The following is a 113605-nucleotide window of genomic DNA, read 5'->3' as shown; positions in this document are numbered from 1 at the left end:
AGCTGTTCATAACTGATGGCGCGGCCGCCTTCGAGGAGGACCAGTTGGCCCAGCGGGTCGAACCCCTGCACCCGTGCCTTTATCCAGCGCACACCCCGCGGGATGATCGAGGCCATGGTACGAGCAGTGCTGGGTGCCTTGAACACGCCGGCACCGACCATGGTCCAACCAGGCTGGTAGTAATGCACCTCGGCGGGGTCGATCAAGGTTACGTCCAGCGACGGGTCACGGCTGATCAGGCTGGAAGCAGTGGCGATACCGGCGGCACCGGCACCGACGATGACCACTTTGTGGTGGTCGGTATTGGCAGGGGAGAACAAGGCAGGCATTGGCGGTAAATCCTGGAAATCTGGTTATGGGGCAGGGCGGTCACAGCTTGTTCAGCGGAATCTTCAGGTAGCTCACACCGTTCTCTTCCGGCGCGGGGAGCTGGCCGCTGCGCATGTTCACCTGCACCGACGGCAGGATCAGCACGGGCATGTCGAGGGTCTTGTCGCGGGCTTCACGCATGGCGACGAAGCTGTCCTCATCGACGCCCTGATGGATATGAATATTGCTGGCGCGCTGCTCGGCCACGGTGGTGACGTACTGCATGTCGCGGCCACCTGGCAGGTAGTCGTGGCACATGAACAGCCGGGTCTGGTCAGGGAAGGCCAGCAGGCGACGGATCGAGCGGTACAGGGTGCGGGCATCGGCCCCCGGGAAGTCACAGCGGGCGGTACCGTAGTCGGGCATGAACAAGGTGTCGCCGACGAACACCACGGTCTCGCCAGCGTCCTCGATCATGAAGCTCATGCACGCAGGCGTGTGCCCTGGGGTGTGCAGCGCGCGGGCATGCAGGTTGCCAATGCGGAAACCTTCCTCGTCTTCGAACAGCACATCGAACTGGCTGCCATCGCGGGCGAAGCCTGGCTCGGCGTTGAACAAGGCACCGAACACTTTCTGCACCTGGGTGATGTGCGCGCCGATGGCGGTATGGCCGCCGAGCTTTTCCTTTAAATAAGCCGCTGCCGAAAGGTGGTCGGCATGCACATGGGTTTCCAGCACCCACTGCACGCTGGCTTCAAGCTCGGCCACGCGCTGGATCAGGCGGTCGGCCGAGGCAGTGCAGGTGCGCCCGGATTTGGGGTCGTAGTCCAGCACACTGTCAATCAATGCGCACTGGCGGGTTTCACGGTCCATGACCAGGTAGCTGATGGTCGAGGTCGCCTGGTCGTAAAAGGCGTCCACGTGCAGGTTGTTGCCGATGATCATCACGTTCTCCAATTTATCCACCCAGCCTTGTACAGGCGTAGGCAGTGCCAGGAGGTTTATCAAGATGCATGCCAGGCATTTTCCCGCGAGCGGGCCAATGAAACCGGCCCGTTGCTGACAGTTGCCGATGACAGTGGCAGCGCGGCTGGCAGTCGACTGTCAGCTAATGGCAGTGTTTGGCAGTCCTTGTTACCCTGCGCCGGTCATCCAATCGGTGCCGTCATGCCTGAAGCCCATCCCCTCATCCTAGCCCTGGTTTCCTATCTTGAGCACGATGCCCTGCCAACCATCGTGCTGGATACCGACTACAACATCCTGGCCGCCAACGCTGCCTATCGCCGCCAGTTCGGTCGCCATGAGCAGGCGCCGCTGGGCGAAAAATGCCACAAGGTCTCGCACCACTATGCCGTGCCTTGCGACCAGGCCGGCGAGCATTGCCCGATGCGCAAGGCATGGCACAGCAAGGTGCCGGAGCGGGTGCTGCACATTCATCACACACCACGCGGCCCCGAGCATGTGGATGTCGAGCTGCGGCCGATCCTGGATGAACAGGGCAGGGTGGTGGCCTTTGTCGAACGCCTGAGCAGCATCACCCTCGCGTCGGCGCAGCCTCAGGAGCAAGGGCTGGTCGGCCGGGCGCCGGCGTTCAAGGCGGCCCTGGCCAGCCTGCAACGTGCGGCGCCGGCGCAGATCCCGGTGTTGCTGCAGGGTGAGTCGGGTACTGGCAAGGAACTGTTCGCCCGCGCGGTGCACATGGGCAGCCCCAGGGCCAACGGCCCATTGGTGGTGGTCGACTGTACCGGCCTGACCGAGTCGTTGTTCGAGAGCGAGCTGTTCGGCTACGAGAAGGGCGCGTTCACGGGTGCCAACCAGCGCAAGATTGGCCTCGCCGAAGCGGCGCATGGCGGCACCCTGTTCCTCGATGAAATTGGCGAAGTACCGCTGGCGATGCAGGTGAAGCTGCTGCGCCTGATCGAGTCCGGCAGCTTCCGCCCGGTGGGCAGCCTGCGCACGGTGCATTCGGATTTTCGCCTGGTCTCGGCAACGCACAAACCCCTCGGGCAAATGGTGGCGGATGGCACCTTCCGCGAAGACCTGTATTACCGCATCAGCGGCTTCCCGATCCGCCTGCCGGCCTTGCGCGAGCGGGTGGAAGATTTGCCCCTGTTAGCACAGAGCCTGTTGCAGCGCATGGCAGGCACGCCGACGCCCAGGCTTAGCGACGATGCCTTGCAGCAACTTGGGCTGCATCCATTCCCGGGCAACATTCGCGAGCTGCGCAACATTCTGGAAAGGGCGCGCCTGTTTGCAGATGACGGGCTGATTCGGCCCGAGCATTTGCCGGAGGATATCGGGCCGGCGGGCGCGATCACGGCAGGTGGTCGGCGCAATCATCTGGGCGAGCTGGCGCAGGCACTGGAACAGTTCAAAGGCTCGCGCAGTGAACTGGCCCGTCACCTTGGCCTGAGTGAGCGCACCCTGTATCGCCGGTTGAAGGAGCTTGGCCTGAATTGACGCGTTCTGTTAACGCGGTCTACAGGGGCCAGCGTATTCCCGAGGGCAACAAAAATCCTGTGGGAGCGGGTTCACCCGCGAACACCGGCGAAGCCGGTGCCATCTACCGCGCCTCCTCAGACCTTTACCGGACCTTTACCTCTGTCCTGACATTAAGCGGGAATGATTGTGGTCTGATCAGTTAACCGAACCTGGCAGCCAGTCAGCTCCAGCCAGGCGTTAACATGCAGAGGACCGCATCAAATGAAAAAAAACCTGACCGTGATCTGCGCCACGCTCATGCTCAGCGCCCCCTTGGCCAGCTTCGCGCAGCCGGGCCCATCTGACCGGCATGATGGCGGCCCATCACACCAAGGCAACCCACCCCATGGACAGCCACAGCACCAAGGCAAGCATGACAATGGCCGCGGTCCCGCTTACCGCAACCCGAACTTCCGCCCACAACAGGGCATGCCGGTACCTCATCAACAGTGGCAGCGTGGCCATGTAGTTGACCCTCATTACCGTGGCGACCGCTACTGGGTGACCGACTGGAAAGCACGCCACCTGTATGCGCCACCGCGTGATCACCGCTGGCTGTATGTGAACGGGGACTATGTGCTGGTGGCTATTGCCAGTGGTGTGATCGTCAACATTCTCAGCGGTTACTGATTTCTACAGGCACTAAAAAGCCCGCATCCGCGGGCTTTTTAGTGCCATGGCCACCCCAGTGGAATTAGGAGTTCCACGTGGAACATTGGCGCCCAAAGTATGATCCGTCTGCGGAACCTAATTCGTGTCGTATTGCGGCTTCGGTCAGCAGGCAGCAGCCTGTAGGTTCGAGGCGAAAAAAAGCCCGCTTGCGCGGGCTTGGTGATCACGGGGTCAAATAGAAGCGGAGGTGAAACCCTACACCTGATCAGAAGTCCAGGTTCGACACCGACAGCGCGTTGCTTTCAATGAAGTCACGACGCGGCTCGACTGCATCACCCATCAGGGTGTTGAAGATCTGGTCAGCAGCGATCGCATCCTCGATGGTGACCTTGAGCATACGGCGAACGGTCGGATCCATGGTGGTTTCCCACAGCTGGTCCGGGTTCATCTCACCCAGCCCTTTGTATCGCTGGATGGTGTGGCGCTTGGTGGTCTCGTTCATCAGCCAATCAAGGCCTTCTTTGAACTCGACGATTGCCTTGCGGCGCTCACCGCGCTGCACGTAAGCACCTTCGCCCAACAAGCTGGACAGCTTGGCACCAATGTTGACTACGGTACGGTAGTCATTGCTGCCGAAGAAGTCCCGGTTGAAGGTGACGTAGCTGGCCAGGCCGTGGGAGGTAATTTCCACCTCTGGCAACCAGACGTTGCGCTCTTTGTCTTCGCGCAGGCTGGCCTTGTAAACCAGGCCGGACTTCTGGCTGCTGTTCAGACGTTCCTGGAGTTGGGCCAGCCAGGCCTGCATCACAGCATGGTCACCCAACTGCTCCAAGGTTACTTCCGGCAAGTAGATGAAGTGCTCGGTCAGCTCTTCCGGATACAGGCGCGACAGGCGCTTGAGGGTCTTCATGACACTACGGAATTCATTCACCAGTGCTTCCAACTGCACACCGGAAACCGCTGGTGCCGACTCGTCCAGGTGCAAGCTGGCATCTTCCAGGGCCGACTGGGTCATGTACTCTTCCATGGCCTCGTCGTCCTTGATGTACTGTTCCTGCTTGCCTTTCTTCACCTTGTACAGCGGTGGCTGGGCAATGTAGATGTAGCCGCGCTCGACCAGCTCCGGCAACTGACGGAAGAAGAAGGTCAGCAGCAGGGTACGGATGTGCGAACCGTCAACGTCAGCATCGGTCATGATGATGATGTTGTGATAACGCAGCTTGTCGATGTTGTACTCTTCGCGGCCGATACCACAGCCCAGCGCAGTGATCAGCGTGCCCACTTCCTGGGATGAGATCATCTTGTCGAAGCGCGCTTTCTCGACGTTGAGGATTTTACCCTTCAACGGCAGGATCGCCTGGGTACGACGGTTGCGGCCTTGCTTGGCCGAGCCACCCGCGGAGTCACCCTCCACCAGGTACAGTTCGGAAAGGGCAGGGTCTTTTTCCTGGCAGTCCGCCAGTTTGCCTGGCAGGCCGGCGATATCCAGCGCACCTTTGCGGCGAGTCATCTCACGGGCTTTACGTGCCGCTTCACGGGCACGGGCCGCGTCGATCATCTTGCCAACGACGGCCTTGGCCTCGTTCGGGTTTTCCAGCAGGAAGTCGGCGAAGTACTTGTTCATCTCCTGTTCCACGGCGGTTTTCACCTCCGAGGAGACCAGCTTGTCTTTGGTCTGCGAGCTGAACTTAGGGTCCGGTACCTTCACCGAGATGATCGCGGTCAGGCCTTCACGGGCGTCATCACCAGTGGTAGCCACCTTGTTCTTCTTGGCCAGGCCTTCCTGTTCGATGTAGCTGTTCAGGCTACGGGTCAGCGAGGAACGGAAGCCCACCAGGTGAGTACCGCCATCGCGCTGCGGAATGTTGTTGGTGAAGCACAGCAGGTTCTCGTTGAAGCTGTCGTTCCATTGCAGGGCGACTTCAACACCCACGCCATCGTCACGCTGGACGTTGAAGTGGAATACCTGGGAGTTGACCGGGGTCTTGTTGGTGTTCAGGTATTCGACGAATGCACGCAGGCCACCTTCGTACTTGAAGAACTCTTCCTTACCGCTGCGCTCATCCTTCAGCAGGATGCCAACGCCCGAGTTGAGGAACGACAGCTCGCGGATACGCTTGGCCAGGATGTCCCAGCTGAAGTGAATGTTCTTGAAGGTTTCAGCCGAAGGCTTGAAGTGGATGTGGGTACCGGTGCTTTCGCTATCACCGACAACCGCCATCGGCGCCTGTGGCACACCGTGAACGTAGGTCTGTTCCCAGATCTTGCCGCTACGGCGAACGGTCAGTACCAGCTTCTCGGACAGGGCGTTCACAACAGAAACACCTACGCCGTGCAGACCACCGGATACCTTGTACGAGTTGTCGTCGAACTTACCACCAGCGTGCAGCACGGTCATGATGACCTCGGCCGCGGAAACGCCTTCTTCTTTATGCACGTCGACCGGAATGCCGCGACCGTTGTCGCGCACACTGATGGATTCGTCCGGATGGATGATGACGGTGATGTCATCGCAGTGACCGGCGAGGGCTTCGTCGATCGAGTTGTCGACCACCTCGAAGACCATGTGGTGCAGGCCGCTGCCATCATCGGTGTCGCCAATGTACATGCCGGGGCGCTTGCGCACGGCATCCAAACCTTTCAGCACCTTGATGCTGGAGGAGTCGTACGTTTGATTTTCGCTCATGCATTCACTCCCGATGGTCGTGGGTCTGGGTGATACGGCCTTGTTCCACGTGGAACAAAGCAACTGGCGTTTCCGTCTGCCAGCCTTCCCTCAGTAATTCGTGATCTACACAGGTGATGAACACCTGGCAGCGTAATTCTTCAAGCAAGCGACACAGCGCGCGGCGATGCTGGTCGTCCAGTTCGGACGGCAAGTCATCCACGAGATAAATACAGTGACCGCGGCGAGCCTGACTAACGAGGTGGCCTTGGGCAATGCGCAATGCGCACACCACCAGCTTTTGCTGACCACGCGAGAGGATGTCGGCTGCGTTATTGGCAGCCAGACGAAGACGCAGATCAGCGCGCTGCGGACCGGCCTGGGTGTGGCCCATCTGCTGATCGCGAAGGAGAGAGGAGGCGAGTACTTCTTGCAGTTCCCGGTCCTTGTCCCAGCCTCGGTAGTAGCTCAGGGTCAACCCGTCCAGCTCGACCAGTTCGCTCAGGGTTCGCTCGAAGACGGGCTTCAAGGCCTTGATGTAATTGCGACGGTATTCATCTATTTCCGCGCTGGCCAGGCACAATTCCCGGTCCCAGGCGGCTTGCGAAGCTGGGTCAAGTGTACCATGCCGCAACCATGAGTTCCGCTGCCGCAGTGCCTTCTGCAGCCGTTGCCAGGCTGGCAGGAAACGAGGTTCCACGTGGAACACCCCCCAATCCAGGAACTGGCGGCGTATCTTCGGTGCACCTTCCAACAGGCGGAAACTGTCTGGGTTGATGAGCTGAAGTGGTAGCAATTCAGCCAGCTGCGCCGCGCTCCGCGCATTCTGCCCATCGATGCGAATAGTGAACTCCCCTTGCCGCTCCCGGGATACACCCAGGTTGCTGGTGCCCCCCTCGGCCAACTGCACTTCGCCGAACACGGTACAGGCAGGCTGTTCGTACTGGATAACCGGGTTCAGGCGGGTGCTGCGGAATGAGCGTGCCAGCCCGAGCAGGTGCACGGCTTCAAGCACGCTGGTCTTGCCGCTGCCGTTGGCGCCGTAAAGGATGTTGATGCGGGGGGAGGGTGAGAGTGTCACCGGGTGCAAGTTGCGCACCGCGGTGACTATGATACGTAGAAGGGACATTTCGCCTGCTATGGGTTACAGGCGCATCGGCATGACAACATAGGAAGAATCGTCATTGCCAGCTTCCTGCAGCAGGGCACTGCTGTTGGAATCAGACAGGATCAGACGAACTTGCTCGGTAGTCATCACGCCCAGCACGTCCAGCAGATAGCTGACGTTGAAGCCGATTTCCAGCGAGCTACCTTCGTAGTCCACGCTGATTTCTTCTTCAGCTTCTTCCTGCTCGGGGTTGTTGGCCTGTATCTTCAGTTGGCCAGCAGCCAGTTGCAGGCGGATACCGCGGTACTTTTCGTTGGAAAGAATCGCAGTACGGCTAAAGGCTTCGCGCAGCGCCTGGCGGTCACCGACCACCAGCTTGTCGCCACCCTTGGGCAGTACGCGCTCGTAGTCCGGGAACTTGCCGTCCACCAGCTTGGAAGTGAAGGTGAATTCACCGGTGGTGGCGCGGATGTGGTGCTGGCCCAGAACGATACTGACCATGCCTTCCGGGTCGGTCAGCAGGCGCGCCAGTTCGAGGATACCTTTGCGTGGCACGATGACCTGGTGGCGATCATCCTGCTCGATCGGCGCGCTCATGGAGCACAGCGCCAGGCGATGGCCGTCGGTGGACACAGCCCGCAGGGTGTTGCGCGACACTTCCAGCAGCATGCCGTTGAGGTAGTAGCGCACATCCTGCTGGGCCATGGCGAAACTGGTGCGCTCGATCAGGCGGCGCAGCTTGCTCTGTTCCAGGTTGCAGGTCAGCGAGCCTGGGCCTTCTTCCACAGTCGGGAAGTCATTGGCTGGCAGGGTCGACAGGGTGAAGCGGCTGCGGCCGGCCTTGACCAACAGTTTCTGCTCGTCGACCTTGATATCGATCAGAGCGTCGTTCGGCAGGCTTTTGCAAATGTCCATCAGCTTGCGTGCCGGGACAGTGATTTCGCCAGGCTCGGCCGGCTCTTCCAGTTGCACGCGGCCTACCAGTTCGACTTCCAGGTCGGTACCAGTCAACGACAATTGCTGGCCTTGCACGACCAGCAATACGTTGGACAGGACCGGCAAGGTCTGACGGCGCTCGACGACACCGGCGACCAGTTGCAGGGGTTTCAACAGGGCTTCGCGTTGAATGGTGAAATGCATGGTCTAGTCCCTTGCCTTCAATTAGCTGCGCAGACGGCCATCAGGTCGTCAGCGTCCGCAGCAGGTTCTTGTAGTCCTCGCGGATGTCCGCGTCGGATTCCTTCAATTCGTTGATCTTGCGGCAGGCGTGCAGCACGGTCGTATGGTCGCGGCCACCGAACATGTCGCCGATTTCCGGCAGACTGTGGTTGGTCAGCTCCTTGGACAGGGCCATGGCCACCTGACGTGGACGCGCCACGGAACGCGAACGACGCTTGGACAACAGATCGGAGATCTTGATCTTGTAGTACTCGGCGACGGTACGCTGAATGTTATCCACACTGACCAGCTTGTCTTGCAGCGCCAACAGGTCCTTGAGTGACTCACGGATCAGCTCGATGGTGATGTCACGGCCCATGAAGTGCGAGTGAGCAATCACCCGCTTCAATGCACCTTCCAGTTCGCGGACGTTGGAACGGATACGTTGGGCAATGAAGAAGGCTGCGTCATGCGGCAGTTCGACCTTGGCCTGGTCGGCCTTCTTCATCAGGATCGCCACGCGGGTTTCCAGCTCTGGTGGCTCGACGGCAACCGTCAGGCCCCAGCCAAAGCGCGACTTCAGGCGCTCTTCCAGGCCTTCGATCTCCTTGGGGTAGCGGTCAGAGGTAAGGATTACCTGCTGGCCGCCCTCGAGCAAGGCGTTGAAGGTGTGGAAAAACTCTTCCTGCGAGCGCTCTTTACGGGCAAAGAACTGGATATCGTCGATCAGCAACGCATCCACCGAGCGGTAGAAGCGCTTGAATTCGTTGATGGCGTTGAGCTGCAGCGCCTTGACCATGTCCGCGACGAAGCGCTCCGAATGCAGGTACACGACCTTGGCGTTCGGATTCTTCTTCAGCAGGTGGTTACCCACAGCATGCATGAGGTGGGTTTTACCCAGGCCCACACCACCATAAAGGAAGAGCGGGTTATAGCCATGCTTGGGGTTGTCGGCCACCTGCCAGGCAGCCGCGCGCGCCAGCTGGTTCGACTTACCTTCAACGAAGGTATCGAAGGTGAAGGTGCGGTTCAGGTAGCTGGTGTGCTTGAGCGCACCTTCAACCTGCACGGTGCGCTGTTCAGTCCGGGCACTGCCGGTCGGCGCCGAAACCGGCTCGGCCATGGCATCGAAGCTGTCACGCGAGGATGGCTCGGCCAGTTCATCGACCAGCACAGGCTCGGCCGCTGCCACCGCGACAGGTTCGACCGCTGCCGGCGCTGCCTTCTGTGTCTGGCTCTGCGTCTGGGTGTGCGCCAGCGAAGCGGCCACGGCGGCACTCACTGGCGCGTTGGGCGCCGCACGTGGTGCCGAGCTGCGGCGGCTGCCTATCAACAAGGAAAGGGCAGGCGCAATGCCACTGCCGTTTTCGCCCAACAGCTCGAGCAAGCGACCCAGGTACTTTTCATTGACCCAATCGAGAACGAAACGGTTAGGCGCATAGACGCGCAACTCGTCGCCTTCGGCTTCGACCTGTAGCGGACGGATCCAGGTGTTGAATTGCTGGGCAGGCAGTTCATCGCGCAGAAGCTCCACGCACTGCTGCCAAAGTTCCACTGACACGGATATCCCCTGAGTTTGAAAGCCGGATGAGGCAAAAACAAACCGCCATTGTACCGGTCGAGCGTTCAGTTATCCACATGTGGACACGCTAGGAACCATGACAAAACAGCCATTTATCGACCAAAACGGCTTCGTTGCACTGTGAATAAGCCCTGTGGATAAACGACCATGAGCGCTATGCACAACCCCAGGGTGAGATCTGTTGATAACTCAGCTGTGGATAAGCGGCATTTTCATCCACAGCTTGTGACCACGAAGAAAACAGGCGCAGCACCGGTTGAGAACACAGTTGTAAAACTCTGTACAGCGCGTACTTTCTGGCCTAAAGCAGGTTATCCACAGAAGGTTATCCACTTAAGATTTATAGATTCTTCAAAAAAGCTTTTTATATGTCTCTTCTTTTTTTTCATGTTGTCCTCAATCCGTCTGTCCGATCAAGCACCACTTGGTGATGGACATGCACGTACCGTCCATCACGTGCTCTATATGGAAAGACTGGTTGGAAATTGACCTACGGGCTTGCTTTCTCTAGAATCGCCGGTCTCTTAAAAAGGGGGCCATTCCGGCCCGTCGTCGACAAACCAGGTAATACGCCATGAAACGTACTTTCCAACCAAGCACCATCAAGCGCGCGCGCACCCACGGCTTCCGTGCCCGTATGGCTACCAAGAACGGCCGCGCTGTTCTGTCGCGTCGTCGTGCCAAAGGCCGTAAGCGTCTGGCCATTTGATTTTTCGGCACAGGTGGTGAGTCAGGACTTCAGTCGGGAAAAGCGACTGCTTACACCCCGACATTTCAAAGCGGTCTTCGACTCCCCAACCGGCAAGGTTCCAGGGAAAAACCTGCTGATCCTTGCTCGCGAGAACGGCCTCGATCACCCACGCCTTGGCTTGGTGATCGGCAAGAAGAGCGTCAAGCTCGCCGTTCAACGCAACCGCCTCAAGCGCTTGATGCGCGATTCCTTTCGTTTAAACCAGCAATTGCTAGCCGGGTTGGACATTGTGATCGTCGCGCGCAAGGGATTGGGTGAGATAGAAAACCCGGAATTGCACCAACACTTTGGCAAACTCTGGAAACGCCTGGCCCGCAGCCGGCCCGCTCCAGCAGTAACCGCCAATTCCGCAGGGGTAGACAGCCAAGATGCGTAAACTGGCGCTCGTTCCGATCCAGTTTTACCGTTATGCCATTAGTCCTCTGATGGCCAATCACTGTCGTTTCTTCCCCAGTTGCTCCTGTTACGCTTATGAAGCCATCGAAACCCACGGCTTCTGGCGTGGTGGGTGGCTAGCCGTTCGTCGCCTGGGACGTTGTCATCCGTGGAACGACGGCGGTTTCGATCCCGTTCCTCCCGCTCCTTCCTCCCGAACTTCTTCGATAGCCGAGTAATCATGGATATTAAACGCACGATCCTGATCGTCGCCCTGGCAATCGTGTCCTACGTCATGGTCCTCAAGTGGAACCAGGACTACGGCCAGGCTGCCCTGCCGACTCAGAATACTGCTGCCAGCACTGTTGCCCCGGGCTTGCCGGATGGCGTACCGGCCGGTAATGCCGGCGCCAGCGCCGATGTACCAAGCGCCAACGCCGAAACCAGCGCAGCCGAACTGGCGCCGGTCGCGGTCAGCAAGGACCTGATCCGGGTCAAGACCGATGTCCTGGAGCTGGCTATCGATCCGGTCGGTGGTGACATCGTCCAGCTGAACCTGCCGCAGTACCCACGTCGTCAGGACCACCCGGACATTCCGTTCCAGCTGTTCGACAACGGTGGTGAGCGTGTCTACCTGGCACAAAGCGGTCTGACCGGCGTCAACGGTCCGGATGCCCGTCCTGCCGGTCGCCCGCTGTACGCTGCCGACAAGAAAGGTTACCAGTTGGCCGATGGCCAGCAGCAACTGGTGGTCGACCTGAAGTTCAGCGACAACGGCGTCAACTACATCAAGCGCTTCAGCTTCAAGCGCGGCGAGTACGACCTGACCGTCAGCTACCTGATCGACAACCAGAGCGGCCAGGCCTGGAGCGGCAACATGTTTGCCCAGCTCAAGCGCGACGCCAGCTCCGATCCATCGTCGAGCACCGCCACCGGCACCGCTACCTACCTGGGCGCCGCCCTGTGGACAGCTTCCGAGCCTTACAAAAAGGTCTCGATGAAGGACATCGACAAAGGTAGTTTGAAAGAAAATGTGTCCGGCGGCTGGGTTGCCTGGCTGCAACACTACTTCGTGACTGCCTGGATTCCGGCCAAGTCGGACAACAACGTTGTCCAGACCCGCAAGGACAGCCAGGGCAACTACATCATCGGTTACACCGGCCCGGCCATCAGCGTGCCTGCTGGCGGCAAGGTCGAAACCAGCGCCATGCTGTACGCCGGCCCGAAAATCCAGTCCAAGCTGAAAGAGTTGTCCCCAGGCCTGGAACTGACCGTCGACTACGGCTTCCTGTGGTTCATCGCCCAGCCGATCTTCTGGCTGCTGCAACATATCCACAGCCTGCTGGGTAACTGGGGCTGGTCGATCATCGTGCTGACCATGCTGATCAAAGGCCTGTTCTTCCCGCTGTCGGCTGCCAGCTACCGCTCCATGGCGCGCATGCGTGCCGTTGCGCCGAAGCTCGCTGCGTTGAAGGAACGCTTCGGTGACGATCGCCAGAAGATGTCCCAGGCGATGATGGAGCTGTACAAGAAAGAGAAGATCAATCCGCTGGGCGGCTGCCTGCCGATCCTGGTGCAGATGCCGGTGTTCCTGGCCCTGTACTGGGTACTGCTGGAAAGCGTGGAAATGCGCCAGGCCCCATGGATGCTGTGGATTACCGACCTGTCGATCAAGGATCCGTTCTTCATCCTGCCGATCATCATGGGCGCCACCATGTTCATCCAGCAGCGCCTGAACCCGACGCCACCGGATCCGATGCAGGCCAAGGTGATGAAAATGATGCCGATCATCTTCACCTTCTTCTTCCTGTGGTTCCCGGCGGGTCTGGTGCTGTACTGGGTTGTGAACAACTGCCTGTCGATCGCACAGCAGTGGTACATCACCCGCAGCATCGAAGCAGCCAGCAAAAAAGCTGCTGCTTGACAGGCTACTGCGCTAGCCTGTGAATAAAAAACGCCCCTAGTGGGGCGTTTTTGCTATCTGTCGTTTTTGTCGTAGAGGCTTTCGAGCATGAACACTGTGCGTGAAACCATTGCCGCCATCGCCACCGCCCAAGGCCGCGGCGGTGTGGGTATTGTCAGGTTGTCCGGCCCTTTGGCTGCCAAGGCCGGCCAGTTGATCACTGGCCGTACGCTTACCCCGCGCCATGCCCATTACGGCCCGTTCCGCGACGAGGAAGGGCTGGTGCTGGACGAAGGGATCGCGCTGTTCTTCCCCGGGCCGAATTCGTTCACCGGTGAGGACGTGCTGGAACTGCAGGGCCACGGTGGCCCGGTGGTGCTGGATATGCTGCTGCAGCGCTGTGTACAAGTCGGTTGCCGACTGGCCCGCCCGGGCGAGTTCAGCGAGCGTGCGTTCCTCAACGACAAGCTCGACCTGGCCCAGGCCGAAGCCATTGCCGACCTGATCGAGGCCAGCTCCAGCCAAGCGGCGCGCAATGCCCTGCGCTCACTGCAGGGGGAGTTCTCCAAGCGTGTGCGCTTCCTGACCGAAGCGTTGATAGCCCTGCGCATCTACGTCGAGGCGGCGATCGACTTCCCCGAGGAGGAAATCGACTTTCTCGCCGATGGTCACGTGCTGGCGATGCTCGATACAGTGCGCGGCGAGTTGTCCACAGTGCAGCGTGAAGCCGGGCAGGGGGCCTTGCTGCGTGATGGTATGACCGTGGTTATCGCCGGTCGGCCGAATGCCGGCAAGTCGAGCCTGCTGAACCAACTGGCCGGGCGGGAAGCGGCCATCGTCACCGATATCGCCGGCACCACCCGGGACATCCTTCGCGAACATATCCACATCGACGGCATGCCGCTGCACGTGGTCGATACTGCCGGTTTGCGCGACACCGATGACCATGTGGAAAAAATCGGCGTGGAACGCGCACTGAAGGCCATTGGCGAGGCCGACCGAGTGTTGCTGGTGGTGGACTCCACCGCACCCGAGGCGAGCGACCCGTTCGCCCTGTGGCCGGAATTTCTCGACCAGCGCCCAGACCCGGGCAAAGTCACGCTGATTCGCAACAAGGCCGACCTGAGTGGTGAGCGGGTAGCGCTGGAACAGTGCGATGACGGCCATGTAACGATCACCCTCAGTGCCAAGGGGGACGACGCAGGGCTGCAGCTGCTGCGCGACCACCTGAAGGCCTGCATGGGTTATGAACAGACGGCTGAGAGTGGTTTCAGCGCCCGCCGGCGCCATCTGGATGCGCTGCGTCAGGCCAGTGAACACCTGGAACACGGTCGTGCACAACTGACCCTGGCTGGCGCGGGTGAGCTGTTGGCGGAAGACCTGCGCCAGGCGCAGCAGGCCCTGGGGGAGATTACCGGGGCGTTTAGCTCGGACGACCTGCTGGGGCGGATTTTTTCCAGCTTCTGCATCGGCAAGTAATCCACAGCCAGGCAAGGCCAAGAGCCGCTCCTTCGGGAGCGGCTTTTTTTTGCCTGAAATTCTTATGAGCGTAGTCAGGCGAACCGAGTACCTGTGGCAGCGGGCTCGCCCGCTCTCACCTTGTCCGTATCTGGCCCCAGCTCGAGGATTTTTCTGTTTTCAGGTTGAATACCGCGCTCAGGAGCCCTGTGGAAAACTGGCCTTCAGCTCCGTTGATAAGCAGGCTTTTTTTCTGAGGACAAACCCGGCTGTGGGTAAATAGCCATTTAATCCACAGGCTAAATCACGTTATCCATAGCCCTCATGGCACTCCAGCCACAGGGTTTAATTTTGCTATATCCTGCGCAGATAAAGGGCTACAGAACGTTATCCACAGATAGGGCTGTGCATAAGAATAAACATAAAAACAAAGCTTTTTTAAATTTCTCTTCTTTGATTTCTGTTGTCTGCCACTCATCCACAGGCTGGTCAAATTTTGCTCAGACGGTTTCTTTAAAGGGGCTGAAGTCCCTATACTTGTCCGCTTACCTTCTCTATTCGCAAAAACAGGCACGAGGTGCGTGGTGGATTTCCCTTCCCGTTTTGAAGTGATCGTCATCGGCGGCGGCCATGCCGGTACCGAGGCTGCGCTTGCGTCTGCACGCATGGGTGTGAAAACCCTGCTGCTGACCCATAACGTGGAAACCCTCGGTCACATGAGCTGCAACCCCGCCATCGGCGGTATTGGCAAAAGCCATCTGGTCAAAGAGATCGATGCCCTCGGCGGCGCCATGGCGCTGGCCACCGACAAGAGCGGCATCCAGTTCCGCGTTCTGAACAACCGCAAGGGCCCGGCCGTACGCGCCACCCGAGCACAGGCCGACCGCGCCATCTACAAGGCCGTGGTGCGTGAAATCCTGGAAAACCAGCCGAACCTGTGGATATTCCAGCAGTCCTGCGACGACCTGATCGTCGAGCAGGACCAGGTCAAAGGCGTGGTGACCCAGATGGGCCTGCGTTTCTTCGCCGAATCGGTGGTACTGACCACCGGTACCTTCCTCGGCGGGCTTATCCACATCGGTCTGCAAAACCATTCCGGTGGTCGCGCCGGTGATCCGCCTTCGATCGCCCTGGCTCACCGCATGCGTGAACTGCCACTGCGCGTCGGTCGCCTGAAAACCGGTACCCCGCCACGCATCGACGGCCGTTCGGTGGACTTCTCGGTAATGACCGAGCAGCCAGGCGATACGCCGATCCCGGTCATGTCGTTCATGGGCAATGCCCAGATGCACCCGCGCCAGGTGAGCTGCTGGATTACCCACACCAATGCACGCACCCACGAGATCATTGCCTCGAACCTCGACCGTTCGCCGATGTACTCGGGTGTGATCGAAGGTGTCGGCCCGCGCTACTGCCCGTCGATCGAAGACAAGATCCATCGCTTCGCCGACAAGGAAAGCCACCAGGTGTTCATCGAGCCGGAAGGCCTGACCACCCATGAGCTGTACCCCAACGGTATTTCCACTTCGCTGCCGTTCGACGTGCAGCTGGAGCTGGTGCGTTCGATCCGCGGCATGGAAAACGCCCACATCGTGCGCCCGGGCTACGCCATCGAATACGACTACTTCGACCCGCGCGACCTCAAGTACAGCCTCGAGACCAAAGTCATCGGCGGCCTGTTCTTCGCCGGCCAGATCAACGGCACCACCGGTTACGAAGAAGCCGGCGCCCAGGGCTTGCTGGCCGGGACCAACGCCGCCCTGCGGGCGCAGGGCCGTGACAGCTGGTGCCCACGCCGCGACGAGGCGTACATCGGCGTACTGGTCGACGACCTGATTACCCTGGGTACCCAGGAGCCGTACCGCATGTTTACTTCGCGTGCCGAGTACCGCCTGATCCTGCGCGAAGACAACGCCGACCTGCGCCTGACCGAAAAGGGCCGCGAACTCGGCCTGATCGACGACCAACGCTGGGCCGCCTTCTGCGCCAAGCGCGACGGCATCGAGCGCGAGGAGCAGCGCCTGAAGTCGACCTGGGTACGGCCGAACACCGAGCTAGGCCAGGCCATTGTGGATAAGTTCGGCACCCCGCTCAGCCACGAATACAGCCTGCTCAACCTGCTGGCGCGCCCGGAAATCGACTACGCCGGACTGATCGAGGCAACCGGTGGCGAAGCGATCGATCCACAGGTCGCCGAGCAGGTCGAGATCCGCACCAAGTACGCCGGTTACATCGACCGCCAGCAGGATGAAATCGCCCGCCTGCGCGCCAGCGAAGACACTCGCCTGCCTGTGGATATCGATTACGCGACGATTTCCGGCCTGTCCAAGGAAATCCAGGGCAAGCTGGGCCAGACCCGCCCGGAAACCCTGGGTCAGGCTTCGCGTATCCCGGGCGTGACCCCGGCGGCGATTTCCCTGTTGCTGATTCACTTGAAAAAACGCGGCGCTGGCCGCGAATTGGAGCAAAGCGCTTGAGTTCCCTGGTCACCCCGCAACACGCCGAAGAGTTGTCCACAGGTGCGCGCCAGCTCGGTGTCGAGCTGAGTGCCGAGCATCACGAAAAGCTGCTCGGCTACCTGGCCCTGTTGATCAAATGGAACAAAGCCTACAACCTCACCGCAGTGCGCGACCCCGACGAGATGGTGTCGCGCCACTTGCTCGACAGCCTCAGTGTCATGCCGTTTATCCACAGCGAGCGTGACAACTGGCTGGATGTCGGCAGTGGCGGTGGCATGCCCGGCATCCCGTTGGCTATCCTGCATCCGCACAAGCAGGTGACGGTGCTGGACGCCAATGGCAAGAAGACCCGCTTCCTGACCCAGGTGAAAATGGAGCTCAAGCTGGACAACCTCACGGTTATCCACAGTCGGGTCGAAGCCTTCCAGCCGGCGCAACCGTTCAGCGGGATCATCTCCCGCGCTTTCAGCAGCATGGAGAACTTCACCAACTGGACCCGCCATCTGGGCGACAACGGGACGCAATGGCTTGCAATGAAGGGGCTGCATCCTGCCGATGAACTGGTAGCATTGCCCGCAGACTTCACAGTGGAAAGCGAGCAGGCCCTGACCGTTCCAGGTTGCCAGGGCCAGCGCCATCTGCTGATACTGCGCCGCAAGGCATGACTGGGAACACACGCAACAATGGCTAAGGTATTCGCAATCGCGAACCAGAAAGGTGGTGTGGGCAAGACCACCACCTGTATCAATCTCGCCGCCTCGCTGGCCGCGACCAAGCGTCGTGTGCTGCTGATCGACCTCGATCCGCAGGGCAACGCCACCATGGGCAGCGGTGTGGACAAGCACGAGCTCGAGCACTCGGTCTACGACCTGTTGATCGGGGAATGCGACCTGGCCCAGGCCATGCATTACTCCGAGCACGGTGGTTTCCAGTTGCTACCAGCCAACCGTGACCTGACCGCCGCCGAAGTGGTGCTGCTGGAAATGCAGGTCAAGGAAAGCCGCCTGCGCAATGCCCTGGCGCCGATCCGCGATAACTACGACTACATCCTCATCGACTGCCCACCGTCGCTGTCGATGCTCACGCTCAACGCCCTGGTCGCCTCCGATGGCGTGATCATCCCGATGCAGTGTGAGTATTACGCACTGGAAGGTCTCAGCGACCTTGTGGATAACATCAAGCGTATCGCTGCCCGGTTGAATCCGGAGCTGAAGATCGAGGGCCTGCTGCGGACCATGTACGATCCGCGCCTGAGCCTGAACAACGATGTCTCTGCGCAGCTGAAGGAGCACTTTGGCCCGCAGCTGTACGACACGGTCATTCCGCGTAACATTCGCCTGGCCGAGGCCCCGAGCTTCGGCATGCCGGCCCTGGCCTACGACAAGCAATCGCGCGGCGCGCTGGCGTATCTGGCCCTGGCTGGGGAACTGGTACGCCGTCAACGCCGTCAATCACGCACTGCACAAACAACTTAAGGAATCCGTATGGCCGTCAAGAAACGGGGTCTCGGACGTGGGTTGGATGCACTGCTCAGTGGTCCTTCCGTCAGCGCGCTCGAAGAGCAGGCTGTGAAGATCGACCAGAAAGAACTGCAACACCTGCCGGTCGAGCTGATCCAGCGTGGCAAGTACCAGCCACGCCGGGACATGGACCCGGAGGCGCTGGAAGAGCTCGCGCACTCGATTCGCAACCATGGCGTGATGCAGCCGATCGTGGTGCGCCCGATCGATGGCAACCGCTACGAGATCATTGCCGGTGAGCGCCGCTGGCGCGCCACCCAGCAGGCTGGCATGGACAAGATCCCGGCGATGGTCCGCGAAGTCCCCGACGAAGCCGCCATCGCCATGGCACTGATCGAGAACATCCAGCGCGAAGACCTCAACCCGCTGGAAGAAGCCCTGGCCCTGCAGCGCCTGCAACAGGAGTTCGAGCTCACCCAGCAACAGGTGGCCGATGCCGTGGGCAAGTCGCGGGTAACCGTGGCCAATCTGCTGCGCCTGATCACCCTGCCCGATGCGATCAAGACCATGCTCGCCCATGGCGACCTGGAGATGGGCCACGCCCGTGCATTGCTCGGCCTGGAAGAACCCCGTCAGGAGGAGGGGGCGCGTCATGTTGTCGCACGTGGCCTCACCGTGCGCCAAACCGAAGCACTGGTCCGTCAGTGGCTCAGCGACAAACCTGATCCGGTCGAACCGAGCAAACCTGATCCGGATATCGCACGCCTTGAACAGCGGCTCGCAGAGCGCCTGGGTTCGGCCGTGCAGATCCGTCATGGCAACAAGGGTAAGGGCCAATTGGTTATTCGTTACAACTCGCTTGACGAGTTGCAAGGCGTGCTTGCTCACATCCGCTGAAACAATTCCTGTTGTAGCGCGCAGTCGGAAATCACTACGAAGAGTTGAATAGGGGTTAATCCACCCCTATACTCTGCGCGCATTTTGTCGGCACAAATTATGCCAAGTCATAACTGACTTGTTGGTCGACTTCCGAGGAGCAGTTGTGATGGAAATCCGCACGCCAAACCGCCTGCCTTTCCATCGCTGGGCGGTTTTCCCGGTACTGCTGGCTCAATTCGTCGTACTGCTGCTGGCAACGTTGGTGTTGTGGCAGTGGAAAGGGGCGGTCAGTGGATATTCAGGCCTTTGCGGAGGTTTGATTGCCTGGCTACCCAATGTGTATTTCGCCTGGAAGGCTTTTCGCTTCAGCGGGGCCCGGGCGGCACAAGCCATCGTCAAGTCGTTCTACGCTGGCGAGGCAGGCAAGATGATTTTGACGGCAGTGCTTTTTGCACTGACCTTCGCAGGAGTGAAGCCACTGGCGCCGTTAGCAGTATTCGGCGTCTTCACGTTGACCCTTTTGGTCAGCTGGTTCGCGCCCCTGCTGATGAATAAAAGACTTTCGAGACCTTAGGGCGTTTGAGGCAACCATGGCAGCAGAAACCGCTTCGGGCTATATCCAGCACCACTTGCAGAACCTGACCTACGGTCAACTACCAGACGGCAGCTGGGGCTTCGCCCATTCGGCTGCAGAAGCCAAGGCAATGGGCTTCTGGGCGTTCCACCTGGACACCCTGGGTTGGTCCGTCGCGCTGGGTCTGATCTTCCTGTTCATCTTCCGCATGGCGGCCAGGAAGGCGACTTCCGGCCAACCTGGCGGCCTGCAGAACTTCGTTGAAGTGCTGGTGGACTTCGTCAACGGCAGCGTGAAGGACTCCTTCCACGGCCGTAGCCCGGTAATCGCCCCGCTGGCGCTGACCATTTTCGTCTGGGTGTTCCTGATGAACGCCATCGACCTGGTACCGGTCGACTGGATTCCTCAGCTGGCCATCCTGATCTCCGGTGACTCGCACATTCCGTTCCGCGCCGTGTCGACCACCGACCCGAACGCGACCCTGGCCATGGCCTTCAGCGTGTTCGCCCTGATCATCTTCTACAGCATCAAGGTCAAGGGCCTGGGCGGCTTCATCGGTGAGCTGACCCTGCACCCGTTCGGCAGCAAGAACATCTTCGTGCAGATCCTGCTGATTCCGGTCAACTTCCTGCTGGAATTCGTCACCCTGATTGCCAAGCCGATCTCGCTGGCTCTGCGTCTGTTCGGCAACATGTACGCTGGCGAGCTGGTGTTCATCCTGATCGCCGTGATGTTCGGTGCCGGTATCCTCTGGCTCAGCGGCCTGGGTGTGGTGCTGCAGTGGGCGTGGGCTGTGTTCCACATCCTGATCATCACCCTGCAAGCCTTCATCTTCATGATGCTTACCATCGTCTACCTGTCGATGGCTCATGAAGATAACCATTAAGACCGCCTGGCGTGTCTGATAGCCTTCCCCGCTCGTTTGGGGGGAGGGCTTAAAAAGTCCGCAAGGGCATGCTGTACCAAACGATTTGTTTTACCGCTTCAAACTAAAAACCTAACCAATACGACGTAAAAGTCGGGAGGAAAGATGGAAACTGTAGTTGGTCTGACCGCTATCGCTGTTGCTCTGCTGATCGGCCTGGGTGCTCTGGGTACCGCCATTGGTTTCGGCCTGCTGGGCGGCAAGTTCCTGGAAGGCGCTGCTCGTCAGCCTGAAATGGTTCCGATGCTGCAGGTTAAAATGTTCATCGTTGCCGGTCTGCTCGACGCCGTAACCATGATCGGTGTTGGTATCGCTCTGTTCTTCACCTTCGCGAACCCCTTCGTTGGTCAGATCGCCGGCTAATCACTCGTTTCTACGAGTTGATTGGTGTGATGGACAAAGACCGAGCGAGGTGTTGGCGTGAACATTAATGCAACCCTGATTGGCCAATCCGTTGCTTTTCTGATTTTTGTACTCTTCTGCATGAAGTATGTATGGCCTCCGGTCATCACTGCCCTGCAAGAGCGCCAAAAGAAGATTGCCGACGGCTTGGACGCTGCCAACCGCGCAGCTCGCGACCTGGAGCTGGCCCAAGAGAAAGTGGGTCAGCAACTGCGTGAAGCTAAAGCACAGGCAGCCGAAATCATTGAGCAAAGCAAGAAACGCGCTGCTCAGCTTGTCGAGGAAGCCCGTGATCAGGCCCGCGTCGAAGCTGACCGTGTGAAGGCTCAGGCTCTGGCCGAGATCGAACAGGAACTGAACAGCGCTAAAGACGCCCTGCGTGCCCAAGTGGGTGCCCTGGCCGTTGGCGGTGCTGAAAAGATCCTTGGCGCCACAATCGATCAAAACGCGCATGCGGAGCTGGTTAACAAACTGGCCGCTGAAATTTAAGCGAGGGCGATCATGGCAGAACTGACCACGTTGGCCCGACCTTACGCTAAGGCTGCCTTTGAGCATGCCCAGGCCCATCAGCAACTGGCCAATTGGTCAGCCATGCTCGGCCTGGCTGCTGCGGTGTCGCAAGACGACACCATGCAGCGCCTGCTCAAGGCCCCGCGACTGACGAGCGCAGAAAAGGCCGCCACGTTCATTGACGTGTGCGGTGACAAGTTCAATGCACAGGCACAGAATTTCATTCATGTTGCCGCGGAAAACGACCGTCTCCTGCTTCTGCCGGAGATTGCCGCCCTGTTCGACCTGTACAAGGCCGAGCAAGAGAAATCCGTGGACGTGGAAGTCACCAGTGCCTTCGCGTTGAACCAAGAACAGCAAGACAAACTCGCCAAGGTTCTCAGTGCACGGTTAGGCCAGGAAGTGCGCCTGCACGCGTCGGAGGATGCCAGCCTGATTGGCGGCGTCGTCATCCGCGCTGGTGACCTGGTAATCGATGGCTCTGTTCGCGGCAAGATCGCGAAACTGGCCGAAGCATTGAAATCTTGAGTTTGAAGGGGCAGCAGAGCAATGCAGCAACTCAATCCTTCCGAAATTAGTGAAATCATCAAGGGCCGCATCGACAACCTCGATGTGAGCTCCCAAGCCCGTAACGAAGGTACCGTTGTTTCGGTATCCGACGGTATCGTGCGGATCCACGGTCTGGCCGACGTCATGTACGGCGAAATGATCGAGTTCCCTGGCAGCGTCTTCGGCATGGCCCTGAACCTGGAGCAAGACTCCGTAGGTGCAGTGATCCTGGGTGCCTATGACACCCTCGCCGAAGGCATGAGCGCCAAGTGCACCGGTCGCATCCTGGAAGTTCCGGTCGGCAAAGGCCTGCTGGGCCGCGTCGTCGACGCTCTGGGTAACCCGATCGATGGCAAAGGTCCTCTGACCACCACCGAAACCGACGCGGTCGAAAAGGTCGCTCCGGGCGTTATCTGGCGTAAGTCGGTAGATCAGCCTGTACAGACTGGCTACAAGTCCGTCGACGCCATGATCCCTGTCGGCCGTGGCCAGCGCGAGCTGATCATCGGTGACCGTCAGATCGGCAAGACCGCCATGGCTATCGACGCCATCATCAACCAGAAAGACTCCGGTATTTTCTGTGTTTATGTTGCTGTCGGCCAAAAGCGTTCCACCGTTGCCAACATCGTTCGCAAGCTGGAAGAAGCCGGCGCCCTGGCCAACACCATCGTGGTCGTTGCCAGTGCTTCGGAATCCGCCGCACTGCAGTTCCTGGCGCCATACGCCGGCTGCACCATGGGCGAGTTCTTCCGTGACCGCGGTGAAGACGCCCTGATCGTTTACGATGACCTGTCCAAGCAGGCCGTTGCCTATCGTCAGATCTCCCTGCTGCTGCGCCGTCCACCAGGACGTGAAGCGTACCCAGGCGACGTGTTCTATCTCCACTCCCGTCTGCTGGAGCGTGCATCGCGCGTTTCGGAAGAGTACGTCGAGAAGTTCACCAACGGCGCAGTCACTGGCAAGACCGGTTCCCTGACCGCCCTGCCGATCATCGAAACCCAGGCTGGCGACGTTTCCGCGTTCGTTCCGACCAACGTGATTTCCATCACCGACGGTCAGATCTTCCTGGAATCGGCCATGTTCAACTCGGGCATCCGCCCTGCAGTGAACGCCGGTGTTTCGGTATCCCGCGTAGGTGGTGCCGCTCAGACCAAGATCATCAAGAAGCTGTCCGGTGGTATCCGTACCGCTCTGGCTCAGTACCGTGAACTGGCTGCATTCGCCCAGTTCGCTTCCGATCTGGACGAAGCGACCCGCAAGCAGTTGGAGCATGGTCAGCGCGTAACCGAGCTGATGAAGCAGAAGCAGTACGCGCCAATGTCCATCGCGGACATGGCCCTGTCGCTGTACGCCGCTGAGCGTGGTTTCCTGACTGACGTGGAAGTCTCCAAGGTCGGCAGCTTCGAGCAAGCTCTGATCGCCTACTTCAACCGTGATCACGCCGAACTGATGGCGAAGATCAACGTGAAGGGTGACTTCAACGACGAAATCGACGCTGGCATGAAAGCCGGTATCGAGAAGTTCAAGGCCACCCAGACCTGGTAAGCCGCAGCGGGGGCTGCGGCCCCCGCTTGCTAACCTGATAGGTGATACATGGCAGGCGCAAAAGAGATTCGCAGTAAGATTGCGAGCATCAAAAGCACGCAAAAAATTACCAGCGCCATGGAGAAAGTGGCGGTCAGCAAGATGCGCAAGGCACAAATGCGCATGGCTGCTAGCCGTCCTTACGCGGAGCGTATCCGCCAGGTGATCGGTCATCTGGCCAACGCCAACCCGGAGTACCGCCACCCGTTCATGATCGAGCGCCCTGTAAAGCGCGCCGGTTATATCGTGGTGAGCAGTGACCGTGGTCTGTGCGGTGGCTTGAACACCAACCTGTTCAAGGCCTTGGTCAAGGACATGAACGCAAACCGCGAACAGGGCGTGGAAATCGACCTGTGCGTGATCGGCAGCAAGGGTGCGACTTTCTTCCGCATCTTTGGCGGCAACGTCGTAGCCGCGATCAGCCACCTGGGCGAAGAGCCATCGATCAACGATCTGATCGGCTCCGTCAAAGTGATGCTGGACGCCTACCTGGACGGCCGTATCGATCGCCTCTCGGTGGTTTCGAACAAGTTCATCAACACCATGACCCAAAAACCGACGGTCGAGCAATTGGTACCGTTGGTGGCAACCCCGGATCAGGATCTCAAGCATCACTGGGATTACCTGTACGAACCCGACGCAAAAGAGCTGCTGGACGGCTTGATGGTGCGTTACGTGGAGTCGCAGGTGTACCAGGCGGTGGTCGAGAACAACGCTGCTGAACAAGCGGCCCGGATGATCGCCATGAAGAACGCCACAGACAACGCCGGTGATTTGATCAAAGAGCTCCAGCTGATCTACAACAAGGCGCGTCAGGCTGCGATCACCCAGGAGATCTCGGAAATCGTCGGCGGCGCTGCCGCGGTTTAACGGTTCAAAAATTCAGAGGATCCAGCTATGAGTAGCGGACGTATCGTTCAAATCATCGGCGCCGTCATCGACGTGGAATTCCCACGTGACGTCGTGCCGAGTGTTTACAACGCGCTGAAAGTACAAGGCGCGGAAACCACCCTGGAAGTTCAGCAGCAGCTGGGCGACGGCGTGGTTCGTACCATTGCGATGGGCTCGACCGAAGGCCTGAAGCGCGGTCTGGATGTCGTCGACACCGGCGCTGCCATTTCCGTTCCAGTTGGTAAGGCCACCCTGGGCCGTATCATGGACGTACTGGGCAACCCGATCGACGAAGCCGGCCCGATCGGCGAAGAAGAGCGTCGCGGTATCCACCAGCCAGCGCCTTCGTTCGCTGACCAGGCAGGCGGCAACGACCTGCTGGAAACCGGCATCAAGGTTATCGACCTGGTCTGCCCGTTCGCCAAGGGTGGTAAGGTTGGTCTGTTCGGTGGTGCCGGCGTCGGCAAGACCGTAAACATGATGGAACTGATCCGTAACATCGCCATGGAACACAGCGGTTATTCCGTGTTCGCTGGTGTGGGTGAGCGTACTCGTGAGGGTAACGACTTCTACCACGAGATGAAGGACTCCAACGTTCTCGACAAGGTAGCGCTGGTCTACGGTCAGATGAACGAGCCACCAGGAAACCGTCTGCGCGTAGCGCTGACCGGCCTGACCATGGCCGAGAAGTTCCGTGACGAAGGTAACGACGTTCTGCTGTTCGTCGACAACATCTATCGTTACACCCTGGCCGGTACCGAAGTATCCGCACTGCTGGGCCGTATGCCTTCGGCAGTAGGTTACCAGCCGACCCTGGCTGAAGAGATGGGCGTTCTGCAAGAGCGCATCACCTCCACCAAGGAAGGTTCGATCACCTCCGTCCAGGCCGTATACGTACCTGCGGACGACCTGACCGACCCGTCGCCAGCGACCACCTTCGCCCACCTGGACGCCACCGTCGTTCTGTCCCGTGACATCGCCTCCCTGGGTATCTACCCAGCGGTCGACCCACTGGACTCGACTTCGCGCCAGCTGGACCCGAACGTGATCGGCAACGAGCACTACGAGACCGCTCGTGGCGTTCAGTATGTTCTGCAGCGCTACAAAGAGCTGAAGGACATCATCGCGATCCTGGGTATGGACGAACTGTCCGAAGCCGACAAGCAACTGGTAGCCCGCGCTCGTAAGATCCAGCGCTTCCTGTCGCAGCCGTTCTTCGTGGCCGAAGTCTTCACCGGTTCGCCAGGCAAGTACGTTTCCCTGAAAGACACCATCGCTGGCTTCAGCGGCATCCTCAAAGGTGACTACGACCACCTGCCAGAACAAGCGTTCTACATGGTCGGCAGCATCGACGAAGCGATCGAGAAAGCCAAGAAACTGTAATCCCGGCGCCCCGAAAGGGGCGCTAATCAGGTTGAGGCAAGCAGATGGCTATGACAGTCCATTGCGATATCGTCAGCGCGGAAGGAGAGATCTTCTCCGGCCTGGTCGAGATGGTAGTTGCGCACGGTAACCTGGGTGATCTTGGTATCGCTCCGGGCCACGCGCCGCTGATCACCAATCTCAAGCCTGGTCCGATCACGCTGACCAAGCAGGGTGGCGAGCGCGAGGTGTTCTACATCTCCGGTGGCTTCCTGGAAGTGCAGCCGAACATGGTCAAGGTACTCGCCGACACCGTGCAGCGTGCAGCCGACCTGGACGAAGCCTCCGCTCAGGATGCCGTCAAGGCAGCTGAGAAGGCCCTGCATGAGAAAGGCGCGGATTTCGACTACAGTGCCGCATCCGCACGTCTGGCCGAGGCCGCAGCCCAGCTGCGTACCGTCCAGCAGATCCGCAAGAAGTTCGGCGGTTAATTCCGCAGGCTTCATGTAGATTGAGAACAAGGGTAGCCATCGGCTACCCTTTTTCTTTTTTTGTAACCTATGAAACCGGTCATTTCACTGACCGCCCAGGATTGGTAGCCAGTAATGTCACTCGATATCGTTATTCTCGCCGCCGGCCAAGGCACCCGCATGCGCTCGGCGCTGCCCAAGGTGCTGCACCCGGTAGCCGGCAACTCCATGCTCGGCCATGTTATCCACAGCGCGCGCCAGTTGCAGCCGCAAGGTATTCACGTGGTCATTGGCCATGGTGCCGAGCTGGTTCGCGATCGCCTTGCCGCTGACGACCTGAACTTCGTCATGCAGGACAAGCAGCTGGGTACCGGCCATGCGGTTGCCCAGGCATTGCCGGCGCTGACCGCCGACACCGTGCTGGTGCTGTACGGCGACGTGCCGTTGATCGAAGTAGAGACCCTGCAGCGTCTGCTGGCCAAGGCCAACGAGCAGCAGCTGGGCCTGCTCACGGTAACCCTCGACGACCCGACCGGCTATGGCCGCATCGTGCGTGACGAGCAGGGCAAGGTGACCGCTATCGTTGAGCACAAGGACGCCAACGATGCACAGAAAGCGATCAAGGAAGGCAACACCGGTATTCTGGCCCTGCCAGCCGCGCGCCTGGCCGACTGGATGGGCCGCCTGTCGAACAACAATGCCCAGGGCGAGTATTACCTGACCGACGTCATCGCCATGGCTGTGGCCGATGGCCTGGTGGTGGCTACCGAACAGCCGCACGACCCGATGGAAGTGCAAGGCGCCAACGACCGTCGCCAGCTGTCCGAGCTGGAGCGGCACTACCAGTTGCGCGAAGGCCGTCGCCTGATGGCCCAGGGCGTGACCCTGCGCGACCCGGCGCGCTTCGATGTACGCGGTGAGGTGACTGTTGGCCGTGACGTGCTGATCGACATCAACGTGATTCTCGAAGGCAAGGTGGTCATCGAGGACGATGTGCAGATCGGCCCTAACTGCGTGATCAAGAACACCACCCTGCGCAAAGGCGCAGTGGTCAAGGCCAACAGCCACCTCGAAGGCGCCGTGATGGGCGAGGGCAGCGATGCCGGCCCGTTCGCCCGCCTGCGCCCGGGCAGCGTGCTGGACGCCAAGGCCCATGTGGGTAACTTCGTCGAACTGAAAAACGCCCACCTGGGCGAGGGCGCCAAGGCCGGTCACCTGACTTACCTGGGCGATGCCGAAATCGGTGCACGCACCAACATCGGCGCCGGCACCATCACCTGCAACTACGATGGCGCCAACAAGTTCAAGACCGTGATGGGCGAGGACGTATTCATCGGCTCGAACAACTCGTTGGTAGCGCCTGTGGATATCCACGCGGGTGCGACCACTGCAGCCGGTTCGACCATTACCCAGACCGTTGAAGCTGGCGACTTGGCGGTGGCCCGCGCACGCCAGCGCAACATCTCGGGCTGGAAGCGCCCGGAGAAGATCAAGAAGAGCTGAGTTATACACAGCTGTTTCGATCGAAAGCCGACTTATGTGAATAAGTCGGTTTTTTTTTGTGAACTGGACACATACCCTTGGGATTAACTGTCTGGCTCAATTTCTGAACACCGGAACAATCCTTGTGGGAGCGGGACGTCCCCAAAGATTTATCCACAGCTTGACGAAACGCTCATCTTAGGTTTTGATTGCCACCATTATCTTTCGAATCGAAACTTAAGCGCTCATGTCGAAACGAAACACCCCGCAGCGGCGGCACAACATCCTGGCTTTGCTCAGCGAGCAGGGCGAGGTGAGTGTGGACGCTTTGGCCAAGCGTTTCGCAACCTCGGAAGTCACCATCCGCAAGGACCTCGCTGCCCTCGAAACCAATGGCCTGTTGCTACGGCGCTACGGTGGCGCGGTCCCGGTGCCACAAGAGCTGCTTGGTGAGCCCGCCCAACCCGTGTCTTCCTACAAAAAGGCCATCGCCCGTGCCGCCGTTGCGCGAATCCGCGAACATGCGCGCATCATCATCGACAGCGGCAGTACCACGGCAGCCATGATCCCCGAACTGGGGCGCCAGCCTGGCCTGGTGGTGATGACCAATTCGATGAATGTGGCCCGCGCCATCTGCGACCTCGAACACGAACCGGTGCTGCTGATGACCGGTGGCACCTGGGACCCGCATTCCGAGTCGTTCCAGGGCCAGGTGGCCGAGCAGGTGTTGCGCTCGTACGACTTTGACCAGCTGTTCATCGGTGCTGACGGTATCGACCTCGGCCGTGGCACCACCACCTTCAACGAACTGCTCGGGCTGAGCCGGGTCATGGCCGAAGTCGCCCGTGAAGTGATCGTGATGGTCGAGTCGGACAAGGTAGGGCGCAAGATCCCCAACCTCGAACTGCCTTGGGGCAGTGTGCACACCCTTATTACTGACGAACGCCTGCCCGCAGCGGCACGCGAACAAATTCAAGCCCGCGGCATCAACCTGATCTGCGCCGCGATCAGCCAGGAGCAATAAACCATGTGTGGAATCGTTGGTGCCGTCGCCGAGCGCAACATCACAGCCATCCTGATCGAAGGCCTCAAGCGTCTTGAGTACCGCGGGTACGACAGCGCCGGCCTGGCTGTCCTCACCCAGAACGGTGAACTGCAGCGCCGCCGCCGTATCGGCAAGGTCAGCGAGCTGGAAGCCGCTGTTGCCGCCGAGCCACTGGCTGGCCAGCTGGGCATCGCCCACACCCGCTGGGCCACCCACGGTGCGCCGACCGAAGGCAACGCCCACCCGCACTTCTCGGGCAGTGAAGTGGCCGTGGTGCACAACGGCATCATCGAGAACCACGAGGAACTGCGTGAAGAGCTGAAGGGCCTTGGCTATGTCTTCACTTCGCAGACCGATACCGAAGTCATCGTCCACCTGATCAACCACACCCTGAAGAGCATCCCCGACCTGACCGATGCCCTGAAGGCCGCGGTGAAGCGCCTGCATGGCGCTTATGGCCTGGCGCTGATCAGCGCCAAGCAGCCTGACCGCCTGGTAGCCGCACGCAGCGGCAGCCCACTGGTCATCGGCCTGGGCCTGGGCGAGAACTTCCTGGCGTCCGACCAGTTGGCCCTGCGCCAGGTCACCGACCGCTTCATGTACCTGGAAGAAGGCGACATCGCCGAAATCCACCGTGACCAGGTCACCATCTGGGATCAGGACGGCCACAAGGTCCAGCGCGAAACCGTGCAGTACCACGAAGGTGCCGAAGCCGCCGACAAGGGTACCTACCGCCACTTCATGCTCAAGGAAATCCACGAGCAGCCAAGCGTGGTACAGCGCACCCTGGAAGGCCGCCTGGGCAAGGACAACGTGATGGTCCAGGCCTTCGGCCCGAAGGCTGCCGAACTGTTCGCCAAGGTGCGCAACGTGCAGATCGTTGCCTGTGGTACCAGCTACCACGCCGGCATGGTCGCCCGTTACTGGCTGGAAAGCCTGGCCGGCATCCCGTGCCAGGTAGAAGTGGCCAGTGAGTTCCGTTACCGCAAGGTGGTGGTGCAGCCGGACACCCTGTTTGTCTCCATCTCGCAGTCTGGCGAAACCGCCGACACCCTGGCCGCGCTGCGCAACGCCAAGGAACTGGGCTTCCTCGGCAGCCTGGCGATCTGCAACGTCGGTATCAGCTCGCTGGTGCGTGAGTCGGACCTGACCCTGCTGACCCTGGCCGGCCCGGAAATCGGCGTGGCCTCGACCAAAGCCTTCACCACCCAGCTGGTTTCGCTGATGCTGCTGACCCTGGCCCTGGGCCAGGTGCGCGGTACCCTGGAAGCTGGCGTCGAGGCCGAGCTGGTTGAAGAACTGCGTCGCCTGCCGGCCCGCCTGGGCGAAGCCCTGGCCATGGACGCCACCGTCGAGAAAATTGCCGAGCTGTTTGCCGACAAGCACCACACCCTGTTCCTCGGCCGTGGTGCGCAGTACCCGGTGGCGATGGAAGGTGCACTCAAGCTTAAGGAAATCTCCTATATCCACGCCGAAGCCTACCCGGCAGGCGAGCTGAAGCACGGCCCGCTGGCGCTGGTGGACAACGACATGCCGGTGGTTACCGTTGCGCCGAACAACGAACTGCTGGAGAAGCTGAAGTCCAACCTGCAGGAAGTGCGCGCCCGTGGTGGCGAGCTGGTGGTGTTCGCCGACGAGCAGGCCGGCATGACCAATGGAGAAGGTACCCACGTGATCAAGGTGCCGCACATCGCCGACGCCCTGGCGCCGATCCTGTACACCATCCCGTTGCAGTTGCTGTCGTACTACGTGGCCGTGCTGAAGGGCACCGATGTTGACCAGCCGCGTAACCTCGCCAAGTCGGTTACGGTCGAGTAAGTCGGAAACCGGGGGGCTTAGCTGTGATCGTAAATATTAAAGTCTGTCTCTGAATATTAAAGTCTGTCTCGCTTGGAGCCTCCGTGGGCTCCAAGCGCAGATCCCGCTATGCTGCCCCTCCGCTGCCTTGAAATCCTGAGTGCTCCTCCTTGCTGCTCACCATCCAACCGCACGAGTCTCTCCGCTCCGTTATCGAAAGGCATTTTTACCTGGCTCCACGCTCACCCGAGTCGATCAAGCTCAAGGAAATATCCAGGTACTACATGCGAGGACAGTCAATCGGGGTTATTGCTGATTTGCTGGGCAGGTGGCGTTGCGGTCGGTGCTCTCGTTGAAGTACCCGCCGTACAGGGTGGTGTCGCTCAGCTCGCGGCTGGTGAGGAACCAGCCGTGGCGGTCTCGGGCAGCAGGCGGCTATCGGAGGATCCGAACACCGGGGTCTTGACCCGCTGCTCGCCGTAACGCAGTTCGGTGGAGGAAAAGCGCAGCTTGGTCAGCGCCCCGCCGCGGCTGAACTGGTCCTTGGGATGCCCCTCGTTGTCCACTCCCAGCAGCCGCGCCTTGCCGGTCCGGCCACCGCCGCTGTCGAGCATCCACCCGGAATAGACGTGGGCATCCAGGCCGAAGCCGAGGGCGAAGGATTCGGGAAACGTCTTCTGGTCTGGGTCATGAACGCTCCTTGCGGTGGACATTTTCCACTGTGAGTCAGTGTCCACTCAGCCCGGGACAGACCACCCTAGCTCTTGCAATGACCGAGGTCGGCGATTATCGGAAGAGCTTCCTGCTCCCCCATCGCTTTCTGCCTGCGTGGTCATCGCGCACAACGGGTCACGGTCAATATCAACAACAACTTTGCGCTTACCGGACTCGCCCGGATTGCGACGTCCTTGAGGTCGCAGATCCCACACATTGGTACTGGCAAGGTTCCAAAACCCCGAAGTAGCGTCCTCACCGTCGGACCAGTTCCTCTGGCGAGCTCACCAGGCGTGAGGCCTGAAATCACTCTTTTGGGGCTCCCATTCACTGCTCTCAGCACGATGCCCATATGTGTGCCCGAGCGGGTTGCCTACGCAGTAACGACTTCGTCTAGCGCTCGAGAGGAGACCTATCGAACGCCATAGTGAGTGAGCCCGGCAGGACGACATCCGAGTCGCTGTAACTTCTATGGAGAAGGACTATGGACGGTCGTACTTTACTGCGCTGCAGGGGTCAAAACAGTTCAGGATGGAGCGTAATTCAGAGAGGCTATTCGGAATTATCCGCACAAGAGGTATCAGCCGCATTGAGGATGATCAACGATGAATTCTCGCGAGAATTGTTCTGCTACGTCTGGTGGCCGGATAGCGCATTCCACAACAGACGAGACATAGAACGAATGTTGTTGCGGCAAGTTCTGGACCAATGCAAGGTGCGTGCGATTCAGGCTTTAACTACCCAGCTGACTCATGACATAGCGGAGCTCGAGCTGACCGCGTTCAGGCATCGCTCGCAAAGCCCGGCAAGTAGCCTTACTGCCTATCGAAGCGCGATGGAAGAGGCTAAAGAACAACGATGGCCCTCTCCTAGTTCAGTCTATCAACGCCTTACTCGTGGCGTGTTGGGCGAATTGAGTACCGCGGTGATTTGCTCGATATGTCAGGGCGCCGGGTATCAGCTTGTTCATGAACGTTCCGGGCCCTGTCAAAAGTGCCAGGGCAGTGGTCGTCGCCCTTGTTCAGATTTGGCTCGCGCTCAGACCCTGGGGATTACTTGGCATGCCTATGCCAAGGCATGGAAAGCCCCGTTCGAATGGGCATTGAAGCTATGTGAACAGGCGATCCAACTGGCCAGTGATGTCCTGTGTCGCAATCTCGGCATCGCAGGTGAACGGCACAATACGGCGAAAGTCTTGAGCTAATGCGCTGGCACTGAATGCTCCCCCCTGCCACATCGAGTCGAGCCATCGCTGGTTCTCGTTCTACAGCTCCCTGGACCGAGCAATCAGCGACGACTCAATCCCGGTGAATCTGTTGCACCACTTGTTGAATGCCGCTGAACTGACCCGGTGTCTGTAGCAGTGTTCTGGTGCCAGTGTCTGGGCCTCGCCCTCCCCCTTGAGTACCGCGGTGATTCAGCGCCCGACAATACGCGACTCTGCAAGTCAAACGGTAAGAAAGTCCCCCCGCCGAGCCAAAGGCTTTCCCAACTTGTTCGCCACGTCGACATCCCGGCGCACTGTTTTGCTGTGTTGGCGCCGACGTCGATGTCTGCGGTTGAGGATACGAGAGCAGTGGAAACGTCGTTGGTACTAGCGAGGTTCCAAACGCTCAAACTAGCCTCCTGATCGTCGGACCAAATCTTCTGGCGAGCTCAATACCGCCCCGCGGTATGCCACTGGCTCCAGGTGAAGGGAAAAGGCGGCTGGAAGTCGATAGCAACGGAGCTGATGCTACAGCTGGCTATCGGCATGACACCACGCCGAGAGGTTCGCAGTGCAATGTCTCAATTGCGAGGAGAGAACACGGACCATGAGCGCTTCCATCGAAACACTGCCGGCGACCAACGACCAATGGCAATTGAAGGTCCTCCCCTTTATGACGCGAGCCATTGCTGTGATGGGGCTTCTGTTCTTTCTGAGTAGCTTTGTCCAGATACACCTGATGCGCGTCGAGCTGCAAACTCCCCCTGAAGTCGAGGAAGCATCGGCGTCCCTTGAGGACTTGGAAAGCACAGCCAAGGCCGAGCTGATGCGATGGAACGCCCTGGTGACTCTCGAGCGTGCAACGCTTCGAGCAAGAGAGCAGGCCACCAACGCGGTGATTCTGCGTCAGGCCTCGTTGCTGAACCTCGGTTTTTTGACCGGAATGGTGCTGTGTCTGGTCGGTGCGGTCTTCGTACTGGGTCGGTTACAAGAGCCAGCCACGTCCTTGAGTGGAGAAACGCAGCAATTGAAGGTAGCGCTGAACACGTCCTCTCCCGGTATCGTTCTGGTTGTGCTGGGAACAGGACTGATCTGCGCCACGCTCTTCCATCACTATCAGTTCAACCTGCCCGACAAGACCGTGTACCTGCCTCCGGCCCAATACACACTGTCCATACCCTCGGGCACCCCACAGACCTCAACCGCCCTCCATCTGCCAGTTGCCACTGCGCCGAGGGAATCTACCGGCAACAGCACGAGTTCACCTGCACCACTACCTTAGAGGAAACAAGCATGAGTCTAATTATCTCGGATCAGGCATGGGCCGCATCGGCAAAAAATCTTGGCGTGGAAGTCGCATGCCTGCAGGCCGTCGCCAGCGTTGAGTCGGCTGGCACCGGCTTCCTTCCACCGCCGTCCAATGAACCGAAGGTGCTCTTCGAGGGGCACATCTTTCACCGACTTACGAGCGGGCACTTCGATGCCACTGCTCCCGACCTGAGTTATCCGCACTGGGACAAGTCCAAGTATGCCGGTTCGCTGGAAGGAGAATGGGCCAGGCTTAATGCCGCTATGGCCCTGGACCACGACGCTGCTTTGGAGTCCGCCAGTTGGGGGACGTTCCAGCTAATGGGCTTCAACTATCCCGCCTGCGGCTTTTCGACAGTGCACGACTTCGCCGAAGCACATCGTGCGGGAGCAGATGAACAGCTGGCGGCATTCGTGCAGTTTATCGATCGACCTCCGTTCCGCGACGCGTTGAGGAGGAAGGACTGGGCCGTTTTTGCAGCTGCCTACAACGGACCCGATTACGCAAAGAATCAATATGACATACGGCTGGCCACTGCTTATTCGCACCACTGCGGATAAGTGACCGCTGTGTACTGGGGCTCAGACGGCTGCACGCCTTCGCATTATTAGTGCATTGGACATGAGCTTCTTCAACGACCGCTGAACGGTGTTCGTCGAGGACCGCATCAATTACGCGGAAAGAGAGTTGTAACGGGTGGGCACGGTAAGTACACCCCCAGAAGTAGACGTACGGATCATGGTAGTCAGGCTCTGTGGTTGAAGGTGATGTAACACTTTGATCTTCTTGCCTGCACGCTAGATTGCCGAAGAAATATTATTTAACCATCAACTATTAATCACCATTGATTAAAAGAGGGATCTTTTATGCCTATTATCTACAAAGCAACCAAAGATATACTGCGGGCAGTCAACTACGGAATTGCGCTGGGTACAAATGACAAAGGCTGGTCCGACATCGCCGTTGACTTTCTCGGCAATGTAACAGGTGACGCCGTTAGTGCCGGAATCAACCAACTCGACCCTAAACAAGAGTTATACTGGTCGCCTTATGCGGATATACCTGGCATTGGGAATGTATATTCACTCCCCTCGCTCGTAGTTAACGGAACTACGATGTACAGCTTCTTCCAGGGACAATCGCTGTATGACTCAGACGCTGGTGTTGGCGGCTACCCTTATTATACCGCGAGGCAGTATGGGACTCTCAGTGCGGATCAGCTCTGCGCAATGACCAGTCCTCCACCGAGTCAACCGTCTACCGCCATCTCGGCCGTGATGTTCGGTGGTAATGTCTACGCATTCTATGGCGGCGAACCGGGAAGCCAGGGGCAAACCGGACTTATTTACTACAGCATCTTTAGCAGTCAAACATGGTCTTGGTCTCAGCCCACGCAAATCCCCAAAGTCAACGTTCCTATGGTTTGTCAAAGTGGTTCCATGATGGGGGGTACCTGGGGTGTATATCCTGTTGTCTTCACTCCGCCCGGAGAGCAAGACCCTCAACTGTACCTGTTTTATGCGAAGACTGGCACGAATTCTGCCGTCTATTCGTCAAGCTTAGAAATTGGCTGCGTTACAACGTCAGATGGACAGACATGGACTGATCTCGCCCCCAATGGTATTGGCCCAACCATTGGGACTGGACAGCTCTCGCCAGTTGTTTACTCTACGCCTGGGTCTGACACAGAGCAGATACTTCTTTTCTATGTGGATGAGAATAGTGAGCAGCCAAGCTACATTGCTTACCCCGACTCGGCAGGAGGGTTTAGCTCTCCTGTAACAGTTCCGATTCTCTCAACTAACGGATCAACTATTAGTGTATTCTCTTCCAGCGCCGTCGTTCATACCCCGCCGGGTGCATCCGATCCACTCCTCTATGTATTCTATCAAAGCTACGCACCAGCAGGATATCAAGGCTTCTCTACTTGCTACATATCCTTCGATGGGACTTCCTGGAGCTCACCGTCGACATTGCCAAATGGCAACACCGTGGATGATAGATACGGTTCAACCCTAGCGATATTTCCGCCCGAATCATTCAATAACAGCATGGCATCTACATCGGATATCTATTTCACTTCCATAATTAATGGATTGAACAACGTCTATCCAACCGGCAACATTCCCAATGAGTCTGCCCTCCTAGGGTCATTGGCGGCATATGTATCATCCATGAGTGACAATACAGGTACTTCGCAAGCTACTCCACTCGGAGCTGGGAGCGATGGCAACGTTGTCGGACCAGGCGGGGCGTTTCTGCTTGCAGTTGACCTACCGGGTTTTTCAGCACCACAACCCTGGCTCTTCTATTCTTCGTTTGACTCCAACTGGACCGGTGTTACGTCAGCATTTCAGTATGCGGTATACGAAAATGGGCAGTGGATTCCGGGGGCTACGCTGCCTGCCGTCGTAGAGCCGGGAAATGAATTTCCCTCCGTCACCGGTTCGCCCGCTGTACTCCCAATTATGGAAAGTACTGGCTCGATTGGTATCGTAGCGGTGAACACGGCGAAGGGAATTTTTGCGAGCAACGGCGGACCAACACAATGGTCCTTTACCAACTCGTCGCTCCCAATTTCTGGCACCACAGCCACTGGATCGCCGGCTTTGGCCTACTTCAATGGCTTGGTCTATCTGTTCTATCAGGACACCGCCAGCGGCAAGCTCTATTGCACTACATCTACTCCGAACGTAACCACTTATAGTGATGCTCTGGGTTGGTGCACACCGTATGCAGTGAACGGCGCGCAACTAACTGGGTCTCCCACGGCCACGGTGTATAACAACGACCTGTATGTGTTCTATCAAGGGGAAGGCAGTTCCGGAACGCTTTTCTACTCTTGGCTTTCCGGTTCGACTGGAGCGTGGTCAACATCGACTCAGATCGTCCCGGAGGGAGTGACCTCCTCGGCCATCATTTCTGGAACGCCATCGGCATGCGCATGCACCGACTCATCCGGTAACAACCAATTGTTCGTGTTCTACGGCGGTATTGATTCCGGTAGTGGCGTGCCGCTGATGTACTGTCGCTTAGGTTCCGACGGAACGTCCTGGACGCAGGCGGCCGTGTCCGGCGTCTTCATCACCGATTCACCTTCCAGCTACTGGCTACAGAGCTCCGGGAAACTGAATATCTTCTTCCAATTAGCGTCAAGCCCGGGAGTACTTGCCTATATCGTTCATGATATAAGCAGTTCGTCTTGGTCCCCGGTTGGCACCACAACGGTCCAGACCATCGATGGCTGGGCAAACGCCATGATGTACTACAACTCTTTCAGCAGCGTCTCGTATCTCTATATCTACCACAACAATAGTGGCGCCAACGCTGGGCAGATAGGCTATTGCACATGTATGCCCATGAGCACGTCGCAAGGATGCCTAATAGCGGACCCTTTCTCCATGGATCAAACCACTTCCGATGGCGGCGTTGATAATGTCTACTATCCGGCGATGACGGGTGCTCCAAGCGCAACGATTGCTAACGGCAACATCTATGTTTTCTATAACAGCTCATACTTGGAAAGCTCTCCTAAACTAAACTACACCTTTGGGGCTCTGGCCTACATGCAGATCCCATTGCCAACTGCTGATACTCAAAACGTTGAACTTGGCACTCCAGCAATCGCAGCAGTGGGCTATAACGCTGGGGATTCTTATGGGGACTCTTATGGGGACGTCTATGGGAACAATTCCGGTTTCCTCAACGGTGCTGCAAGCTTTATATCCATGGCCAACTCCCCGGCTTCAGTCACGTTTAATGGTACGCCCTATGTATTTTTCAATACAGGCAACGGGGCGATCAACTATTTCACAAATATAGCGACTGGTAGTGCGCAAAACATTCCTGGCGCTTCATCTGTGTCGAGCGACTGCTCGCCGGCAATTGTGACGGTTAATGGCGTATTGTACCTATTCTGGGTAGATTCCGGCAGTAACGACACCGGCACACTACAATGCAGCTACTCATCCGACGGTGCAACATGGGGGCAAATTGAGACCAGTCCAAACCTGAGAGTGACGACCAAGGGGGTTCTAGCCAGCGTCGCAAATGGACAAATCTATTTGATGTATCAGCAAGACGGGACTACTTACTACGATATCTTCCCCGAGGTTACTACACAGACCGCGGGGACAGTTTCTAAAACGCTTGCGCCCGCCACCCAGATCAGTCGTATGAACTGCAGTACAGGACCGTCGGTCGTAGCCTTTGACAACAACCTGTGGTGTGTAACCCAAGGCGTAGAGGCCTCCAACTATTCACCCTTCAAGGGCTGGGAAGTCACCGCCGATAACCAACTGTTCTTCAGTCGCACCTTCGATGTAAAATGCTGGAGTTGGAATACCATAATCGCAGAAGCGGCTGCTGCCAGTGTTTCCCCCTCATCGTCAGTGCTGCCGATTGCGGCGACATTCCCCTCTTCCGACTCCTCGGGCGACGATTTGCTTTACGTCTTCTGGCCCGCTGCCACAGGCGGTTACATCCAATACACAACCACCGATGGCACATACGCTACCCCCTCTTCAACCAGTAGCGTTTATGGTTTGCAATGGTTGAGCCCCAGTCAAATTAGTAGCGATATCTGCACTAATGACAACGTGGCTGTCGTTGCTATGCCGCCCCTCGATTCTGCAAGCGATCCTAACCAGCTATATGTCTTCTGGCAGGGTTCGAATCACTCGGGCTTGTTATATTACGCATCGATGAGCCCTTCAGGCAGTTGGAGCAGCGTCAAGGAGGTTGTCCCAAAGGGAAGCAACACCGATGGGTTCATGTCGCTATCCCCATCTGCCGTTTCCTTTGCATCCGGGAGTGGGACAGCTCAACCGTATATTTTCTATCAAGCCGCAGGAAGCTCCGGAGCTATCGGTGGCGACGCAGTCGCGTTGCAATATTGCACCTATGCCAACAGCACGTGGACTCAGTACACCGTGCCGAATATTTCAACGACGATCATCAGCGAGTGGGATGGTATCCAAATGGCTGATCCCCAGACGATTAATGGTATCGATCCTGGAACCCCGCCCCGAGCTATTGTTTTCAATGGCACGCTGTATGTGTTCTACATAACCAAAACGGGTGGATACACCCGCGACAGCAGCGGAAAGGGAGCCCCGTATACCAACTTCCCAGTTTCCTTCAGTACGTACGATGGCACGACTTGGTCTGGCCTCAATACTATCGGCTCGACGGCAACCTTCCAGACGCAGACTAATGGTGTTGTTCCTAACTTTGTTGCCCAGTTCGTCTACCCCGTCGAGTTCAATGGAGTGCTCTACGTGTTCTTCATGAGCAGCCCTTCCTGGGGATCGACGCCGAGCGTGAATCCACCTGGCGTGATCTACTACACCTCGACATCAGATGGATCGAACTGGTCCTCCCCGCAGCCAACGACCAATGTTGTGTATGTACCTGCTACTACTACGACGATCCAATCCTCAACGGGCACCGAAATAAACGACACCCTAGCAGCCGTCAATGGAGCATTGGCTTTCGTCGGACTGCCCACCACAGAAGATATCCGCAATATGGCGATCGAAGCGGCTGGCCAGGCTGCGGCAAATGCTCCCGCCAAGGCCCTCGCCAGTCCCATTACTGGTGAGATTTTGAACTTCGTTCTTATGGATTAACGCTGGTATTACTGCTGCATGACGGGTGATGACTGGTTGTGCAGCAGTTAATAATTATTCCAACAATTTAAGAGGCGGATAAGTGGCCTCTGCGTACTTGGGTAAGCGGGCGGGTGCGTGAGTACGGCCTGCAAGTAGGCGTACGGATCATGGCCGGCCGAGCAGGCCATTCAGAACATCGGTCAACTGTACGAGGTAGGGCTAGTTATATTCTTGGCTGATGCTGAAATATTCATTCAGCTAAACAAGGAGGTCTTTATGATTCGCTATAGAGCAGCATGATCCATTTATTGGAAATCAATCCAGAAGGCAGATTGTTGCCGCTGACCGAAAACTGACCAAGATTCGCCCGTTGTGCTGACTGAAAACTGACCCAGGTGTTCCACTGCACCTGCTCAATTGTTGAGCAGGAGAACACAGGGTGATCAGCATGGAAATGATGGGCAAAATTCGGCGGATGTATTTCCGTGACAAGCTGTCGTTGCATGAGATAGCCAAGCGTACCGGACTGTCGCGCCACACCATCCGAAAATGGGTCAGAGCGCCGGAGTCCAAGCAGCCGGTTTATCAGCGTCAAGCCGTGTTCAACAAACTCAGTCCCTTTCACGATCTTCTGGATCAGGCGCTGCGGGCTGATGCCTTGAGGGCGAAGCAACATCGCCGCAGTGTCAAGGCGGTACGGGCATTTGTGCCGTTGGCGTTCGCGTTGGGCGAGGCCTTCCAGTTCGATTGGAGCGAGGAAGGCCTGCTGATTGGCGGTGTTTTCCGACGTGTCCAGGTCGCGCACATGAAGCTATGTGCCAGCCGAGCTTTCTGGCTCGTGGCCTATCCCAGCCAAGGGCATGAAATGCTGTTCGATGCCCATACCCGCTCATTCGCCGCCTTGGGCGGCGTGCCGCCTCGCGGCATCTACGACAACATGAAAACGGCGGTCGATAAGGGTAAATCCTACGTCTCGGTTACCCTCGATCTTCTCGATCACGGTCTGACCACGGTTCGGCTGTTCATGGAGAATGATCGGCTCAAGGCCAATTTTTTCAAGGAGTCGAGCTACGGATTCTCTCGCCCCTTCATCATGTTCTTTCGTGCCATGGCCTACGCGTTCCTTGGTAGCGGTAGGCCATTATTGCCGATTCGGACTATCTGTTCATCCTTCAGACTGCGGGTTGCTTCTGCTTGGATGCGAGACAGTTTTTAATATTTTCCAGAACTGGAAAGCGGCCCAGGTGGTAGGGTGAGACAGACTTTAAAACTCAATCCACCACGCTACAGGTCCCAAGATTCGTGCCGATGTGAGACAGACTTTAATGTCTACGATCACAAAGCAGCCCCCACTTCCCGGATCAGATCTGCATCGCCATCCCGTCCACATTCATCGCTGCCTGGCGCAAGGCCTCGGAGCGGGTCGGGTGGGGATGGCAGGTGAGGGCGATGTCTTCTGCCGAGGCCGAGAACTCCATGGCCACGCAGAACTCACCGATCATCTCGCTGACACTTGGACCCACCAGGTGCACACCCAGCACTTCATCGGTTTCGGCATCGGCGATGACCTTGGCGAAGCCTTCAGTCTCGTGGTTGATCTTGGCGCGGCTGTTGGCAGTGAAGGGGAACTTGCCGACTTTATAGGCACGCCCTTCGGCCTTGAGTTGCTCTTCGGTCTTGCCGACGGTGGCCAGCTCCGGGCGGGTGTAGATCACGCCAGGGATAAGGTTGTAGTTGACCTCGTGGGGCTTGCCGGCGATGCGTTCGATGCAGGCCACCGCTTCGTCTTCGGCTTTGTGCGCCAGCATCGGGCCGGAGGTGACGTCGCCAATCACCCAGATACCCGGCACGGAAGTGCGGTGGTGGTCGTTGCCGAGCATGCCGCGCTTGTCGGTTTCCAGGCCCACGCTTTCCAGGTTCAGCCCTTTGGTATATGGGCGGCGGCCAATGGCGACCAGTACGTAGTCGGCCTGTAGCGTTTCTGCACTGCCGCCGGCGGCCGGCTCCAGAGTCAGGCTCACGCCATCGGCGCTGGCGCTGGCCTGGGTCACCTTGCTGCCCAGCTTGAACACCATGCCTTGCTTGGCCAAGGCCTTCTGCAGGGTCTTGGCGGTTTCTTCGTCGGTGCCCGGGCAGATGCGGTCGAGGTATTCGATGACGGTGACCTGGCTACCCAGGCGACGCCATACCGAACCCAGCTCGAGGCCGATCACGCCGGCGCCGATGACGATCAGGTGCTTGGGCACCTGTGGCAGCGACAGGGCGCCGGTCGAGTCGATGATGCGCTGGTTGTCGATGGTCACGCCCGGCAGGGGGGTAGGCTCGGATCCGGTGGCAATGACGATGTCCTTGGCCTGCAGTGCGGTTTCGCTGCCGTCCTCAGCCTTGACCACGACCTTGCCGACGCCATCCAGGCGGCCCCAGCCCTTGATCCAGTCCACTTTGTTCTTGCGGAACAGGTACTCGATGCCTTTGGTCAGGCCGGTCACGCTCTCGTCCTTCTGTTTCATCATCTGGGCGAGGTTGAGGGTAGGTTTGACTTCGATACCGAGGTGGGCGAACTCGCCACCACTGGCGGCTTCGTACAACTCGGAAGCATGCAGCAGCGCTTTGGAGGGCATGCAGCCCACGTTCAGGCAGGTGCCGCCCAAGGTCGAGCGGCCTTCTACACAGGCTACGCTCAGGCCCAGCTGGCCGGCACGAATGGCTGCGTTGTAGCCGCCAGGGCCACCGCCGATGATCACCACGTCATAGGATTTCATGGGTTCAACTCCAGGATGAAGAAGCGCGAGAGGGGCACAAGGTTAAGCTGAGATGCAAATATTGTATACAATCTGCTGCATGGATAAGATCAGTTGGTTCTAGACCATGGTCTCGTTTAGAGGAAACATCCCACGAATGAACTACTCTGATCCGGCGACGTTCGAAATATCAGGCGTCGTGGCCAAATACGGACAGGAGGGTCGTTCATGCTTGCGCAACTTCCACCGGCATTGCAGAGCCTGCATCTGCCGCTGCGGCTGAAACTGTGGGACGGTAACCAGTTCGATCTGGGGCCTAGCCCGCAGGTCACCATCCTGGTCAAGGAGCCGCAGTTGATCAGCCAGTTGAGCCACCCGAGCATGGACCAGCTGGGCACGGCATTCGTCGAAGGCAAGCTGGAGCTGGAAGGCGATATTGGTGAAGCCATCCGCGTATGCGATGAGCTGAGCGAAGCGCTACTGACCGATGAGGACGACACCCCACCGCAGCGGCGGGCCCATGACAAGAGCACCGACGCCAAAGCCATTTCCTACCATTACGATGTTTCCAACGCGTTCTATCAGCTCTGGCTGGATCAGGACATGGCCTACTCGTGCGCCTACTTCCGCGAGCCGGACAACACCCTGGATCAGGCACAGCAGGACAAGTTCGATCATCTGTGCCGCAAACTGCGGCTGGACGCCGGCGACTACCTGCTCGACGTAGGTTGTGGCTGGGGTGGCCTGGCGCGTTTCGCTGCTCGCGAATATGGCGCCAAGGTGTTTGGTATCACCTTGAGCAAGGAGCAGCTCAAGCTCGGCCGCGAGCGCGTCAAGGCAGAGGGGTTGGCCGACAGGATCGACTTGCAGATTCTCGACTACCGCGACCTGCCTCAGGATGGCCGCTTCGACAAGGTTGTCAGCGTTGGCATGTTCGAGCATGTCGGGCATGCCAACCTGGCGCTGTATAGCCAGAAGTTGTTCGGTGCCGTGAGGGAAGGGGGCCTGGTGATGAACCACGGCATCACCGCCAAGCATGTCGATGGCCGCCCGGTCGGGCGTGGCGCTGGCGACTTCATCGACCGCTATGTATTCCCCCATGGCGAGCTGCCGCACCTGTCGATGATCAGTGCCAGCATCTGTGAAGCGGGGCTGGAGGTGGTCGACGTGGAAAGCCTGCGTTTGCACTACGCCAAGACCTTGCACCACTGGAGCGAAAACCTGGAGAACCAGTTGCACAAGGCGGCGGCACTGGTACCCGAGAAGACCTTGCGCATCTGGCGCCTGTACCTGGCCGGGTGTGCCTATGCCTTCCAGAAGGGCTGGATCAACCTGCACCAGATACTGGCCGTGAAGCCCTACGCCGATGGTCATCATGACCTGCCCTGGACGCGCGAAGATCTGTATCGCTGAATTGCTACAAAGCAAACAAGCGCGACACCATACCCTGTGGGAGCGGGTTTGCCCGAGAATGCGTCGGTACAGCCACTGACGTCTTCGCGGGTAAACCCGCTCCCACAAGGTCCGAGAAAGCCAGCGAGGGGCGCCACGCATCAGAGGATAGGCGAAATCAGCCGCGCAATCCGCATCCCCAGTTGCTGCAGCCGATGGGTATCGCGGCTGTCCTCCGCAGTAATTTCCCGTGCCTGTTCAAAGTCATTGATCAGCATGTTCTCGACCTGGTCGGCGAAGCCGCGGTCGACCGTCAGCAGGGTGATCTCGAAGTTCAGGCGGAACGAGCGGTTGTCCAGGTTGGCACTGCCGATCGCGCTGACATCGTCATCCACCAGCACCACCTTTTGATGCAGGAAGCCCGGTTGGTAGCGGAACATGCGTACACCCGCACGTACCGCTTCGAAGGCGAACAGGCTGGAGGCGGCATAGACGATACGATGGTCTGGGCGTGACGGGATCAGCACACGAACATCGACCCCACGCAGTACCGCCAGGCGCAACGCGGCGAACACCGCTTCGTCGGGGATGAAGTACGGGCTGGTGATCCACACGCGCCGGGTGGCTGAATGGATCGCCTCAAGGAAGAACAGCGAGCAGGTTTCCTGTGGGTCGGCCGGGCCGCTGGCCAAGGCCTGGCATAGCACGCCGTTATCCGGGTAGGCGTCCGGCAGGATCAGCGGCGGTAGCTGGCGCGTGGCCCAGTACCAGTCCTCGGCGAACGACTCCTGCAGGCAGGCTAGCACCGGCCCGCTGATCTGCACATGGGTGTCACGCCAGGGTGAGAGCTGCGGGTGGCCACCGAGGTACTCATCGCCCACGTTGTGCCCGCCGATGAAGCCGAGCAGGCCATCTACCACCACGATCTTGCGGTGGTTGCGGAAGTTCACCTGGAAGCGGTTGAACCAGCCACGACGGGTAGCGAAGGCATGGATCTGTACACCACCGTCACGCAGCAGCTGGCTGTAGCTGGCCGGCAAGGCATGGCTGCCGACGCGGTCGTACAGCACGAACACCTGAACCCCCTCGGCGGCCTTGCGCAGCAGCAGTTGCTGCAGCGCTTTGCCAAGGCCGTCGTCATGGATGATGAAGAATTGTACCAGCACCACGTCGCGGGCTTTTTCGATGGCAGTGAAGATGGCATCGAATGTCGCCTTGCCATTGATCAGGAGCTTCACCTGGTTGTTGGCCAGGCAGGGCATGCGCCCGAGCTTGGGCAGGGCGCGCAGGGCCGCATAGCTTTCCGACTCGCGGGCGGTGAGGGCTTCTTCTACCCAAGGCCGCCAGTTGAGGTTGGCCATGGCCACGTGCATTTCCTGGTTGGCCTGACGCCGGGCCTTGATGTAGGCATAGAACGAGCGGGCACCGAAGATCAGGTAAGGGATCAGCGTGAGGTAGGGGATGAAGAACAACGGCATGGCCCAGGCGATTGCGCCCTGGGCAGTACGCACGGTGAACAGTGCGTGCAGGGCGGCGACGATACCCAGCAGGTGAACCAGGCCGAGTAGATAACCGAAGAAGTAGGGGCTGTGGTAGTCCATATGCATCCTGCTTGCCGAGTACACTTGGGTAACAGAACACGTTCCCGGTCCGCCTTGCAACCTGCAGGTGGATTTGGCGTCTAAGGCTCAGCCCGGCCCGCTTGGCCGGCTTTTTTCCAGGAGCGTTCGTCCATGAAGATTCGTCTGCCACTGTTGGCGTTGGCCCTAGGTGTGAGCAGCCCGCTGGTGCATGCCCAGATGCTGCAGCCAGGCTTGTGGGAGCTGACCACCAGCAACATGCAGGTCGATGGCAAGCCGTTACCCGATATGGAGTTCATGCTCGGCCAGTTGAAGAACCTGCCGCCGGAGCAGCGTGCGATGATGGAAGGGGTGCTGGCCAAACAGGGGGTGACTGTTGGGGGTAAGGGGGTGCGCTCGTGCCTGACGCCAGAACAGGTGGCAACCAACGATATCCCGCTGCAGGACCCGAAGTCAGGTTGTACCCAGAAAATCACCGACCGCACCGGCAATGTGTGGAAGTTCCAGTTCAGCTGCCCCAAAGCACAGGGTAGTGGCCAAGCGACTTTCCTCAGTGACCGGGAATTCACCACACAGGTCAATGGCACGTTCAATGCTTCGGGTGTGCAGCAGCAAGGCAGCATGAACACCCGTGCCGTATGGCTGGGTAATGACTGCGGTTCGGTCAAGCCGCGCAGCTGACATCCCATTGCCACTGGCTGGTGGCGACAGCGTCGTGGGCATGCAGGCTTTCTGCATGTTCCACGCGCAGCTTGAAGGCCGTGCTCCATTCTATTTGCCGTAGCGCCTTATGCAGGCGTCGTGCGGCGTCTTCGCAGAACATCAGGTTCTGGCCGTTGGCCAAGGCAAACGCTTGTTCGTCTGCGCGCTTCACTGCGGTCTGTACCGCTGTCCCCAGGCTGGCTTCTACGCGGTCGATCAGTTCGGTGATTGGCAGTACCTGCTGATTGTTGCGCAGCCTTACCTGGATTTGCGCGCTACTACGTTGGCTATGGGGCGTCGCTACGATGCCTTCGGCGCTGCCCAGCCACTGCAGCACTGCAGGTTTGTCGACCTGCTCAGCGCTGAAATGCATCTGGAACTGCTGCTGAATCAACTGCCTTGCAAGTGCCGCCGAGCACGGGCAGGTCGAAGAGTAAGGTACGGAAACGGATAGTTCCACGTGGAACATTTCATTTTCGATCCTTGCATCGACGGTGACGGCATAGCTTTTCCAACCCTCCAGCGGGCTGATCAAGGCAGGCCTTTTCAGCAGATGCTCGAAGCGCAGACGCAGATAGGCCGCGGAAGAAAGGCCTGCGTGGCTGCTGAGGAAGTCAGCCAGCAGCTGGCGGATGGCGAGCGGGGTCAGGGGCTGGTGCTCCAAGGTCTCCAGGGCAAGATAAAGCCGCGACATATGGATACCGCGTGAGCTGCCGTCTACCAGGTTAACGCCGGCATCGACAGTGGCAGCCGCTGTGCGCCCTTCGAACTGCACAAGTTGGGCGATCCCGCACATACCCACCCAGTTCAAAGGCAAGGCATATTCCTGGGTTTGTGCGGCAATGTCGGGGAGCTTGAGCTGGGTCATCTGGCATTCCAAACAGAAGGGAGTCATTTTTTCACCCCGGTGGGCACTCGTCCGTCAAGAACGGCTTGGCGAAATTGTATTGTTACTTTATAACATTGTGCAATGCATCGTTTCGAATGCGCTCGCCTGAAGAGGTTTCGCCATGTCCAACCGTCTCCCTGTCACCGTGCTGTCCGGCTTCCTTGGCGCCGGCAAGAGCACATTGCTCAACCATGTGCTGCGTAACCGCGACAACCTGCGGGTTGCGGTCATCGTCAACGACATGAGCGAAATCAACATCGACGCCAGCGAGGTGCAGCGAAACGTCAGCCTTAACCGTGCTGAGGAGAAGCTGGTGGAGATGAGCAATGGCTGCATCTGCTGCACGCTGCGTGAAGACCTGCTCGAGGAAGTGGCACGGCTGGCCGAAGAGGGGCGTTTCGATTATTTGCTGATCGAGTCCACGGGGATCTCGGAGCCACTGCCAGTGGCCGAGACCTTCACCTTCCGCGACGAACAGGGCCGCAGCCTGTCCGACATGGCGCGGCTGGACACCATGGTCACCGTGGTCGATGGCCTGAACTTCCTGCGTGATTACCAGGCAGCAGACAGCCTGGCCAGCCGTGGCGAAACCCTGGGTGAGGAGGACGAGCGCTCGATCAGTGACTTGCTGATCGAACAGGTCGAGTTCGCCGATGTGCTGTTACTGAGCAAGATCGACCTGATCAGCCAGCACGAGCGCGAAGAGCTCATGGCCATTCTGCGCAGCCTCAATTCCCGGGCGCAAATCGTGCCCATGGTCATGGGCCAGGTGCCGCTGGCGCGCATCCTCGACACCGGTCTGTTCGACTTCGACCAGGCTGCCCAGGCACCGGGCTGGCTGCAGGAGTTGCGCGGTGAGCATGTGCCGGAAACCGAAGAGTACGGCATTGCCGCCACCACCTGGCAGGCCCGGCGCCCGTTTCATCCACAGCGCTTTTTCGACTTTATCAACACGCCCTGGAGCAATGGCCGCCTGCTGCGCTCGAAAGGGTTTTTCTGGTTGGCCAGCAAGTACCAGGAGGCCGGTAGCTGGTCGCAGGCGGGTGGCATGATGCGCCATGGCCTGGCGGGCCGCTGGTGGCGCTTCGTGCCGCGCGAGCAGTGGCCACAGGATGTGGATAATACCGCTGCGATCTTGAAAAACTGGGCTGCCGAGAGCGGTGACTGCCGCCAGGAACTGGTGTTCATCGGGCAGAATATCGACTTCGCAAAATTATCCACAGCACTCGATGCGTGCCTGTTGACCGATCAGGAAATGGACTTGGGGCACATGGGTTGGTTGCGCCTACCCGATCCGTTCGGCCCATGGCTTGAGGAGGCGGCAGCATGAACCCCGCACGCCAGCCTGTGGATATCTTCCAGGTGTTCGGCGAGACACCGCAGGTGCTGACCGAAGTGCTGCAGGACGGCGTGAACCTGGCGGTATGGCGCCGACGTTTGCCGCCGCAACTGGAGGATTTTGCCGCGCTGGTGGTCAGCCTTGGCCAGCCCTTGGCAGACCAGCGCGTCATCGATGTGGACGAGCAGCACATGCCGGTATTGACCGAGTTGTTGCGCGAAGCTGCGGACTTGCACGGCTACGAGGCATTCGTGGCCGATGTGGCTTGGCTGGTGGCGGCCTATACCTGTCTGGTGGGGGCGCGGCGGGTCGGTTTGCGCCTGCAGGTCCTGGCTGGCCCCATGTGCCCGCGCTTTCATGTGGATAACGTGCCGCTGCGTCTGCTCACCACCTATACCGGCCCGGGCAGCGAGTGGTTGCAAGAGCACACCAGTCAGCGCGGTGAGTTACACACAGCGATACCATCTGTGGATAACATCATGCACTTACAAGCTGGCGATGTGGCGGTGCTCAAAGGTGAGAAGTGGCAGGGCAACGAAGGTGCAGGATTGGTGCATCGTTCGCCCTCGGGGCAGCAGGGGCGCTTGTTGCTCAGCCTTGACTGGCTGGCCTGACGGCGCATAGTGAGGCATTACCACTGCCTGAAGCCACCGATGCTGCAGAACATTCCCACCCACGTGATTGCCGGCCCGCTGGGAGCCGGCAAGACCACCCTGATCCGTCATCTGCTGGCCCAGCGCCCGGCCAATGAGCGCTGGGCTGTATTGATCAACGAATTCGGCCTGGTAGGGCTGGATGCCGCCTTGCTCAGCCGTGACGAAGACGGTATCGCCATCGGCGAGGTCGCAGGTGGCTGCCTGTGCTGCGTCAATGGCATGCCGTTCCAGGTGGGCCTGGGCCGGCTGCTGCGTAAATCCCGGCCTGACCGGTTGTTGATCGAGCCGTCCGGGCTGGGTCATCCGTTGCAGTTGCTCGCGCAGTTGCAACAAGCCCCTTGGGCTGGAGTGCTGACAATACAGCCATTGCTGATGGTCGTGGATGTGCAGTCGATGATCCGGAACGAGCGGCTTCCGGAGGCTCAACAGCAGGCGCTCGATGCTTCTGAAAGCGTTGTTTTCAACAAGTCGGAGGCTGTGGATGAATATTCTAAGTTGTTGATAAGTAATAAGTTATATGGAAAGAAAGTGTTCTGGGCCGTCCAAGGGGAGCTGCCCTTGTCGGACCTTCCGACGGTACCAGCGGGCATTGTCGACAGCGCGTTTGTGGATAACAGGATTGTCGACAATCTTGTAAATCCCCCGGCAGCGCTCTGGGCGGACCCCGGCCAGCCGATCTGTCTTGCCCAGCAGGGAGAGGGAGGTTGGAGCATCGGCTGGCGCTGGCATCCCGGCCAGCAGTTTTATCCACAGCGGCTGCAGGCGTTCTTGCGTGCCTGGCCATGGCGGCGCGCCAAAGGGGTTATCCACAGTGTGGAGGGTTGGCAATCGTTCAATGGCCTGAATGGGGACATGCCCGCCTGGCAGCCCTGCGACTGGCGCAGGGATACCCGCATCGAGCTGATTTTCGATCAACCGCAATCGCAATCCGCACTGCAAGCCGGGTTGAGCGAATGCCGCGTCAGCTGATCAGTTGCGCCAGCGGTTGTGCTCCTGGCGCCACTGCTGCATCTCGATGACATTGTCGGCGCGCGGTGGGGTCTTGATTTCGAAGGGATAGGGCGCCAGCTCGATCTGCATGCTGTGGGCACCGAACTGGGTCACGGTACCAGGGTGGCGCTGCTCGCCGGTGACAGTGAACTCGAAGGCGTAGACACGCGCCAGGCGTTTGCGGCCGTTGGCGTCACGGACAAAGGCAATACGCTTGAGGGCGACCGCATCGTCGAGCAGTTCGAGGTCGAGCTTGGCGCAATGCTGTTTGACCCGCTCCAGGGCTTTTTCGCGCAACCCATGGTTGTGCCACAACCAGGCGCCTGCCGTGGCTATCAGCATCAGGACGAAGAGGTTCTCCAGGGTCAACATTTGCATATGCTCCAAACAGGTCGATCCAGCTTAACTGCGTCCCTGGCCTGTCGTACAGGTGGCAATCGAGTTCATACTGCGCTGCGCACAATCCCTGAAACAGCTTTGGAAACCTCCCGCATGAAACGTACCCCGCACCTGCTCGCCATCCAGTCCCATGTGGTGTTCGGCCACGCCGGCAACAGCGCTGCGGCATTTCCCATGCAGCGTATCGGGGTCAATGTGTGGCCGCTCAATACCGTGCAGTTCTCCAATCACACACAGTATGGCCAGTGGGCGGGTGAAGTGCTTGCCCCGGCGCAAATTCCTGCGTTGGTGGAAGGCATTTCCAACATCGGCGAGCTGGGCCACTGCGACGCGGTGCTGTCCGGTTACCTGGGCAGTGCCGAACAAGGGCGGGCGATTCTGGCCGGCGTCGAGCGAATCAAGGCGGTGAACCCAAAGGCTTTGTACCTTTGCGACCCGGTCATGGGGCACCCGGAGAAGGGTTGCATCGTGCCAGCGGAAGTCAGTGAGTTCCTGCTCGACGAGGCGGCCGCCAGGGCTGACATCCTGTGCCCCAACCAGCTGGAGCTGGACAGCTTCTGTGGGCGCCGGGCGCAGTCGCTGGAGGACTGTGTGAACATGGCGCGCAGCCTGCTGCAGCGTGGGCCGCAGGTGGTGCTGGTCAAGCACCTGGCCTACCCCGGGCGTACCGAGGACCAGTTCGAGATGCTGCTGGTGACCGCCGAGCACAGCTGGCACCTGCGCCGCCCGCTGCTGGCGTTCCCGCGCCAGCCGGTGGGGGTGGGTGACCTGACCTCAGGCCTGTTCCTGGCCCGCGTGCTGCTCGGCGACAGCTGGGTGCAGGCGTTCGAATTCACCGCTGCGGCCGTGCACGAAGTGCTGCTGGAAACTCAGGCCTGCGCCAGCTACGAGTTGCAACTGGTGCGGGCCCAGGACCGCATCGCGCACCCACGGGTGCGCTTCGAGGCACAGCTGCTGGCGCTTTAAATGGCGTCGGTTTTCAGGTCCTGGTAGCGTTTTTCCAGTTCCTGGCGAATCTGCCGGCGCTGCTGGCCCTGCAGGAAGCGGCGCTTTTCTTCGCTGCTTTGCGGCTGGCGTGGTGGCACCGGCACCGGGCGACGGTTGTCGTCGACCGCGACCATGGTGAAGAAGCAGCTGTTGGAATGGCGCACCGAGCGCTCGCGGATGTTCTCGGTCACCACCTTGATGCCCACCTCCATCGAGGTGTTGCCGGTGTAGTTGACCGACGCCAGGAAGGTCACCAGTTCACCCACGTGCACCGGCTCGCGGAAGATCACCTGGTCGACCGACAGGGTAACCACATAGCTGCCGGCATAGCGGCTGGCGCACGCATAGGCCACTTCGTCGAGGTACTTGAGCAGGGTGCCGCCATGTACGTTGCCAGAAAAGTTGGCCATGTCCGGGGTCATCAGGACGGTCATGCTCAGCTGGGCGTTTCCAGGTTCCATAGTGTGCTCACGGTGAGGTTGCGCGGAATCGGGCGAACAGGGGGCATTATCTGCAGACACTTGTGTTCCCCTCTTTTGAATTTGCCTTCCTGGTACGGGACGTTGGCTGACGCTCCATCGTCACGCCGATCATGCCATCAGCGGCGCTTTTCCAGCCGATCTGTTTCTGCATATTGCACCGCCTTTTTGCGGTGGGGGGCGATGTTAACCTGACTACACCCATGCAACATGGGCTTTTTCTGCATTCAAAACAGTATGTACTTGCTGCTCGCTCAGGGTTGCCTTGGCAGAGGAGCGGTCTGCCCAGGCATCCAGCACCGGACGAGAAAAGGAGTATCACGCCATGCATGCCATCAGCTTCATCCAGGACCTGGCAGTCATCATGCTGGTTGCTGGCGTGGTCACCGTTCTCTTTCACCGCTTCAAGCAACCCGTGGTGCTGGGCTACATCGTCGCCGGCTTCATCATCGGCCCGCACACCCCTCCGTTCGGTCTGATCCACGACGAAGACACCATCAAGATCCTCGCCGAGCTGGGGGTGATCTTCCTGATGTTCTGCCTGGGGCTCGAGTTCAGCCTGCGCAAGCTGTTCAAGGTAGGCGCCACGGCGTTCATCGCGGCGTTTCTGGAAATCGTGCTGATGATCTGGATCGGCTTCGAGATCGGCCGCTGGTTCGGCTGGAACACCATGGATTCATTGTTCCTCGGTGCCATCCTGGCAATTTCCTCGACCACCATCATCGTCAAGGCGCTCAACGACCTGAAGATGAAGAACGAGCGTTTCGCCCAGTTGATCTTCGGCGTGCTGATCGTCGAGGACATCCTCGGCATCGGCATCATTGCCCTGTTGTCGGGCATCGCCGTCAGCGGCACGGTCAGCTCGAGCGAAGTGTTCTCCACTGTCGGCAAGCTGTCGCTGTTCATGATCGTCGCGCTGGTCATCGGCATCCTGCTGGTGCCGCGGCTGCTGGCCTACGTGGCCAAATTCGAAAGCAACGAGATGTTGCTGATTACCGTATTGGGACTGTGCTTCGGCTTCTGCCTGCTGGTGGTGAAGCTGGAATACAGCATGGTGCTTGGCGCCTTCCTGATTGGCGCGATCATGGCTGAATCGCGCCAGTTGCTGAAGATCGAGAGCCTGATCGAACCGGTACGCGACCTGTTCAGCGCCATCTTCTTCGTCGCCATCGGCCTGATGATCGACCCCCAGGTGCTGATCGACTACGCCTGGCCGATCATGGTCATTACCCTGGCGGTGGTGTTGGGCAAGATGCTCTCGTGCGGCATGGGCGCGTTCATTGCCGGCAATGACGGGCGCACATCGCTGCGGGTGGGCATGGGGCTTTCGCAGATTGGCGAGTTTTCCTTCATCATCGCCGCGCTGGGCATGACCCTGCAGGTGACCAGCGACTTCCTCTACCCGGTGGCTGTGGCGGTATCGGCAATCACCACGCTGCTGACACCCTACCTGATCCGTGCCGCCGACCCGCTGTCGCTCAAGCTGGGCAAGGTAGTGCCCAGCCGCCTGGCACGGGTGCTGTCGTTGTATGGCGAATGGTTGCGCAGCATCCAGCCGCAGGGCGAGGGCGCCATGCTGGCGGCGATGATCCGGCGCATCCTGTTGCAGGTGGGGGTGAACCTGGCGCTGGTGATCGCCATCTTCTTCAGTGGTGGCTACTTCGCCGGGCGTATCGGCAACTGGCTCAGCGAGTGGGTCAGCGATGCCAGCCAGCAGAAAGCGCTGATCTGGGGGGCAGCGTTATTGCTGTCGCTGCCGTTCCTGATTGCTGCCTATCGCAAGCTCAAGGCGCTGTCGATGCTGCTGGCGGAGCTGGGCGTCAAGCCGGAAATGGCCGGGCGGCATACCCAGCGCGTGCGCCGTGTGATTGCCGAGGTGATCCCGCTGTTGTCGTTGCTGGTGATTTTCCTGCTGCTGTCGGCGCTGTCGGCGAGCATTCTGCCGACCAGCGAGCTGCTGCTGGTGATTGCCGTGGTGGCTGCGGTGGTGGTGGCCTTGCTGTGGCGCTGGTTTATCCGCGTGCATACGCGCATGCAGATTGCCTTGCTGGAGACGCTGGAGAACAGCCGCGAGAATACGCACTGAAGGAGGCTTGCTCCCTGCGCAAGATTTCACCGTCGTCCGAGGGGATGGAGCGGTAGCGATGTCGCCAGGCGCAGAAAGCCTGGCGATTTTAACTACATTGATGGCACTGAGCCATAAATTTTCTATTCCTGTGCCGGCCTTTTCGCGGGTAAACCCGCTCCCACAGGACTACACAATGATCAGCACCTGTGCAGTCCCTGTGGGAGCGGGTTTACCCGCGAAGAGGCCGGCACAGGCAGCATCAAACTGGAGGTTGAAATCAGCTCTCCAGCCAGACATCCCGCGCCCAGTGCCACACCGATTCCCAGCTGTCTTCGCCGACGATTTCCTCTTCGGCATCCCACAGCACCACGGTGCCGTCTTCTTCGACGCAATAGTAGTTGTCGCCGTCCTGGCACAGCGGAATCAGGTCACGCGGCACGCCGGCATCCCAGGCGTTGGCGGCGACGTCGGGCAGGTAGGTATGCGACTGTGGGTCGGTAACGGTCACCGGCTCCAGCGAGCCATACACCACGTCACTGACGGTCAGCAGGAACTCTTTGAACACGAACGGAATGTTGATGAACAGCTCTTCTTCGATCTCGACCAGCTGGTCCTCGTCGGGAAGCTCAAGGGGCACCGGTACTGGCTCATTGGCTTCACGGAGTTGTTCGATCACTTCTTCCACGGTTTGCTTCCTCTGACCTAGATGACAACGCTGCGCGTTATACCCTAGTAGGCCACTCTGGCAAAAGCAAAACCCCGGGACAGGCCCGGGGTTTTTTGTGCAGCACGCAGCGGTTAGCCGTTTTGACGGATACCGGCCACCAGCCAAGGCTGGTTTTCGCCCTGGGCGCGGACCATGTGCCAGCTTTCGCTGAACACCTCGCCCTGGTCGAAGCGCGAGTTTTTCGACAGGCCACGGAAGGTCAGGGTGGCGTCGGTGCGGTCGGCGCGGTCGTCGACACCGTCCAGCTGCACATCGAGGTTGTCGATGTAGGTGGACTGGAAGCCATCACCCAGTTCAGCGCGCTCGCGCTTGAGGAACTCGAGCATCTGCGGGGTGACGAACTCGGCGATCTTGTCCATCTCGTTGGCGTCCCAGTGCTGCTGCAGCGCCTGGAAGTGGTTACGGGCGGCAGCCAGGAAGTTCTGCTCGTTGAACCAGGCCGGGGCGTTGATCACCGGGGCGGCGGCGGCAGGCGCGGCCGAACCACCGAAGATCGACGGCTGGGCAGGCTGGGCGTGAGCTTCACGGTGCATCGGTGCATGGCCCGGCATGGCCATTTGCGGCTGCTGCTGGCGACGGCGCGCGGCGATGAAGCGGAACACCAGGAAGGCGATGAGCGCCACGATCAGGAAGTCCATGATCTGGAAGCCTTCGAAACCGTCGCCCATGAACATGGACGCCAGCAGGCCACCGGCGGCGAGGCCGGCCAGCGGGCCCAGCCAGCGCGAAGCACCGCTGGCTGCCGGGGCTGCACGGCCAGGTGCGGTCGGCGCGGCGGCAGGCGTGGTTGGCGTGGCCTGGCGGGTCTGGTGAATAGGCGCGGAGCCCGAGCTCTTGCCGCCGCCAAAACGCTTGGCGTTGGCGTCCAGGCTCAGCGTCAGGCCGACGCAGAGCGCCAGAGCGATGCTAAGAAAACGTTGCATAAGTGGGATATCCCCTGTTGTGGATTGCACGCGCGTCATGGTGCACAGGTTCCCGGGCACATGACCAGCGACATAATGTTTCGAGCTTTTGCCTGAATGTTACAAGGCCGCTCCTACAAGGGACCGCGCAGGCATTTAGATGGCCTCGAGCTTGGCATAACCCAGCATCAGCCACTTGCTGCCTTCGGCAAAATTCACCTGCACCCGCGCCTGGGCGCCGGAGCCTTCGAAGTTGAGGATCACGCCTTCGCCGAATACCGCATGCTGCACACGCTGGCCCAGGTTGAACGCGGTCTGCGGAATGCTGGCATTGGCGAACAGGTTGCTGTTCGTGGCCGTCTTGGTCCCGCCGAACGGGCGGCTGACGCTGTTGGACAGGCGCACTTCCTGAATCAGCCCCGCCGGAATTTCGCGTACGAAACGTGACACCTTGTTGTAGGTCTCGCTGCCATACAGGCGACGCGTTTCGGCGTAGGTCATGACCAGCTGGCGCATGGCGCGGGTGATGCCCACATAAGCCAGGCGGCGTTCCTCTTCCAGACGGCCAGGCTCTTCCAGGCTCATCTTGTGCGGGAACAGGCCTTCTTCCATGCCTACCAGGAACACATACGGGAATTCCAGGCCCTTGGCGCTGTGCAAGGTCATCAACTGCACGCTGTCTTCATGCTCGTCGGCCTGGGCATCGCCTGCCTCGAGCGAGGCATGGCCGAGGAACGCCGAGAGTGGCGATAGATCGGCGTCTTCGTCGGTGGACTCGAAGTTGCGTGCTGCGCTGACCAGTTCCTCAAGGTTTTCTACCCGTGCCTGGCCCTTTTCACCCTTTTCTTCCTGGTGATAGATGATCAGCCCGGACTGCTCGATGGTGGTCTGGGTCATGGTATGCAGTGGCATGTCCACGACCTTGGCAGCCAGCCCCTCGATCAGCTCGATGAACGCCCCCAGAGCACTGGCGGCGCGGCCTTTCAGGGCTTTGGCGGCGAGCAGTTGGCACATGGCCTGCCACATCGACAGCTGGCTGTGGCGGGCGTGCTCGCGGATGGCTTCGACGGTTTTCTCGCCAATGCCACGTGGCGGCACGTTGATCACCCGCTCCAGGGCGGCATCGTTGCCACGGCCTTCGATCAGCCGCAGGTAGGCCATGGCGTTCTTGATTTCGGCGCGCTCGAAGAAGCGCTGGCCACCGTAGATGCGGTAGGGGATGCGTTCGCGCAGCAGGGCTTCTTCGAGCACCCGCGACTGGGCGTTGGAACGGTACAGGATGGCAATCTCGTTGCGCGCATTGCCCTGCTTGACCAGGCTCTCGATGGTTTCCACCACGTAGCGCGCTTCGTCGTGCTCGTTGTAGGCCGCGTACAGGGTCAGCGGTTCGCCTTCGCCCATGTCGGTCCACAGCTCCTTGCCCAGGCGCCCGCTATTGTTGGCGATCAGCGCGTTGGCCGCCTTGAGGATGCCGCCGGTGGAGCGGTAGTTCTGCTCCAGGCGGATCATTTCGGCGTCGGGGAAGTCGGCAGTGTACTGGTGAATGTTCTCGATCTTGGCACCGCGCCAGCCGTAGATCGACTGGTCGTCATCGCCCACCGCCATCAGGCTGTCACCGCCGCGCGCCAGCAGGCGCAGCCAGGCGTACTGCACGGCGTTGGTATCCTGGAATTCGTCCACCAGCACGTGGCGGAAGCGCCGCTGGTAGTGCTCCAGCAGGCCCGGGTGGTCGCGCCACAGGTCCAGGGCGCGCAGCAGCAGCTCGGAGAAGTCGATGACCCCGGCGCGCTCGCAGGCCTGCTCGTAGGCGGTATACACGTCGCGCATGGTCGACAGGAACAGGTCGCCCCCGGCCTGGATATGCTGCGGGCGCAGGCCTTCGTCCTTCTGCCCGTTGATGAACCACTGGGCCTGGCGTGCCGGCCACTTCTGCTCGTCCAGGCCCAGCTCGCGCATCACCCGCTTGATCAGGCGCTGCTGGTCGTCGCTGTCGAGGATCTGGAAGTTCTGCACCAGCCGTGCTTCCTGCCAGTGGGCCCGCAGCAGGCGATGGGCCAGGCCGTGGAAGGTGCCGACCCACATGCCCGCCGGGTTGATGCCCAGCAGTTGCTCGATCCGCTGGCGCATTTCTGCTGCGGCCTTGTTGGTGAAGGTCACCGACAGGATCGAGTGCGGCGATGCCTGCTCCACCTGGATCAGCCAGGCAATGCGGTGCACCAGCACGCGGGTTTTACCGGAACCGGCGCCAGCAAGCACCAGTTGACGCCCGAGCGTGGCCGCTACGGCCTGGCGTTGGGCATCGTTGAGGGAATTCAGCAGGAGGGAGAGGTCGTCTGTGCGCATCGGGCCATTCTAGGGCGCGGCAGGAAATGGGGCAAACCTCTACTGTATAAATATTCACCTGCCGCATGCCCGTTCATCGAGCCGATGGCAGGTGCCAGGTCGTCACTCCGGCGACCTGGCCATCAGCGGCTCAGTCAAGCGCCTCTATGTTGCGTATTTCGCAGCGCTGCGAACTGTCGGCATGAATGATTTGCACGGTTTTCCAGGGCGTGCCGCCTGCACGTTCGAACACCACGGTTTTTTCCGTCAGCACTTGCGGGGTGATAGCGCCGCTATCGAGCAGTTGAAGCTCCAGCACTTCCCAGCCCCCCCTGTGGCGCACCTTGGGTTCGACCAGTACCGGCTCGATGGCCGGGCAGCCGACCGTAACGGTGCCGTGAACCCTGAAAACCTGCTTACCGTTGGCGATGTCATTGATTGCAACGAGGTTGGCGATAGTGGCCATTGTCCGCTCCTGTCTCGGGTTGAAAGTAGCGCAAGCGCGCAGGGGCTACTTTCTGCCCTTTCACCTGCCACGGGAGCAGGGCAGTGCTTCAGCTATGCCAGTGCCTGCCATGCCTGGCGAGCAGGCTGTTGGCTTGCTCCGGCCCGTTGCTGCCTGCCGGGTACGGTCGTGGCGCCTGGAAGTGCTCTTCACAGCCCTTGATGATCGGGTCGATCCACGCCCAGGCCGCTTCCACTTCATCGCGGCGCATGAACAGCGTCGAGTCGCCCTCCAGCACATCCAGCAGCAGCCGCTCGTAGGCCTCCCAGCGGCGCGTCTGGCTGAACACCTGGGCCAGGTTCAGGTCCAGGTCCACCGGCTCCAGGCGCATGCCCTTGCCCGGGCTCTTGGTCATCATGCGCAGGCTGATGCGTTCATCCGGTTGCAGCTGGATCAGCAGCTGGTTGACCTGGCCACCCTTGAACAGCTCGTGGGGCACCGGCTTGAACTGGATGACGATCTGCGATGAGCGCCGTGCCATGCGCTTGCCGGTGCGCAGGTAGAAGGGCACGCCCGCCCAGCGCCAGTTGTCGACGTGCGCCTCGATGGCGATGAAGGTTTCGGTGTCGCTGTCGTTGTCGACGTCCTTTTCGAAGTAGTAGGCCGGCACTTCCTGGCCGCCAATGTGCCCGGCGCCATACTGGCCGCGTACGGTCTTGTCCTGCACGTCCTGGCCAGTGATGGGCTTGAGGGCCCGCAGGATCTTCACTTTCTCGTCACGCACCGCTTCGGCCTCGAACTGCGCGGGGGGCTCCATGGCCACCAGGCACAGCAGCTGTAACAGGTGGTTCTGCAGCATGTCGCGGGTCGCTCCGGCGCGGTCGTAGTAGGCGCCGCGGTTCTCTACCCCCAGCGTCTCGCAAACGCTGATCTGCACGTGGTCGACCTGGTTGTTGCGCCACACCGGCTCCAGCAGGGCGTTGGCAAAGCGCAGGGCCATCAGGTTCTGCACGGTTTCCTTGCCCAGGTAGTGGTCGATGCGGAATACCTGGTTTTCCTCCAGCACTGCGCCAATCGCTTCGTTGATGGCGGTAGCCGATTCCAGCGAGTGGCCGATCGGCTTTTCCAGCACGATGCGCGCTTCGGCGTCGGCCAGGCCGGCGTTATGCAGGTGCTTGGCAATCGGCACGAACAGGTTGGGGGCGGTGGCCAGGTAGAAGATGCGCGTCAAGCCGCCGGGTTCGCCCAGGTAGCGCGCCAGTCGGCCGAAGTCGGCGCTTTGCGAAGCATCCATGGCGAAATAGTCGATCCGCGCGGAAAACCGCTGCCAGACCTCTTCGTCGAAGTCGTTGCGGGCGATCTGCGCCCGGCAATGGCGTTCGGCGAGCTTGAGATAATCGTTACGTGGCAAGTTGCGTCGCGCCAGCGCGATGATTCGCACGGCAGGGTCAAGACGGGCCTCGCGAAACAGGTGGTAGAGCGCCGGAAGCAATTTGTGCAGGGCCAGATCGCCGGTGCCGCCGAAGACCAGAATGTCGCAAGGAATAGTCAAACCACCACTCTCCACGTTCGTTTAACTGGGCGGGTTGGCGTCCATGTAGTATAACTACAAGAAAGCTACAACCCGGCCAGTCGATCATAACCGAGTCCAGCCCGTGAATCTGTTGCAACATATCGCCCAATCGCGCCACCTGCTGCGCAAATCGGAACTCAAAGTAGCCGACCACGTGCTACTAGACCCGGCTGCCGTCATGCACAGTTCCATGGCCGACCTGGCGCACAGCGTGGGTATCAGCGAACCGACCATCGTGCGTTTCTGCCGCGCGATCGGTTGCTCGGGCTTCCAGGACTTGAAGCTGAAGCTGGCGCAGAGCCTGGCCGCGGGGGCCAGTTTCGGTCAGTTCGCCATCCATGAAGACGATTCGGTTGCCGATTACAGCCTGAAGATCTTCGACACCACCCTGCACACCCTGATGGAAGTGCGCGAGCACCTTGACCCGCAAGCGCTGCAGCAGGCGGTGACCGCCATGGCCCAGGCGCAGCGTGTGGAGTTCTATGGCTTTGGCGCCTCCGGTGCGGTGGCGGCTGATGCCCAGCACAAGTTCTTCCGCCTGCTGCTCAGCGCGGCAGCCTATTCCGACCCACACATGCAGGCAATGTCGGCGGTGACCCTGAAGCCAGGCGATGTGGCGGTGTGCATTTCCCAGTCGGGCCGTTCCAAGGACTTGCTGATCACTGCCAACCTGGTCCGTGAGAGCGGTGCCAACCTGATTACCCTTTGCCCCAGCCAGACACCGCTGGCGGAGCTGTCGACGGTCAACCTGGCGATCGACGTGCATGAAGACACCGAAATCTACACCCCGCTGACCTCGCGTATCGCCCACCTGGTGGTGATCGACGTGCTGGCCATGGGCGTGGCCATGGCGCGCGGGCCGAGCCTGGTCAACCACCTGAAGAGCGTGAAGCGCAGCTTGCGCAGCCTGCGTTTGTCGCCCAAGTCGATCAAGGCGACCGACGACTGATCACAGCAACCTGTACTGGCCCTTCGCGGGTGAACCCGCTCCCACAGGATTACCACAGCGCTGAATACTGTGGGGTACCTGTGGGAGCGGGTTCACCCGCGAAAGGGCCGGTACAGGCAAAGCAGATTTCACTGTTTTGTCACCATTCCACAGTCAAACCGTAACCCCTCAGAGCCAGTCTGAAACTCCCGCATCCTATCTGGGAGACAGGCAATGGCTCGTGACTTCGACGGTACGTACCAACCCAGCGCCAAGGCCCGCAAGCAGCAGGAAAAGGACCGGCGCCGCATGGAATACCGTCGCGCGATCGAGAGCTATTGCGACCAGCGTCAACTGCTCCGCGAACTCGTGGACTATCCCGAGCTGCAAGCGCTCACGGTCTGGCAGGCTTCGGCGGCAACTTCCCCGAAAAACGCTCAGCCAGCGCGCTGATCAGCGCACGTTCGCTGCGGATGAACGCCAGGAAGGCCAAGGCCACCGGCGACTGCCGTTTGGCCTTGGCCTGCACCACGCACCAGCTGCGGTACAACGGCAGTTCCTCTACCGGCAGTTCCATCAGCACCCCGGTGGCCAGCTCCAGGTTGACCGCATGGCGGGTCAGCAGGGCAATGCCCAGGCCGGCGATCACGCACTCGCGCTGGGCGTCGGCCGAGGCCACTTCCAGGGTCTGGGTGAAGTGCACGCGTTTGTCCTTGAAGTACTCCTCGCAAGCCTTGCGCGTGCCCGAACCTTGTTCGCGGACCAGCAAGGTATGAGGCTCCAGGTCCTGCAGGCGCAGCTGCTCCAGCTTGCACAGCGGGTGCTCGGGCGGCGCCACCGCGACGATCGGGTTGTTGAGGAACGGCAGAAACTCCAGGCCCATGTCCTGCGGTACCATGGACATGATGATCAGGTCGTCGCGATTGTCCGACAGGCGGCGGATGGCCTGGGCGCGGTTGACCACCGTCAGGGTCAGGTTGACCTCCGGGTGGCGCTGCTTGAAGGCAGCGAACAGGTGTGGCACGAAGTACTTGGCACTGGACTCGATCGCCAGTTTCAGCTGCCCCTGCAGTGAACCCTGCAGGTCCGACAGTTGCATGTCCAGGCTCTCCAGGCGCCCGAAGATATCGCGGCTGGCACGTTGCAGGGCCTCGGCAGCTTCGGTCAGGTAGAGCTTCTTGCCCACATACTCGAACAGCGGCTGGCCGATCAGTTCTTCGAGCTGGCGGATTTGTAGACTAACGGCGGGTTGTGTCAGCGCCATCTCTTCCGCCGCACGGCTGTACGAACGCAGATCGCACACCTCGTTGAAGATCTGTAATTGACGTAAAGTCATACGCATCAAGGACTTACGCATTTTTATCCGCCCTTCGGCAACACCTTGTTACCGCACTATAAGCTTTTGCTAATACAGCCCCTAACAAATATTGATTTTTGTTTATCAACCTACAGCGCTAGGGTGAATGTGCGACTGGCCAGCAACGTCTGGTCACGCGCCGACCGGTAGAACCGGCTCGACTGTTCCTACGGCTTTGGGAAGACTCCAGTGATAAAAAAAATCCTGATCGCCAACCGAGGTGAAATCGCAGTTCGGATCGTGCGCGCTTGCGCCGAGATGGGCATTCGCTCGGTGGCGATCTATTCCGACGCCGACCGGCATGCGTTGCACGTCAAGCGCGCCGACGAAGCGCACAGCATTGGTGACGAGCCGCTGGCCGGTTACCTGAACCCGCGCAAGCTGGTGAACCTGGCTGTGGAAACCGGTTGTGATGCTTTGCATCCGGGCTATGGTTTCCTGTCGGAAAACGCTGAACTGGCAGAGATCTGCGCCGAGCGCGGGATCAAGTTCATCGGCCCGGCCGCCGATGTCATTCGCCGCATGGGCGACAAGACCGAAGCGCGCCGCACCATGATTGCCGCCGGTGTACCGGTAACCCCGGGCACCGAAGGCAACGTTGCCGATATTCACGAAGCCCTGAGCGAAGGTGACCGCATCGGTTACCCGGTCATGCTCAAGGCCACCTCTGGCGGTGGCGGCCGTGGTATTCGCCGTTGCAACAGCCGCGAAGAACTGGAACAGAACTTCCCCCGCGTGATCTCCGAGGCTACCAAGGCCTTTGGTTCCGCGGAAGTGTTCCTGGAAAAGTGCATCGTCAATCCCAAGCATATCGAGGCGCAGATCCTTGGTGACAGCTTTGGCAACGTGGTGCACCTGTTCGAGCGCGACTGCTCGATCCAGCGCCGCAACCAGAAGCTCATCGAAATTGCCCCGAGCCCACAGCTCACCCCCGAGCAGCGCGCCTACATCGGCGACCTGGCGGTGCGCGCAGCCAAGGCGGTGAACTACGAGAACGCCGGTACCGTGGAGTTCCTGCTCGCCGATGGCGAGGTGTACTTCATGGAAATGAACACCCGGGTGCAGGTGGAACACACCATCACCGAGGAAATCACCGGTATCGACATTGTCCGTGAGCAGATCCGCATCGCCTCGGGCCTGGCGCTGTCGGTCAAGCAGGAAGATATCCAGCACCGCGGTTACGCGCTGCAGTTCCGTATCAACGCCGAAGACCCGAAAAACAACTTCCTGCCCAGCTTCGGCAAGATCACCCGTTACTACGCCCCCGGCGGCCCGGGCGTGCGTACCGACACGGCGATCTACACCGGCTACACCATTCCGCCGTTCTACGACTCCATGTGCCTGAAACTGGTGGTGTGGGCGTTGACCTGGGAAGAAGCCATGGACCGCGGCCTGCGGGCCCTGGACGACATGCGCGTGCAAGGGGTGAAGACCACCGCCGCGTACTACCAGGAGATCCTGCGCAATCCGGAATTCCGTAGCGGCCAGTTCAACACCAGCTTCGTCGAAAGCCACCCGGAACTGACCAACTACTCGATCAAGCGCAAACCCGAAGAGCTGGCTCTGGCCATCGCCGCCGCCATCGCCGCCCACGCAGGCCTGTGAGGAACCCATAATGTCCAAGAAAATTCACGTAACCGACACGATCCTGCGCGACGCCCACCAGTCCCTGCTGGCAACCCGCATGCGTACCGAAGACATGCTGCCGATCTGCGACAAGCTCGACAAGGTCGGCTACTGGTCGCTGGAAGTCTGGGGTGGCGCCACCTTCGACGCCTGCGTGCGCTTCCTCAAGGAAGACCCGTGGGAGCGCCTGCGCAAGCTGCGCGCGGCGCTGCCCAACACCCGCCTGCAAATGCTGCTGCGCGGCCAGAACCTGCTGGGCTACCGTCACTACAGCGACGACGTGGTCAAGGCCTTCGTCGCCAAGGCCGCGGTCAACGGTATCGATGTGTTCCGCATCTTCGACGCCATGAACGACGTGCGTAACCTGCGCGTGGCCATTGAAGCAGTCAAGGCCGCCGGCAAGCACGCCCAGGGCACCATCGCCTACACCACCAGCCCGGTGCATACCATCGAAGCCTTCGTGAACCAGGCCAAGCAGATGGAAGCCATGGGTTGCGACTCGGTCGCGATCAAGGACATGGCCGGCCTGCTGACCCCGTTCGCCACCGGCGAACTGGTCAAGGCTCTGAAGGCCGAGCAGTCGTTGCCGGTGTTCATCCACTCCCACGATACCGCTGGCCTGGCTGCCATGTGCCAGCTGAAGGCTGTGGAAAACGGTGCCGATCACATCGACACCGCCATCTCCAGCTTCGCCTGGGGCACCAGCCACCCGGGTACCGAGTCGATGGTTGCCGCGCTCAAGGGCAGCGAATTCGACACCGGCCTGGACCTGGAACTGCTGCAGGAAATCGGCCTGTACTTCTATGCCGTGCGCAAGAAGTACCACCAGTTCGAAAGCGAGTTCACCGCCGTGGACACCCGCGTGCAGGTCAACCAGGTACCGGGCGGCATGATTTCCAACCTGGCCAACCAGCTCAAGGAGCAGGGCGCCCTCAACCGCATGAACGAAGTGCTGGCAGAGATCCCGCGCGTGCGTGAAGACCTCGGCTTCCCGCCGCTGGTGACCCCGACTTCGCAGATCGTCGGCACCCAGGCGTTCTTCAACGTGCTGGCTGGCGAGCGCTACAAGACCATCACCAACGAGGTGAAGCTGTACCTGCAAGGCGGTTACGGCAAGGCCCCGGGCGTGGTCAACGAGCAGCTGCGTCGCCAGGCGATCGGCAGCGAAGAAGTGATCGACGTACGCCCGGCCGACCTGCTGAAGCCGGAAATGGCCAAGCTGCGTGCCGACATCGGCGCTCTGGCCCGTTGTGAAGAAGACGTGCTGACTTTCGCCATGTTCCCGGACATTGGCCGCAAGTTCCTCGAAGAACGCGAAGCCGGTACCCTGAGCCCTGAAGTCCTGCTGCCAATTCCTGAGGCGGGCGCAATGACGTCCCATGGCGGTGAAGGCGTACCGACCGAGTTCGTCATCGACGTGCACGGCGAAACCTACCGCGTCGACATCACCGGTGTGGGCGTGAAGGCCGAAGGCAAGCGCCACTTCTACCTGTCGATCGACGGCATGCCGGAAGAAGTGGTGTTCGAGCCACTCAACGAGTTCGTTGGCGGCGGCGGCAGCAAGCGCAAGCAGGCCAGCGCCCCGGGCCACGTCAGCACCACCATGCCAGGCAACATCGTCGATGTGCTGGTCAAGGAAGGCGACATGGTCAAGACCGGCCAGGCCGTGCTGATCACCGAAGCCATGAAGATGGAGACCGAAGTGCAGGCGGGTATCGCTGGCAAGGTCGTGGCCATTCACGTGGCCAAGGGCGACCGTGTGACGCCGGGTGAGATCCTGATCGAGATCGAGGGCTGAGATAAGCCTTCATCTACAAGCGGTTAACCTCTGGGGAGCGGAATGCTCCCCTTTTTTTATGGAACAATATGCAATTTAGTGCAGATGACAGGCGCCAAGGCCGCCATGATCTGCACTAAAATGCATAAATTGGGTGTGGTTCAGAAAAACATCTGCACTATACTGCAGGCTGACGGCTGAGACTGATCGAAAACATGCAGTAAATTGCAGGTGGCCAATGTACCGACTCACGCTCCAATTACATGATCAAGGTAAATGGCAGGATGCTATTGCCATCGCCTTCACCGAACCGGAAAGAAGCCTCTCCAGCCCTTGCGAGTTCGGATATACATCCAACTACGTCAAGACCAATCTGCATGCGTACGACAGCCTGTTCAGCCAGGCGGCCAGTGCCAAGCTCCCGGTGGACTTTGGCTCTCATCGTCTACCGCATGCTCCTGCATTCCTGTACGACATCGCGCCTGCAGGGGCTGCGAAGCGTTTTCTGCTGAGGCATATCGGTCGTGAAAAACCGGCAGGCATGGGGGAAGACTTGTTTCTGCTAGGGCGCTCCACCCCAGCTCCGATTGGTAATATGCGCATCAGGGAGTCGGCTGAGTTACTGGACCTTGCGGACCCCATCGGTTTTACCCGCCAGGACGTCATCGTTCGCGATCAACGTTTTCTGGAGTACGCCTACGAGCAGGGCGCGGCCATAGGTGGCGCGACAGGCGCTGGTGGAGAGGCGCCAAAGCTGCTGATGACCGAAGATGAAAACGGCCAGTTGTACCCGGACGCGGTGCTTGCGGATGAGAGGGCCTGTCGCCATTGGTTCATCAAGTTCGCCAGGCACCAGGCCTTGGCCGATGATCAGGATATCCTGCGGGCCGAGTACCTCTATTACAGGGCGTTGCAGCAGCTTGGCATCGAGACGGTGGCCAGTGAACACATGGCGCTGGAAGAGGGAGCCAAGCCCAGCCTGTGGATGGAACGCTTCGACCGTCAGGTTACCGATCAGGGAGTACAGCGGTTTGCCGTGGAATCGATGTATTCCTTGTGTGGGGTAACCGAACCCGGTAGCCGGATGGGGCATTTGGAGGTGATCGAGACGCTCGTTGGCTTGTGGAAGATGGTCGGGCAGGGTAAAGAGGTGCCTGATCTGATCGCGGATTACCTGCGGCGCGACCTGATCAACAAGATCCTGGGTAACGCCGATAACCATGGACGCAATACAGCGATCATTCGTACCCGCGACACAGTGCGTCTTGCACCCATTTACGACTTGGCACCGATGGTGATGGATCAGGAAGGAGTAACCAGAACGACGAAGTGGCCCGCTTTGATCGAAAGAGCAGGCGAAATCGACTGGCAGGCAGCCTGTGTTGCGCTAGCCGAATTCATCGATCCGGATGAGGCTTACCAGCGTTTGCGTCAGGAGGCCCGGCACCTATTGGCATTGCCCGATATCTTGTCCGGCCTTGGGCTCCCGGAGGCAGTGATGAATCACCCGGCGATTGCGCTGGGCAAGCTCGAGCGCCGGATGGCGGAGTGGGGGTTGGCATGACGGTTTCCATCGATGCCCGAGGTCTGATGATTGATGGCGTGCGCGAAGGTATTGCCGACGGCACTATCGAGCTGGGTACTGCCGTTCGCCGCCTGCGCGTAGAAGTTGCAAAGATGCAGCAGACCCAGTTTGCGCTGATGTGCAAGATTTCCGTGCGAACGCTCATTCAGATCGAGCAGGGGGACGGTAACCCCACGCTGAAATCGTTGAACGCTGTCTTCAAACCGTTCGGTTTGCAGATGGGCGTCGTCAGGCGTGCGAGCCCGATCAGATAACCGGGCTTGCACCGATCGCGGGCCTGCCGACCCGTGATCGGTTATGCCGATCACCCCCTACGGCAGTCCTCAAGTGTCCGCACCTGGCCTTGCGGCCGCTGGTTCTCTTCACTCAACCAGCGCTCGAACGCGGCCGCCAGCGCCGGCCACTCATCATCGGTAATCGAATACCAGGCTGTATCGCGGTTGTGGTCCTTCACCACCAAGTGCTTGCGGAACACCCCCTCGTAGACAAAGCCAAACCGTTCCGCCGCGCGCCTGGAGCGGGCGTTGGCGTTGTTGCACTTCCACTCCAGCCGGCGGTTGCCCAGTTCGAAGGCCAGTTTGCCCAGCAGGTATACCGCCTCGGTGCTCTTGGGCGTGCGCTGCATGGCGGCGCCGAAGGCGACGTGGCCGATTTCGATGCGGCCGTGGTCGGGCACGATCGACATCAGGCTGAGGATGCCCTGGGCCTGGCCGCTGGGGCGGTCGATCACGGTGTAGAACAGCGGGTCGCGGCCGGCGGCGTTGCCCTCCAGCCAGCGATCAAAGGCGGCACGTTCGGCGAACGGGCCATAGGGCAGGTAGTCCCACAGCACCGGGTCGGCAGCCGGGCCTTGCAGCGCCTCCCAGAGGTCGTCGCCATGGCGCGCCGGGTCGAGCTTTTCCAGGCGGATGAAGCGGCCGTCGATGGGCTCGGCCTTGGGGGTTGCGGCGGGTTTCCAGTTCAATGCGTCGGTCATGTTCGGCTTACAACTCTTTGCGGAATTGGATGAAGCCCGAGCGCTCGGCAACCTGCTGGTACAGGCTGATGGCGGTGGCGTTGGTCTCGTGGGTCACCCAGTACACCTTGCTGCAGTTGTCGGCCTTGGCTTTGGCGTAGACGTGCTCGATCAGCTGGCGGCCGATGCCCAGGCCACGTTGCGCGCGGTCCACGTACAGGTCCTGCAGGTAGCAGGCGTTCTTGATGCTCCAGTTGGAACGATGGTAGATGAAGTTGACCATTCCCACCGCCTTGCCATCGACCCAGGCCAGGGCTGAATGGGTTGGCTCGTTGGGGTCGAGCAGGCGCTGCCAGGTGCTGAGGCTCACCTCATCGGCCAGTTCGGATTCATAGAAGTGCAAGTAGGCCTGCCACAGGGCAAGCCAGGCAGCGTGGTCTTGGGCGGTGACAGGACGCAGGGTAACGCTGGACATGGGCTATTCCTTCAGAGTTGGCGCATGTGCGCCGCGAGTTGGTTATCCAGGTAATCGGGGCTGGCGCTCAGGCCTTCACGCACGCCGGCAATGTCTTGCTCAGAGCGGTTCTGGCTGAGTTTGCGCGCGCCTTGCAGGCGAGCGATAGGCAGGCGGATGCCGACGATGGCACGGAGCATGCCGTCGAGGTAGTCACGCGGGGCATCGGTGACTTTCCATGGTTCGCTGCGGCCGTGTTCGTGGCGCTCGGTCAGGCGGCTGACAATGGCCAGCAGAGGCTCGGCGTCGTGGATCACTTCGGCCGGGCCATAGGCGTGCACGGCCAGGTAGTTCCAGGTTGGCACCACCTTGGGGTTGTCGGCCTTGCTCGGGTAGTAGCCGGGGCTGACATAGGCATCGGCGCCGGGGAACACCAGCAGGGCTTCGCCACCTTGCTCCAGGTCGTGCCATTGGCGGTTGGCACGCGCCAGGTGGGCATAGACGGTGCCGAATTCGCCTTCGGCGACATCGACCAGCACCGGCAGGTGCGTGGCCAGCAGACCTTGCTCACCGTGGCTGACCAGGATGGCCAGGCGGGTGTCGAGCATGTGCTGATGCAGGCGGCCGAGGTCGTGTTCCTGATGGGGTTTGCTGTTGTACATGCTCGGTTTCCTTGTGCGATGGCCCCATCCTAGGCAGGCTATTGGTTCATAGTAAGAGCCATTAACAGCTATTTTCATAGGTCCAATGCCGTGAGCGAGCGCCCCCTTGTGTTGCCTTTCGACCCTGCCGGGGTCACTCTCGATCGCCGCCGCGGGCTTAGCCAGCAGCTGTACCAGGCACTACGTGCGCGGGTGCTGGACGGGCGCCTGAGCAGTGGCACGCGGCTGCCGGCCACCCGAGATCTGGCTACCATTCTGGCGCTTTCACGCAACAGCGTGGTGCGGGCCTATGACCAGCTGTATGCCGAGGGCTACATCGAAAGCCGGGTAGGCGACGGCACCTATGTCAGTCAACTGCCGAAACTCTCCACCGGAAAACTATCCACACAAGTATCCACAGGGTTATCCCGTAGGTTATCAACAGACTTATCCACATTTCCTTCGAAAGATACTGAGGATTTATCCAGCAGCCGACGCTCCAGTGAGCCTTTGCAGCGTCTGAAAAGTAACCATTTACCGCCGCCAAGAAGCGGTGCACCGCGTGCTTTTCGCGTCGGTATTCCGGCGTTCGACCTGTTCCCGTTCGACGTCTGGGCCAAGCTGCAGGCGGGTTTCTGGCGCAATCCGGCTCCCGCGCAGCTGGGTTATGGCGACCCGGCAGGCGAGCCGCTGCTGCGTGAACTGATTGCGGCCTACCTGCGTCGCTCGCGTGGGCTGAGTTGTACGGCTGAACAAATTGTGATCACCAGTGGTGCGCAGCAGGCCATCAGCCTTTGTGCACAGTTGCTGTTGCAGCCGGGCGACGGTGTGGCTGTGGAAAACCCGGGTTACCGCGCAGCTGGGCATGCCTTTGCGCTGGCTGGTGGCAGGTTGCATGGCGTGCCAGTGGACGAGGACGGCATGGACTGTCGCCGGCTCGGGCAGCTGGCGGATTGCCGGCTGGCCTATGTCACGCCGGCCCACCAGTACCCGACCGGGGTGACCATGAGCCTGGCGCGACGCCTGGAATTGCTGGCCTGGGCCGAGCGCAGCGATGGCTGGATCATTGAAGACGACTACGACGGCGAGTACCGTTACAGCGGTGCGCCCTTGGCTCCGCTTGCGGCGCTCGACCGGCACCGGCGTGTGCTGTACGTCGGTACCTTCGGCAAGATCGCCTTTCCGGCGTTGCGCCTGGGCTACCTGGTACTGCCGCCGCAACTGGTGCAGGCGTTCAGCCAGGGCCGGGCGCTGGCGGTGCGGCATTCGGAGGTCAGTAGCCAGTGCGTGATGGCCGAGTTCATGGCCCGCGGGCACTTCCAGCGGCATATCCGTCGTATGCGCAGGGCGGCGTTGAGCCGGCGCAATGTACTCAAGGCCGGCTGGCCTGTGGATATTCCGGGGTTGGGCGGCATGCCGGAAGTGGCGGCCGGGCTGCATGTGAAGGTCGATGTGGATAACTTTGCTCGGGAGCAGGAACTGGTGGCCAAGGCTGAAGCGGTGGGCGTGGAGGTGACGCCGCTGAGCAATTTCTGGCTGACGGACAGCGAGGTACCTGTGGATAAAAGGGCAGGGCTGGTGTTGGGGTTTGCGGCGGTGCCGGAGGGGGAGATTGCCGAGGCGTTGATGCGCTTGCGCAAGGCCTGGAGAAAGTGAATGGGGCCGCTGTGCGGCCCAATCGCCGGCAAGCCAGCTCCCACAGAATCACCACAGGTCTGAAGGGGGTGGGATACCTGTGGGAGCTGGCTTGCCGGCGATTGGGCTGCAAAGCAGCCCCCCGGGCTTTGAATCAGGTGCCGGACTTGATCCGCGTCCACGCCCGGGTCCGCGCCCGCTCGGCATCCCGCGCCAGGGGCTTGAGGGTATACAGCTTGGCCATCGCCTCTGCCGTCGGGTACAGGTTGGGGTTGTTGCGAATCGCCGGGCTCACCTTGTCGGTCGCATCCTTGTTCGGGTTCGGGTACCCGACAAAGTCGCTGATCGGCGCAATCACCTCGGGCTGCAGCAGGTAGTTGATGAATGCATGGGCATCTTCCGGGTTGGCCGCGTTCTTCGGAATCGCCAGCATGTCGAACCAGATCGGCGCACCTTCCTTGGGCAGGCGCATGTCCACCACCACGCCATTCTTCGCCTCGCGGGCGCGGTTGGCGGCCTGCGAGAAACTGCCGCTGTAGCCCACTGCCACGCAGATATCGCCATTGGCGATGTCAGCCATGTACTTCGAGGAATGGAAGTAGGTGATGTGCGGGCGAATCTTCAGCATCAGTGCCTCGGCCTGCTTGTAGTCGGCCGGCTTGTCGCTGTTCGGCGGCAGGCCCAGGTACTGCAACGCCAGCGGCAGAATCTCCGATGGCGAGTCGAGCAGGGCCACGCCGCACTGCTTGAGCTTGGCGATGTTCTCTTCCTTGAAGATCAGATCCCAGCTGTCCACCGGGGCGTTGTCGCCGAGCGCAGCCTTGATCTTGGCCGGGTTGAAGCCGATCAGCACGGTGCCGTACATGTAGGGCACGGCAAACTTGTTGCCGGGGTCGTTGGCTTCGATCAGCTTCATCAGCGCCGGGTCCAGGTGCTGCCAGTTCGGCAGCTTGCTGCGGTCCAGCGGCTGGAACACCCCCGCTTCGATCTGCTTGGCAAGGAACACGTTGGATGGCACCACCACGTCATACCCGGAGTTGCCGGTCAGCAGCTTGGCTTCCAGTGCCTCGTTGGTGTCGAAGATGTCGTAGACCAGCTTCACCCCGCTGCCTTTCTGAAACTCGGTGAGGGTTTGCGGGGTGATGTAGTCGAACCAGTTGTACACCCGCAGGGTGCGCTGTTCGGCCTGGGCCTGCAGGGCACCGGTGAACAGGGTAGCGGCGATGAGCGGGGCGAGCAGACGCTTGAATCGGACCATTACCGGGCTCCTGGCTGGGCGCGCTGGAAGCCTTCCAGCACATTGACTGCGTTGATACCGATTTCTTCCACAGCGTAGCCGCCTTCCATCACGAACAGGGTCGGCTTGCCGAGCTGGGCGATGCGCTTGCCCATTTCCAGGTAGTCCGGGCTGTCCAGCTTGAACTGCGAGATCGGGTCGTCCTTGAAGGTGTCCACGCCCAGCGAGATCACCAGCACGTCGGCGTCATAGGCGGCGATGCGCTGGCAAGCGTCTTCCAGGGCGGCGCTCCAGGCCGCCCAGTCGCTGCCGGCTGGCAGTGGGTAGTTGATGTTGCAGCCTTCGCCGGCACCTTCGCCGGTTTCGTCGGCATAACCGAGGAAGAACGGGAACTCGTCGCGCGGGTCGCCATGGATCGAGGCGAAGAACACATCGTTGCGGTGGTAGAAGATGTCCTGGGTGCCATTGCCGTGGTGGTAGTCAACGTCGAGGATGGCGACCTTGCGCCGGCCCTGGTCGAGGAAGGCCTGGGCGGCGATGGCGGCGTTGTTCAGGTAGCAATAGCCGCCCATGACTTCGCCGGCCGCGTGGTGCCCTGGCGGGCGGCACAGGGCAAAGGCCGAGTGGGCACCTTGCTGGATCGCCGCCTGGGCAGTGAGGGCGACCTGGGCGGCGCTGTAGGCGGCTTGCCAGGTGCCGGCGGTGATCGGTGCGCCGGCATCGAAGCTGTAGTAGCCCAGCTCACCATGCAGGCCGGTGGGTTTTACCTGGCGCAGGCTGCGTGCGGGCCAGGTGAACGGCAGCAGGTCGCCTTCCTGGCCCAGTGCGGCCCAGCGCGCCCAGGCGCCTTCGAAGAAGTTCAGGTAGTCGGCGCTGTGGATGCGCAGCAGCGGTGCGCGGCCGAAGTCGGTGGGCCCCTGGATGTCGCCGAGGTTGCGCTTTTTTACCTGGTCGAGCACATGGTCGGCGCGTGACGGCATTTCGAAGCAGGGCATCAGCTTGCCGTCGATCAGCTCGCAGCGGCCGTGGTGCAGGCGGTGGTCATCGGAATAGATCGTCAGCATTGTTGTTCTCCGGTGGGTACTGGCGTGAGCCCATTGTCATGGCCGGGCCGGCGGGGGAGAACGACGCAAACGGCCAAAAGGGGATCGATGTGGCCAAGCTCTTTGGCCGGATTGTTGGTGGCCTGTACTGGCCCTTTCGCGGGTGAACCCGCTCCCACAGGTACAGTGTTGCACTTGAGTGGGTGCAATCCCTGTAGGAGCGGGTTTACCGCGAAAGGGCCGGTACAGGTCAACCGCGAAAATGGCTGGGCGCCACACCACTCCAACGCTGGAAGGCATGCCGAAAACTGGCCGTCTCGCTGAACCCCAGGGACTCGGCAATCCGGTAGATCGGCATCTGCTCATCGGCCAGCAACTGCTTGGCCCGTTCGAATCTCAGTTCATCCAGCAGCTGTTGATAACCGCTGCCCAACACCTGCAAATGCCGGCGCAGGGTGCGCGATGAGCAGTTCATCTGCCGCGCCAGCCCTTCCAGCCCGGGCGCTGCGTCCAGTTGCTGCGCCAGCAACTGGCGAATCCGCCCCAGCCAGGCCTGGCGACCGGTGAACTCCAGGTTCAGCCGGCGGCAGCGTTCGCTCATGGCCTTGTGGGTAATCGGGTCGGCCAGCGGCAGTGGCGTGTCCAGCCAGCGCCGTTCGAAGGCAAAGGCATTGTCCTCGGCGGCGAAACCGACCGGGCACTGGAATGCCCCGGCGTAGAGCGCGTGGTAGCCGGGCCGTGGGTGTTCGAAACGGGCGCCCAGCAGGGGCAGCGGGCGGCCGAGCAGGTCGTCGCAGATGACCTTCAGCGACACCAGGCAGAACTCGGCGTTGAAGGCGGTCAGCGCCGGGCTGTCGTGGTAGTCGCTGGCGCTGAACCAGACGCGCTGGCCGTCGTCGAGCAGACGCAGCTTGAAGACTGTTCCCAGCAGTGCCGGATATTGCAGCGCCAGGCGCAGGGCGTCACCCAAAGTGGCACTGGAGAGCAGGGCGTAACCGAGCATGCCGTAGCACGACACATGCATGCGCCGGCCCAGTTCCAGGCCGATGTCCTCGCGCCGGGCAACGGCGTTGGCGCACACCTGCAGTTCCTGCTGGGTGGTGATGCGCGCATCGGCATGGCCCAGGTCTGCCGGGCCGATGCCGCTGCCGGCCAGCAGCGCCGACGCCTCGCAACCGTCTGCCTGGAAGACGTTGAGGATCAGCGAAACCGCATTGAGGGTGGTCAGGTGGCTGTGCAGCATGCTGGGTAGTCCCGTGGGGCTGGGACGCATTATCGAGCAAGTTGTGTGCCGATATCCGGGGGATGCGTAGCAGCCACAAAAATCATCAGGCAAAAAAAAGGCCCGAAGCATAGGCTCGGGCCCTGGAAAGGTTGAGAGGTGTCTAGTCCCTCGACCTGGTGAGACTGTTTACAGCGGCCTGGTTACGCCTTCAGCGGAACCAGACGGGGAGCGATCATGTTTTCCGGACGCAGGATGTCATCGAGCATCGCGTCGTCCAGCAGCTTCTCTTCGCGCACCAGTTCCAGCACGCCGCGGCCGGTTTCCAGGGCGACGCGGGCGATACGGGTGGCGTTTTCGTAGCCGATGTACGGGTTCAGGGCGGTGACCAGGCCGATCGAGTGCTCGACCAGTTCACGGCAGCGCTGTTCGTTGGCGGTGATGCCGACGATGCAGTGCTCGCGCAGCATGTCCATGGCGCGTTGCAGCAGGCGGATCGAGTCGAAGATCTTGTAGGCGATCAGCGGCTCCATCACGTTCAGCTGCAGCTGGCCACCTTCAGCGGCGACGGTCAGGGCCAGGTCGTTGCCCATGATGGCGAAGGCCACCTGATTGACGGCTTCCGGGATAACCGGGTTGACCTTGCCTGGCATGATCGAGCTGCCTGGCTGACGCGCTGGCAGGTTGATCTCGTTGATGCCGGTGCGCGGGCCGCTGGACAGCAGGCGCAGGTCGTTGCAGATCTTCGACAGCTTGACTGCGGTACGCTTGAGCATGCCGGAGAACAGCACGAAGGCGCCCATGTCGGAGGTGGCTTCGATCAGGTCGGCAGCCGGTACCAGCGGCTGGCCGCTGATGGCAGCCAGGCGCTGTACGGCCAGGGCCTGATAGCCAGGGTCGGCGTTGATGCCGGTGCCGATCGCGGTACCGCCCAGGTTGATTTCGGTCAGCAGTTCCGGGGCCAGCGAGCGCAGGCGCTGCAGGTCTTCGGTCATGGTGGTGGCGAAGGCGCGGAATTCCTGGCCAAGGGTCATCGGCACGGCGTCCTGCAGCTGGGTACGGCCCATCTTCAGTACGTGATCGAACTCTTTACCCTTGGCAGCGAAGGCCTGGATCAGGCTGTCGAGGCTGGCCAGCAGGGCGTCGTGGCCCAGCAGCAGGCCCAGACGGATGGCCGTCGGGTAGGCGTCGTTGGTCGACTGCGCCATGTTCACGTCGTTGTTCGGGTGCAGGTACTGGTACTCACCCTTCTGGTGGCCCATGGCCTCCAGCGCGACGTTGGCGATGACTTCGTTGGCGTTCATGTTGGTAGAGGTACCAGCACCGCCCTGGATCATGTCCACCACGAACTGGTCGTGGTAATCGCCTTTGATCAGGCGGGCGCAGGCTGCGGTGATGGCAGCGTGCTTGGCATCGCTCAGGTGACCCAGCTCACGGTTGGCGTCGGCAGCAGCCTGCTTGACCATGGCCAGGGCCACGACCAGCTTCGGGTAGTGCGACAGCGGAACACCGGAGAGGTGGAAGTTGTTGGCAGCGCGCAGGGTCTGGATGCCGTAGTAGGCATCTGCAGGAACTTCAAGGGTGCCCAACAAATCTTTTTCGACGCGGAACGATGCAGCGGAGGACATGATGGATATCATCTCGATTTTGACCCGGCACATGCCGGAATGGCGCCAATCCTAGGCCCGAAGGTGATTTTGCGGCCAATGCTGTTGCACGCTAACCTATGCACAAACGGCATAGTGTTTCATGTGACGCCAATTGATATTCGAGCGTGTTCCATTTTGGTGCACGCCAGGAGATGTGCTTCGTGAACCTTGAAAGCAAATGGCTGGAAGACTTCAGCGCGCTGGCCGCCACCCGCAGTTTTTCCCAGGCGGCAGAGCGGCGTTTCGTCACCCAACCGGCCTTCAGTCGGCGCATTCGCAGCCTGGAAGCAGCCTTGGGCCTGCAATTGGTGAACCGTTCCCGCACGCCGATCGAGCTGACCGAGGCCGGCCAGCTGTTTCTCGTCACGGCGCGGACTGTTGTCGACCAGTTGAGCGAAATTCTCCGCCATTTGCATCATCTGGAAGGCGGGCAGGGTGAGGTGGTGCAGGTGGCCGCTGCACACTCCCTGGCGTCGGGCTTTTTCCCGCGTTGGGTGGCCCAGTTGCGCAACGACGGGTTGAACATTGCCACCCGCCTGGTGGCGACTAACGTCGGAGATGCCGTGCATGCATTGCGTGAAGGTGGCTGCGACCTGATGCTGGCGTTCTATGACCCGGATGCCGCCCTGCAGATGGATGCCGAAATCTTCCCGTCGCTGCACATGGGCACCACTGAAATGTTGCCGGTGTGCGCCGTGGATGCCGACGGCAAGCCGTTGTTCGACCTGGAAGGCGAGGGCAGCGTGCCGCTGCTGGCCTATACCGCCGGCGCCTTCCTCGGTCGCTCGGTCAATTTGCTGCTGCGCCAGCGCAACCTGCGCTATACCACCGTCTATGAAACCGCCATGGCAGACAGCCTCAAGAGCATGGCGCTGGAAGGCATGGGCATCGCCTGGGTGCCGCGGCTGTCGATGCGTGGCGAACTGGAACGGGGCGAACTGGCGATCTGTGGCGGTAGCCAGTGGCATGTGCCGCTGGAAATCCGCCTGTACCGCTGCGCACTGGTGCGCAAGGCTAACGTAAGGCTGTTGTGGCGCAAGCTCGAGGGGGCGGCAATGGTTGACCCAAAAGTCAGTCAAAGCCCCGAAAAATAAGGGGCGACAGTTGGTCGCCGGGGTGCCTTAAACGCACCACCTTACGGTATACTGCGCGGCCTTTCGACCGGATGCGTCCGGTCCTGATCAGCAAACAAGCCACGCCGGTCGTCCCGCGTGGCTTGTTGTTTTTTGACGCGCCCAAGGGCGCACAAGCGAAGAGGCTCGACGATGAGTGCACTGGTTGGCGTGATCATGGGCTCCAAGTCCGATTGGTCCACCCTTAGCCACACCGCCGATATGCTGGAAAAACTCGGCATTCCCTACGAAGTGAAGGTGGTTTCCGCCCACCGCACCCCGGACTTGCTGTTCCAGTACGCTGAAGAGGCCGAAGGGCGTGGCATCGAGGTAATCATTGCTGGTGCCGGTGGCGCAGCCCACCTGCCAGGCATGTGCGCCGCCAAGACCCATCTGCCGGTGCTGGGCGTGCCCGTGCAATCGTCGATGCTGTCGGGTGTCGATTCGCTGCTGTCGATCGTGCAGATGCCAGCCGGCGTGCCGGTAGCCACCCTGGCCATCGGTCGTGCCGGTGCGGTCAACGCCGCGCTGCTGTCGGCCAGCATCCTCGGCGCCAAGTACCCGCAGTACCACGCGGCGCTCAAGCAGTTCCGCACGGAACAGACCGACACCGTACTGGACAATCCAGACCCGCGCCAGGCTTGAGGCTCAACCCATGAAGATCGGTGTAATCGGTGGCGGCCAGCTGGGCCGCATGCTGGCTCTGGCGGGTACCCCGCTGGGCATGAACTTCGCCTTCCTCGACCCGGCGCCGGACGCCTGCGCCGCGCCGCTGGGCGAGCACCTGCGTGCCGACTACGGCGACCAGGACCACCTGCGCCAGCTGGCTGACGAAGTCGACCTGGTCACCTTCGAGTTCGAAAGCGTCCCGGCCGAGACCGTGGCTTTCCTTTCGCAGTTCGTGCCGGTGTACCCCAGCGCCGAAGCGCTGCGCATCGCCCGTGACCGCCTGTTCGAGAAGAGCATGTTCCGCGACCTGGGTATCCCCACCCCGGCCTTCGCCGACATCCTCTCGCAGGCCGACCTGGACGCCGCAGTGGCCGGCATCGGCCTGCCGGCGGTGCTGAAAACCCGCACCCTGGGTTACGACGGCAAGGGCCAGAAGGTGCTGCGCACGCCTGAGGACGTGGTCGGTACCTTTGCCGAGCTGGGCAGCGTGCCGTGCCTGCTGGAGGGCTTTGTGCCGTTCACCGGCGAAGTGTCGCTGGTGGCCGTGCGTGCCCGCGATGGCGAAACCCGCTTCTACCCGCTGGTGCACAACACCCACGAAAGCGGCATCCTGCGCCTGTCGGTTGCCAGTCAGGCGCACCCGCTGCAGGCCCTGGCCGAAGACTACGTGGGCCGCGTGCTCAAGCAACTGGACTATGTGGGCGTGATGGCCTTCGAGTTCTTCGAAGTCGACGGTGGCCTGAAGGCCAACGAAATCGCCCCGCGCGTGCACAACTCCGGGCACTGGACCATCGAAGGCGCCGAATGCAGCCAGTTCGAGAACCACCTGCGTGCCGTCGCCGGCCTGCCGCTGGGCTCGACCGCCAAGGTCGGCGAGAGCGCGATGCTCAACTTCATCGGTGAAGTGCCTGCGGTGGACAAGGTGGTTGCTATCGGTGACTGCCACCTGCACCACTACGGCAAGGCCTTCAAGGCCGGTCGCAAGGTCGGCCACGCCACCCTGCGCTGCCACGACATGGCCACCCTCGAGCGCAAGATTGCCGAAGTAGAAGCCCTGATCGGCAACTGATCGAACTTCTACCAGCGGCTTGCCCTCTGAAATGGCGACAAGCCAAAGCGCTGTCTAGGCTTTGGCTTGTTCCAACTTCACTGCAGAGGGATTGCCATGGGTATCATTGGAACCATCTTCATCGGCCTTATCGTCGGCCTGCTGGCCCGCTTCATCAAGCCGGGTGACGACAGCATGGGCTGGGTCATGACCATCCTGTTGGGGATTGCCGGCTCCCTGCTGGCCACCTACGGCGGCCAGGCGCTGGGCATCTACCAGGTCGGGCAGGCTTCGGGTTTCCTTGGCGCGCTGGTCGGTGCCGTGATCCTTCTAGTGGTCTACGGATTCATCAAGAAGCGCTGAATAGTGGTTAGAATGCCCGGCAATTCATTCGAGTTGCCGAGCATTTTCATGCGTGCCTTTTTCCTCGCTCCACTGCTGTTCGCCAGCGCCCTGGCCCATGCCGAACTGCCTGAAACCGACTGGCTGGAGCTGATGCCCGAGTCGGACCAGCAGGCGCTCGAGCAAATGCCCGATATTGATCACAACTCGCCGGAAGCGATGGGCACCTTTACCGACAAGGGTGGCCTGAAGCAGAGCAAGGGCCTGCCGGCGGTGATGTACTCGACCAGGACTGTGGCGGCCATGAACGGCAAGGACATTCGCCTGGGCGGCTACCCGGTGCCGTTGGAGAGCGACGCCAAGGGCAACAGCACGCTGTTCTTCCTGGTGCCGTACCCGGGCGCGTGCATCCATGTGCCGCCACCACCGCCTAACCAGCTGGTGCTGGTGCGCTACCCGCAAGGCCTGAAAATCGATGACATCTACACACCGCTGTGGGTCAGCGGCAAGCTGAAGGTGGAGAAGGTCAGCAATGACCTGGCCGATGCGGCCTATGCGCTGGATGCGGGGAAGGTGAGGCTGGTGGAGGATGCAGACCTCTGATTGCCTGCACCACAGGTACCCCACAGCATTCAGGGCTTGTGGAGAACCTGTGGGAGCGGGTTCACCCGCGAAGAGGCCGGTACAGGCGCTGCAAGACTCAGATCATTTCACAGCTAATCCTGACCCCCAGCGAGCTGCTGGCTCCAGGCTTCAATTCCACCAGGTCATCCCACACATTCGCCGTCTCGATGCACAGCATCCGCTGCCACCCGTCATCGGCCATGTCCGGCAGTTCCTTGGCCCGCTCGGTCCAGGGGTTCCAGATCACCGCCGAGCGCGACCCGCTGCTGGTCAAGGTAATGCGCCGCTCCCAATGCGGGTCGACGATGCTCAGGTTTTGCGGGGTCGCCAGGTAGATCCGGTCAGTCTCCCCGGCAAACCCCAGCGGCCCCTGCTGCTGGCGCTGCTCCCAGCCAGCCAGGGTCTCGATATAGCCCAGCCCTTCGACCCCTTCGACCCGCGCCTGGCGCACATCACTGACCGCGAAGTAGCTGTGCAGGGCCTGGCTGATGGTTACGGGGGTATTGCCCATGTTGCGGCTGGTCAGGTTCAGTTGCAGGTCTTCGCCCAGTTCCACTACCAGCTTCAGCTCGACATCATGAGGCCAGCCAGGCAGGTCGCCCTGCGCTTCTGGCAGCTCGAATTCGATGCGCAGACCGTCGCCCGCTTCCTCGATACCCAGTAACTGCCAGTCGCGCGCGCGCGCCAGGCCGTGGGCAGGTGCCTGCTCACCACGGTACATGGCCTGCACGGCCTGGGGGTTGCGCTGCAGGTTGCCGAACCACGGCCAGCACACCGGTACACCGGCGCGTACCGACTTGCCCTGACGGAAGATGGCCTGGTCGCTCAGCCACAGCAGCGGTGGCTGGCCAACGCGCTGGTAGCTGAGGATCTGCGCGCCCTGCTGGGCGATCAGTAGTTCGGCGTGGACGCTGCTGATACGCCAGCAGTTGAGTTCGCCATGTTGCTCGGTTACGACCTGAAAGGTAGCCATTGCATTCATCTCATTGATTGCCAGTGGGCCTTGGACCCGGGCACATGCAATGAGTTTACCGCCGACGTGGCTCAGCGACGAGGTACGGAACGGGTGCGGCCACTGCCGTCGATGGCGACGAAGACGAACACCGCTTCGGTGACCTTGCGCCATTCGCTGGACAGCGGGTCGTCGCTCCACACTTCGACCATCATCTGGATCGAGCTGCGGCCGATTTCCAGGGTCTGGGTATAGAACGACAGCTGCGCGCCAACGGCGACCGGTACCAGAAAGGCCATGCGGTCGATGGCCACGGTAGCCACGCGGCCACCGGCGACACGGCTGGCCATGGCGGTGCCGGCCAGGTCCATCTGGGCGACCAGCCAGCCGCCGAAGATGTCGCCAAACCCGTTGGTCTCGCGCGGCAGTGCGGTGATCTGCAAGGCCAGGTCGCCTTGCGGGATAGGATCTTCTTGTTCGAGCTCAATCATGCGATGGGGCCTCTGACCCGTGACGCTTTTCGTTGGTGTGGCGCAAAGGCCGGGTAAACGATTCAGCTTGAAACATACTACGCCGATTTCGTTTCACTGGGCGGCCGTAGGGAAACTCTGCGAAACCGCCTGACAATAATGACCGGCGTTTTCGCACAACATCCCACGCTAGGAGCAACCTTTTCCTACGAATGGCCAGTATATAGAGCATAACGGCCAGCGACGACCGCACATTGATGAATATCTGTACGGATTTTGTATCGCTTTCGGCACAGCTCAGCAATTTGCTATCTTCGCTTGTCTCCCAATCCAGAAGCCGCGTGCCAAGCGGCCTGCACGCCCTACAAAGAGAACAATCAGCGATGACTTCCGTGCCGAGCAGTATCGAGCAGCCCTCGCGGCCGCTGACCCGCAGAGACTACAAGACCCTCTCACTGTCCGCTCTGGGCGGCGCACTGGAGTTCTACGACTTCATCATCTTCGTGTTCTTCGCCACGGTGGTCGGCAAGTTGTTCTTCCCCGCCGACATGCCTGAATGGCTGCGCCTGATGCAAACCTTCGGCATTTTCGCCGCCGGCTACCTGGCGCGGCCGCTGGGCGGCATCATCATGGCCCACTTCGGCGACCTGCTCGGGCGCAAGAAGATGTTCACCCTGAGCATCTTCATGATGGCGCTGCCGACCCTGATCATGGGCCTGCTGCCGACATACGCACAGATCGGCATGTGGGCGCCGGTGCTGTTGCTGCTGATGCGCGTGATCCAGGGGGCGGCGATCGGTGGCGAGGTACCGGGTGCCTGGGTGTTCGTGTCCGAGCACGTGCCGGAGCGCAACACCGGTTACGCCTGCGGCACCCTGACCGCAGGCCTGACCGCGGGCATCCTGCTTGGCTCGCTGGTGGCGACCCTGATCAACAGCGTCTACAGCGCGCAGGAAGTGGCCGATTACGCCTGGCGTATCCCGTTCCTGCTCGGCGGTGTGTTCGGCCTGTTCTCGGTGTACCTGCGCCGCTGGCTGCACGAAACCCCGGTGTTCGCCGAGATGCAGCAGCGCAAGGCGCTGGCCGAGGAGCTGCCGTTGCGCGCGGTGCTGCGTGACCATCGCGGCGCGATCATCCTGTCGATGCTGCTGACCTGGATGCTGTCGGCTGCCATCGTGGTGGTCATCCTGATGACCCCGGCGTTGCTGCAGAGCATCTACCACATCAGCCCTACCGACTCGCTCAAGGCCAACAGCCTGGCCATCGTGCTGCTCAGCTTCGGCTGCATCGGTGCTGGCAGCCTGGCCGACCGCTTTGGCGCGGGCCGGGTGTTCGTGATCGGCAGCCTGCTGCTGCTGCTGACCTCCTGGGCCTTCTACCACAGCCTGCCGACCCGGCCCGAGCTGCTGTTCCCGCTGTATGCGGTGACCGGCCTATGCGTTGGCGTGATCGGCGCCGTGCCTTATGTAATGGTCAAGGCGTTCCCGGCGGTGGTGCGCTTCAGCGGGTTGTCGTTCTCGTACAACGTGGCCTACGCGATCTTTGGCGGGCTGACACCGATGGTGGTGACTGCGTTGCTGAAGGTGAGCCCGATGGCGCCGGCCTACTATGTGGCGGGGTTGTGTGCCGTTGGTCTGCTCGTGGGCCTCTATCTGCTCGCCAACAAGCGCTGATCTGCGCCAGGGCTACTGGCCTCTTCGCGGCTGAAGCCGCTCCCACAGGTACGCTGCCGGCCCTGTGGGAGTGGCTGTCTTGATCAAAATCTCAAAAATTGTGCAGCCCCTGTGGGAGCGGCTTCAGCCGCGAAGAGGCCGTGCCTGCCTTGCGCGTTTTTTGAACTTTGAAAGCCGCTGGCTTCTTCATATTTGAAACATGCTGAAAGAACTGAACAGGGACAGATGAATATGTAACGCAGTCGCCAACCGTTGGATCGTCAGCCTGAGCCATGCAGAGAAGGAGAATCTGTATGGCTCAAAACACACTTCATGATAGTTCCACGGGTGATGTCGTCATCACCCCAGGCTCCTCCGGCTTCAGTAGCGGCGGGGGCGGTTTTTTCAGTATTGGTGGTGGCGGTGGCTTCGGTGGTGGCTTTGGCGGCTCCAGCAGTCGCCGCCGGAAGAAGCGCGCCAAGGCACGAGCTGCTGCCTTGGCGCGTGCCAGGGCCGAGGAGCAGGCACGTCAAGCGGCGGCTGCCAAAGCTCGTGCCGAAATGCTCGCTGCAGCGCATCGGCAACAGGTCGAGGCCTACCGCCAGGCGCGTGAAGCTCGGCGTGCGCAACTTGACGCGCACTTCGCTGGCCAGGCGCAAGGCCTGGCGCAGGCGCTTCAGCAGGAGATCGACGCAGCGCGCAAGCCGCCTGAGCATGATGGCGGTGAGCGTTGGCAGCTCTATCTGATCACCAAAGCGCGAAACGAAACCAATGGGCTTATAGCTGCCAAACAGCTCGAACTGGCGAATCGGCAGGCTTTGGCTGGGGCTTTTTCGGGCCACGACATTACGGCGGATGCGTATGCCGCCCGGCTGGCGGGACTGGCTACCGCCCAGCAGATGCAGCAAATGCATCACGCTTGGGAAGCCGCCTATGTGGCGGCCTCGGAGGCTCGTTTACTGCAGGAGGCCATTGCCCAGCTGTCGGAGCGTTCCGCCGCGTTGGTTGTCGAGTATGCCCAGCAGGAACAGCTGTGGATTGCCAGGGAAGCCGAGTGGAAGCGCCAGCGGCAATACGCTGAGCTGCGCGAATCCAGAATTCGCTACAAGCAGCAGGTGGACGAAGACCGGTGCCTGTTGCGGCTGAAGGGGGCCGCCACGCTGACCGTGCCGGTCGCGGCTGCTTCGGCGGGTGGCGTGTTGCTTGGCCAGGCGGGCGCGCAGGTTGCGGCTGAGCTGGCAACGGCTATCGAGCAGGCGATTGCCAATGCGGCCAAGGAGGTGCTGAGGGTTGCAGCCATCCGCCTTGGTCAGGCGGTCAGCCTCTCGGCTACTGCCATGCTGTACTCGCCGGCACTGGCTGATGGCGAGCTGACCGAAGCCCAGCGCAGGCGGCACTTCGAAGGTTTGGGTATACGCGCAGACCTGCTGGGCATTGCGCCAGGGCAGGATCTTCAGGCTATCGCCGATGCTGGTGGGTCAGCCCGTCTGGGCCAGCGCATCAAGATCGAACATCTGCCAGGTGGCAGTGCGATAGCGGTGGCCACTACAGGCACCGGAATAGCCCCCGAAGTCCGGGTCAGAAATGCCGTTTTCGACCCTGTCACCGATACCTATCGAGTCGAGGCAGAGACGCCCGACGGTAAAACCATCGTTCTGGGCAACGCTGCTGCGGTGTCGGCAAGCCCAGCCAACGGCCGGATGCTCGCGCTTGAACCACACGCTGCAGAGGTCGGTGCTGGTGTCGACCTTCGCTTCGATGACTGCATCGTCTGTGTCCCGGGTCATCTGCCTCAGTATTTTTCATTCGTAGTGCCGCCAGCGGGTACCGGTGTGGTCAGCGGTGGTGGCCAGGTGGCTGGCGCTGGCTGGTGGCCGGCGAAGGGCGCTGCGGCAGGCGTGGCAATGCCGGCGCAGGTCGGCAATCAGCTACGCGGCCATCTGTTCACGGGCATGCCGGCCTTCGAAAGCGCGGTATGGCGGACCATTGCAGCGGAGCAGGAGCTGCTCAGGCAATTCGATGAGGTAAACCAGCGTCGAATCATCAGGGGCTTTCCACCGGTGGCCCCGAGAGCGAGCTGGAGTGGTGCGCGACACGCGTTCGAATTGCGTCATGTGGCAGCCGCGGGTGTTGGGTCTGGGTTATATAACCTCGACCAACTGAGCATCCACACCCCTGCGGATACTCAGGGCGTGCTGCCGGCTATGCAGTCATACGCGCCCTGGTTCGCTGGCAGTGTGGCCTTGGCATTCGATGCGAGCCCAACCAAGGCCAGCCTTCGCGCACCTGGACGCCACTGGTGGCACCTGGCGCGGAACTGCTTGGCCCGACGCCCTTGCCGGAGGCTCCGCAGCTGCCGGGCATCCTGCCGGGGACCGTCACCGCTCCAGTGGGGCCAAGTCTTGAAATACTTCCCGGCGAGAACCCGGGCGAGACAGGGGCCATAATTCCCGGGTTCGGTGGCGATACGGATCTGCCCGCGCCGGGGCTGGTCAATAATGAGCCTGCGAAGCCTTTGGAGGTCGGAGAATACAAGGATTTGAGTAGGCGAAGTATCAATGACCTGATGGACGTTGATCACATAGTTTCTCGCAAGGCCTATCAAATCTTTATAACCAAAGCATTCACCAGGATTTCCCGTAAGGAGGTAAATGGATTGCTCCAGGCTGCTCCATCTATAGTTATTCCGGCGGAGGTTCATCAGAAATATAGTGAAACCTACGGCGGGAGAAACTCAAGAGCTAAACAACATGAAGATGCTACTGATCTGCGTAAGGCGGTAGATAGTAATCTGGATGCGTTGAAGCCAGGCTTGATTAAATACGGCTTCAGCGAAGTAGAAGTCGAAACCGCACGGCAACAACTGCATCAGCTTCATATTGAAAAAGGGATTTACTGATGGGAATGCTGAAGTTGGAAGTTTACCTGAATAACATCGGTGCCTCCTATGATGAACTCGTATCGGCTGGGGTTATTCCCTCTGGTGAGTTGGAGGAGATCTATGAAGGATCCTTTACTGTCGGTTATGAACCAGAATCTGGTGTGGATCTTGAGTTTTGGGCCGAAACTCGAACTTTTGAAGTTTTGCATTTCACGCTTGCTCCCACTATTCCTTTGCTTCCGGTGTTTGAGGGCAAGATGGATGAGCCATATGGAAGCTGCACCACGCGAGAAAAGGTATTAAGTGTTTTTGGAGCGCCGTCTGATTCAAAAGGGCCGTTTAAGATGCCTTTGCCCATGGGGGAGGTTGGTGGCTGGGATAAATTCGACTTGGGTGCATTAGGGTATAGCAATCTCAATGTGTTGTTTAAGTATGATATTGCGATGCGCGTAAGTGGTATTTCATTTTCGCTTAAAGAAACACGGTTCGATAGAATGCTCGCCAATCGCAATTCTTGAGGTGTTGAAGAATGCTTGATTCTAAAGCTTGTGATGAGGTTGGAATATGGAGTTGAGACGTGGCCTGGATCAGTACGAAGAGCAGTCTTTTCTTAAACTGGTCGAAGATATATGGCATGTAGAGACAGATAAGGTTTCTCATGATGCGCTGATAACCCATTTCAACCGCATAGTCGGCCATCCCGCCGGCAGCGACCTGTTGTTTTACTCAAATGCTGACGCAATCGGCGCCGTCAACTCTCCAGACTATGTAGTGGCAACGATAAAGTCATGGCATCAGAGAAACGGCCGAGCAGCCTTCAAGGGGCAGACCTTGCAGTCGCCACGGCTTCGCCGATCGCCTGCGCGCGAGCAGCGGGCCAGCCAGTCTTCCACCCGCAACCTGGAGAAAGTGCGCAAGTTGGTGGCAGAAGTCCAGGCTGCCGAGCAGCAGTTAACGCTGCAACTCGCTGAACTGGAGAATCAGCTGGCCATTGACCCTGGCGCCGGCACAGATGAGCAGCAACTGGCTGCCAGCCTTGCAACGTTGCGCGCGTTGGAAACCACGCAGCACCAGGCCAGGCGTGCGGTCAGTCAAGTCGAACGGCTACAGATGCCAGTCAAGTTCGCACTCGACGATGCCGTGCGCGATGCCACCAATCCTTATCTTGACGCTGCGACCCAGGCCATAGTGCTGCAAGAAATCACCGCAGGCAGCCAGCGTCATGCTGCGGCCTTGAGCATGGCACAAGTGCGTCACCCCGCTTTGTACGCCCGCGGCGTGGCACTGATCGAAAGCCTGGAGGCTGGTATCGCCCAGCTGGCCAAAGCCATGGCAACCGGTCCAGGTCATGGGCCTTTGACGCTGACCGCGGCGGCTAGTACGGCAAGCCGGTATCCGGCACTGCTGACAGCTCAGGGCTTGAGCCTTGAGGTCGCCGAGCAGCAACATCATCTGGTCAAGACCTTCCGCTCGGCTGTAGCAGAACTGGAGTGGCAGGCGACTTCCATGCAAGGTGACCACCCCGGTACGTATGCGGATGTCATCGAGTTCGTGCAGGGCACTCCAAGCGATGACCCGCGCTTCGCGTTGACGGTGCCGCTTGCTGAAATATTCGACGAAGGTTGGCAGGACTGGGCCGATCTGGCCGCTGCACGGGCAGAGGTGGAGTTGCCCATGCGCCTGTGCTCCATGGTGCGCGGTGCCCGCTCCGGCAGCACCAAGGGGGTCAAACCCTTCACCCGTTACTGCCACGTGCTGATGACCTCGACGCAGGGCATTATCGTGCCCTCGCATGTGCGTGTGCGGGCAGCAGATTGGGACGCCGCGCGGCAGGCGTTTGTCTTCACGACTGAGGGCGGGACTCCAGTGAGCGTGCTCTGGCAGACGGGCAGCGCACCCTACGCACCGCGAGATATCTCCCGGCCACCGGGCATCAGCTATCTGCGCATGCCCAATGTGCCTATCATAGAGCGCTTTACCGACCTGACGCAGGTTCGGTTCGATGACTATATCGTGGTGTTCCCGCCGCAGACTGGGCTGGCACCGTTGTACGTCATGTTCAGGGATCGCCGCGAGCTTTAGAGCCGTCAGTTTCGCGGCAATATAAAGTCAGGCCATCCCCGACAACCAGTGATGGCCTTTCATCCAATTGTCATAATGAAGTCATATCGTATTCATGCGGCCTACAGATACTTGGGCCCGTTCCATCCAACACCCCAATATTCCTGCTAGGAGCAAGGCATGAAACTGAAGCGTTTGATGGCGGCCCTCACCTTTGCCGCCGCTGGCGTTGCAACCGCCAACGCGGTAGCCGCTGTCGATCCTGCGATCCCGACCTACACCAAGACCACCGGTGTTTCGGGCAACCTCTCCAGCGTCGGTTCGGACACCCTCGCCAACCTGATGACTCTGTGGGCCGAGGCCTACAAGAAGGAATATCCGAACGTAAACATCCAGATCCAGGCTGCCGGCTCCTCCACCGCGCCACCCGCGCTGACCGAAGGCACCGCCAACCTCGGCCCGATGAGCCGCAAGATGAAGGACGTCGAGCTGCAGGCCTTCGAGCAGAAGTACGGCTACAAGCCAACTGCTATCCCGGTTGCCGTAGACGCCCTGGCTGTATTCGTGCACAAGGACAACCCGATCAAAGGCCTGACCATGGCCCAGGTCGACGCCATCTTCTCTTCCACCCGCCTGTGCGGTGGCAAAGCCGACGTCAAGACCTGGGGTGACCTGGGCGTGACCGGCGACCTGGCCAACAAGCCAGTCCAGCTGTTCGGCCGTAACTCGGTATCGGGCACCTACGGCTACTTCAAGGAAGAAGCCCTGTGCAAAGGCGACTTCAAGCCTAACGTCAACGAACAGCCAGGCTCGGCTTCGGTCGTGCAGTCGATCAGCTCCTCGTTGAACGGCATCGGCTACTCGGGCATCGGCTACAAGACTGCCAGCGTCAAGACCGTGGCCCTGGCCAAGAAGGAAGGCGGCGAGTTCGTTGAAGACAACGAAGCCAACGCCCTGAACGGCACCTACCCGCTGTCGCGCTTCCTGTACGTCTACGTCAACAAGGCCCCGAACAAGCCTCTGGCGCCGCTGGAAGCCGAGTTCGTCAAGCTGGTGCTGTCGCAAGCTGGCCAGCAGGTGGTGGTGAAGGATGGCTACATTCCGCTGCCGGCCAAAGTCGTCGACAAGACCTTGGCTGACCTGGGCCTGTCCCATGCAGGTAACGTTGCAAAAAAGTAAGTAACTGAGGGGGAGGCCGGTGCTGATGCCCGGCCTCTTCCACGAATTTCCAGTCCGAAGCCAGGTTTCCTGTGCGGCGGGCTTTCGCGCGTCACCACTTTGTAATGTTTTTGTCACACGGGACCGCTAGGGTGTGCGCATGAATGATCTGGCCAACTCCAACATGACTCCAAACTCCCCGCCCGTGCGGATTGATTTCAATACGCCGGAGTTGCAACGCAAGCGCCGCATGCGCGCGCTCAAGGACCGCCTGACCCGCTGGTATGTACTGGTGGGCGGGCTTGCCGTATTGGTGGCGATTACCCTGATCTTCTTCTATCTGGCCTATGTGGTGCTGCCGCTGTTCCAGGGCGCCGAGCTGACCCGCAAGAAGGCCCTGGAGCCGACCTGGCTGCAACAGGATGCCGGCAAGCCGCTGATGATCGCGCTCGAAGAGCAGAACCTGGTGGGCATGCGCGTTTCGGACAAGGGCCAGGCACTGTTCTTCGATACCAAGACCGGTAACGAACTCAAGCGTTTCGACCTGCCACTGCCGGCTGGCACCCAGGTCACTTCGATCAGTGCCGACCAGCCGGGTAGCCCGCTGGTGGTGCTGGGCTTGTCCAATGGCCAGGCGCTGGTGTTCCACCACAGCTACAAGGTCACCTACCCGGACAACAAGAAAACCATCGCCCCCGGCATCGACTACCCGTACGGCGAGCAGCCGTTCGTGCTCGACGAGCAGGGCCGTGCGCTGGAGCATGTCAGCGTCAACGTCAACGGCGACACCCTGCTGCTGGCCGGCTCCACCGGCGCGCACCTGCAGGTGGTCGAGCTGACCCGCAGCGAAAACATGATGACCGAAGAGGTCACCACCGAGCAGAACCGCATCGAACTGCCGCAGATGACCGAAACGGTGAAGAACATCTTCATCGACCCGCGTCAGCAGTGGCTGTACGTGATCAACGGCCGCGCCACCGCGGACGTGTTCAGCCTGCGCGACAAGAGCCTCAACGGCCGTTACAAGCTGTCTGAAAGCGCCGACACCGAAATTACCGCCACCGCCCAGCTGGTCGGCGGCATCTCGCTGATCATCGGCGACTCCAAGGGCGGCCTGGCCCAGTGGTTCATGGCCCGTGACCCAGACGGTGAATCGCGCTTCAAGCAAATCCGCACCTTCCAGATGGGCAAGGCCGCAGTCGTGCAGATCGACGCCGAAGAGCGCCGCAAGGGCTTCGTCGCCCTCGACGCCGCAGGCAAACTGGGCGTGTTCCACAGCACTGCGCACCGTACCCTGCTGGTCGAGCCGGCCGCCGAAGGCCCGGGCATCCTGGCCCTGTCGCCACGTGCCAACCGCATCATCATCGAAGAGGGCGGCAAGCTGCTGCCGCTGAGCTTGCGCAACCCTCACCCGGAAATTTCCTTCAGCGCACTGTGGGGCAAGGTGTGGTACGAGAACTACGACGCGCCGAAATATGTCTGGCAATCGACTGCTTCGAACACTGACTTCGAGCCCAAGCTGAGCCTGTCGCCGCTGACCTTCGGCACCCTGAAGGCCGCGTTCTACGCGATGATCCTGGCGGCTCCGCTGGCGATTGCCGCGGCCATCTACACCGCCTACTTCATGGCCCCGGGCATGCGCCGCAAGGTCAAGCCGGTGATCGAGCTGATGGAAGCGATGCCGACGGTGATCCTCGGCTTCTTCGCCGGCCTGTTCCTCGCCCCGTACCTGGAAGGCCACTTGCCAGGCGTGTTCAGCCTGTTCCTGCTGATGCCGCTCGGTATCCTGCTGGCCGGCTTCGCCTGGACCCGCCTGCCCGAGTCGATCCGCCTGCGTATCCCGGATGGTTGGGAAGCGGCGATCCTGATCCCGGTCATCCTGTTCACCGGCTGGTTCGCCCTGACCATGAGCCCGCACCTCGAGAGCTGGTTCTTTGGCGGCGACATGCGCCTGTGGATCACCAACGACCTGGGGATAACCTACGACCAGCGCAACGCCCTGGTCGTGGGTATTGCCATGGGCTTCGCGGTCATCCCGAACATCTACTCCATCGCCGAAGACGCCGTGTTCAGCGTGCCGCGCAGCCTGACCCTGGGCTCCCTGGCGCTGGGTGCGACGCCTTGGCAGACCCTGACCCGCGTGGTCATCCTCACCGCCAGCCCGGGTATTTTCTCGGCGCTGATGATTGGGATGGGCCGCGCGGTGGGCGAGACCATGATCGTGCTGATGGCCACCGGCAACACCCCGGTGATGGAGCTGAACCTGTTCGAGGGCATGCGCACCCTGGCCGCCAACGTGGCCGTGGAAATGCCGGAATCGGAAGTCGGCGGCAGCCACTATCGCGTGCTGTTCCTGGCCGCGCTGGTGCTACTGATGTTCACCTTCATCATGAACACCTTGGCCGAGCTGATTCGCCAGCGTCTGCGCAAGAAATACTCGTCGCTTTGATAGAAAGGTAGCGATCCGTGAAAAAGGATTCCCTCAAAGGCTGGTTCAAGAGCGGCGCCCCAGGCGTCTGGATGAGCGGCGGCGCGGTGGCCATGGCAGTGATCATGACCGTTGGCCTGCTGGCGGTGATTGCCGTGCGCGGCCTGGGCCACTTCTGGCCGGCCGACCTTGTCCAGGCCACCTACAAGGTGCCGGGCCAGGCCGATCACGTCGTCATTGGCGAAGTGGTGCAAAAGGAAGAAGTACCCCGTGCCCGCCTGAAGGGCGCCGGCCTGCCAGTGCCTGATCAGGGCCCGGAGTTCATGACCCGCGAGCTGATCAAGGTGGGTAACCGCGACCTCAACGGCAGCGACTTCACCTGGGTGGTTGGCGACTGGCTGGTCGACGAGAAGCACCCGGCCGACCTGATCGCCCTGGAGCGCCGCGAGTGGGGCAACTTCTACGGCTACCTGGTCAGCGTCAAGGAAGAAGGCCGCGTGGTCGCCGAAGGCGCTGCCGCCTGGAATGAGCTGCAGGCTCGCCTCAAGCGCGCCAACCAGCTCAACAGCGAACTGCAAAGCCTCGAGAAGAAAGACATCGGTGCCATCAACCATGGCCTCGAGCGCCTGCGTCTGCAGGCGCGCAAGCTGGAGCTGGACGGCAAGCTGGACGCCGCCGCCCAGGCCGACATGGACGCCGAGCGCGCCGAGTTGAACAGCCGCTACAAGGCCATCGAAGACCGCCTGACCGGCCTGCACCAGGCCTTCGCACGCGACAGCCTGGTGGCCCGCGATGGCGACGGCCGTGAAGTGGAAATCAACCTCAGCAAGGTGGTGCACGCCATCCAGCCGAACGCCATGTCGGGCTTTACCAAGCTGGGCACCTACTTCACCAAGGTCTGGGAGTTCCTCAGCGACGATCCGCGTGAAGCCAACACCGAGGGCGGTATCTTCCCGGCCATCTTCGGTACCGTGATGATGACCCTGATCATGGCCGTGATCGTCACCCCGTTCGGCGTGCTGGCTGCCGTGTACCTGCGCGAATACGCCAGACAGGGCCCGGTGACCCGGCTGATCCGCATCGCGGTGAACAACCTGGCCGGTGTACCGGCGATCGTCTACGGCGTGTTCGGCCTGGGCTTCTTCGTCTACGTGCTGGGCGGCTCGATCGACCGCCTGTTCTTCCCTGAATCACTGCCGGCGCCAACCTTGGGTACCCCGGGCCTGCTGTGGGCATCGCTGACCCTGGCGCTGCTGGCCGTGCCGGTGGTGATCGTGGCCACCGAGGAAGGCCTGGCACGTATCCCGCGCACCGTGCGCGAAGGCTCGTTGGCCCTGGGGGCGACCAAGGCGGAGACCCTGTGGAAGATCGTCCTGCCGATGGCCAGCCCGGCGATGATGACCGGCATGATCCTCGCCGTTGCCCGCGCCGCCGGTGAAGTGGCGCCGCTGATGCTGGTGGGTGTGGTGAAGCTGGCGCCGTCGCTGCCGCTGGATGGAAATTACCCGTACCTGCACCTGGACCAGAAGATCATGCACCTGGGCTTCCACATTTATGACGTCGGCTTCCAGAGCCCCAACGTCGAAGCCGCGCGGCCGCTGGTATACGCCACGGCGTTGTTGCTGGTGCTGGTGATCGCGGCCCTCAACCTCTCGGCCGTGTGGATCCGTAACCACCTGCGCGAGAAGTACAAGGCCCTCGACAGCTGATCCTGATTGCAAGCGTGCCGCCCGTGAGCCGGGTGGCCCTTTGAAACGAATTGTTAGCGTATGGAGTTGACCATGCAGCAAGAATCCCATGCCCACGGCATTGACATGTCTGCCCTGGGCCGCGACAAGCAGAGCCTGCGCCTGGCCGAAGAAACCGTAGCCATCGAAGTGCCGGGCCTGAGCCTGTTCTACGGCGACAAGCAAGCGCTGTTCGATGTGCAGATGAATATTCCCAAGCAGCGCGTGACCGCCTTCATCGGCCCGTCCGGCTGCGGCAAGTCGACCCTGCTGCGCACCTTCAACCGCATGAACGACCTGGTTGACGGCTGCCGCGTGGAAGGCGCCATCAACCTGTACGGCAACAACATCTACCGCAAGGGCGAAGATGTGGCCGAGCTGCGCCGCCGTGTGGGCATGGTGTTCCAGAAGCCCAACCCGTTCCCCAAGACCATCTACGAGAACGTGGTCTACGGCCTGCGCATCCAGGGCATCAACAAGAAGCGCGTGCTCGACGAAGCGGTCGAGTGGGCGCTGAAGGGCGCGGCCCTGTGGGAAGAGGTCAAGGACCGCCTGCACGACTCGGCACTGGGCCTGTCCGGTGGCCAGCAGCAGCGTCTGGTCATCGCTCGCACCATCGCCGTGGAGCCGGAAGTGCTGTTGCTCGACGAACCGTGCTCGGCACTGGACCCGATCTCGACCCTGAAAGTCGAGGAACTGATCTACGAATTGAAATCCAAGTACACCATCGTCATCGTGACCCACAACATGCAGCAGGCAGCCCGTGTTTCGGACTACACCGCGTTCATGTACATGGGCAAACTGGTCGAATACGGGGATACCGACACCCTGTTCACCAACCCGGCGAAGAAGCAGACCGAAGACTACATCACCGGTCGCTACGGCTAGGCCGCTTTGCGATCTACACCTGGGCCTCTGTGGGAGCGGGTTCACCCGCGAATCAGGCGCCGCGGTGTATGGCACCGGCGTTGCCGGTGTTCGCGGGTGAACCCGCTCCCACAGGGCAGAGAACCAGACGATTACTTGAAGCTTTGAGCTTCTTCGCGGAGCGAACGATGATCAACAAAGAAAGCCTTACGCACCACATTTCCCAGCAGTTCAACGCCGAGCTCGAAGAGGTGCGCAGCCACCTGCTGGCCATGGGCGGCCTGGTCGAAAAGCAGGTCAACGACGCAGTCACTGCGCTGATCGAAGCCGACTCGGGCCTGGCCCAGCAAGTGCGCGAAGTCGACGAGCAGATCAACCAGATGGAGCGCAACATCGACGAGGAGTGCCTGCGCATCCTCGCCCGTCGTCAGCCGGCTGCCTCCGACCTGCGCCTGATCATCAGCATTTCCAAGTCGGTGATCGACCTGGAGCGCATCGGTGACGAGTCGACCAAGATCGCCCGCCGCGCCATCCAGCTGTGCGAGGAAGGCGAGTCGCCGCGTGGCTACGTCGAGGTGCGCCATATCGGTGACCAGGTACGCAATATGGTCCGCGACGCGCTGGACGCCTTTGCCCGCTTCGACGCCGACCTGGCACTGTCGGTGGCCCAGTACGACAAGACCATCGACCGCGAATACAAGACCGCCCTGCGTGAGCTGGTGACCTACATGATGGAAGACCCGCGCTCGATTTCGCGGGTACTGAGCGTGATCTGGGTCCTGCGTTCGCTGGAGCGCATCGGCGACCATGCGCGCAACATCTCCGAACTGGTGATTTACCTGGTGCGCGGCACCGACGTGCGTCACATGGGCCTCAAGCGCATGACGGCAGAAGTGCAGGGCACCGTTGTCGCTGACGGCGAAAACGCTAATGTTCCGGCTGAACCTGACGATAAGTAATATTGCTCCCGAGCATCGACGCCCGGCCTTGGCCGGGCGTTTTCATTTGCGGTCGAGGAGCCGGCAGGCACCCGCGAACGATGTGAAGAAGTCCCGGCGTGACCAGGTTGTAGCAAATAGCCATTATTCGGCGGTAGGCTAGTCGGGATTCAGAAGGAGTATCGATGAGTAAAGTGAATGTGCTGGTCGTGGATGACGCCCCGTTTATCCGTGACCTGGTCCGCAAATGCCTGCGCAATGCCTTCCCGGGCATGACCATCGACGACGCCGTCAACGGTCGCAAGGCGATGGCCATGCTGGGCAAGGAAGCGTTCGACCTGGTCCTGTGCGACTGGGAGATGCCGGAAATGTCCGGCCTGGAACTACTCACCTGGTGCCGTCAGCAGCCTGCGTTGAAGAACCTGCAGTTCATCATGGTGACCAGCCGTGGCGACAAGGAAAACGTCATCCAGGCGATCCAGGCGGGCGTCTCCGATTTTGTCGGCAAGCCGTTCACCAACGAGCAGTTGCTGACCAAGGTGAAAAAGGCCCTGACCAAGATCGGCAAGCTAGACAGCCTGATGGCCAGCGGTCCGGCGCGGGTCAATTCGGCGTTCGCCAATGACTCGCTGAATGCGCTGACAGCCGGCAAGCCTGAAGCGGTGAAAGTCGCGGCGCCAGCGTCGGCACCCGCGCCCGCAAGGCCACTGGCCAGTGCCCCAAGACCCGCTGCCCCCGCGCCGACCGGCCGTGGCCAGGGCCAGTTGCGCCTGGCCAGCGGCATGCAGCCGTGCGTGATCAAGGCGCTGAGCCTGAAAGAGGCTCTGCTGGTAGTGCGCCGTGGCGAAGCGCTGCCGCAGGTGCTGGAAGGCGCGGTGCTGGACCTGGAGCAGGGCGAGAGTGCCGAAGTTGCGCGCCTGAACGGCTACCTGCATGCCGTCGTGGCACTGGAGCCCAAGCCCGACAGTGACTGGTTGCAACTGACCTTCAAGTTCGTCGACCAGGATGCCCAGAAGCTCGACTACCTATCGCGGCTGATTGCCCGCGGGACGGCGCAGAAGCATTTCACCCCGGGCGCCTGAGTAATGACTACTGGCCTTGTCGCCGGCAAGCCAGCTCTCATAGAACTGCACATAACTCGTTGAATTAGCAGGGCCCCTGTGGGAGCGCTTGCGAATTCAGTTCTCTATGCGACAGCGCAGCCCAAAGGGCTGGGCCATCTCCCACAGGTACAGCGCCAAACTCTGGCCTTGTGCATTTCCCGTGGGAGCTGGCTTGCCGGCGATGGGGCCAGTCCTGTTGACGCCATCCGACCAACTGTCATACCCGCCACAAAACCCGCTGCTAGGCTTCGACAGATCATAACTGTCAAAAAGCCACTACCATGCCCGCCCGCCTGCTGCTGTTCTGTGCACTGCTCATGGCCTCGGCGTCGAGCCTGGGCATGACCATCTACGAGATCACCGATGATGGCCGGGTGACCTCCTATTCCGACCGGCCCGGCCCCGGCGCGAAAACCTTTGTGCGGCGCGTACCCATGGTCGAAGTACCCGAAGGCCAGGTGCTGCTGAACGCGATTACCTTCAACGGCGGCGTGAGCTTTTCGGCTCGCAACCAGCTGCATGTGCCGGTGGAGGTGGAGTTGCGCCTGGACAACCTGGTGAACGCACAAGGTGGCAATGCCCCGCGTATCGTGCGCCGGGTGCTGCCGCCGCGTACCACGCAAATGCTCAGCGTGCTCAGGGGGCGCCCCGGGATGTTGCTGAACTATCGCTCGACCCTGCTGCAGGCCATGGGCGACCCGGGCAAGCGGCCCCAGGGTTTCCGTTATGCCTTTCCCTGGCTCGGTGGGCCGTTCCGCGTGACCCAGGGCCCCAATGGCCGTGTCAGCCATTTTGGGCCCAAGGGGCGCTATGCCATGGATATCGCCATGCCCGAAGGCACCACCATCATTGCGGCGCGGGAAGGGGTGGTGGTGAAAACGGAGAACAGCCAGAGCGGGCGCGGGCCCAACCCGGCGGGCAATTTCGTCAGGATCCTGCACCCGGATGGCACCATGGGCGTGTACCTGCACCTGCTGCGCGGCTCGGTGGTGGTGGCGGAGGGGCAACGGGTGCGGCAGGGGCAGATGCTGGCCAGGTCGGGCAATACCGGCAACAGCACCGGGCCGCACCTGCATTTCGTGGTGCAGCGCAATGTGGGGTTGGCGCTGGAGTCGATACCTTATCGGTTCGACAGGCCGATCAGCGGGTTGCCTGACTTCACTGCGGGCAACCCTTGAGATTGCCGGGCCTGCTGCGCAGGCCATCGCGACACAAGGCCGCTCCCACAAAACCCGCGCATAGCCTGAGACTTGCACTGTACCTGTGGGAGCGGCCTTGCGTCGCGATGGGCTGCAAAGCAGCCCTCAGCCATTAATCCAGCTTCAGCACCTTGGCCAACACGATCTTCGGCCCTTTCATCTTCTTGATGATGATGCGCAGCCCTTCGACCTCCAGTACTTCCTCTTCTTCCGGCACGCGCTTGAGCGTCTCATAGACCAGACCGGCCAGGGTTTCTGCCTCGATGTGGTCAAGGTCGACACCCAGCAGGCGCTCGACCTTGAACAGCGGCGTGTCGCCACGCACCAGCAGCTTGCCCGGCTGGTAGGCGAGGATGCCGCGCTCGGTCTTGCGGTGCTCGTCCTGGATGTCGCCCACCAGCACTTCCAGCACGTCTTCCATGGTCAGGTAGCCAATCACCTTGCCATCGGCTTCCTCCACCAGCACGAAGTGCGCGCCGCCTTTGCGGAACTGCTCCAGCAACTGCGCCAGCGGCATGTGCCGCGACACGCGCTCCAGCGGCCGGGCCAGGTCGTCCAGGTCGATGGTTTCGGGCAGGTGCTCGAGTTCGGCCAGCTCCAGCAGCAGGTCCTTGATGTGCAGCAGGCCGGTGAACTCCTCGCGCTCGGCGTCGTACACCGGGTAGCGGCTGAACTTGTGGCGGCGCACCAGGGCCAGGATCTGCTTCAGCGGCGCATGGGCGTCGATGCTGACCATGTCCTCGCGCGAGTTGGCCCAGTCGACCACCTCCAGCTCGCCCATTTCCACGGCCGAGGCCAGAACGCGCATGCCCTGGTCGCTCGGGTCCTGGCCACGGCTGGAATGCAGGATCAGCTTGAGCTCTTCACGGCTGTAGTGGTGCTCGTGATGCGGGCCGGGCTCGCCCTGGCCGGCAATGCGCAGGATGGTGTTGGCGCTGGCATTGAGCAGGTAGATGGCCGGGTACATCACCCAGTAGAACAGGTACAGCGGCACGGCGGTCCACAGCGACAGCAGTTCGGGCTTGCGGATGGCCCAGGACTTGGGTGCCAGCTCGCCGACCACGATATGCAGGTACGAGATGACGAAGAAGGCGACGAAGAACGAGACCGCCTTGATCAGCTCGGGCGTGTCCACGCCCACGTATGCCAGTAGCGGTTCGAGCAGGTGGGCGAACGCCGGCTCACCAACCCAGCCCAGGCCCAGCGAGGCGAGGGTGATGCCCAGCTGACAGGCCGAGAGGTAGGCGTCGAGCTGGCTGTGGACCTTGCGCAGGATGCTGCCACGCCAGCCGTGCAGCTCGGCGATGGACTCGACGCGGGTGGCGCGCAGCTTGACCATGGCGAACTCGGCGGCAACGAAGAAGCCGTTGAGCAGCACCAGGAGCAAGGCAAAGATGATCATGCCGAAATCGGCGAATAACGAGGTAAGGCTGATACCAGGGGAAGGGTCCATGATGGAGTTTTTACGGGGTCCGTCTTCGAGATAGAGAGAAAAAAAGTGCCAGCTCTAGCTGGCACAGGGGGTCCAATGTAGCGGCTGGGGCCGTAAAAGCAAAGGGTGGCGGATCTATTGCGGTCCCTGTGGGAGCGGGCGTGCCCGCGAAGGGCTGCGCAGCAGCCCCGATCTCAAGCCTTGCCGTTAGCCAATTGTGCCGGCGCGAAATGACAGGTAAAGGTACTGCCATGCCCCGGCACGCTGCTGATCTCCAGTTTGCCACGGTGGCGCATCAGCACATGCTTGACGATCGCCAGCCCCAGCCCGGTGCCGCCGGTATTCGACGCACGGCTGGAATCGACCCGGTAGAAGCGCTCGGTCAGGCGTGGCAGGTGCTTGGCATCGATGCCCACCCCCGAGTCCTGCACCGACAGGTGCGCGCCCTGGGCATCGGCCCACCAGCGAATACGGATGCTGCCTTCGTCCTGGGTGTACTTGACCGCGTTGAACACCAGGTTGGAAAAGGCACTGCGCAGCTCCGACTCGCTGCCCTTGAGCGTCACGCCGGGTGCGGCTTCCAGGGTGATGCGCTGGTTGCGTGGCCCGGACAGGGCCTGGGCGTCGTTCTTGATCGCGGCGAGCAAGGCATCGACCGCCACCGGCTGGTTGTCCGACGGGTAGTCGGTGGCCTCCAGCTTGGCCAGCAGCAGCAGGTCGTTGAGCAGCGTCTGCATGCGTGAGCCTTGCTGGCTCATCTGCTGCAGGGCTCGGCGCCAGCGCGGGTTCACGTCTTCGACGTTGTCCAGCAGGGTTTCCAGGTAGCCGGTGATCACCGTCAGCGGCGTGCGCAGCTCGTGGGACACGTTGGCGACGAAGTCCTTGCGCATCTGCTCCAGTTGGTGGATGCGGGTAACGTCGCGCACCAGCATCAGGTGCTCGTTGTTGCCGTAGCGGGTGATGTGCAGCTGCACGCGCATGCGGTCGTTGATCGGCGAGGGTATTTCCAGCGGCTCGAGGTAGTTCCCTGCCTCGAAGTATTCCTTGAAGCGCGGGTGGCGCACCAGGTTGGTCACCTGCTGGCCGCCGTCCTGTGGGGTCTTGAAGCCCAGCAGGGTCTCGGCGGCGCGGTTCCACCATTCCAGGTTGCCGTCGCTGTCGAGCATGATCACCGCGTCACGCAGCGCGGCGGTAGACTCCTGCACCCGGTCGATCACCGCCTGCAGGCGGCCGCGTACGCGCTGGTCGCGGCGTTGCAGGTGATAGATGCTGTCGAACACCTCGCCCCACAGGCCGTAGCCATCGGGCGGTGCTTCGTCGGGTTGGTGGTTGCGCAGCCAGTCATGCAAGCGCAGCAACTGCTTGAGGGTCCAGCCCAGGTACAGCGCCAGGCCGATGGCCAGGCTCCAGCCGTAGTAGCCGCTGACCAGCCCACCGATCAGGCAGACGGTAATCAGCAGCAGCAGGTGGCGAATCAGGGTCGCGTGCCAGTTCTGGTTCAATTGACGGTCCTTGTACAACGACGTGCAGCTTGGCGCTTTTTAACTCGATCAGCTCTTGGTCGAGAAGCGGTAGCCAGTGCCCCGGACGGTTTGTACCAGATTTTCGTAGGCTTCACCCAGCGCCTTGCGCAGGCGGCGGATGTGCACGTCGACGGTGCGTTCCTCGACATAGACGTTACCGCCCCACACCTGGTCCAGCAGCTGGCCACGGGTGTAGGCGCGCTCCTGGTGGGTCATGAAGAACTGCAGCAGGCGGTATTCGGTGGGGCCCATTTCGGCAGGCTTGCCGTCGATGGTCACGCGATGGCTGATCGGGTCGAGCAGCAGGCCGCCGACTTCGATCGGTGCCTCGCTGTCGCTCGGACCGGTGCGGCGCAGCACGGCCTTCAGGCGGGCGACCAGTTCACGCGGCGAGAACGGCTTGGTGATGTAGTCGTCTGCGCCCACTTCCAGGCCCTGGATCTTGTTGTCCTCTTCACCCTTGGCGGTGAGCATGATGATCGGGATGTCGCCGGTCAGCTCGTCGCGCTTGAGGCGGCGGGCCAGCTCGATGCCGGAGGTGCCCGGCAGCATCCAGTCGAGCAGGATCAGGTCCGGTTTGCGGTCGACGATGATCGCGTGGGCCTGTTGGGAGTTTTCCGCTTCCAGGCAGTCATAGCCGGCCATTTCCAGGGCAACGGCGATCATCTCGCGAATCGGCGCTTCGTCGTCGACGATCAGAATGTTCCTGCCAACCATGCTCAAAACCTCTCCTGGATACGGTGTCTTGGCCCGCATTAGATAACGGAATTATTGCAGCTGTGTGACAGGGTGTTGGCCGTTCTGGCGACATTCCGTGACTGAACTAGGCTTGAAAGGGCCGCAGTTATGGCAATCAGAACTCAATCCCCCCGAAACAATGGTGAATCCAATGACACGACAAAAGCTGAGCTGGATGGCCCTTTTCACTGCGCTGGCGCTCCCGGGGGTGGCCTTGGCCGAGCATGCGATGGAGAAGGGCGGCATGTTGGTCGATCATGCCGGCATGACCCTGTATACCTTCGACAAGGATGCGGGTGGCAAGTCGATGTGCAATGGCGAATGTGCCACCAACTGGCCGCCGCTGATGGTCAAGGCCAATGACGAACCGGCCAAGGACAAGTGGACAGTGGTGATGCGCGATGACGGCAGCAAGCAGTGGGCCTATGACGGCAAGCCGCTGTACACCTTCATCAAGGACAAGAAAGCCGGCGATATGACCGGTGACGGCATGAAGGACGTCTGGCACGTTGCCAAGCCTTGAGGTTGCCTGCTTACCCCAGAGGGAGCGGGTTTACCCGCGAATGCGATGTCTGCTGCACCGCAGTATTCGCGGGTGAACCCGCTCCCACAGGTGCGGTGAGCTTCAGCGCAATGCGTAATCCATCACCACCCCGATGAACACCAGCATGCCCGCCCAGTGGTTGTGCAGAAACGCCTTGAAGCACGATTCCCGGTCCAGCTTGCGCGTCGACCAGTACTCCCAGGCAAAGCACGCCGCCGCGCCCAGCAGCCCCAGATGGAACCAGCCACCCAGCTCGAAGCGGCTGCCGGCCAGCAACAGGCAGCCCAGCGACAGCAGTTGCAAGGTCAGGATGATGGTGCGGTCGGCGTCGCCAAACAGGATCGCGGTCGACTTCACGCCAATCTTCAGGTCGTCATCACGGTCAACCATGGCGTAGTAGGTGTCGTAACCCACCGTCCACAGCAGGTTGGCGATATACAGCAGCCAGGCACTGGCCGGCAGCTCGCCACCCGCTGCGGTGAAGGCCATGGGAATGCCCCAGGAATACGCCGCCCCCAGCACCACCTGCGGGTAATAGGTGTAGCGCTTCATGAACGGGTAGCAGAACGCGAGTGCCACCGCGCCGAACGACAGCCATACCGTGCGGCTGTTGGTGCATAGCACCAGCAGGAAGCTCACTGCGACCAGGATGGCGAACAGCGCCAGTGCTTCGCGCGGCCGGACCCGGCCACTGGCCAGGGGGCGGTCGGCGGTGCGCTTGACGTGGCCGTCCACCTTGCGGTCGGCAAAGTCGTTGATGCAGCAGCCTGCGGCGCGCATCAGCACCACGCCGAGGCCGAAGATCAGCACGTTGGCCAGGGTTGGTGAGCCGTTACCGGCTATCCACACTGCCGACAAGGTCGGCCACAGCAGCAGGTAGATACCAATCGGCCGGTCCATGCGGCTGAGCTGGACGAAGTCCCAGGCCCGTGGGTGCAGGCGGTTGAGCGACTTGAGCAGTTGCAGGTACATCAGCGGTTTTCCTCCTTGGCCGCTTGCCACAATGCTGGCAGAAACACCTCTGCCACCAGCAGCTCCAGGCCGTCACGTTCGAAGCGCGAACGGCGGCCCCACAGCGCCGCATGGGCGGTTTCGCTCGGCAGCCAGGCCTGTGGATAACTGCATACCTCGATGGGGTGGCGGATGAACGCCTGGTCGCAGAACAGCAACTCGCCCAGCGAGCGGCTGCCCAGGGTTTCCAGGTCCAGCCCGCCGCGCTCCAGGGCGCTGCGGCTGGCCACGCTGCGGGCGAACACCCAAGGCTGGCCATGGCCGCGCAGGTACACCTCACGCACCCAGCCTTCGGCGCCGGCGGCGATGCCCAGTGCCTGGCATTCGTCATCGCGCAGCGGCTGCCAGCCCTCGAACAGTGGAGTGACGGAGAAGTGATCGTTGGACAGGCGGGTCAGACGGCGGGTCAGCGAGCCCTCGTCGAACAGCCAGTCAAGGGTGGGCTGGTCGATGTCGGTCGCCAGCCGTGAATACGGCAGCCACGCGACAGCGGCTGCTTGCGGGGATTCGTACGACACGTCGGTCTGCTTGTTACAACCAGAGAGGCGGCGAGCTTAGCATGATTGCCCCGACTGCTTGCATACTGCTGGCAGGGCCGCTACAAAGCCCCCCACAGGGACTGCACAACCGCTGATGCTGCACGGTCCCTGTAGGAGCGGCTTTAGCCGCGAAAGGGCCATCAGCAGCAACACGAAACCCAGCCTGAACCGAGGAACCCCATGAAAAAGTGGCAATGTATTGTCTGCGGCCTGATCTACGACGAAGCCGAAGGCTGGCCTGACGACGGCATCGCCCCCGGCACCCGCTGGGAAGACGTGCCTGAAGACTGGCTGTGCCCCGACTGCGGCGTCGGCAAGAGCGACTTTGAAATGATCTTCATCGGCTAATCGAGGAAAGCACGACATGACGTCCCCTGTGGTAATCATCGGTACCGGCCTTGCGGGCTACAACCTGGCCCGTGAATTTCGCAAGCTCGATGCGCAGACGCCGCTGCTGCTGATCACCGCCGATGACGGTCGCTCCTACTCCAAGCCCATGCTGTCCACCGGCTTTGCCAAGCACAAAGACGCCGCTGGCCTGTGCATGGCCGAGCCGGGCGTCATGGCCGAGCAACTGAACGCCGAGATCCGCACCCATACCCGCATCAGCGGCATCGACCCGGGCCACAAGCGCCTGTGGATCGGTGAAGAAGCAGTGGAATACCGCGACCTGGTGCTGGCCTGGGGGGCGCAGAGCGTGCAGGTGCCGATCGAAGGCGATGGCGGCGATCGGGTGTTCCCGATCAACGACCTGGAAGACTACGCGCGCTTCCGTGCCGCCGCCGTCGGCAAACAGCGCGTGCTGATCCTCGGTGCCGGCCTGATCGGCTGCGAATTCGCCAACGACATGAGCCTGGGCGGCTTCCAGGTCGATGTGGTGGCGCCGTGCGAGCAAGTCATGCCGACTCTGCTGCATCCGGCCGCTGCCACTGCCGTGCAGGCCGGGCTGGAAGGCCTGGGCGTGCGCTTTCACCTGGGCCCGGTACTGACCCGTCTGCAGCAGGTGGCCCAGGGCCTGGAGGCGCACCTGTCCGATGGCAGCGTGATCGCCTGCGACCTGGTGGTTTCAGCCATTGGCCTGCGCCCGCGCACCGACCTGGCCGCCGCCGCCGGCCTGCAGACCAACCGCGGCGTTTGCGTGGATCGCCAGTTGCGTACGTCCCACGCCAACATCTTTGCCCTTGGCGACTGTGCCGAGGTCGATGGCATCAACCTGCTCTATGTGATGCCGCTGATGAGCTGTGTCCGGGCCTTGGCGCAAACCCTGGCCGGCAAGCCGACAACGGTCGCCTACGGGCCGATGCCGATAACCGTGAAAACCCCGGCCTGCCCGCTGGTGGTTTCGCCGCCGCCCCAGGGCCACGAAGGTACCTGGCAGGTGGAGGGGCAGGGCAGTGACCTCAAGGTGCTCTGCCTTGATGCCGATGGCAAGCTGCTGGGCTACGCCCTGACCGGGGCGGCCGTGATGGACAAGCTGGCCCTGAATCGCCAGCTGCCGGCCGTGATGGCGTAAATAGCTGGCGTTCTGTCGGATTTATCCTGTTGTTGCTTGCACAATGGCCGCCCAGATACTGGCGCGGCCCCGGTGCACGTGCCATCCTCACTTCCGTCTGCCGCAGATTAGAGCCTGCGGTGCCTTGAGCGCTGCTCCCAGGGCAGCACGGCATAACAACAAGAATTCCGTCAAAGAGGCTTCACTATGCGCAAACCAGAACTCGCCGCCGTCATCGCCGAAAAGGCCGATCTGACCAAGGAAAAGGCCAATCAGGTTTTGAACGCGATTCTCGACAGCATCACGGGTGCCCTGGACAAGGACACCGTGACCCTGGTCGGTTTCGGCACCTTCGAAAAACGCCATCGCGGTGCGCGTACCGGCAAGAACCCGCAAACCGGCGAGCCGGTCAAGATCAAGGCCAGCAATACCGTGGCCTTCAAGCCTGGCAAGAACCTGCGCGACAGCGTCAACGCCCCCGCCAAGCCAGCCAAGAAAGGCAAGTGATCGCTCCCTGACAACACCAGTGTCAGCCAAGCGGGCGCCCCAGGGCGCCCGTTGTGCTTTCTGTAGGCAAAGTGTTTCGAACTTGCATAAAAAGTTCTGGAAAAGGATAAACTGCGCACCTTAGTCACTTTTAATTCGAGGCGCGTTGATGAAGTTCCGCTTTCTTCTCTGGGCCATGGGGCTGTTGATGGCCAGGGCCAGTCGTAACAACCCGGCGTTCCAGCAGCAACTCAAGGGCAAAGACCTGGTGTTCCAGATGCAGACCCTGGATGGCAAGGTTGCCCGGCACTTCATCGTCAACAACGAACGCATCAGCAGCAAGGGCGGTGCGCACCCACAGCCGGCGTTCGCCATTGCCTTCAAGGACGCCGCCTATGGCTTCGCCACCCTGCAGGCGAGTAACAAGCAGCTGGCGTTCATGCAGGGGATTCAGGACAAGCACATCCAGATCAAGGGCAACCCGGCGTTGGTGATGTGGTTCCAGGGCTTGATGAAATACCTGAAACCGAAGAAGAAAGGCTGAGCCTCATTAAAGCTGCCTATTCGTATCCTGTGGGAGATGGCCCAGCCCTTTGGGCTGCGCTGTCGCATAGAGAACTGAATTCGCAAGCGGTCCGTGCGTCCTGTGGGAGCAGCTTTAGCCGCGAAGAATCCAACGCGGTGCATGGCACCGGCTGCGCCGGTGTTCGCGGCTAAAGCCGCTCCCACAGGGGCCAATAACCTCAATGCGGTGCGTGGAACTGCGAAGCCAGCTCACGCAACAGGCTCTCGGCCTCGAGCACCTTGTTCACCACATCCTCGGCCTTGTCGCGGGTAATCCCCAGCCGCTCCAGCAACTCGTCAGGAATCTCCTGCTGCGGCCCCGAGCCAATCCCGCGCGAGCGCAGCAGGCGGGTGGCCAGGCATACCAGGTTGGGGAATGCCGAATACTCACCGTCATAGGCCGGGTCGTGCTGGAAGCGCAGCGCGGTGGACAGCTCTTCCGGCATGTCCCACAGCTTCATCAGCCAGGCACCGATCTGTTCGCGGCTGATACCCAGCAAGTGTTGTTCCACGAAGGTGTGGCACAGGTGAGGGTTGACCTCCAGATGGCGGCAGATCAGCGAGAAGTGCGGCGGGAACACGTGCGCCAACAGCAGGTAGCCAAAGTTGTGCAGCAGCCCGGCCAGGTAGGTCAGGCCCGCCTCGGGGCGCTCGGCCCGGGGCATGGCGCGGGTCAGGCCTTCGATGATCGCGGCGGTGTAGATCGACTGCTGCCAGTACGGCGTGGCCTGCTGCGGGTGGTCTTTCGGCAGGCTCAGGGTCTTGCCCAGCGCCAGGCCCAGGGCCAGGTTGATCACCAGGTCGAAGCCCAGCACACGCACGATGGCGTCTTCCACTGAACGGATCTTGCCCGGTGAGGCGTAGTAGGGCGATGCCGCCCAGCTCACCACCTGCGCCGCCAGCGCCGGGTCGGTCTCGACCACGCCGGTGATATCGTCGATGCTGGCGTTGGGGTCTACCCGCAGCTTGATGATCTTTTGCGCGGTGTCCGCCAGCGGCGGGATTTCGATGGTTTCTTCCAGGCGCTTCTGGATGCGCCGGGCGGTGAAGGCCTGGACTGCCTGGCTGATTTCCCGGGTGTCGTCATCGGGGCGGTCGAGGTTGGGGCTGATCGCCTCGACCTCCTGGCCGAAGCTGCTGGCGCTGGCCTTGGCCAGCATGCACTTGAAGTGCGCGCGGTCGATTTCCAGCAACAGGCCGGCTTCACCGGACTGGATGAACACGCTATCGGCGTCGAGCAGGCTCTTTTCGTACTGGCACGGCGAGCTGGTCAGCGCCGGGATGCCCGGCAGGGCCTTGAGCTGGTGCTTGTCCAGCATCTGCTTCAGGCGCGGCACCGACACCGCGGTGAGCTTGCGCCCGGTCAGTTCGGCCAGGCGGTTGAGGTCCAGCAACTGGCTTTGCGGGAACAGCACCATCAGGGCGCCGACCTCATCGTCGAGCAGCACGGCCTGTACCCGCGACGCTGCCGGCAGGTGCGGATGTTCGACCACCTCGCGGTAGGCTACGCCGAGGTTGTCGAGCAGCAGCCGGATGACCGAGGGAGCGTGTGGGCTTGCGGTGTCCAGGGCAACTTCAGTCATGGTCCGTATCCACTGATTCCTTTAAACGCGAAGTATAACCAGCCTCGGGGGATAACTGGATCCATTATGGGACTGGTCACACTTGGCCATATTGCTGGCCATGGCGCAGCCAGCGGTCGAGCAGCGGGCTGACGTGCTCCGGCCAGCGTGCGATCAGGGCCTGGGCGGCGTCGCGCACGGCTGGCAGCAGGTCGGCGTCGCGCATCAGGTCGGCGACCTTGAATTGCAGCAGGCCGGTCTGGCGGGTGCCGAGCATCTCGCCCGGGCCACGCAGTTCCAGGTCTTTCTCGGCGATGATGAAGCCGTCGTTGGTTTCCCGCATGATTCCTAAACGCTCGCGGCCGATCTGTGACAGTGGCGGGTGGTACAGCAGCACGCAATGGCTGACGGCGCTGCCCCGGCCAACCCGGCCGCGTAGCTGGTGCAACTGGGCCAGGCCCAGGCGCTCGGGGTTCTCGATGATCATCAGGCTGGCGTTGGGCACATCCACGCCCACCTCGATGACCGTGGTGGCGACCAGCAACTGCAGGTTGCCGGCCTTGAACTCGGCCATGATCTCAGCCTTTTCCGCCGGCTTCATGCGGCCGTGGATCAGCCCCACCCGCAGTTCGCCCAGGGCGCTGCCCAGCTCCTCGTAGGTGCTTTCGGCGGCCTGGCAGGTCAGTTCTTCGGATTCTTCGATCAGGGTGCACACCCAGTAGGCCTGGCGCCCTTCGGCGCAGGCGGCGCGTACCCGCTCGACCACTTCGAAGCGGCGGCTGTCGGCCACCAGCACGGTGTTCACCGGGGTGCGCCCGGGCGGCAGCTCGTCGAGCACCGAGGTGTCCAGGTCGGCGTAGGCGCTCATGGCCAAGGTGCGCGGAATGGGTGTGGCGGTCATGATCAGCTGGTGCGGGCACAACTCGCCGGCCACGCCCTTCTTGCGCAGGGCCAGGCGTTGCTGCACGCCAAAACGGTGCTGTTCATCGATGATCGCCAGGGCCAGGTGCTTGAACTTCACCTCTTCCTGGAACAGCGCGTGGGTGCCGACCACCATCGGTGCACCGCTGGCGATCTGCTCCAGGGCGGCTGCCCGGGCCTTGCCCTTGAGCTTGCCGGCCAGCCAGGCCACTTCGATGCCCAGCGGTTCGAGCCAGCGCTTGAAGGTGATGTAGTGCTGTTCGGCGAGAATCTCGGTGGGTGCCATCAAGGCCACCTGGTAGCCGGCCTCCAGGGCCTGCAGCGCGGCCAGGGCGGCGACCACGGTCTTGCCGGCACCCACATCGCCCTGCACCAGGCGCATCATCGGCTCGTGCTGGCTGAGGTCGTAGGCAATTTCGTTGGCCACCCGCTGCTGCGCGCCGGTCGGCTGGAAGCCCAGGTTGGCCAGATATTGCGCCTGCAGGCGCTGGGCCTTGGGCAACACTGGCGCGCGCAGGCTGCGCAGGCTTTCGCGCAGGCGTTGCTGCGACAGCTGGTGGGTCAGCAGCTCTTCGAAGGCCAGGCGGTGCTGGGCCCAGTGCTGGCCTTCGGCAAGCTCTTCGAGGTCGGCGTCGGCCGGTGGGTTGTGCAGGTAGCGGATGGCATCGTCCAGCGGCGCCAGCTGGTAGTCCCGGGCCAGTTCGTCGGGCAGCCAGTCCGGCAGGCTGCGCGGGCCGAGCAGGCCCAGGCTCTGCTGGCACAGCAGGCGCAGGCGTTGCTGGGTAAGGCCTTCGGTGGACGGGTAGATCGGCGTCAGGGTCTGCTCGACCGGTGGCGGCGGCTCGTCGCCATTCAGCGCGCGGTATTCCGGGTGGTAGATTTCCAGGCCCGAAGCACCGGGGCGGGCTTCGCCGTAGCAGCGCAGGTGGGTGCCACGCTTGAGGCCTTCCTTCTGCGCGTTGCTGAAGTGGTAGAAGCGCAGGCTCAGCACGCCGCTGCCGTCACCCAGGCGCACCACCAGGCTGCGGCGCTTGCCCATGGTCACGTCGGCGCCGCTGACCACGCCCTCGATCACCGCGTCCTGGCCCGGGCGCAGCTGGCCGATCGGCACCACGCGGGTGCGGTCCTGGTAGCGCAGGGGCAGGTGGAACAGCACGTCCTGCAGGTTCTCCAGGCCGACCTTGGCGAGTTTCTCCGCCATGGCCTCGCCAACCCCCTTGAGGACCGTGACCGGGACCTTCGACAGCTCACTCATGACTCAGGCCGGTTGTTCCGCAGGGGCTTTGGCGACCGAGCACAGGCGGATCGAGTCGGCGAGGATCTCGATGGCCTTCGGCCGCGGGAAGCTGGCGCGCCAGGCGATGGCCACGGTGCGGAATGGTGCCGGTGCGGTCAGCGGGCGGACCTCGATGACGCCGGGGGCGTAGTGGTGGCTGTGCACCGCCGACAGCGGCAGGATCGATACGCCAAGGCCCGAGGCCACCATATGGCGGATGGTTTCCAGCGAGCTGGACTCGACTGTGGTGTGCCTGGAGCCTTCACCGCCCTTGTTCAGCGTTGGGCAGGCTTCCAGTACCTGGTCGCGGAAGCAGTGGCCTTCACCGAGCAGCAACAGGCTCTTGTCGTTGAGCATGGCGGTGTCGATGGTCTTTTTCGCTGTCCACGGGTGGTCAGCCGGCATCAGGGCGCAGAATGGTTCGTCGTACAGCGGCAGGGTCAGCACGTCGGCTTCGTTGAACGGCAGGGCGATGATCACCGCGTCCAGTTCGCCGTTGCGCAGCTTTTCACGCAGTACGTGGGTGAAGTTCTCTTCGATGTACAGCGGCATCTGCGGCGCCACCCGGTGCAGCTGCGGAATCAGGTGCGGGAACAGGTACGGGCCGACGGTGTAGATGGCACCGACCTTGAGCGGGGCGGTCAGCTGGTTCTTGCCGGCCTGGGCCAGCTCGCGAATGCCCTGGGCCTGCTCCAGTACCTTCTGCGCCTGGGCGACGATGCTTTCGCCGACCGGGGTCAGGCGTACCGCGCTCTTGCTGCGCTCGAAAATCAACACGCCAAGCTCATCCTCGAGCTTCTTCACACCGACCGACAGGGTCGGCTGGCTCACATGACAGCGTTCGGCGGCATGGCCGAAGTGCTGTTCCTGGGCGAGTGTGACGATGTAGCGTAGTTCTGTGAGGGTCATAACGTGCGTCCATGAAGTTGCGAGCCCAGCATAGCGGCTGCAATCGATAGACGCACGTTATCAGACTTGCCGATTTGTGACAGAAACAAAAGTCTCAGCGGCGGTCCAGCGAGTAGACGAACGGTGCCACGACTTCGATCGTGCCGTTGTTCAGCAACTCGGGTGGCGGCTTGGGTACCGTGCCGGCCCGACGGATCATTTCCAGGGTTGCCCGATCCAGGGCGGCACTACCCGAGCCACCGGCCATGGAGTACGACACCACCTTGCCTTCGGCGTCGACCACGAAGCGCAGGCGGTTGATGCCCTGCAGGCCGCGACGGCGCGCGTCTTCCGGGTAGCGCTTGTACTTGGCCAGGTGCCGCAGCAGGTCGCTTTGCCAGGTCGGCAGGGCTTTGCTGTTGGCCGCAATGCTCGGCGCCGGCGCCGCGGACTTCTGCGGTGGCGTGTTGCTGGGCGGTGCGTCTACCGTTTGTTCGATTGGTGGTGCTTCCTTCGGCGGCTCAGGCTTTTTCTCGGGCTTTGGCGGCTGCGGCTTGGCCTTCGGCTTGGGCGGTTTGGCAATGGCGATCTTGGGCTTGGGCGCCTCGACCAGCTTCGGCAGCGGCGGTTCCTCGACCGGTGCCGGCGGCTGCGGGGCCGCTTTCGGAGGTGGTGGTGGCGCAGGCTCCGGCAACGGTGCCAGCTCGACCATCATGGCTGCCGGGGGCAGCTCGATGGCCTGGGGCACCGACCAGTTCAGCGTCAGCAGCACGGCGACCACGTGCACGCCCAGCACGATCGCCAGGCTGCCACCGTAGCGCGCCATGTTAGAGCGCGTTCTTGTCATTTCTTGGCTGCCGTCTCGAGACCTACCAGACCGACTTTCAGGTAGCCGGCCGTGCGCATGTTGTTCATCACTTCCATCAGGTCACCGTAATCCACGCCTTTGTCAGCCTGGAAGAAGATGGTGGTTTCCTTGTCGCCCTTGGTCTTGGCATCGAGCATCGGGCCAAGCTGGTCGGGGGCAGGGACCTGATCGTCGCCGACGTACAGCTTCTGGTCGGCCTTGACGCTGACGAACACCGGTTTCTCGGGCCTCGGCGCCGGCTTGGCGGTCGAGGCCGGCAGGTCGACCTTGATGTCGACCGTGGCCAAGGGGGCTGCGACCATGAAGATGATCAGCAGCACCAGCATCACGTCGATGAACGGCGTAACGTTGATTTCGTGGTTTTCGGCGAGGTCGTCGCCACCTTCGTTGAGATGCAGGCCCATGGCTTACCCCACTTTCACCATGTGCGGGGCAACACGCTCGCTGCCCTGGTGGTCCAGGTCACGGCTGACCAGCAGCAGCACCTGGGCGGAGGCATCGGACACCTGGGCCTTGTAGCCGGCGATGGAGCGGGCGAAGACGTTGTAGATGACCACGGCCGGGATCGCGGCGACCAGGCCCAGGGCAGTGGCCAGCAGGGCTTCGGCGATACCTGGGGCAACCACGGCGAGGTTGGTGGTCTGGGTCTTGGCGATGCCGATGAAGCTGTTCATGATGCCCCATACGGTACCGAACAGGCCGACGAACGGCGCAGTGGAGCCGATGGTGGCGAGTACGCCGGTGCCGCTGCTCATGGTGCGACCGCTGGCGTGCACCAGGCGCTCCAGGCGGAAGCTGACGCGCTCCTTGATGCCTTCTTTTTCGCGGGCGTTGGCCGACAGGCGCATCTCTTCGAGGGCGTCGTGGACCAGAGTATGGGCCAGAGTACCTTCCTTGTTGGAAACGTCGCTGGCTTCCTTGAGGCTGGCGGATTTTTTCAGCAGGGCGATTTCACCACGCAGGCGACGCTTGGCGCCCATCAGCTCGAAGCCTTTGGCGATCCAGATGGTCCAGGTGATGATGGAGGCGATGGCCAGGCCGATCATGACCGCCTTCACCACCACGTCGGCGTTCTTGTACATGCCCCATGGGGACAGGTCGTGGGCCATGCCCAGCGAGGTGTCTTCAACCAGGGCTTCGACGCTCGGGTCTGCCGCGACCGGTGCATCAGCCGGGGTGGCGGCAACTGCGCCGGCAGCCGGCGCTGCGGCTGGGGCCGCTGGTGCAGTAGCGGCAGCAGGCGTGGCAGCATTGGCGGCTGGCTCATCGGCCATGGCCACCGGGGCCAGCACCAGGCTGAGTGTCAGCGCGGCGATGGCGCGCCAGGCGCGCGACGGGGTTGGCGAAGCGGAAGTTTGAGTTCGTGTCATGCTGGCCGGACCTGGTGAAGAATAGAGTGAACGTTCTCCAAGGCCTCGAGGTAGGCCGAGAACAAATTGGCGGCCATTATTGCAAGTAATTCTTGTTAACAAAAGTAATCTTGTTGCTTTTTTCGCCTATGGTCTAGCCACCCATCGTGTAGCGTGGTCGGGCTGATCAATTGGTCTAGGGAGTTTAGCGATGTCAGGCCTTTCCGTGATGGTGGTGGGTTGTGGTGACGTAGGCGGGCGTCTTGCCCAGCAGATGCTTGCGCGCGGCTGGCAGGTGAGTGGCCTGCGTCGCTCGGTCGGGCGGTTGCCTGCGGGGGTTGTGCCGGTGGCTGCGGACTTGTCCGAACCATCGATTCCCGACGCCTGGCCGCAGCGCGCGCCGGACTACCTGGTGTACTGCGTGGCGGCCAGCCAGCACGACGAGGCGGGTTACCAGGCGGCGTATGTCGACGGTTTGCGCCATGTGCTGGCCTGGCTGGCCGAGCGCGGCCAGCGCCCACGGCGCCTGCTGTTCGTGTCCAGCAGCAGCGTGTATGCACAGAAGGACGGCGAGTGGATCGAGGAAGGCGCGGCCACCGAGCCTGAAGGCTATTCCGGGCGGTTGATGCTGGAGGCCGAGCGGCTGGCACTGGCCAGCGGCATCCCGGCCAGCGTGGTGCGCCTGACTGGCATCTATGGCCCTGGCCGCGAGTGGCTGCTCAGTCAGGTGCGCCAGGGCTACCGTGTGGCCGAGGAGCCACCGCTGTATGGCAACCGCATCCATGCCGAGGACGCAGCCAGCCTGTTGGCGTTCCTGTTGCAGGCCGATGTCGATGGCAAGGTGCTCGACGACTGCTACATCGGCGTCGACGACGACCCGGCGCCGTTGGCCGATGTGGTGGCCTGGCTGCGCGGGTACATGGGCGTTACCGAGTGGTCGGCTGAGCAGCGGGTGCGGCGCACCGGCAGCAAGCGCTGCAGCAATGCCCGGGCGCGGGCGTTGGGCTGGGCGCCGGTGTATCCGAGTTACAAGGAAGGCTATGCGGCAATCCTGAAAGGCCTGTGCTGAGGCTACTGGCCTCCTCGCGGGTAAACCCGCTTCCACAGATACACCACTGGTTTCAAGCCCGGCGGTGTACCTGTGGGAGATTCTATGGCCGAAGGCAATTTCTCAGTAGAACCGTCTTCGGCCTCTTTCAGCAATCTCCAGGCACAAGTCAGCGCGCCAGAGAAATTCTCTTCAGCGTT

At 61.1% G+C, this 113605-nt stretch carries 102 protein-coding genes and 2 pseudogenes (1 of these 104 cut by a window edge); 66 read left to right on the top strand and 38 right to left on the bottom strand.

The window, feature by feature from the left end; all coding sequences use genetic code 11:
* Positions 1–329, bottom strand: the 5' portion of a protein-coding gene (locus FQ664_RS00545) for an NAD(P)/FAD-dependent oxidoreductase (protein WP_144169985.1). It extends 940 nt beyond the left edge of the window; the window shows 329 of its 1269 coding nt (coding positions 1–329); it begins with the start codon at positions 327–329; its stop codon lies beyond the left edge, outside the window.
* A gap of 40 nt (positions 330–369) precedes the next feature.
* A complete protein-coding gene (locus FQ664_RS00540; protein WP_144169984.1) occupies positions 370–1254 on the bottom strand; it encodes an MBL fold metallo-hydrolase in 885 nt (294 codons plus the stop codon).
* Positions 1255–1476: 222 nt separating this feature from the next.
* Here FQ664_RS00540 and FQ664_RS00535 point away from each other — a divergent pair, with 222 nt between their 5' ends.
* Both FQ664_RS00535 and FQ664_RS00525 read left to right on the top strand, forming a co-directional pair.
* Positions 1477–2769 carry a sigma-54 interaction domain-containing protein gene (locus tag FQ664_RS00535; RefSeq protein ID WP_144169983.1) on the top strand — a complete coding sequence of 431 codons (1293 nt, stop codon included), beginning with the start codon at positions 1477–1479 and terminating at the stop codon, positions 2767–2769.
* Between the two features lie 243 nt (positions 2770–3012).
* Positions 3013–3420 (top strand): RcnB family protein, encoded by a 408-nt coding sequence (locus FQ664_RS00525; RefSeq protein ID WP_144169981.1) that lies wholly within the window; start codon positions 3013–3015, stop codon positions 3418–3420.
* 247 nt (positions 3421–3667) lie between these two features.
* Here FQ664_RS00525 and gyrB read toward each other — a convergent pair whose 3' ends face one another.
* Genes gyrB through dnaA form a run of 4 tightly spaced genes read right to left on the bottom strand, consistent with a single transcriptional unit; the run spans position 3668 to position 9894 of the window.
* Positions 3668–6088, bottom strand: a complete 2421-nt coding sequence (gyrB, locus tag FQ664_RS00520) for a DNA topoisomerase (ATP-hydrolyzing) subunit B (protein WP_144169980.1) — start codon at positions 6086–6088, stop codon at positions 3668–3670.
* Positions 6089–6092: 4 nt separating this feature from the next.
* The gene (recF, locus tag FQ664_RS00515) at positions 6093–7196 is read right to left on the bottom strand and encodes a DNA replication/repair protein RecF (protein WP_144169979.1); all 1104 of its coding nucleotides are present in this window, start codon (positions 7194–7196) and stop codon (positions 6093–6095) included.
* Between the two features lie 15 nt (positions 7197–7211).
* Complete coding sequence (gene dnaN, locus FQ664_RS00510) at positions 7212–8315, bottom strand: DNA polymerase III subunit beta (RefSeq protein WP_003260019.1); 1104 nt, start codon at positions 8313–8315, stop codon at positions 7212–7214.
* 40 nt (positions 8316–8355) lie between these two features.
* Complete coding sequence (gene dnaA, locus FQ664_RS00505) at positions 8356–9894, bottom strand: chromosomal replication initiator protein DnaA (protein WP_144169978.1); 1539 nt, start codon at positions 9892–9894, stop codon at positions 8356–8358.
* A 168-nt stretch (positions 9895–10062) separates the two neighbouring features.
* Between dnaA and FQ664_RS00500 the strand changes: the two genes are divergently transcribed.
* The 22 genes from FQ664_RS00500 (at position 10063) to glmS (ending at position 30812) form a co-directional block, all read left to right on the top strand.
* Positions 10063–10404, top strand: a complete 342-nt coding sequence (locus FQ664_RS00500; protein ID WP_144169977.1) for a hypothetical protein — start codon at positions 10063–10065, stop codon at positions 10402–10404.
* Between the two features lie 85 nt (positions 10405–10489).
* Entirely contained in the window at positions 10490–10624 is a 135-nt protein-coding gene (rpmH, locus tag FQ664_RS00495) for a 50S ribosomal protein L34 (protein ID WP_003253163.1), read from the top strand.
* A gap of 13 nt (positions 10625–10637) precedes the next feature.
* Positions 10638–11042 carry a ribonuclease P protein component gene (gene rnpA / locus FQ664_RS00490; protein ID WP_144170083.1) on the top strand — a complete coding sequence of 135 codons (405 nt, stop codon included), beginning with the start codon at positions 10638–10640 and terminating at the stop codon, positions 11040–11042.
* Positions 11035–11280, top strand: a complete 246-nt coding sequence (yidD, locus tag FQ664_RS00485; protein ID WP_144169976.1) for a membrane protein insertion efficiency factor YidD — start codon at positions 11035–11037, stop codon at positions 11278–11280. Before rnpA ends, yidD begins: the two co-directional genes overlap by 8 nt.
* A 2-nt stretch (positions 11281–11282) precedes the next feature.
* A complete protein-coding gene (yidC, locus tag FQ664_RS00480; RefSeq protein WP_144169975.1) occupies positions 11283–12965 on the top strand; it encodes a membrane protein insertase YidC in 1683 nt (560 codons plus the stop codon).
* Positions 12966–13052: 87 nt separating this feature from the next.
* Entirely contained in the window at positions 13053–14423 is a 1371-nt protein-coding gene (mnmE, locus tag FQ664_RS00475; RefSeq protein ID WP_144169974.1) for a tRNA uridine-5-carboxymethylaminomethyl(34) synthesis GTPase MnmE, read from the top strand.
* Positions 14424–14986: 563 nt separating this feature from the next.
* Positions 14987–16879: a tRNA uridine-5-carboxymethylaminomethyl(34) synthesis enzyme MnmG gene (gene mnmG / locus FQ664_RS00470; protein ID WP_144169973.1), complete on the top strand. Its 1893-nt coding sequence runs from the start codon at positions 14987–14989 to the stop codon at positions 16877–16879.
* Complete coding sequence (gene rsmG / locus FQ664_RS00465) at positions 16876–17526, top strand: 16S rRNA (guanine(527)-N(7))-methyltransferase RsmG (RefSeq protein WP_144169972.1); 651 nt, start codon at positions 16876–16878, stop codon at positions 17524–17526. Before mnmG ends, rsmG begins: the two co-directional genes overlap by 4 nt.
* Before the next feature lie 18 nt (positions 17527–17544).
* Positions 17545–18336 (top strand): ParA family protein, encoded by a 792-nt coding sequence (locus FQ664_RS00460; RefSeq protein WP_060499722.1) that lies wholly within the window; start codon positions 17545–17547, stop codon positions 18334–18336.
* Positions 18337–18345: 9 nt separating this feature from the next.
* Entirely contained in the window at positions 18346–19218 is an 873-nt protein-coding gene (locus tag FQ664_RS00455; RefSeq protein ID WP_144169971.1) for a ParB/RepB/Spo0J family partition protein, read from the top strand.
* Positions 19219–19366: 148 nt separating this feature from the next.
* Complete coding sequence (locus tag FQ664_RS00450; protein WP_144169970.1) at positions 19367–19774, top strand: F0F1 ATP synthase subunit I; 408 nt, start codon at positions 19367–19369, stop codon at positions 19772–19774.
* A gap of 16 nt (positions 19775–19790) precedes the next feature.
* A complete protein-coding gene (gene atpB, locus FQ664_RS00445; RefSeq protein ID WP_144169969.1) occupies positions 19791–20660 on the top strand; it encodes a F0F1 ATP synthase subunit A in 870 nt (289 codons plus the stop codon).
* Between the two features lie 144 nt (positions 20661–20804).
* Positions 20805–21062 carry a F0F1 ATP synthase subunit C gene (gene atpE, locus FQ664_RS00440; RefSeq protein ID WP_003097235.1) on the top strand — a complete coding sequence of 86 codons (258 nt, stop codon included), beginning with the start codon at positions 20805–20807 and terminating at the stop codon, positions 21060–21062.
* 57 nt (positions 21063–21119) lie between these two features.
* Positions 21120–21590, top strand: coding sequence for a F0F1 ATP synthase subunit B (locus FQ664_RS00435; protein WP_027917106.1), 471 nt, complete (start codon positions 21120–21122; stop codon positions 21588–21590).
* Between the two features lie 12 nt (positions 21591–21602).
* Entirely contained in the window at positions 21603–22139 is a 537-nt protein-coding gene (locus tag FQ664_RS00430; RefSeq protein ID WP_003253191.1) for a F0F1 ATP synthase subunit delta, read from the top strand.
* Positions 22140–22160: 21 nt separating this feature from the next.
* Positions 22161–23705: a F0F1 ATP synthase subunit alpha gene (gene atpA, locus FQ664_RS00425; protein WP_063912289.1), complete on the top strand. Its 1545-nt coding sequence runs from the start codon at positions 22161–22163 to the stop codon at positions 23703–23705.
* A 48-nt stretch (positions 23706–23753) separates the two neighbouring features.
* On the top strand, positions 23754–24614 hold the full coding sequence (atpG, locus tag FQ664_RS00420; protein WP_112251654.1) for a F0F1 ATP synthase subunit gamma: 861 nt from the start codon (positions 23754–23756) through the stop codon (positions 24612–24614).
* Between the two features lie 27 nt (positions 24615–24641).
* Entirely contained in the window at positions 24642–26018 is a 1377-nt protein-coding gene (gene atpD, locus FQ664_RS00415) for a F0F1 ATP synthase subunit beta (protein WP_003253197.1), read from the top strand.
* Positions 26019–26062: 44 nt separating this feature from the next.
* Entirely contained in the window at positions 26063–26488 is a 426-nt protein-coding gene (locus tag FQ664_RS00410; protein ID WP_023383131.1) for a F0F1 ATP synthase subunit epsilon, read from the top strand.
* Between the two features lie 114 nt (positions 26489–26602).
* A complete protein-coding gene (glmU, locus tag FQ664_RS00405; protein WP_144169968.1) occupies positions 26603–27970 on the top strand; it encodes a bifunctional UDP-N-acetylglucosamine diphosphorylase/glucosamine-1-phosphate N-acetyltransferase GlmU in 1368 nt (455 codons plus the stop codon).
* A 226-nt stretch (positions 27971–28196) separates the two neighbouring features.
* Positions 28197–28973 carry a DeoR/GlpR family DNA-binding transcription regulator gene (locus FQ664_RS00400; protein WP_063912287.1) on the top strand — a complete coding sequence of 259 codons (777 nt, stop codon included), beginning with the start codon at positions 28197–28199 and terminating at the stop codon, positions 28971–28973.
* A gap of 3 nt (positions 28974–28976) precedes the next feature.
* Positions 28977–30812: a glutamine--fructose-6-phosphate transaminase (isomerizing) gene (glmS, locus tag FQ664_RS00395; protein WP_144169967.1), complete on the top strand. Its 1836-nt coding sequence runs from the start codon at positions 28977–28979 to the stop codon at positions 30810–30812.
* A 306-nt stretch (positions 30813–31118) separates the two neighbouring features.
* Here glmS and FQ664_RS00390 read toward each other — a convergent pair.
* A pseudogene (locus tag FQ664_RS00390) lies at positions 31119–31444 on the bottom strand (OprD family outer membrane porin); the annotation flags it as partial.
* A gap of 545 nt (positions 31445–31989) precedes the next feature.
* Here FQ664_RS00390 and FQ664_RS00385 point away from each other — a divergent pair.
* The 5 genes and pseudogenes from FQ664_RS00385 to FQ664_RS00365 all read left to right on the top strand — a co-directional run.
* On the top strand, positions 31990–32709 hold the full coding sequence (locus FQ664_RS00385) for a hypothetical protein (RefSeq protein WP_144169966.1): 720 nt from the start codon (positions 31990–31992) through the stop codon (positions 32707–32709).
* 610 nt (positions 32710–33319) lie between these two features.
* Positions 33320–33994, top strand: coding sequence for a hypothetical protein (locus FQ664_RS00380; RefSeq protein WP_144169965.1), 675 nt, complete (start codon positions 33320–33322; stop codon positions 33992–33994).
* A gap of 11 nt (positions 33995–34005) precedes the next feature.
* Positions 34006–34581, top strand: a complete 576-nt coding sequence (locus tag FQ664_RS00375; RefSeq protein WP_144169964.1) for an N-acetylmuramidase family protein — start codon at positions 34006–34008, stop codon at positions 34579–34581.
* A gap of 306 nt (positions 34582–34887) precedes the next feature.
* On the top strand, positions 34888–39651 hold the full coding sequence (locus FQ664_RS00370) for a hypothetical protein (protein WP_144169963.1): 4764 nt from the start codon (positions 34888–34890) through the stop codon (positions 39649–39651).
* 430 nt (positions 39652–40081) lie between these two features.
* A pseudogene (locus tag FQ664_RS00365) lies at positions 40082–40591 on the top strand (IS21 family transposase); the annotation flags it as partial.
* Between the two features lie 403 nt (positions 40592–40994).
* On the opposite strand, the gene lpdA reads toward FQ664_RS00365, so the two are convergent.
* Positions 40995–42395, bottom strand: coding sequence for a dihydrolipoyl dehydrogenase (gene lpdA, locus FQ664_RS00355; RefSeq protein WP_144169962.1), 1401 nt, complete (start codon positions 42393–42395; stop codon positions 40995–40997).
* A 207-nt stretch (positions 42396–42602) separates the two neighbouring features.
* Here lpdA and cfaB point away from each other — a divergent pair, with 207 nt between their 5' ends.
* Positions 42603–43787: a C17 cyclopropane fatty acid synthase CfaB gene (cfaB, locus tag FQ664_RS00350; RefSeq protein ID WP_144169961.1), complete on the top strand. Its 1185-nt coding sequence runs from the start codon at positions 42603–42605 to the stop codon at positions 43785–43787.
* A gap of 140 nt (positions 43788–43927) precedes the next feature.
* Here the strand turns inward: cfaB and cls are convergent, their stop codons facing one another.
* Positions 43928–45367, bottom strand: coding sequence for a cardiolipin synthase (cls, locus tag FQ664_RS00345; RefSeq protein ID WP_144169960.1), 1440 nt, complete (start codon positions 45365–45367; stop codon positions 43928–43930).
* Positions 45368–45499: 132 nt separating this feature from the next.
* Here cls and FQ664_RS00340 point away from each other — a divergent pair, with 132 nt between their 5' ends.
* Positions 45500–46027: a DUF3617 domain-containing protein gene (locus tag FQ664_RS00340; RefSeq protein WP_015272374.1), complete on the top strand. Its 528-nt coding sequence runs from the start codon at positions 45500–45502 to the stop codon at positions 46025–46027.
* Here FQ664_RS00340 and folE2 read toward each other — a convergent pair.
* A complete protein-coding gene (folE2, locus tag FQ664_RS00335) occupies positions 46011–46916 on the bottom strand; it encodes a GTP cyclohydrolase FolE2 (RefSeq protein WP_144169959.1) in 906 nt (301 codons plus the stop codon). The two genes, FQ664_RS00340 and folE2, sit on opposite strands and share 17 nt — an antisense overlap.
* A gap of 142 nt (positions 46917–47058) precedes the next feature.
* Here folE2 and zigA point away from each other — a divergent pair, with 142 nt between their 5' ends.
* From zigA to FQ664_RS00320, 3 genes are read left to right on the top strand one after another with little or no spacing between them, the layout of a single operon-like run.
* Positions 47059–48267, top strand: a complete 1209-nt coding sequence (gene zigA, locus FQ664_RS00330; RefSeq protein WP_144169958.1) for a zinc metallochaperone GTPase ZigA — start codon at positions 47059–47061, stop codon at positions 48265–48267.
* Complete coding sequence (locus tag FQ664_RS00325) at positions 48264–48890, top strand: DUF1826 domain-containing protein (protein WP_144169957.1); 627 nt, start codon at positions 48264–48266, stop codon at positions 48888–48890. The genes zigA and FQ664_RS00325 overlap by 4 nt, the downstream gene beginning before the upstream one ends.
* A gap of 39 nt (positions 48891–48929) precedes the next feature.
* A complete protein-coding gene (locus FQ664_RS00320; RefSeq protein ID WP_144169956.1) occupies positions 48930–49901 on the top strand; it encodes a CobW family GTP-binding protein in 972 nt (323 codons plus the stop codon).
* Here FQ664_RS00320 and FQ664_RS00315 read toward each other — a convergent pair whose 3' ends face one another.
* Complete coding sequence (locus FQ664_RS00315; RefSeq protein WP_144170082.1) at positions 49902–50294, bottom strand: DUF3301 domain-containing protein; 393 nt, start codon at positions 50292–50294, stop codon at positions 49902–49904.
* Between the two features lie 120 nt (positions 50295–50414).
* Between FQ664_RS00315 and pdxY the strand changes: the two genes are divergently transcribed.
* Positions 50415–51287, top strand: coding sequence for a pyridoxal kinase PdxY (pdxY, locus tag FQ664_RS00310; RefSeq protein WP_144169955.1), 873 nt, complete (start codon positions 50415–50417; stop codon positions 51285–51287).
* Here pdxY and FQ664_RS00305 read toward each other — a convergent pair.
* Entirely contained in the window at positions 51284–51769 is a 486-nt protein-coding gene (locus tag FQ664_RS00305) for an acyl-CoA thioesterase (RefSeq protein WP_009683536.1), read from the bottom strand. The genes pdxY and FQ664_RS00305 overlap by 4 nt on opposite strands.
* Positions 51770–52112: 343 nt before the next feature.
* Here FQ664_RS00305 and FQ664_RS00300 point away from each other — a divergent pair, with 343 nt between their 5' ends.
* On the top strand, positions 52113–53873 hold the full coding sequence (locus tag FQ664_RS00300; protein WP_144169954.1) for a cation:proton antiporter: 1761 nt from the start codon (positions 52113–52115) through the stop codon (positions 53871–53873).
* Between the two features lie 259 nt (positions 53874–54132).
* Here FQ664_RS00300 and FQ664_RS00295 read toward each other — a convergent pair whose 3' ends face one another.
* The 5 genes from FQ664_RS00295 to zwf all read right to left on the bottom strand — a co-directional run bounded on the left by FQ664_RS00295 (position 54133) and on the right by zwf (position 59803).
* A complete protein-coding gene (locus FQ664_RS00295; protein ID WP_144169953.1) occupies positions 54133–54540 on the bottom strand; it encodes an SMI1/KNR4 family protein in 408 nt (135 codons plus the stop codon).
* Positions 54541–54653: 113 nt separating this feature from the next.
* Positions 54654–55505, bottom strand: a complete 852-nt coding sequence (locus FQ664_RS00290) for a Tim44 domain-containing protein (protein WP_144169952.1) — start codon at positions 55503–55505, stop codon at positions 54654–54656.
* Positions 55506–55640: 135 nt separating this feature from the next.
* Positions 55641–57827: a DNA helicase II gene (gene uvrD, locus FQ664_RS00285; protein WP_144169951.1), complete on the bottom strand. Its 2187-nt coding sequence runs from the start codon at positions 57825–57827 to the stop codon at positions 55641–55643.
* A gap of 130 nt (positions 57828–57957) precedes the next feature.
* On the bottom strand, positions 57958–58272 hold the full coding sequence (locus FQ664_RS00280; RefSeq protein WP_144169950.1) for a hypothetical protein: 315 nt from the start codon (positions 58270–58272) through the stop codon (positions 57958–57960).
* A gap of 88 nt (positions 58273–58360) precedes the next feature.
* On the bottom strand, positions 58361–59803 hold the full coding sequence (gene zwf / locus FQ664_RS00275) for a glucose-6-phosphate dehydrogenase (RefSeq protein ID WP_144169949.1): 1443 nt from the start codon (positions 59801–59803) through the stop codon (positions 58361–58363).
* Between the two features lie 103 nt (positions 59804–59906).
* Between zwf and hexR the strand changes: the two genes are divergently transcribed.
* Both hexR and FQ664_RS00265 read left to right on the top strand, forming a co-directional pair.
* On the top strand, positions 59907–60773 hold the full coding sequence (gene hexR / locus FQ664_RS00270) for a transcriptional regulator HexR (protein WP_011536461.1): 867 nt from the start codon (positions 59907–59909) through the stop codon (positions 60771–60773).
* 213 nt (positions 60774–60986) lie between these two features.
* Positions 60987–61205, top strand: a complete 219-nt coding sequence (locus FQ664_RS00265) for a PA3496 family putative envelope integrity protein (RefSeq protein WP_144169948.1) — start codon at positions 60987–60989, stop codon at positions 61203–61205.
* Here the strand turns inward: FQ664_RS00265 and FQ664_RS00260 are convergent.
* Positions 61147–62094 (bottom strand): LysR family transcriptional regulator, encoded by a 948-nt coding sequence (locus tag FQ664_RS00260; RefSeq protein ID WP_178090934.1) that lies wholly within the window; start codon positions 62092–62094, stop codon positions 61147–61149. The two genes, FQ664_RS00265 and FQ664_RS00260, sit on opposite strands and share 59 nt — an antisense overlap.
* 204 nt (positions 62095–62298) lie before the next feature.
* Between FQ664_RS00260 and FQ664_RS00255 the strand changes: the two genes are divergently transcribed.
* The 4 genes from FQ664_RS00255 to FQ664_RS00240 all read left to right on the top strand — a co-directional run bounded on the left by FQ664_RS00255 (position 62299) and on the right by FQ664_RS00240 (position 67351).
* Positions 62299–63714, top strand: a complete 1416-nt coding sequence (locus FQ664_RS00255; protein WP_144169946.1) for an acetyl-CoA carboxylase biotin carboxylase subunit — start codon at positions 62299–62301, stop codon at positions 63712–63714.
* Between the two features lie 10 nt (positions 63715–63724).
* Positions 63725–65533 (top strand): sodium-extruding oxaloacetate decarboxylase subunit alpha, encoded by a 1809-nt coding sequence (gene oadA / locus FQ664_RS00250; RefSeq protein WP_144169945.1) that lies wholly within the window; start codon positions 63725–63727, stop codon positions 65531–65533.
* Between the two features lie 217 nt (positions 65534–65750).
* Entirely contained in the window at positions 65751–67076 is a 1326-nt protein-coding gene (locus FQ664_RS00245; RefSeq protein WP_144169944.1) for a type II toxin-antitoxin system HipA family toxin, read from the top strand.
* Positions 67073–67351 (top strand): helix-turn-helix transcriptional regulator, encoded by a 279-nt coding sequence (locus FQ664_RS00240; RefSeq protein WP_085588857.1) that lies wholly within the window; start codon positions 67073–67075, stop codon positions 67349–67351. The genes FQ664_RS00245 and FQ664_RS00240 overlap by 4 nt, the downstream gene beginning before the upstream one ends.
* Before the next feature lie 50 nt (positions 67352–67401).
* Here FQ664_RS00240 and FQ664_RS00235 read toward each other — a convergent pair whose 3' ends face one another.
* From FQ664_RS00235 to FQ664_RS00225, 3 genes are read right to left on the bottom strand one after another with little or no spacing between them, the layout of a single operon-like run.
* A complete protein-coding gene (locus FQ664_RS00235; protein WP_144169943.1) occupies positions 67402–68073 on the bottom strand; it encodes a GNAT family N-acetyltransferase in 672 nt (223 codons plus the stop codon).
* 7 nt (positions 68074–68080) lie between these two features.
* Complete coding sequence (locus tag FQ664_RS00230) at positions 68081–68527, bottom strand: GNAT family N-acetyltransferase (RefSeq protein WP_144169942.1); 447 nt, start codon at positions 68525–68527, stop codon at positions 68081–68083.
* 11 nt (positions 68528–68538) lie between these two features.
* On the bottom strand, positions 68539–69168 hold the full coding sequence (locus FQ664_RS00225; RefSeq protein ID WP_144169941.1) for an FMN-binding negative transcriptional regulator: 630 nt from the start codon (positions 69166–69168) through the stop codon (positions 68539–68541).
* A 90-nt stretch (positions 69169–69258) separates the two neighbouring features.
* Between FQ664_RS00225 and pdxR the strand changes: the two genes are divergently transcribed.
* Positions 69259–70803: a MocR-like pyridoxine biosynthesis transcription factor PdxR gene (gene pdxR, locus FQ664_RS00220; RefSeq protein WP_144169940.1), complete on the top strand. Its 1545-nt coding sequence runs from the start codon at positions 69259–69261 to the stop codon at positions 70801–70803.
* 133 nt (positions 70804–70936) lie between these two features.
* Here the strand turns inward: pdxR and FQ664_RS00215 are convergent, their stop codons facing one another.
* The 4 genes from FQ664_RS00215 to aspA all read right to left on the bottom strand — a co-directional run bounded on the left by FQ664_RS00215 (position 70937) and on the right by aspA (position 75912).
* Positions 70937–72040, bottom strand: coding sequence for a polyamine ABC transporter substrate-binding protein (locus tag FQ664_RS00215; protein ID WP_144169939.1), 1104 nt, complete (start codon positions 72038–72040; stop codon positions 70937–70939).
* Positions 72040–73083, bottom strand: a complete 1044-nt coding sequence (locus tag FQ664_RS00210) for a histone deacetylase family protein (protein WP_144169938.1) — start codon at positions 73081–73083, stop codon at positions 72040–72042. Before FQ664_RS00210 ends, FQ664_RS00215 begins: the two co-directional genes overlap by 1 nt.
* A gap of 229 nt (positions 73084–73312) precedes the next feature.
* Positions 73313–74305, bottom strand: a complete 993-nt coding sequence (locus FQ664_RS00205) for an AraC family transcriptional regulator (RefSeq protein WP_144169937.1) — start codon at positions 74303–74305, stop codon at positions 73313–73315.
* Between the two features lie 182 nt (positions 74306–74487).
* Positions 74488–75912: an aspartate ammonia-lyase gene (gene aspA / locus FQ664_RS00200; RefSeq protein WP_003260072.1), complete on the bottom strand. Its 1425-nt coding sequence runs from the start codon at positions 75910–75912 to the stop codon at positions 74488–74490.
* A 182-nt stretch (positions 75913–76094) separates the two neighbouring features.
* Between aspA and FQ664_RS00195 the strand changes: the two genes are divergently transcribed.
* The 5 genes from FQ664_RS00195 to FQ664_RS00175 all read left to right on the top strand — a co-directional run bounded on the left by FQ664_RS00195 (position 76095) and on the right by FQ664_RS00175 (position 79707).
* Positions 76095–77027 (top strand): LysR substrate-binding domain-containing protein, encoded by a 933-nt coding sequence (locus FQ664_RS00195; RefSeq protein ID WP_161797629.1) that lies wholly within the window; start codon positions 76095–76097, stop codon positions 77025–77027.
* A gap of 171 nt (positions 77028–77198) precedes the next feature.
* Positions 77199–77690: a 5-(carboxyamino)imidazole ribonucleotide mutase gene (gene purE / locus FQ664_RS00190; RefSeq protein WP_003253304.1), complete on the top strand. Its 492-nt coding sequence runs from the start codon at positions 77199–77201 to the stop codon at positions 77688–77690.
* 10 nt (positions 77691–77700) lie between these two features.
* On the top strand, positions 77701–78783 hold the full coding sequence (locus FQ664_RS00185) for a 5-(carboxyamino)imidazole ribonucleotide synthase (RefSeq protein ID WP_144169936.1): 1083 nt from the start codon (positions 77701–77703) through the stop codon (positions 78781–78783).
* Between the two features lie 96 nt (positions 78784–78879).
* Positions 78880–79125 (top strand): GlsB/YeaQ/YmgE family stress response membrane protein, encoded by a 246-nt coding sequence (locus tag FQ664_RS00180; RefSeq protein WP_144169934.1) that lies wholly within the window; start codon positions 78880–78882, stop codon positions 79123–79125.
* Positions 79126–79173: 48 nt separating this feature from the next.
* Positions 79174–79707, top strand: a complete 534-nt coding sequence (locus FQ664_RS00175) for a DUF3299 domain-containing protein (protein WP_474707130.1) — start codon at positions 79174–79176, stop codon at positions 79705–79707.
* A gap of 97 nt (positions 79708–79804) precedes the next feature.
* On the opposite strand, the gene FQ664_RS00170 is transcribed toward FQ664_RS00175, so the two are convergent.
* A complete protein-coding gene (locus tag FQ664_RS00170; RefSeq protein WP_144169932.1) occupies positions 79805–80701 on the bottom strand; it encodes a D-hexose-6-phosphate mutarotase in 897 nt (298 codons plus the stop codon).
* Positions 80702–80772: 71 nt separating this feature from the next.
* Positions 80773–81171, bottom strand: a complete 399-nt coding sequence (locus FQ664_RS00165; protein WP_003253317.1) for an acyl-CoA thioesterase — start codon at positions 81169–81171, stop codon at positions 80773–80775.
* A gap of 362 nt (positions 81172–81533) precedes the next feature.
* Between FQ664_RS00165 and FQ664_RS00160 the strand changes: the two genes are divergently transcribed.
* The 12 genes from FQ664_RS00160 to FQ664_RS00105 all read left to right on the top strand — a co-directional run bounded on the left by FQ664_RS00160 (position 81534) and on the right by FQ664_RS00105 (position 97143).
* Positions 81534–82823, top strand: a complete 1290-nt coding sequence (locus FQ664_RS00160) for an MFS transporter (protein WP_144169930.1) — start codon at positions 81534–81536, stop codon at positions 82821–82823.
* A 293-nt stretch (positions 82824–83116) separates the two neighbouring features.
* Positions 83117–85249, top strand: coding sequence for an S-type pyocin domain-containing protein (locus FQ664_RS00155; RefSeq protein WP_256675776.1), 2133 nt, complete (start codon positions 83117–83119; stop codon positions 85247–85249).
* A gap of 119 nt (positions 85250–85368) precedes the next feature.
* Complete coding sequence (locus FQ664_RS27685) at positions 85369–85701, top strand: hypothetical protein (RefSeq protein ID WP_256675775.1); 333 nt, start codon at positions 85369–85371, stop codon at positions 85699–85701.
* The gene (locus tag FQ664_RS00150; RefSeq protein WP_144169928.1) at positions 85701–86201 is read left to right on the top strand and encodes a DUF6392 family protein; all 501 of its coding nucleotides are present in this window, start codon (positions 85701–85703) and stop codon (positions 86199–86201) included. Before FQ664_RS27685 ends, FQ664_RS00150 begins: the two co-directional genes overlap by 1 nt.
* 46 nt (positions 86202–86247) lie before the next feature.
* Positions 86248–87765: an S-type pyocin domain-containing protein gene (locus FQ664_RS00145; protein WP_144169926.1), complete on the top strand. Its 1518-nt coding sequence runs from the start codon at positions 86248–86250 to the stop codon at positions 87763–87765.
* Between the two features lie 159 nt (positions 87766–87924).
* Positions 87925–88923 carry a phosphate ABC transporter substrate-binding protein PstS gene (locus FQ664_RS00140; RefSeq protein ID WP_013974822.1) on the top strand — a complete coding sequence of 333 codons (999 nt, stop codon included), beginning with the start codon at positions 87925–87927 and terminating at the stop codon, positions 88921–88923.
* Positions 88924–89062: 139 nt separating this feature from the next.
* The gene (locus tag FQ664_RS00135) at positions 89063–91351 is read left to right on the top strand and encodes an ABC transporter permease subunit (protein WP_144169924.1); all 2289 of its coding nucleotides are present in this window, start codon (positions 89063–89065) and stop codon (positions 91349–91351) included.
* A 71-nt stretch (positions 91352–91422) separates the two neighbouring features.
* Complete coding sequence (pstA, locus tag FQ664_RS00130) at positions 91423–93039, top strand: phosphate ABC transporter permease PstA (protein WP_178090933.1); 1617 nt, start codon at positions 91423–91425, stop codon at positions 93037–93039.
* Between the two features lie 72 nt (positions 93040–93111).
* Positions 93112–93945 (top strand): phosphate ABC transporter ATP-binding protein PstB, encoded by an 834-nt coding sequence (gene pstB / locus FQ664_RS00125; protein WP_144169920.1) that lies wholly within the window; start codon positions 93112–93114, stop codon positions 93943–93945.
* 167 nt (positions 93946–94112) lie between these two features.
* A complete protein-coding gene (gene phoU, locus FQ664_RS00120) occupies positions 94113–94883 on the top strand; it encodes a phosphate signaling complex protein PhoU (protein WP_144169918.1) in 771 nt (256 codons plus the stop codon).
* Positions 94884–95047: 164 nt separating this feature from the next.
* Complete coding sequence (locus FQ664_RS00115; RefSeq protein ID WP_144169916.1) at positions 95048–95944, top strand: response regulator; 897 nt, start codon at positions 95048–95050, stop codon at positions 95942–95944.
* A 302-nt stretch (positions 95945–96246) separates the two neighbouring features.
* On the top strand, positions 96247–97143 hold the full coding sequence (locus FQ664_RS00105; protein ID WP_144169912.1) for a M23 family metallopeptidase: 897 nt from the start codon (positions 96247–96249) through the stop codon (positions 97141–97143).
* 133 nt (positions 97144–97276) lie between these two features.
* On the opposite strand, the gene FQ664_RS00100 is transcribed toward FQ664_RS00105, so the two are convergent.
* From FQ664_RS00100 to phoB, 3 genes are all read right to left on the bottom strand, one after another.
* Positions 97277–98617 carry a hemolysin family protein gene (locus FQ664_RS00100; protein ID WP_144169910.1) on the bottom strand — a complete coding sequence of 447 codons (1341 nt, stop codon included), beginning with the start codon at positions 98615–98617 and terminating at the stop codon, positions 97277–97279.
* A 173-nt stretch (positions 98618–98790) separates the two neighbouring features.
* Positions 98791–100098, bottom strand: a complete 1308-nt coding sequence (gene phoR / locus FQ664_RS00095; protein WP_144169907.1) for a phosphate regulon sensor histidine kinase PhoR — start codon at positions 100096–100098, stop codon at positions 98791–98793.
* Between the two features lie 48 nt (positions 100099–100146).
* Positions 100147–100836 (bottom strand): phosphate regulon transcriptional regulator PhoB, encoded by a 690-nt coding sequence (gene phoB / locus FQ664_RS00090; RefSeq protein WP_003253341.1) that lies wholly within the window; start codon positions 100834–100836, stop codon positions 100147–100149.
* 172 nt (positions 100837–101008) lie between these two features.
* Here phoB and FQ664_RS00085 point away from each other — a divergent pair, with 172 nt between their 5' ends.
* A complete protein-coding gene (locus tag FQ664_RS00085; protein WP_144169905.1) occupies positions 101009–101380 on the top strand; it encodes a COG4315 family predicted lipoprotein in 372 nt (123 codons plus the stop codon).
* 102 nt (positions 101381–101482) lie between these two features.
* Here the strand turns inward: FQ664_RS00085 and ubiA are convergent, their stop codons facing one another.
* Both ubiA and FQ664_RS00075 read right to left on the bottom strand, forming a co-directional pair.
* Complete coding sequence (gene ubiA, locus FQ664_RS00080; protein WP_144169903.1) at positions 101483–102373, bottom strand: 4-hydroxybenzoate octaprenyltransferase; 891 nt, start codon at positions 102371–102373, stop codon at positions 101483–101485.
* A complete protein-coding gene (locus tag FQ664_RS00075; RefSeq protein ID WP_144169902.1) occupies positions 102373–102930 on the bottom strand; it encodes a chorismate--pyruvate lyase family protein in 558 nt (185 codons plus the stop codon). The genes ubiA and FQ664_RS00075 overlap by 1 nt, the downstream gene beginning before the upstream one ends.
* A gap of 201 nt (positions 102931–103131) precedes the next feature.
* Here FQ664_RS00075 and rubA point away from each other — a divergent pair, with 201 nt between their 5' ends.
* From rubA to FQ664_RS00055, 4 genes are all read left to right on the top strand, one after another.
* Positions 103132–103299: a rubredoxin RubA gene (gene rubA / locus FQ664_RS00070; RefSeq protein WP_019096637.1), complete on the top strand. Its 168-nt coding sequence runs from the start codon at positions 103132–103134 to the stop codon at positions 103297–103299.
* Positions 103300–103315: 16 nt separating this feature from the next.
* Entirely contained in the window at positions 103316–104464 is a 1149-nt protein-coding gene (locus FQ664_RS00065; protein WP_144169900.1) for an NAD(P)/FAD-dependent oxidoreductase, read from the top strand.
* A 186-nt stretch (positions 104465–104650) separates the two neighbouring features.
* Entirely contained in the window at positions 104651–104950 is a 300-nt protein-coding gene (locus tag FQ664_RS00060; protein WP_056793963.1) for an HU family DNA-binding protein, read from the top strand.
* A gap of 148 nt (positions 104951–105098) precedes the next feature.
* Positions 105099–105473, top strand: coding sequence for an SCP2 sterol-binding domain-containing protein (locus FQ664_RS00055; protein WP_144169898.1), 375 nt, complete (start codon positions 105099–105101; stop codon positions 105471–105473).
* A gap of 199 nt (positions 105474–105672) precedes the next feature.
* On the opposite strand, the gene FQ664_RS00045 is transcribed toward FQ664_RS00055, so the two are convergent.
* The 6 genes from FQ664_RS00045 to exbB form a co-directional block, all read right to left on the bottom strand.
* Positions 105673–107076 (bottom strand): aminoacyl-tRNA deacylase and HDOD domain-containing protein, encoded by a 1404-nt coding sequence (locus FQ664_RS00045; protein ID WP_144169894.1) that lies wholly within the window; start codon positions 107074–107076, stop codon positions 105673–105675.
* A gap of 76 nt (positions 107077–107152) precedes the next feature.
* Complete coding sequence (gene recG, locus FQ664_RS00040) at positions 107153–109231, bottom strand: ATP-dependent DNA helicase RecG (RefSeq protein ID WP_144169892.1); 2079 nt, start codon at positions 109229–109231, stop codon at positions 107153–107155.
* 3 nt (positions 109232–109234) lie between these two features.
* Complete coding sequence (locus FQ664_RS00035) at positions 109235–110161, bottom strand: hydrogen peroxide-inducible genes activator (protein ID WP_087500924.1); 927 nt, start codon at positions 110159–110161, stop codon at positions 109235–109237.
* Positions 110162–110255: 94 nt separating this feature from the next.
* Positions 110256–110987 carry an energy transducer TonB gene (locus FQ664_RS00030; RefSeq protein WP_144169890.1) on the bottom strand — a complete coding sequence of 244 codons (732 nt, stop codon included), beginning with the start codon at positions 110985–110987 and terminating at the stop codon, positions 110256–110258.
* Entirely contained in the window at positions 110984–111412 is a 429-nt protein-coding gene (exbD, locus tag FQ664_RS00025; RefSeq protein WP_087500923.1) for a TonB system transport protein ExbD, read from the bottom strand. Before exbD ends, FQ664_RS00030 begins: the two co-directional genes overlap by 4 nt.
* A gap of 3 nt (positions 111413–111415) precedes the next feature.
* Positions 111416–112378, bottom strand: coding sequence for a tonB-system energizer ExbB (gene exbB / locus FQ664_RS00020; protein ID WP_144169888.1), 963 nt, complete (start codon positions 112376–112378; stop codon positions 111416–111418).
* A gap of 190 nt (positions 112379–112568) precedes the next feature.
* Between exbB and FQ664_RS00015 the strand changes: the two genes are divergently transcribed.
* Positions 112569–113426, top strand: a complete 858-nt coding sequence (locus tag FQ664_RS00015) for an NAD-dependent epimerase/dehydratase family protein (protein WP_144169886.1) — start codon at positions 112569–112571, stop codon at positions 113424–113426.
* Positions 113427–113605 lie beyond the last annotated feature (179 nt).

This window comes from Pseudomonas persica (genome assembly GCF_900291015.1).
In the GTDB taxonomy this organism is placed as follows: domain Bacteria; phylum Pseudomonadota; class Gammaproteobacteria; order Pseudomonadales; family Pseudomonadaceae; genus Aquipseudomonas.
Note: the sequence above shows the minus strand (reverse complement) of the source record. Positions and strands in the feature narration are given on the sequence as shown.

Excerpts from the sequence above, each read along its gene's own strand:
- FQ664_RS00540 (WP_144169984.1), bottom strand. The coding sequence starts at position 1,254 with ATGATCATCGGCAACAACCTGCACGTGGACGCCTTTTACGACCAGGCG.
- FQ664_RS00535 (WP_144169983.1), top strand. The coding sequence starts at position 1,477 with ATGCCTGAAGCCCATCCCCTCATCCTAGCCCTGGTTTCCTATCTTGAG.
- FQ664_RS00525 (WP_144169981.1), top strand. The coding sequence starts at position 3,013 with ATGAAAAAAAACCTGACCGTGATCTGCGCCACGCTCATGCTCAGCGCC.
- gyrB (WP_144169980.1), bottom strand. The coding sequence starts at position 6,088 with ATGAGCGAAAATCAAACGTACGACTCCTCCAGCATCAAGGTGCTGAAA.
- recF (WP_144169979.1), bottom strand. The coding sequence starts at position 7,196 with ATGTCCCTTCTACGTATCATAGTCACCGCGGTGCGCAACTTGCACCCG.
- dnaN (WP_003260019.1), bottom strand. The coding sequence starts at position 8,315 with ATGCATTTCACCATTCAACGCGAAGCCCTGTTGAAACCCCTGCAACTG.
- FQ664_RS00500 (WP_144169977.1), top strand. The coding sequence starts at position 10,063 with ATGAGCGCTATGCACAACCCCAGGGTGAGATCTGTTGATAACTCAGCT.
- rpmH (WP_003253163.1), top strand. The coding sequence starts at position 10,490 with ATGAAACGTACTTTCCAACCAAGCACCATCAAGCGCGCGCGCACCCAC.
- yidD (WP_144169976.1), top strand. The coding sequence starts at position 11,035 with ATGCGTAAACTGGCGCTCGTTCCGATCCAGTTTTACCGTTATGCCATT.
- yidC (WP_144169975.1), top strand. The coding sequence starts at position 11,283 with ATGGATATTAAACGCACGATCCTGATCGTCGCCCTGGCAATCGTGTCC.
- mnmE (WP_144169974.1), top strand. The coding sequence starts at position 13,053 with ATGAACACTGTGCGTGAAACCATTGCCGCCATCGCCACCGCCCAAGGC.
- FQ664_RS00460 (WP_060499722.1), top strand. The coding sequence starts at position 17,545 with ATGGCTAAGGTATTCGCAATCGCGAACCAGAAAGGTGGTGTGGGCAAG.
- FQ664_RS00455 (WP_144169971.1), top strand. The coding sequence starts at position 18,346 with ATGGCCGTCAAGAAACGGGGTCTCGGACGTGGGTTGGATGCACTGCTC.
- FQ664_RS00450 (WP_144169970.1), top strand. The coding sequence starts at position 19,367 with ATGGAAATCCGCACGCCAAACCGCCTGCCTTTCCATCGCTGGGCGGTT.
- atpB (WP_144169969.1), top strand. The coding sequence starts at position 19,791 with ATGGCAGCAGAAACCGCTTCGGGCTATATCCAGCACCACTTGCAGAAC.
- atpE (WP_003097235.1), top strand. The coding sequence starts at position 20,805 with ATGGAAACTGTAGTTGGTCTGACCGCTATCGCTGTTGCTCTGCTGATC.
- FQ664_RS00430 (WP_003253191.1), top strand. The coding sequence starts at position 21,603 with ATGGCAGAACTGACCACGTTGGCCCGACCTTACGCTAAGGCTGCCTTT.
- atpA (WP_063912289.1), top strand. The coding sequence starts at position 22,161 with ATGCAGCAACTCAATCCTTCCGAAATTAGTGAAATCATCAAGGGCCGC.
- atpG (WP_112251654.1), top strand. The coding sequence starts at position 23,754 with ATGGCAGGCGCAAAAGAGATTCGCAGTAAGATTGCGAGCATCAAAAGC.
- atpD (WP_003253197.1), top strand. The coding sequence starts at position 24,642 with ATGAGTAGCGGACGTATCGTTCAAATCATCGGCGCCGTCATCGACGTG.
- FQ664_RS00410 (WP_023383131.1), top strand. The coding sequence starts at position 26,063 with ATGGCTATGACAGTCCATTGCGATATCGTCAGCGCGGAAGGAGAGATC.
- glmU (WP_144169968.1), top strand. The coding sequence starts at position 26,603 with ATGTCACTCGATATCGTTATTCTCGCCGCCGGCCAAGGCACCCGCATG.
- FQ664_RS00400 (WP_063912287.1), top strand. The coding sequence starts at position 28,197 with ATGTCGAAACGAAACACCCCGCAGCGGCGGCACAACATCCTGGCTTTG.
- glmS (WP_144169967.1), top strand. The coding sequence starts at position 28,977 with ATGTGTGGAATCGTTGGTGCCGTCGCCGAGCGCAACATCACAGCCATC.
- FQ664_RS00385 (WP_144169966.1), top strand. The coding sequence starts at position 31,990 with ATGGACGGTCGTACTTTACTGCGCTGCAGGGGTCAAAACAGTTCAGGA.
- FQ664_RS00380 (WP_144169965.1), top strand. The coding sequence starts at position 33,320 with ATGAGCGCTTCCATCGAAACACTGCCGGCGACCAACGACCAATGGCAA.
- FQ664_RS00375 (WP_144169964.1), top strand. The coding sequence starts at position 34,006 with ATGAGTCTAATTATCTCGGATCAGGCATGGGCCGCATCGGCAAAAAAT.
- FQ664_RS00370 (WP_144169963.1), top strand. The coding sequence starts at position 34,888 with ATGCCTATTATCTACAAAGCAACCAAAGATATACTGCGGGCAGTCAAC.
- lpdA (WP_144169962.1), bottom strand. The coding sequence starts at position 42,395 with ATGAAATCCTATGACGTGGTGATCATCGGCGGTGGCCCTGGCGGCTAC.
- cfaB (WP_144169961.1), top strand. The coding sequence starts at position 42,603 with ATGCTTGCGCAACTTCCACCGGCATTGCAGAGCCTGCATCTGCCGCTG.
- cls (WP_144169960.1), bottom strand. The coding sequence starts at position 45,367 with ATGGACTACCACAGCCCCTACTTCTTCGGTTATCTACTCGGCCTGGTT.
- FQ664_RS00340 (WP_015272374.1), top strand. The coding sequence starts at position 45,500 with ATGAAGATTCGTCTGCCACTGTTGGCGTTGGCCCTAGGTGTGAGCAGC.
- folE2 (WP_144169959.1), bottom strand. The coding sequence starts at position 46,916 with ATGACCCAGCTCAAGCTCCCCGACATTGCCGCACAAACCCAGGAATAT.
- zigA (WP_144169958.1), top strand. The coding sequence starts at position 47,059 with ATGTCCAACCGTCTCCCTGTCACCGTGCTGTCCGGCTTCCTTGGCGCC.
- FQ664_RS00325 (WP_144169957.1), top strand. The coding sequence starts at position 48,264 with ATGAACCCCGCACGCCAGCCTGTGGATATCTTCCAGGTGTTCGGCGAG.
- FQ664_RS00320 (WP_144169956.1), top strand. The coding sequence starts at position 48,930 with ATGCTGCAGAACATTCCCACCCACGTGATTGCCGGCCCGCTGGGAGCC.
- FQ664_RS00315 (WP_144170082.1), bottom strand. The coding sequence starts at position 50,294 with ATGTTGACCCTGGAGAACCTCTTCGTCCTGATGCTGATAGCCACGGCA.
- pdxY (WP_144169955.1), top strand. The coding sequence starts at position 50,415 with ATGAAACGTACCCCGCACCTGCTCGCCATCCAGTCCCATGTGGTGTTC.
- FQ664_RS00305 (WP_009683536.1), bottom strand. The coding sequence starts at position 51,769 with ATGGAACCTGGAAACGCCCAGCTGAGCATGACCGTCCTGATGACCCCG.
- FQ664_RS00300 (WP_144169954.1), top strand. The coding sequence starts at position 52,113 with ATGCATGCCATCAGCTTCATCCAGGACCTGGCAGTCATCATGCTGGTT.
- FQ664_RS00290 (WP_144169952.1), bottom strand. The coding sequence starts at position 55,505 with ATGCAACGTTTTCTTAGCATCGCTCTGGCGCTCTGCGTCGGCCTGACG.
- uvrD (WP_144169951.1), bottom strand. The coding sequence starts at position 57,827 with ATGCGCACAGACGACCTCTCCCTCCTGCTGAATTCCCTCAACGATGCC.
- FQ664_RS00280 (WP_144169950.1), bottom strand. The coding sequence starts at position 58,272 with ATGGCCACTATCGCCAACCTCGTTGCAATCAATGACATCGCCAACGGT.
- FQ664_RS00265 (WP_144169948.1), top strand. The coding sequence starts at position 60,987 with ATGGCTCGTGACTTCGACGGTACGTACCAACCCAGCGCCAAGGCCCGC.
- FQ664_RS00260 (WP_178090934.1), bottom strand. The coding sequence starts at position 62,094 with ATGCGTATGACTTTACGTCAATTACAGATCTTCAACGAGGTGTGCGAT.
- oadA (WP_144169945.1), top strand. The coding sequence starts at position 63,725 with ATGTCCAAGAAAATTCACGTAACCGACACGATCCTGCGCGACGCCCAC.
- FQ664_RS00245 (WP_144169944.1), top strand. The coding sequence starts at position 65,751 with ATGTACCGACTCACGCTCCAATTACATGATCAAGGTAAATGGCAGGAT.
- FQ664_RS00240 (WP_085588857.1), top strand. The coding sequence starts at position 67,073 with ATGACGGTTTCCATCGATGCCCGAGGTCTGATGATTGATGGCGTGCGC.
- FQ664_RS00235 (WP_144169943.1), bottom strand. The coding sequence starts at position 68,073 with ATGACCGACGCATTGAACTGGAAACCCGCCGCAACCCCCAAGGCCGAG.
- FQ664_RS00230 (WP_144169942.1), bottom strand. The coding sequence starts at position 68,527 with ATGTCCAGCGTTACCCTGCGTCCTGTCACCGCCCAAGACCACGCTGCC.
- FQ664_RS00225 (WP_144169941.1), bottom strand. The coding sequence starts at position 69,168 with ATGTACAACAGCAAACCCCATCAGGAACACGACCTCGGCCGCCTGCAT.
- FQ664_RS00215 (WP_144169939.1), bottom strand. The coding sequence starts at position 72,040 with ATGGTCCGATTCAAGCGTCTGCTCGCCCCGCTCATCGCCGCTACCCTG.
- FQ664_RS00210 (WP_144169938.1), bottom strand. The coding sequence starts at position 73,083 with ATGCTGACGATCTATTCCGATGACCACCGCCTGCACCACGGCCGCTGC.
- FQ664_RS00205 (WP_144169937.1), bottom strand. The coding sequence starts at position 74,305 with ATGCTGCACAGCCACCTGACCACCCTCAATGCGGTTTCGCTGATCCTC.
- aspA (WP_003260072.1), bottom strand. The coding sequence starts at position 75,912 with ATGTCCTCCGCTGCATCGTTCCGCGTCGAAAAAGATTTGTTGGGCACC.
- purE (WP_003253304.1), top strand. The coding sequence starts at position 77,199 with ATGAGTGCACTGGTTGGCGTGATCATGGGCTCCAAGTCCGATTGGTCC.
- FQ664_RS00185 (WP_144169936.1), top strand. The coding sequence starts at position 77,701 with ATGAAGATCGGTGTAATCGGTGGCGGCCAGCTGGGCCGCATGCTGGCT.
- FQ664_RS00180 (WP_144169934.1), top strand. The coding sequence starts at position 78,880 with ATGGGTATCATTGGAACCATCTTCATCGGCCTTATCGTCGGCCTGCTG.
- FQ664_RS00175 (WP_474707130.1), top strand. The coding sequence starts at position 79,174 with ATGCGTGCCTTTTTCCTCGCTCCACTGCTGTTCGCCAGCGCCCTGGCC.
- FQ664_RS00170 (WP_144169932.1), bottom strand. The coding sequence starts at position 80,701 with ATGGCTACCTTTCAGGTCGTAACCGAGCAACATGGCGAACTCAACTGC.
- FQ664_RS00165 (WP_003253317.1), bottom strand. The coding sequence starts at position 81,171 with ATGATTGAGCTCGAACAAGAAGATCCTATCCCGCAAGGCGACCTGGCC.
- FQ664_RS00160 (WP_144169930.1), top strand. The coding sequence starts at position 81,534 with ATGACTTCCGTGCCGAGCAGTATCGAGCAGCCCTCGCGGCCGCTGACC.
- FQ664_RS00155 (WP_256675776.1), top strand. The coding sequence starts at position 83,117 with ATGGCTCAAAACACACTTCATGATAGTTCCACGGGTGATGTCGTCATC.
- FQ664_RS27685 (WP_256675775.1), top strand. The coding sequence starts at position 85,369 with ATGGACGTTGATCACATAGTTTCTCGCAAGGCCTATCAAATCTTTATA.
- FQ664_RS00150 (WP_144169928.1), top strand. The coding sequence starts at position 85,701 with ATGGGAATGCTGAAGTTGGAAGTTTACCTGAATAACATCGGTGCCTCC.
- FQ664_RS00145 (WP_144169926.1), top strand. The coding sequence starts at position 86,248 with ATGGAGTTGAGACGTGGCCTGGATCAGTACGAAGAGCAGTCTTTTCTT.
- FQ664_RS00140 (WP_013974822.1), top strand. The coding sequence starts at position 87,925 with ATGAAACTGAAGCGTTTGATGGCGGCCCTCACCTTTGCCGCCGCTGGC.
- FQ664_RS00135 (WP_144169924.1), top strand. The coding sequence starts at position 89,063 with ATGAATGATCTGGCCAACTCCAACATGACTCCAAACTCCCCGCCCGTG.
- pstA (WP_178090933.1), top strand. The coding sequence starts at position 91,423 with ATGAGCGGCGGCGCGGTGGCCATGGCAGTGATCATGACCGTTGGCCTG.
- pstB (WP_144169920.1), top strand. The coding sequence starts at position 93,112 with ATGCAGCAAGAATCCCATGCCCACGGCATTGACATGTCTGCCCTGGGC.
- phoU (WP_144169918.1), top strand. The coding sequence starts at position 94,113 with ATGATCAACAAAGAAAGCCTTACGCACCACATTTCCCAGCAGTTCAAC.
- FQ664_RS00115 (WP_144169916.1), top strand. The coding sequence starts at position 95,048 with ATGAGTAAAGTGAATGTGCTGGTCGTGGATGACGCCCCGTTTATCCGT.
- FQ664_RS00105 (WP_144169912.1), top strand. The coding sequence starts at position 96,247 with ATGCCCGCCCGCCTGCTGCTGTTCTGTGCACTGCTCATGGCCTCGGCG.
- FQ664_RS00100 (WP_144169910.1), bottom strand. The coding sequence starts at position 98,617 with ATGGACCCTTCCCCTGGTATCAGCCTTACCTCGTTATTCGCCGATTTC.
- phoB (WP_003253341.1), bottom strand. The coding sequence starts at position 100,836 with ATGGTTGGCAGGAACATTCTGATCGTCGACGACGAAGCGCCGATTCGC.
- FQ664_RS00085 (WP_144169905.1), top strand. The coding sequence starts at position 101,009 with ATGACACGACAAAAGCTGAGCTGGATGGCCCTTTTCACTGCGCTGGCG.
- ubiA (WP_144169903.1), bottom strand. The coding sequence starts at position 102,373 with ATGTACCTGCAACTGCTCAAGTCGCTCAACCGCCTGCACCCACGGGCC.
- rubA (WP_019096637.1), top strand. The coding sequence starts at position 103,132 with ATGAAAAAGTGGCAATGTATTGTCTGCGGCCTGATCTACGACGAAGCC.
- FQ664_RS00065 (WP_144169900.1), top strand. The coding sequence starts at position 103,316 with ATGACGTCCCCTGTGGTAATCATCGGTACCGGCCTTGCGGGCTACAAC.
- FQ664_RS00060 (WP_056793963.1), top strand. The coding sequence starts at position 104,651 with ATGCGCAAACCAGAACTCGCCGCCGTCATCGCCGAAAAGGCCGATCTG.
- FQ664_RS00055 (WP_144169898.1), top strand. The coding sequence starts at position 105,099 with ATGAAGTTCCGCTTTCTTCTCTGGGCCATGGGGCTGTTGATGGCCAGG.
- FQ664_RS00045 (WP_144169894.1), bottom strand. The coding sequence starts at position 107,076 with ATGACTGAAGTTGCCCTGGACACCGCAAGCCCACACGCTCCCTCGGTC.
- recG (WP_144169892.1), bottom strand. The coding sequence starts at position 109,231 with ATGAGTGAGCTGTCGAAGGTCCCGGTCACGGTCCTCAAGGGGGTTGGC.
- FQ664_RS00035 (WP_087500924.1), bottom strand. The coding sequence starts at position 110,161 with ATGACCCTCACAGAACTACGCTACATCGTCACACTCGCCCAGGAACAG.
- FQ664_RS00030 (WP_144169890.1), bottom strand. The coding sequence starts at position 110,987 with ATGACAAGAACGCGCTCTAACATGGCGCGCTACGGTGGCAGCCTGGCG.
- exbD (WP_087500923.1), bottom strand. The coding sequence starts at position 111,412 with ATGGGCCTGCATCTCAACGAAGGTGGCGACGACCTCGCCGAAAACCAC.
- exbB (WP_144169888.1), bottom strand. The coding sequence starts at position 112,378 with ATGACACGAACTCAAACTTCCGCTTCGCCAACCCCGTCGCGCGCCTGG.
- FQ664_RS00015 (WP_144169886.1), top strand. The coding sequence starts at position 112,569 with ATGTCAGGCCTTTCCGTGATGGTGGTGGGTTGTGGTGACGTAGGCGGG.